Annotated in this window: 89 protein-coding genes (1 of these 89 only partly in view); 38 read left to right on the plus strand and 51 right to left on the minus strand. The window is 73.3% G+C overall.

All coding sequences use genetic code 11. From position 1 onward, the window contains the following. A protein-coding gene (locus tag AB0C17_RS02690) for a hypothetical protein (protein WP_357466922.1) crosses the window boundary here: on the minus strand, window positions 1-518 show its 5' portion. It extends 1,018 nt beyond the left edge of the window; the window shows 518 of its 1,536 coding nt (coding positions 1-518); the start codon lies at window positions 516-518; its stop codon lies beyond the left edge, outside the window. A gap of 343 nt (window positions 519-861) precedes the next feature. Here AB0C17_RS02690 and AB0C17_RS02695 point away from each other — a divergent pair, with 343 nt between their 5' ends. From AB0C17_RS02695 to AB0C17_RS02705, 3 genes are read left to right on the plus strand one after another with little or no spacing between them, the layout of a single operon-like run. Beyond that, the gene (locus AB0C17_RS02695) at window positions 862-2,148 is read left to right on the plus strand and encodes a nicotinate phosphoribosyltransferase (protein WP_357385966.1); all 1,287 of its coding nucleotides are present in this window, start codon (window positions 862-864) and stop codon (window positions 2,146-2,148) included. Window positions 2,149-2,161: 13 nt separating this feature from the next. Next, window positions 2,162-2,743, plus strand: coding sequence for an isochorismatase family protein (locus AB0C17_RS02700; RefSeq protein WP_357385968.1), 582 nt, complete (start codon window positions 2,162-2,164; stop codon window positions 2,741-2,743). A gap of 39 nt (window positions 2,744-2,782) precedes the next feature. Further along, window positions 2,783-4,024, plus strand: coding sequence for an MFS transporter (locus AB0C17_RS02705; protein ID WP_357466918.1), 1,242 nt, complete (start codon window positions 2,783-2,785; stop codon window positions 4,022-4,024). A gap of 284 nt (window positions 4,025-4,308) precedes the next feature. Here the strand turns inward: AB0C17_RS02705 and ctaD are convergent, their stop codons facing one another. Both ctaD and AB0C17_RS02715 read right to left on the minus strand, forming a co-directional pair. Continuing rightward, entirely contained in the window at window positions 4,309-6,066 is a 1,758-nt protein-coding gene (gene ctaD, locus AB0C17_RS02710; protein ID WP_357385972.1) for a cytochrome c oxidase subunit I, read from the minus strand. 126 nt (window positions 6,067-6,192) lie between these two features. Further along, window positions 6,193-7,299, minus strand: coding sequence for an FAD-dependent monooxygenase (locus AB0C17_RS02715; RefSeq protein ID WP_357476340.1), 1,107 nt, complete (start codon window positions 7,297-7,299; stop codon window positions 6,193-6,195). Window positions 7,300-7,627: 328 nt separating this feature from the next. Between AB0C17_RS02715 and AB0C17_RS02720 the strand changes: the two genes are divergently transcribed. Beyond that, window positions 7,628-8,764 (plus strand): cellulose binding domain-containing protein, encoded by a 1,137-nt coding sequence (locus AB0C17_RS02720; RefSeq protein WP_357466910.1) that lies wholly within the window; start codon window positions 7,628-7,630, stop codon window positions 8,762-8,764. A gap of 60 nt (window positions 8,765-8,824) precedes the next feature. On the opposite strand, the gene AB0C17_RS02725 is transcribed toward AB0C17_RS02720, so the two are convergent. After that, window positions 8,825-9,607 (minus strand): aldo/keto reductase, encoded by a 783-nt coding sequence (locus AB0C17_RS02725; RefSeq protein WP_357385978.1) that lies wholly within the window; start codon window positions 9,605-9,607, stop codon window positions 8,825-8,827. A gap of 78 nt (window positions 9,608-9,685) precedes the next feature. On the opposite strand from AB0C17_RS02725, the gene AB0C17_RS02730 reads away from it, so the two are divergent. Together AB0C17_RS02730 and AB0C17_RS02735 are read left to right on the plus strand one after the other, a co-directional pair. After that, the gene (locus tag AB0C17_RS02730) at window positions 9,686-10,720 is read left to right on the plus strand and encodes a DNA polymerase ligase N-terminal domain-containing protein (RefSeq protein WP_357466907.1); all 1,035 of its coding nucleotides are present in this window, start codon (window positions 9,686-9,688) and stop codon (window positions 10,718-10,720) included. Window positions 10,721-10,728: 8 nt separating this feature from the next. Continuing rightward, window positions 10,729-11,910 (plus strand): threonine synthase, encoded by a 1,182-nt coding sequence (locus AB0C17_RS02735; RefSeq protein ID WP_357385982.1) that lies wholly within the window; start codon window positions 10,729-10,731, stop codon window positions 11,908-11,910. A gap of 34 nt (window positions 11,911-11,944) precedes the next feature. On the opposite strand, the gene AB0C17_RS02740 is transcribed toward AB0C17_RS02735, so the two are convergent. Further along, the gene (locus AB0C17_RS02740) at window positions 11,945-12,337 is read right to left on the minus strand and encodes a cupin domain-containing protein (RefSeq protein ID WP_013284343.1); all 393 of its coding nucleotides are present in this window, start codon (window positions 12,335-12,337) and stop codon (window positions 11,945-11,947) included. 352 nt (window positions 12,338-12,689) lie between these two features. Between AB0C17_RS02740 and AB0C17_RS02745 the strand changes: the two genes are divergently transcribed. After that, complete coding sequence (locus tag AB0C17_RS02745) at window positions 12,690-13,664, plus strand: hypothetical protein (protein WP_357476416.1); 975 nt, start codon at window positions 12,690-12,692, stop codon at window positions 13,662-13,664. A gap of 2 nt (window positions 13,665-13,666) precedes the next feature. On the opposite strand, the gene AB0C17_RS02750 is transcribed toward AB0C17_RS02745, so the two are convergent. Further along, entirely contained in the window at window positions 13,667-13,948 is a 282-nt protein-coding gene (locus tag AB0C17_RS02750) for an iron-sulfur cluster biosynthesis family protein (RefSeq protein WP_357476342.1), read from the minus strand. A gap of 314 nt (window positions 13,949-14,262) precedes the next feature. On the opposite strand from AB0C17_RS02750, the gene dacB reads away from it, so the two are divergent. Then, window positions 14,263-15,846 (plus strand): D-alanyl-D-alanine carboxypeptidase/D-alanyl-D-alanine-endopeptidase, encoded by a 1,584-nt coding sequence (gene dacB / locus AB0C17_RS02755; protein WP_357476344.1) that lies wholly within the window; start codon window positions 14,263-14,265, stop codon window positions 15,844-15,846. 21 nt (window positions 15,847-15,867) lie between these two features. Here dacB and AB0C17_RS02760 read toward each other — a convergent pair whose 3' ends face one another. From AB0C17_RS02760 to AB0C17_RS02775, 4 genes are all read right to left on the minus strand, one after another. Then, a complete protein-coding gene (locus AB0C17_RS02760; RefSeq protein ID WP_357385989.1) occupies window positions 15,868-16,179 on the minus strand; it encodes a hypothetical protein in 312 nt (103 codons plus the stop codon). 87 nt (window positions 16,180-16,266) lie between these two features. Beyond that, the gene (locus AB0C17_RS02765; protein ID WP_357385991.1) at window positions 16,267-17,172 is read right to left on the minus strand and encodes a hypothetical protein; all 906 of its coding nucleotides are present in this window, start codon (window positions 17,170-17,172) and stop codon (window positions 16,267-16,269) included. 121 nt (window positions 17,173-17,293) lie between these two features. Then, on the minus strand, window positions 17,294-18,850 hold the full coding sequence (locus tag AB0C17_RS02770) for a hypothetical protein (RefSeq protein ID WP_357476346.1): 1,557 nt from the start codon (window positions 18,848-18,850) through the stop codon (window positions 17,294-17,296). A 270-nt stretch (window positions 18,851-19,120) separates the two neighbouring features. Next, window positions 19,121-19,714, minus strand: coding sequence for a pentapeptide repeat-containing protein (locus tag AB0C17_RS02775; protein ID WP_357476348.1), 594 nt, complete (start codon window positions 19,712-19,714; stop codon window positions 19,121-19,123). A 55-nt stretch (window positions 19,715-19,769) separates the two neighbouring features. Here AB0C17_RS02775 and AB0C17_RS02780 point away from each other — a divergent pair, with 55 nt between their 5' ends. Together AB0C17_RS02780 and AB0C17_RS02785 are read left to right on the plus strand one after the other, a co-directional pair. Beyond that, complete coding sequence (locus AB0C17_RS02780) at window positions 19,770-21,002, plus strand: serine hydrolase domain-containing protein (protein ID WP_357385997.1); 1,233 nt, start codon at window positions 19,770-19,772, stop codon at window positions 21,000-21,002. Window positions 21,003-21,057: 55 nt separating this feature from the next. Continuing rightward, window positions 21,058-21,699 carry an NAD(P)H-binding protein gene (locus AB0C17_RS02785; RefSeq protein ID WP_184682566.1) on the plus strand — a complete coding sequence of 214 codons (642 nt, stop codon included), beginning with the start codon at window positions 21,058-21,060 and terminating at the stop codon, window positions 21,697-21,699. A 1-nt stretch (window position 21,700) separates the two neighbouring features. Here the strand turns inward: AB0C17_RS02785 and AB0C17_RS02790 are convergent, their stop codons facing one another. After that, window positions 21,701-22,165, minus strand: coding sequence for a PPOX class F420-dependent oxidoreductase (locus AB0C17_RS02790; RefSeq protein WP_357385999.1), 465 nt, complete (start codon window positions 22,163-22,165; stop codon window positions 21,701-21,703). Window positions 22,166-22,196: 31 nt separating this feature from the next. Beyond that, entirely contained in the window at window positions 22,197-22,838 is a 642-nt protein-coding gene (locus AB0C17_RS02795; protein ID WP_357476350.1) for a hypothetical protein, read from the minus strand. 256 nt (window positions 22,839-23,094) lie between these two features. Between AB0C17_RS02795 and AB0C17_RS02800 the strand changes: the two genes are divergently transcribed. After that, a complete protein-coding gene (locus AB0C17_RS02800; RefSeq protein ID WP_357476352.1) occupies window positions 23,095-23,874 on the plus strand; it encodes a D-Ala-D-Ala carboxypeptidase family metallohydrolase in 780 nt (259 codons plus the stop codon). Window positions 23,875-24,093: 219 nt separating this feature from the next. Here the strand turns inward: AB0C17_RS02800 and AB0C17_RS02805 are convergent, their stop codons facing one another. From AB0C17_RS02805 to AB0C17_RS02820, 4 genes are all read right to left on the minus strand, one after another. Continuing rightward, window positions 24,094-24,537, minus strand: coding sequence for a hypothetical protein (locus AB0C17_RS02805; RefSeq protein ID WP_357386004.1), 444 nt, complete (start codon window positions 24,535-24,537; stop codon window positions 24,094-24,096). Between the two features lie 87 nt (window positions 24,538-24,624). Continuing rightward, on the minus strand, window positions 24,625-26,049 hold the full coding sequence (locus AB0C17_RS02810; RefSeq protein WP_357476355.1) for a DUF234 domain-containing protein: 1,425 nt from the start codon (window positions 26,047-26,049) through the stop codon (window positions 24,625-24,627). A 69-nt stretch (window positions 26,050-26,118) separates the two neighbouring features. Further along, window positions 26,119-26,814 carry a response regulator transcription factor gene (locus AB0C17_RS02815; protein WP_357386008.1) on the minus strand — a complete coding sequence of 232 codons (696 nt, stop codon included), beginning with the start codon at window positions 26,812-26,814 and terminating at the stop codon, window positions 26,119-26,121. After that, window positions 26,787-28,022: a histidine kinase gene (locus AB0C17_RS02820; RefSeq protein WP_357476357.1), complete on the minus strand. Its 1,236-nt coding sequence runs from the start codon at window positions 28,020-28,022 to the stop codon at window positions 26,787-26,789. The genes AB0C17_RS02815 and AB0C17_RS02820 overlap by 28 nt, the downstream gene beginning before the upstream one ends. A gap of 132 nt (window positions 28,023-28,154) precedes the next feature. Between AB0C17_RS02820 and AB0C17_RS02825 the strand changes: the two genes are divergently transcribed. From AB0C17_RS02825 to AB0C17_RS02835, 3 genes are read left to right on the plus strand one after another with little or no spacing between them, the layout of a single operon-like run. Further along, complete coding sequence (locus AB0C17_RS02825) at window positions 28,155-29,054, plus strand: ATP-binding cassette domain-containing protein (RefSeq protein ID WP_357476359.1); 900 nt, start codon at window positions 28,155-28,157, stop codon at window positions 29,052-29,054. Then, complete coding sequence (locus AB0C17_RS02830) at window positions 29,051-29,836, plus strand: ABC transporter permease (RefSeq protein ID WP_357386014.1); 786 nt, start codon at window positions 29,051-29,053, stop codon at window positions 29,834-29,836. The genes AB0C17_RS02825 and AB0C17_RS02830 overlap by 4 nt, the downstream gene beginning before the upstream one ends. Next, complete coding sequence (locus AB0C17_RS02835) at window positions 29,833-30,543, plus strand: hypothetical protein (protein ID WP_357476361.1); 711 nt, start codon at window positions 29,833-29,835, stop codon at window positions 30,541-30,543. Before AB0C17_RS02830 ends, AB0C17_RS02835 begins: the two co-directional genes overlap by 4 nt. A 169-nt stretch (window positions 30,544-30,712) precedes the next feature. Here the strand turns inward: AB0C17_RS02835 and AB0C17_RS02840 are convergent, their stop codons facing one another. Beyond that, on the minus strand, window positions 30,713-31,807 hold the full coding sequence (locus AB0C17_RS02840) for a serine hydrolase domain-containing protein (protein WP_357476363.1): 1,095 nt from the start codon (window positions 31,805-31,807) through the stop codon (window positions 30,713-30,715). Window positions 31,808-31,841: 34 nt separating this feature from the next. Continuing rightward, window positions 31,842-32,348, minus strand: a complete 507-nt coding sequence (locus tag AB0C17_RS02845) for an ArsR family transcriptional regulator (protein WP_357476365.1) — start codon at window positions 32,346-32,348, stop codon at window positions 31,842-31,844. 158 nt (window positions 32,349-32,506) lie between these two features. On the opposite strand from AB0C17_RS02845, the gene AB0C17_RS02850 reads away from it, so the two are divergent. From AB0C17_RS02850 to AB0C17_RS02860, 3 genes are read left to right on the plus strand one after another with little or no spacing between them, the layout of a single operon-like run. Further along, complete coding sequence (locus tag AB0C17_RS02850; RefSeq protein WP_357386026.1) at window positions 32,507-33,328, plus strand: CDP-alcohol phosphatidyltransferase family protein; 822 nt, start codon at window positions 32,507-32,509, stop codon at window positions 33,326-33,328. Beyond that, entirely contained in the window at window positions 33,325-35,040 is a 1,716-nt protein-coding gene (locus AB0C17_RS02855) for a sulfatase (RefSeq protein WP_357386028.1), read from the plus strand. The genes AB0C17_RS02850 and AB0C17_RS02855 overlap by 4 nt, the downstream gene beginning before the upstream one ends. Window positions 35,041-35,053: 13 nt before the next feature. After that, window positions 35,054-35,809 (plus strand): FkbM family methyltransferase, encoded by a 756-nt coding sequence (locus tag AB0C17_RS02860; RefSeq protein ID WP_357386139.1) that lies wholly within the window; start codon window positions 35,054-35,056, stop codon window positions 35,807-35,809. Window positions 35,810-35,818: 9 nt separating this feature from the next. Here AB0C17_RS02860 and AB0C17_RS02865 read toward each other — a convergent pair whose 3' ends face one another. Continuing rightward, entirely contained in the window at window positions 35,819-36,820 is a 1,002-nt protein-coding gene (locus tag AB0C17_RS02865) for an MBL fold metallo-hydrolase (protein ID WP_357466876.1), read from the minus strand. Between the two features lie 139 nt (window positions 36,821-36,959). Next, window positions 36,960-37,841: a serine hydrolase gene (locus AB0C17_RS02870; RefSeq protein ID WP_357476367.1), complete on the minus strand. Its 882-nt coding sequence runs from the start codon at window positions 37,839-37,841 to the stop codon at window positions 36,960-36,962. 38 nt (window positions 37,842-37,879) lie between these two features. Between AB0C17_RS02870 and AB0C17_RS02875 the strand changes: the two genes are divergently transcribed. From AB0C17_RS02875 to AB0C17_RS02900, 6 genes are all read left to right on the plus strand, one after another. Further along, on the plus strand, window positions 37,880-38,857 hold the full coding sequence (locus tag AB0C17_RS02875; RefSeq protein WP_357386034.1) for a LysR substrate-binding domain-containing protein: 978 nt from the start codon (window positions 37,880-37,882) through the stop codon (window positions 38,855-38,857). A 40-nt stretch (window positions 38,858-38,897) separates the two neighbouring features. Beyond that, a complete protein-coding gene (locus AB0C17_RS02880) occupies window positions 38,898-40,073 on the plus strand; it encodes an endonuclease (RefSeq protein ID WP_357386036.1) in 1,176 nt (391 codons plus the stop codon). A 116-nt stretch (window positions 40,074-40,189) separates the two neighbouring features. Then, the gene (locus AB0C17_RS02885; RefSeq protein WP_357386038.1) at window positions 40,190-41,044 is read left to right on the plus strand and encodes an aldo/keto reductase; all 855 of its coding nucleotides are present in this window, start codon (window positions 40,190-40,192) and stop codon (window positions 41,042-41,044) included. Between the two features lie 128 nt (window positions 41,045-41,172). After that, the gene (locus AB0C17_RS02890; RefSeq protein WP_357476369.1) at window positions 41,173-42,156 is read left to right on the plus strand and encodes an aldo/keto reductase; all 984 of its coding nucleotides are present in this window, start codon (window positions 41,173-41,175) and stop codon (window positions 42,154-42,156) included. Between the two features lie 198 nt (window positions 42,157-42,354). Next, window positions 42,355-43,368 carry an ATP-binding cassette domain-containing protein gene (locus AB0C17_RS02895; protein ID WP_357476371.1) on the plus strand — a complete coding sequence of 338 codons (1,014 nt, stop codon included), beginning with the start codon at window positions 42,355-42,357 and terminating at the stop codon, window positions 43,366-43,368. Continuing rightward, a complete protein-coding gene (locus AB0C17_RS02900) occupies window positions 43,365-44,219 on the plus strand; it encodes an ABC transporter permease (protein ID WP_357386044.1) in 855 nt (284 codons plus the stop codon). Before AB0C17_RS02895 ends, AB0C17_RS02900 begins: the two co-directional genes overlap by 4 nt. Before the next feature lie 45 nt (window positions 44,220-44,264). On the opposite strand, the gene AB0C17_RS02905 is transcribed toward AB0C17_RS02900, so the two are convergent. From AB0C17_RS02905 to AB0C17_RS02925, 5 genes are all read right to left on the minus strand, one after another. Then, entirely contained in the window at window positions 44,265-47,666 is a 3,402-nt protein-coding gene (locus AB0C17_RS02905) for an AAA family ATPase (RefSeq protein ID WP_357476373.1), read from the minus strand. A 42-nt stretch (window positions 47,667-47,708) separates the two neighbouring features. Further along, window positions 47,709-48,116, minus strand: a complete 408-nt coding sequence (locus AB0C17_RS02910) for a hypothetical protein (RefSeq protein WP_357386048.1) — start codon at window positions 48,114-48,116, stop codon at window positions 47,709-47,711. Beyond that, window positions 48,113-48,373: a hypothetical protein gene (locus AB0C17_RS02915; RefSeq protein WP_357386050.1), complete on the minus strand. Its 261-nt coding sequence runs from the start codon at window positions 48,371-48,373 to the stop codon at window positions 48,113-48,115. The genes AB0C17_RS02910 and AB0C17_RS02915 overlap by 4 nt, the downstream gene beginning before the upstream one ends. Window positions 48,374-48,386: 13 nt before the next feature. Then, a complete protein-coding gene (locus tag AB0C17_RS02920) occupies window positions 48,387-49,097 on the minus strand; it encodes a hypothetical protein (protein WP_357466853.1) in 711 nt (236 codons plus the stop codon). Window positions 49,098-49,230: 133 nt separating this feature from the next. Next, the gene (locus tag AB0C17_RS02925) at window positions 49,231-50,079 is read right to left on the minus strand and encodes a helix-turn-helix transcriptional regulator (RefSeq protein WP_357386054.1); all 849 of its coding nucleotides are present in this window, start codon (window positions 50,077-50,079) and stop codon (window positions 49,231-49,233) included. Window positions 50,080-50,178: 99 nt separating this feature from the next. Between AB0C17_RS02925 and AB0C17_RS02930 the strand changes: the two genes are divergently transcribed. Beyond that, window positions 50,179-50,949, plus strand: a complete 771-nt coding sequence (locus AB0C17_RS02930) for an SDR family NAD(P)-dependent oxidoreductase (RefSeq protein ID WP_357386056.1) — start codon at window positions 50,179-50,181, stop codon at window positions 50,947-50,949. Window positions 50,950-51,016: 67 nt separating this feature from the next. Further along, the gene (locus AB0C17_RS02935) at window positions 51,017-51,583 is read left to right on the plus strand and encodes a snapalysin family zinc-dependent metalloprotease (protein WP_357386058.1); all 567 of its coding nucleotides are present in this window, start codon (window positions 51,017-51,019) and stop codon (window positions 51,581-51,583) included. Between the two features lie 27 nt (window positions 51,584-51,610). Here AB0C17_RS02935 and AB0C17_RS02940 read toward each other — a convergent pair whose 3' ends face one another. From AB0C17_RS02940 to AB0C17_RS02980, 9 genes are all read right to left on the minus strand, one after another. Continuing rightward, window positions 51,611-52,642 carry a hypothetical protein gene (locus tag AB0C17_RS02940; protein WP_357386060.1) on the minus strand — a complete coding sequence of 344 codons (1,032 nt, stop codon included), beginning with the start codon at window positions 52,640-52,642 and terminating at the stop codon, window positions 51,611-51,613. Then, a complete protein-coding gene (locus AB0C17_RS02945) occupies window positions 52,639-53,988 on the minus strand; it encodes a hypothetical protein (RefSeq protein ID WP_357386062.1) in 1,350 nt (449 codons plus the stop codon). Before AB0C17_RS02945 ends, AB0C17_RS02940 begins: the two co-directional genes overlap by 4 nt. Then, entirely contained in the window at window positions 53,985-54,290 is a 306-nt protein-coding gene (locus AB0C17_RS02950; RefSeq protein ID WP_357386064.1) for a DUF6403 family protein, read from the minus strand. The genes AB0C17_RS02945 and AB0C17_RS02950 overlap by 4 nt, the downstream gene beginning before the upstream one ends. Before the next feature lie 56 nt (window positions 54,291-54,346). Further along, entirely contained in the window at window positions 54,347-54,583 is a 237-nt protein-coding gene (locus AB0C17_RS02955) for a hypothetical protein (RefSeq protein WP_357386066.1), read from the minus strand. 75 nt (window positions 54,584-54,658) lie between these two features. After that, window positions 54,659-55,951 (minus strand): AAA family ATPase, encoded by a 1,293-nt coding sequence (locus AB0C17_RS02960; protein ID WP_357476376.1) that lies wholly within the window; start codon window positions 55,949-55,951, stop codon window positions 54,659-54,661. Window positions 55,952-56,080: 129 nt separating this feature from the next. Beyond that, on the minus strand, window positions 56,081-56,908 hold the full coding sequence (locus tag AB0C17_RS02965; RefSeq protein ID WP_357476378.1) for an SAM-dependent methyltransferase: 828 nt from the start codon (window positions 56,906-56,908) through the stop codon (window positions 56,081-56,083). A gap of 151 nt (window positions 56,909-57,059) precedes the next feature. Then, window positions 57,060-57,314: a hypothetical protein gene (locus AB0C17_RS02970; RefSeq protein ID WP_357386076.1), complete on the minus strand. Its 255-nt coding sequence runs from the start codon at window positions 57,312-57,314 to the stop codon at window positions 57,060-57,062. Next, window positions 57,307-57,549, minus strand: coding sequence for a DivIVA domain-containing protein (locus AB0C17_RS02975; RefSeq protein ID WP_357386078.1), 243 nt, complete (start codon window positions 57,547-57,549; stop codon window positions 57,307-57,309). The genes AB0C17_RS02970 and AB0C17_RS02975 overlap by 8 nt, the downstream gene beginning before the upstream one ends. Continuing rightward, window positions 57,546-57,776 carry a hypothetical protein gene (locus tag AB0C17_RS02980; protein ID WP_357386080.1) on the minus strand — a complete coding sequence of 77 codons (231 nt, stop codon included), beginning with the start codon at window positions 57,774-57,776 and terminating at the stop codon, window positions 57,546-57,548. The genes AB0C17_RS02975 and AB0C17_RS02980 overlap by 4 nt, the downstream gene beginning before the upstream one ends. Window positions 57,777-58,086: 310 nt before the next feature. Here AB0C17_RS02980 and AB0C17_RS02985 point away from each other — a divergent pair, with 310 nt between their 5' ends. From AB0C17_RS02985 to AB0C17_RS03000, 4 genes are all read left to right on the plus strand, one after another. Further along, window positions 58,087-59,514, plus strand: a complete 1,428-nt coding sequence (locus AB0C17_RS02985) for a helix-turn-helix transcriptional regulator (protein ID WP_357466833.1) — start codon at window positions 58,087-58,089, stop codon at window positions 59,512-59,514. Next, window positions 59,511-60,410 (plus strand): aminoglycoside phosphotransferase family protein, encoded by a 900-nt coding sequence (locus AB0C17_RS02990; protein ID WP_357386084.1) that lies wholly within the window; start codon window positions 59,511-59,513, stop codon window positions 60,408-60,410. The genes AB0C17_RS02985 and AB0C17_RS02990 overlap by 4 nt, the downstream gene beginning before the upstream one ends. 35 nt (window positions 60,411-60,445) lie before the next feature. Then, window positions 60,446-61,000 (plus strand): GNAT family N-acetyltransferase, encoded by a 555-nt coding sequence (locus tag AB0C17_RS02995; protein WP_357476380.1) that lies wholly within the window; start codon window positions 60,446-60,448, stop codon window positions 60,998-61,000. Between the two features lie 117 nt (window positions 61,001-61,117). Next, window positions 61,118-64,192, plus strand: coding sequence for a DUF3427 domain-containing protein (locus tag AB0C17_RS03000; RefSeq protein WP_357476382.1), 3,075 nt, complete (start codon window positions 61,118-61,120; stop codon window positions 64,190-64,192). 62 nt (window positions 64,193-64,254) lie between these two features. Here AB0C17_RS03000 and AB0C17_RS03005 read toward each other — a convergent pair whose 3' ends face one another. Further along, on the minus strand, window positions 64,255-66,414 hold the full coding sequence (locus AB0C17_RS03005) for an MMPL family transporter (RefSeq protein WP_357476385.1): 2,160 nt from the start codon (window positions 66,412-66,414) through the stop codon (window positions 64,255-64,257). A 112-nt stretch (window positions 66,415-66,526) separates the two neighbouring features. On the opposite strand from AB0C17_RS03005, the gene AB0C17_RS03010 reads away from it, so the two are divergent. The 3 genes from AB0C17_RS03010 to AB0C17_RS03020 are packed head-to-tail and all read left to right on the plus strand — an operon-like array spanning window position 66,527 to window position 68,190. Continuing rightward, window positions 66,527-67,024 (plus strand): hypothetical protein, encoded by a 498-nt coding sequence (locus AB0C17_RS03010; RefSeq protein WP_357476387.1) that lies wholly within the window; start codon window positions 66,527-66,529, stop codon window positions 67,022-67,024. A gap of 34 nt (window positions 67,025-67,058) precedes the next feature. Beyond that, window positions 67,059-67,424: a VOC family protein gene (locus tag AB0C17_RS03015; protein ID WP_357386094.1), complete on the plus strand. Its 366-nt coding sequence runs from the start codon at window positions 67,059-67,061 to the stop codon at window positions 67,422-67,424. A 31-nt stretch (window positions 67,425-67,455) separates the two neighbouring features. After that, window positions 67,456-68,190: a DUF2071 domain-containing protein gene (locus tag AB0C17_RS03020; protein ID WP_357476389.1), complete on the plus strand. Its 735-nt coding sequence runs from the start codon at window positions 67,456-67,458 to the stop codon at window positions 68,188-68,190. A 42-nt stretch (window positions 68,191-68,232) separates the two neighbouring features. On the opposite strand, the gene yidD is transcribed toward AB0C17_RS03020, so the two are convergent. Continuing rightward, complete coding sequence (gene yidD, locus AB0C17_RS03025; RefSeq protein WP_357386098.1) at window positions 68,233-68,616, minus strand: membrane protein insertion efficiency factor YidD; 384 nt, start codon at window positions 68,614-68,616, stop codon at window positions 68,233-68,235. A 102-nt stretch (window positions 68,617-68,718) separates the two neighbouring features. Here yidD and AB0C17_RS03030 point away from each other — a divergent pair, with 102 nt between their 5' ends. Then, window positions 68,719-69,579 carry an AraC family transcriptional regulator gene (locus AB0C17_RS03030; RefSeq protein ID WP_357476391.1) on the plus strand — a complete coding sequence of 287 codons (861 nt, stop codon included), beginning with the start codon at window positions 68,719-68,721 and terminating at the stop codon, window positions 69,577-69,579. Here AB0C17_RS03030 and AB0C17_RS03035 read toward each other — a convergent pair. Continuing rightward, the gene (locus AB0C17_RS03035; RefSeq protein ID WP_357476393.1) at window positions 69,576-70,784 is read right to left on the minus strand and encodes an aminoglycoside phosphotransferase family protein; all 1,209 of its coding nucleotides are present in this window, start codon (window positions 70,782-70,784) and stop codon (window positions 69,576-69,578) included. The two genes, AB0C17_RS03030 and AB0C17_RS03035, sit on opposite strands and share 4 nt — an antisense overlap. 42 nt (window positions 70,785-70,826) lie before the next feature. Continuing rightward, a complete protein-coding gene (locus tag AB0C17_RS03040; RefSeq protein ID WP_357386104.1) occupies window positions 70,827-71,981 on the minus strand; it encodes a hypothetical protein in 1,155 nt (384 codons plus the stop codon). A 263-nt stretch (window positions 71,982-72,244) separates the two neighbouring features. On the opposite strand from AB0C17_RS03040, the gene AB0C17_RS03045 reads away from it, so the two are divergent. Next, window positions 72,245-73,786, plus strand: a complete 1,542-nt coding sequence (locus tag AB0C17_RS03045; RefSeq protein WP_357476396.1) for a gluconokinase — start codon at window positions 72,245-72,247, stop codon at window positions 73,784-73,786. 59 nt (window positions 73,787-73,845) lie between these two features. Here AB0C17_RS03045 and AB0C17_RS03050 read toward each other — a convergent pair whose 3' ends face one another. The 11 genes from AB0C17_RS03050 to AB0C17_RS03100 all read right to left on the minus strand — a co-directional run bounded on the left by AB0C17_RS03050 (window position 73,846) and on the right by AB0C17_RS03100 (window position 85,592). Continuing rightward, window positions 73,846-74,130, minus strand: coding sequence for an antibiotic biosynthesis monooxygenase family protein (locus AB0C17_RS03050; RefSeq protein ID WP_091418876.1), 285 nt, complete (start codon window positions 74,128-74,130; stop codon window positions 73,846-73,848). Window positions 74,131-74,157: 27 nt separating this feature from the next. Next, complete coding sequence (locus AB0C17_RS03055; RefSeq protein WP_357476398.1) at window positions 74,158-74,916, minus strand: MerR family transcriptional regulator; 759 nt, start codon at window positions 74,914-74,916, stop codon at window positions 74,158-74,160. A gap of 107 nt (window positions 74,917-75,023) precedes the next feature. Further along, a complete protein-coding gene (locus AB0C17_RS03060; protein WP_357386110.1) occupies window positions 75,024-75,656 on the minus strand; it encodes a hypothetical protein in 633 nt (210 codons plus the stop codon). A gap of 130 nt (window positions 75,657-75,786) precedes the next feature. Beyond that, window positions 75,787-77,979: an EAL domain-containing protein gene (locus tag AB0C17_RS03065; protein ID WP_357476418.1), complete on the minus strand. Its 2,193-nt coding sequence runs from the start codon at window positions 77,977-77,979 to the stop codon at window positions 75,787-75,789. 270 nt (window positions 77,980-78,249) lie between these two features. Next, the gene (locus AB0C17_RS03070; RefSeq protein WP_357386112.1) at window positions 78,250-79,755 is read right to left on the minus strand and encodes a hypothetical protein; all 1,506 of its coding nucleotides are present in this window, start codon (window positions 79,753-79,755) and stop codon (window positions 78,250-78,252) included. Then, window positions 79,752-80,822 (minus strand): hypothetical protein, encoded by a 1,071-nt coding sequence (locus AB0C17_RS03075; RefSeq protein ID WP_357386114.1) that lies wholly within the window; start codon window positions 80,820-80,822, stop codon window positions 79,752-79,754. The genes AB0C17_RS03070 and AB0C17_RS03075 overlap by 4 nt, the downstream gene beginning before the upstream one ends. Before the next feature lie 260 nt (window positions 80,823-81,082). Further along, on the minus strand, window positions 81,083-81,316 hold the full coding sequence (locus AB0C17_RS03080) for a zinc-ribbon domain-containing protein (protein WP_357476400.1): 234 nt from the start codon (window positions 81,314-81,316) through the stop codon (window positions 81,083-81,085). 78 nt (window positions 81,317-81,394) lie between these two features. Further along, entirely contained in the window at window positions 81,395-82,222 is an 828-nt protein-coding gene (locus tag AB0C17_RS03085) for an SRPBCC family protein (RefSeq protein ID WP_357476402.1), read from the minus strand. Then, window positions 82,215-82,775 (minus strand): helix-turn-helix domain-containing protein, encoded by a 561-nt coding sequence (locus AB0C17_RS03090; protein WP_357466765.1) that lies wholly within the window; start codon window positions 82,773-82,775, stop codon window positions 82,215-82,217. Before AB0C17_RS03090 ends, AB0C17_RS03085 begins: the two co-directional genes overlap by 8 nt. Before the next feature lie 91 nt (window positions 82,776-82,866). Beyond that, on the minus strand, window positions 82,867-84,210 hold the full coding sequence (locus tag AB0C17_RS03095) for a class I SAM-dependent methyltransferase (RefSeq protein ID WP_357466761.1): 1,344 nt from the start codon (window positions 84,208-84,210) through the stop codon (window positions 82,867-82,869). Next, entirely contained in the window at window positions 84,207-85,592 is a 1,386-nt protein-coding gene (locus AB0C17_RS03100) for an FAD-binding oxidoreductase (RefSeq protein WP_357476404.1), read from the minus strand. The genes AB0C17_RS03095 and AB0C17_RS03100 overlap by 4 nt, the downstream gene beginning before the upstream one ends. Window positions 85,593-85,686: 94 nt before the next feature. Between AB0C17_RS03100 and AB0C17_RS03105 the strand changes: the two genes are divergently transcribed. Genes AB0C17_RS03105 through AB0C17_RS03115 form a run of 3 tightly spaced genes read left to right on the plus strand, consistent with a single transcriptional unit; the run spans window position 85,687 to window position 87,265 of the window. Continuing rightward, a complete protein-coding gene (locus tag AB0C17_RS03105; RefSeq protein ID WP_357386125.1) occupies window positions 85,687-86,187 on the plus strand; it encodes a YbaK/EbsC family protein in 501 nt (166 codons plus the stop codon). A gap of 10 nt (window positions 86,188-86,197) precedes the next feature. Then, window positions 86,198-86,482, plus strand: coding sequence for a DUF427 domain-containing protein (locus AB0C17_RS03110; protein WP_354865186.1), 285 nt, complete (start codon window positions 86,198-86,200; stop codon window positions 86,480-86,482). 57 nt (window positions 86,483-86,539) lie between these two features. Further along, entirely contained in the window at window positions 86,540-87,265 is a 726-nt protein-coding gene (locus tag AB0C17_RS03115; protein ID WP_357386127.1) for an RICIN domain-containing protein, read from the plus strand. 3 nt (window positions 87,266-87,268) lie between these two features. Here the strand turns inward: AB0C17_RS03115 and AB0C17_RS03120 are convergent, their stop codons facing one another. After that, window positions 87,269-88,564, minus strand: coding sequence for an MFS transporter (locus AB0C17_RS03120; RefSeq protein ID WP_357466753.1), 1,296 nt, complete (start codon window positions 88,562-88,564; stop codon window positions 87,269-87,271). A gap of 53 nt (window positions 88,565-88,617) precedes the next feature. Here AB0C17_RS03120 and AB0C17_RS03125 point away from each other — a divergent pair, with 53 nt between their 5' ends. Further along, on the plus strand, window positions 88,618-89,700 hold the full coding sequence (locus AB0C17_RS03125; RefSeq protein WP_357386131.1) for a helix-turn-helix domain-containing protein: 1,083 nt from the start codon (window positions 88,618-88,620) through the stop codon (window positions 89,698-89,700). A gap of 23 nt (window positions 89,701-89,723) precedes the next feature. Here AB0C17_RS03125 and AB0C17_RS03130 read toward each other — a convergent pair whose 3' ends face one another. Continuing rightward, complete coding sequence (locus tag AB0C17_RS03130) at window positions 89,724-90,200, minus strand: hypothetical protein (RefSeq protein ID WP_357386143.1); 477 nt, start codon at window positions 90,198-90,200, stop codon at window positions 89,724-89,726. Window positions 90,201-90,475 lie beyond the last annotated feature (275 nt).

Raw genomic sequence — 90,475 nt, forward strand, 5'->3', positions numbered from 1 at the left:
AGATGCAGCTCGGCCGCGCTGAACGCCTGGTCGGCGGAGATCACGAAGAGCAGCGCGCCGGCCCGGCCGACAGCGTCGCGCAGGACCCGGGCGCCGGCCACCCCCAGCGTGCCGGTGTCCGGGGTGTCGACCACCGTGAAGTGCCGCAGCAGCGGATCGGGCAGGCCCAGCTCGACCCGCCGGGGTGGCCGGGCCGAAGCGGCGGCCGGCGGGGCGGCGTCGTAGAGCTGCGGCCGGCGATACCCCGGGACGTACGCCGCGCGGGTGACGGTGGTGGCGTGCCGGACCAGCAGGTTACTTCCCGGCGGCACGGCGAGCGTCGCGGCCTCGGCCCGGAGCAGGCCGGCGATCAGCTCGCGCCGGTTCGCACCGGCCGGACCGGCGACGACCACGACGCTCGGATCGTCCGGGCCGGCGGTGGTCACCACGGGCCGGGCCGGCTGCGGGACCCGTCCGGAGCGCTGGGCCCGGCGGCGCGGCTCGGGCACGTCGACCGAGGGGAGCGGACCTGGCGTCATCAGGTGGCCTCCCGGTGAGGCGACCAGGGGGGCGGTCGCGGGATTTCCCCCGATTGCAGGGATTGCCGGAAGAGCACGGGTGCCGGCCACCCGACGACCAACACATCGGACACTCACGGGCAATGAACAGATTACTCAGCTTCTCTGCGTGACGGCACGTACGCGCACCGGAACGATCGATGTGCCGCGTCGATGGGCGGGTGGGAGGTCGTCGTCCGTATGCCCTCCACCGTCGGCGACCGGCGGTCGGCGGCCCGGAGGGACGCGGCGAGTTCGCGGGCCGCTCCGCGGTCGATGCCGGGGCACGACGGCGCGGATCCGGGCTGAACTCTAGGCTGGAGCGGTGAGCACCCTTCGTCCCGCGCTGCTGACCGACCACTACGAGCTGACCATGGTCAGCGCGGCCCTGCGTGACGGCACTGCCGATCGACGCTGCGTCTTCGAGGTGTTCAGCCGGCGGCTGCCGGCCGGGCGCCGGTACGGCGTGGTCGCCGGCACCGGCCGCCTGATCGAGATGATCCGCGACTTCCGGTTCGACCGGGCGGAGATCGACTTCCTGCGCCGTACCGGCGTGGTGGACGAGCCCGCCGCGCAGTGGCTGGCCGACTACCGGTTCACCGGCGACATCGACGGCTACGCCGAGGGCGAGCTGTTCTTCCCCGGCTCCCCGATCCTCACCGTGTCCGGCACGTTCGCCGAGTGCGTGGTGCTGGAGACGCTCGTGCTGTCGGTGCTCAACCACGACTGCGCGGTCGCCGCCGCCGCCGCCCGGATGGTCACCGCGGCCCGGGGGCGGGCCCTGATCGAGATGGGCTCCCGCCGGGCACACGAGGAGGCCGCCGTCGCCGCGGCGCGGTCCGCGTACCTGGCCGGATTCCGGTTCACCTCCAACCTGGCCGCCGGGCAGCGCTACGGCATCCCCACCGCGGGCACCGCCGCGCACGCGTTCACGCTGCTGCACGACGACGAGCGGGCCGCGTTCGCCTCCCAGGTCGCCACGCTGGGCAAGGACACCACGCTGCTTGTCGACACGTACGACATCGCCCAGGGCATCCGCAACGCCATCGCGGTGGCCGGGCCGGAGCTGCGGGCGGTCCGGATCGACTCCGGCGACCTCGCGGTGATCGCCCAGCAGTCCCGCGAGCTGCTCGACTCGCTCGGTGCCACCGAGACGAAGATCATCGTCTCCGGCGACCTGGACGAGTACGCCATCGCCGCGCTCGCCGCCGAACCGGTGGACATGTACGGCGCCGGCACCGCGGTGGTGACCGGCTCCGGTGCGCCCACCGCCGGACTGGTCTACAAGCTGGTCGAGGTCGAGGGGCGGCCGGTGGTCAAGCGCTCCGAGCACAAGGCCACCATCGGCGGCCGGAAGGTGGCGGTCCGCCGGCACAAGCCGACCGGCACCGCCACCGAGGAGGTCATCGTGCCGCAGGGCGTACCGGACCGGCAGCCGAACGACCGGCTGCTCCAGCACTCGTACGTGGTGTCGGGCGAGCCGGAGACGCTGCCCACGCTCGAGGAGTCCCGGGACCACCTGCGTCAGTGCCTGATCTCGATCCCGTGGGAGGGGCTCAAGCTCTCCGCCGGGGATCCAGCCGTACCGGTCACCGTCGTACCCGCGAGCTGAGGAGGAACCCCCGATGGCGAACGCCCTGATCATCGTGGACGTGCAGAACGACTTCTGTGAGGGCGGCTCCCTCGCGGTCGGCGGCGGGGCAGGGGTGGCCGCCGGCATCTCCCGGCTGCTCGCCGCCGAGCCGGAGCGGTGGGACCACGTGGTCGCGACGAAGGACTACCACGTCGACCCGGGCGCGCACTTCGGCGACCCGCCGGACTACGTCGACTCCTGGCCCCGGCACTGCGTGGTCGGCACCTCCGGCTCCGAGTTCCACCCCGAGCTGGCGACCGACCGGGTCGAGGTGATCTTCCACAAGGGCGAGCACGCGGCCGCGTACTCCGGTTTCGAGGGCCACGCCCCCGACGGCGAGTGCCTGGCCGACTGGCTGCGACGCCACGACGTGGACCGGGTCGACGTGGTCGGCATCGCCACCGACCACTGCGTGCGCGCGACCGCCCTGGACGCCGCCCGGGAGGGCTTCCGGACCACGGTGCTGCTCGACCTGACCGCCGCCGTCGCGCCGGACACGCTCGACGTGGCGCTGCGGGCGCTGGACGGCGCCGGGGTGACGATGGTCGGCGAGCCCGTGATCACCGCCGCTTGACCCGGTAATCGCTTGCGGGTGTCGTACCCCGGCCCCAGGATGGCGCCGGAGGTACGGACCGTCGTGAATCTGAAGCCTTACCGGGAGGCGCTCGCCCTGCCCGGTCTCCGATCGTTGCTGCTGGTGTCGGTGCTGGCCCGGGTGCCGCTCACCGCCACCGGGGTGACGCTCACCTTCTACGTGGTGCTCGACCTGGGCCGCGGCTACGGCGCCGCCGGCCTGGTCGGTGCCGCGTCGACGGTCGGCGCGGCGGTCGGCGCCCCGCTGCTCGGGCGGCTCATCGACCGCCGAGGGCTCCGGCCGGTGCTGGTGCTCACCACTGTCGCCGAGGCGCTGTTCTGGTCCGCCGCGCCCACGCTGTCGTATCCGGTGCTGCTGCCTGCCGCGTTCCTCGCCGGGCTGCTCGCCCTGCCGATCTTCTCGATGGTCCGCCAGTCGATCGCCGCGCTCGTGCCGGCGGAGAAGCGCCGCCCCGCGTACGCGCTCGACTCGATGGCGGTGGAGTTGTCGTTCATGGTCGGGCCGGCGCTCGCCGTGGCCCTCGCCACCGCCGTCACGCCGCGCCTGACGCTCTGGGCGGTCGGCGCCGGCATCGTCGCCTCCGGTATCTGCTTCTGGCTGCTCGACCCGCCGATCCGGGCCGCCGACGAGCCGGCCGGGCCGCCGCGCCCGGTGCACCGCCGCGAGTGGCTCACCCCGCGCCTGCTGGCCGTCCTGGCCGTCAGCCTCGCCGCCACCCTGGTGCTCGGCGGCACCGACGTCGCGGTGGTGGCAGTGCTCCGCTCCGGTGGCGAGGTCGGCTGGACCGGCGCCGTGCTGGCCGCCTGGGCGGTCGCCTCGCTGGCAGGTGGCTTCGCCTACGGCGCGGTACGCCGCTCGTTCTCCCCGCTGGCGCTGATGGCCGCGCTGAGCCTCACCACCATCCCGGTGGGGCTGGGCGGGTCGCACTGGTGGCTGCTCTGCCTGGCGCTGATTCCGGCCGGCGCGCTCTGCGCCCCCACCATCGCGTCCACCTCCGACGCGGTCAGCCGGCTGGCCCCGTCCTCCGTCCGGGGTCTGGCGATGGGCCTGCACGGCTCCGCCGTCACGGTCGGCATCGCGCTCGGCGCACCGCTGGCCGGCGCGGTGATCGACGCCTCCGCGCCCGCGTGGGGGTTCGTGGTCACCGGTGCGATCGGCGCGCTGGTGGCGGTGGCGGTGCTCCCGATAGAGCTGCGCCACCGCCGCACCCCGGTCCCCACCCCAACTCCAGACCCCGCCCTGGCCCTGGCTCCCCGCTAGCCCTCCGCCATCGCCTCGAAGCGGGGCGAAGCCAGTACGGGGAAGTGGCTGGTTTCCCCGTGCCCCGGACACCCCCACTTCCCCGAGCTGGCGCCTGCCCTCCACCCCCGCACCGCTGATCATGAGGTTAGCGGCGACATAACGGACACGAACTGCCGTCAACTTCATGATCAACGGAGACAACCGGCCGGGGCAACCAGCCGGGGGCAACCGGCCGGGAAAGCGGCGGGCGCCGCACCCCCGTGAGGGAGTGCGGCGCCCTGTTCGACGTGGCTGCGCGGTACTCAGCGCTTGTCGAGGTTGCCCGCGGTGTCCTCCTGGTAGCTGGCGCCACCGTTCACCTCGCTGGTCAGCGGCTTCGCGCCGCCCTCGGGCGGCCCGGCCAGGCTCTGCCCGGCGGCCAGCTCGGGGAACTTCGCGTCGAACGCCGGCCGCTCGGAGCGGATACGCGGCATGCGGTCGAAGTTGCGCAGCGGCGGCGGGGAGCTGGTGGCCCACTCGAGCGAATTGCCGTGGCCCCACGGGTCGTCGACCTCGACCACCGGGCCGGTCTTGTACGACTTCCAGCAGTTCCAGATGAACGGCAGCGTCGAGATACCGGTGATGAACGCGCCGATCGTGGAGATCGTGTTCAGCGTGGTGAAGCCGTCGGCGGCCTGGTAGTCGGCGTACCGGCGCGGCATGCCCTCGTTGCCCAGCCAGTGCTGCACCAGGAACGTGGTGTGGAAGCCGATCATGGTCAGCCAGAAGTGGATCTTTCCGAGGCGCTCGTCGAGCATCCGGCCGAACATCTTCGGGAACCAGAAGTAGATGCCGGCGAACACGGCGAACACGATCGTGCCGAACAGCACGTAGTGGAAGTGCGCCACCACGAAGTACGAGTCGTGCAGGTGGAAGTCGAGCGGCGGGCTGGCCAGCAGCACACCGGTGAGACCACCGAAGAGGAAGGTCACCAGGAAGCCGATGGAGAACAGCATCGGCGTCTCGAAGGTGATCTGACCCCGCCACATGGTGCCGATCCAGTTGAAGAACTTCATACCGGTGGGCACGGCGATCAGGTAGCTCAGGAAGCTGAAGAACGGCAGCAGCACCTGGCCGGTGGCGAACATGTGGTGCGCCCAGACGCTCATCGACAGGGCGGCGATGGCGACGGTGGCGGCGACCAGGCCCTTGTAGCCGAAGATCGGCTTACGGGAGAAGACCGGGATGATCTCGCTGATGATGCCGAAGAACGGCAGCGCGATGATGTACACCTCGGGGTGACCGAAGAACCAGAACAGGTGCTGCCACAGCATCGGCCCGCCGGTCGCCGGGTCGTACACGTGGGCGCCCATCAGGCGGTCCGCGGCGAGCGCGAACAGCGCGGCGGCCAGCAGCGGGAAGACCAGGATCGCCAGCAGGCTGGTGACCAGCATGTTCCAGGTGAAGATCGGCATCCGGAACATGGTCATGCCGGGCGCGCGCAGGGTCAGGATCGTGGTGATCAGGTTGACCGCGCCGAGGATCGTGCCCAGACCGGAGATGGCCAGGCCGACGACCCACATGTTGGCGCCGACGCCCGGGGCGTGGTCGGCGGTGCTCAGCGGCGTGTAGGCGGTCCAGCCGAAGTCGGCAGCGCCGCCCGGGGCGATGAAGCCCGCCGTGGCGAGCGTGCCACCGAACAGGTACAGCCAGTACGCGAAGGCGTTGAGCCGGGGGAACGACACGTCCGGCGCGCCGATCTGCAGCGGCACCACGTAGTTCGCGAAGGCGAACACGATCGGCGTCGCGAAGAACAGCAGCATGATCGTGCCGTGCATGGTGAAGAGCTGGTTGTACTGCTCGGGCGACAGGAACTGAAGGCCCGGTTGCGCGAGTTCCGCGCGCATGATCAGGGCCATCAGGCCGCCGATCATGAAGAACACGAACGCGGTGACCATGTACATGATCCCGATCTGCTTCGCGTCCGTGGTGCGCAGCAGCCGCGCGAGGGCCGACCCCTTGACCGGCTCGCGGACCGGCCAGGGCCGGGTCACGACCGGCTTGGGTGCGACGGTGGTCACGAGTGGCCTCCGGTTCTGGTTGTCCCGCTCGGCGCGCTGGTCATCGGCGCAGCCGTCATCCGCAAGGAGGATAGTCCCCGGTAGGTGGCCCCGCCGCGTGGGGTGGGCGGCTACGATCTCGGCCCGCTAGAGGGGGCCGGTCAGGAGCCGGTAGTGCTCCCGGAAGATCCGCCCGCCGCGTCCGCGCAGCAACGGGTCGCGCAGCGCCGGCGGCACGTCGCGGGTGCGGTTGCGGTCCCGGGTCCGGTCCCGCACCCAGCGGGTACGCGGCCGGCGACGGCTCTCGTACGCGAGCAGCGCGGCCTCGACGCTGCCGGCGGCCCGCAGCGACTCGGCGAGCACGACGGCGTCCTCCAGCGCCATTGCCGCACCCTGGGACAACGTCGGTGCGGTGGCGTGAGCGGCATCACCGACGAGCAGCACCCGGCCGTGGAACCAGCGCCCCAACTCGACCTCCTCGGTGCGCTCCACGTGCACGGTCTCCAGCGCGGCCAGCACCTCGGGCACCGGGCCGCCGTAGGAGCCGAACAGCTCGCGCAGGCGGGCGAGCGGGTCGGCGGGCAGGTCGGTGCCGGCCTCGTCGGCATAGCAGTGGAGCCGCCCGGCGCTGAGCGGCACCACCAGGAAGCCGGCCCGCTGGCCGAGCAGGGCGGTCCAGTCCGCGATCCGGGGGCCGCCGCGCACCAGGGCGCGGTAGACCACCTGCCCGGCGGGGCGTGGCGGTCCGCCGAGCGCGGCGAGCGTCCGCACTGCCGAGCGGGGCCCGTCGGCGCCGACGACCAGGTCGTACTCGCCGCCGGTGCCGTCGGTGAAGCCGACGGCGACCCGGCCGGGCAGCGGGTCGACGGTGCTCACCTCGGCGCCGTGGCGCACCGCGCCGCCGGCGCCGGTGAGCAGCACCCGGTGCAGCTCGGCCCGGGGCAGCGCCCGGCACTCCCCCACGCCGGCCCAGAGCGCGTCGAGGTCGACCTCGCACAGCGGCGCCCCGCCGGCGTCGAGGAAGCGCTGCCGGTGGATCACCTGGCCGACCGGGCGCAGCGGCCCGTCGAGGTCGAGCCGGCGCATCGCCCGGGCGGCGTTGCCCGGTAGGTAGAGGCCGGTCTCGGTCGACTCGGTGGGCGGCAGCCGCTCGGTGACGTCGGGCCGGAACCCCGCCAGGCGTAGCGCCCGGGCCACGGCGAGGCCGGCGATGCCCGCGCCGACGACGAGGATGCGCAGGGGGGAACCACCCATCACGGGGTACGCCTCCGGAGGGGGATCGGAACGCGTTGGAGGCAAGACATTACTCGCCGCAACCAGGTGGCGGAAGTGTCCGTGCGCCCTGGCGCGGGCCGCCGGTCGGCGGCGCACCCCGTCCCACCGGCAGGAATCCCGCCCCCATCTGGGGGAAGGGCGCGGCCGGGGCCCTCCCCCGCGCCACCGGGCGGACGCGGAGCGTTAACGACCTCGGCGCATTTGCGCAATGATTTCAGACATGTAAATGTATTCCTTGCATCGTGGGAGCGCTCCCGCCCGTACCCCCGACCTAACGGCGCCGTCCCGCGCCGAGCCAAGGAGCATCATGAAGCGTCCACTCAGGGCCCTCGCGGCGGCCGGGCTGCTCGCCGCCGGCACCCTCGTCGCCGTCGCGCTCGGCGGCACCGCCTCCGCCGACACCCAGATCTGCGAGCAGTACGGCTCGACCACGATCGGCGGCAAGTACGTGGTGCAGAACAACCGCTGGGGCACCAGTGCCCAGCAGTGCATCAACGTCACCTCGACCGGCTTCTCCATCACCCGCGCGGACGGCTCCGCGCCGACGAACGGGGCGCCGGTCTCCTACCCGTCTATCTTCGTGGGCTGCCACTACACCAACTGCTCGCCCGGCACGAACCTCCCGGTGCAGGTGAAGAACATCAGCAGCGCGCCGGCCAGCATCAGCTACAACTACGTCAGCGGCGCGATCTACGACGCCGCGTACGACATCTGGCTCGACCCGTCGCCGAAGCGCGACGGCGTGAACCAGATGGAGATCATGATCTGGCTCAACCGGCAGGGCCCGATCCAGCCCATCGGCTCGGTGGTCGGCAACGCCAGCATCGCCGGCCGGACCTGGGAGGTCTGGCGGGGCAGCAACGGCTCCAACAACGTCATCTCGTACGTGGCGCCGTCGGCCATCCCCAGCTTCAGCTTCGACGCGCTGGCGTTCATCAACGACACCCGCAACCGGGGCGCGATCACAGGTGACTGGTACCTGACCAGCATCCAGGCCGGCTTCGAGCCGTGGCAGGGCGGCGTCGGGCTGGCGGTGAACTCGTTCTCCCAGAACGTCGACACCGGCGGTTCCAACCCGCCGCCGACCACGTCGGCGCCGACCACGCCCCCGCCGTCGGGCGGCGCGTCCTGCACCGTCACCTACAAGGCGGCTAACGTCTGGAACAACGGCTTCACCGCCGACGTGACAGTCAAGAACACCGGCTCCGGCACGATCAACGGCTGGACGCTCAACTACAACCTGCCCTCCGGGCAGACCGTCACCAACGCGTGGAACGCGACGGTGAGCCAGAGCGGCTCGGCGGTGACCGCCCGCAACGCCGGCTACAACGGCACGCTGGCACCCGGCGCGTCGACCAGCTTCGGCTACCAGGCGACGCTGAACGGCAGCTACTCCGCGCCGAGCAGCTTCACCCTCAACGGCTCCACCTGCGCCCGGGGCTGACCACCACGCACGAGGGGGGCGCGGTCCGCGACGGACCGCGCCCCCCTCTCCCGGTACGCCTCAGCCGGCGAGCGCGTCGATGTCGCGCATCTCCTCGGCGGTCAGCGAGAACCCGAACACGTCGATGTTGGCCCGGATCCGCTCCGGCGTGACCGACTTCGGGATGACCACGATCTCGTGGTCGATGTGCCAGCGCAGCACCACCTGGGCCGGTGACACGTCGTGCGCCTGGGCGATGCGGACCAGCACCGGGTCGGACAGGTCGCTGGCCTTGAACGGGCTGTACCCCTCCAGCGCCACGCCCCGGTCCCGGTGGGCGGCGTGCGTGTGCCTGTCGTACAGCGCCGGGCTCCAGCGGATCTGGTTCACCGCGGGCGTCTCCTCGGTGGCCTGGATCAGCTCGTCGATCTGATCGGTCGAGTAGTTGCTCACCCCGACCGTGCGGGCCATGTTCTCGTCCCGCGCGGCAAGCATCTCCCGCCACACCGGGATGCTGTCGCCGGGCGCGGACGGCGGCCAGTGCACCAGCCACAGGTCGACGTAGTCGGTGTCCAGGGCGGCCAGGCTGGCCTCGATCGTCTCGCGCTCCCGGCCCACCCGGTCCGGCGGCAGCTTGGTGGTGATGAAGACGTCCTCCCGGCGCAGCCCGCTCTCCTGGACCGCCCGGCCCACCTCCTTCTCGTTGCCGTACATGGTGGCCGTGTCGATGTGCCGGTAGCCGGCGTCCAGCGCGGCGAGCACCGCCTGGAACCCGGCCTCGCCGGTGGCCTGCCACGTGCCGAAGCCGAGCAGCGGGATCCGGACGTCACCGGCGAGCGGGAGGGTGGGCTGATCGAGGTCCATGTCCCCCGTTCTACCCCGGTTCGCCGCGCACACACCGGCATCCCGGCGCGTACGGCACGTCTGGGGGAGGATGCGGGGATGGCGGACCGGCTGGAGGAGTACCGGCGGAAACGGGACGCCGCGCGTACCCCGGAACCGGTGCCCGAGCGGGTGCGGGGCCGGAAGCGGTCCGCGCGGCGCGCGCCACGCTTCGTCATCCAGCAGCACCACGCCCGGAGCCTGCACTGGGACCTGCGGCTGGAGCACGACGGCGTGCTGGCCTCCTGGGCGGTCCCGCGCGGCCTGCCCCGCGACCCGGGCCGCAACCACCTGGCCGTGCACACCGAGGACCACCCGATGGAATACCTGACGTTCCACGGCGAGATCCCCGCCGGGGAGTACGGCGGCGGGCGGATGACAGTGCACGACACCGGCACCTACCGCGCGGAGAAGTGGCGCGACGACGAGGTGATAGTGGTGCTCGACGGCGAGCGCACGAAGGGACGGTACGTCCTGTTCGCCACCGGTGGCCGGGGCCGGGACTGGATGATCAGGCGCACCGACCCGGCGCCGGAGGGCTGGACGCCGATGCCCGAACTGGTCCGCCCGATGCTCGCCGCGCAGGGCGGGCGGCTGCCACGCGACGCCGCCGCCTGGGGGTACGAGCCGCGCTGGGCGGGCGTGCGCGCGATGGCGTACGTCTCCGGCGGCCGGCTGCGGCTGCTCGACGGCGACGACACGGAGATCACCGGCTCGTACCCCTGGGCGCGGGCGATGGCCGAGGCGCTGGCCCCGGCGGAGGCGGTGCTCGACGGCGTGCTGGTCCGGATCGACCCGGCCGGGCGGGTCCGCGCGCCGACCCGGCGCGACGGGCAGTTCCTCGCCGTCGACCTGCTCTGGCTGGAGGGCGTGTCCAGTCTCGACGTGCCGTACGCGCAACGCCGTGACCTGCTCGACGGTCTGGCGCTCGCCGGTCCGCACTGGCAGACTCCGCCGTGGTTCCCGGGAGTCGGCGCGGACGCCCTACGGGCCGCACGTGAGCAGGGGCTCCCGGGAGTGGTGGCGAAACGCCTCGACTCCCCGTACGAGCCGGGCCGGCGCAGCCGGCACTGGCTGAGCATCGACGCGAGCTGAGGACCACCGTGCATCTGACGCACCTGGAGTGCCCGCGCTGCGGCCGTGAACATCCGGCCGACGTGTTGCAGAACCTCTGCGGCTGCGGCTCGCCGCTGCTGGCCCGCTACGACCTCGCCGCGGTGGCCGCCACCGTCACGCCGGAACAGTTCGGGCTGCGCCCGGCCGACCTGTGGCGCTACCGCGAGCTGCTGCCGGTGGCCGATCCCCGGTGCGTCACGACGCTGGGCGAGGGCTGGACGCCGATGTGGCGCGCGCCCGCGTACGGCCACGAGATCGGTGTGGCGGACCTGATCGTCAAGGACGAGGGGCTGACCCCGACCGGGTCGTTCAAGGCGCGCGGCGCGTCGGTGGGCGTGAGCCGGGCCCGGGAGCTGGGCGTGCGGCGGATCGCCATGCCCACGAACGGCAACGCCGGTGCGGCGTGGGCCACCTACGCGGCGCGGGCCGGGATGGGCGCGACGATCGCCATGCCGCTGGCCGCGCCGACGATCTGCCGCGAGGAGTGCCTCGCCGCCGGCGCCGACCTGCGGCTCATCGACGGCCTGATAAACGACGCGGGCCGGGAGATCGCCGAACTGGTCGCCGGATCGGACGGCGGGATCTTCGACGCCGGCACGCTGCGCGAGCCCTACCGCCTGGAGGGCAAGAAGACCATGGGGTACGAGATCGTCGAGCAGCTCGGCTGGCAGGTGCCCGACGTGATCGTCTATCCCACCGGCGGGGGCGTCGGGCTGATCGGCATCCACAAGGCGCTGCACGAGCTGCGCGAGCTGGGCTGGGTGGAGGACCGGCTGCCCCGGCTGGTGGCGGTGCAGTCGACCGGGTGCGCGCCGATCGTACGGGCGTTCGCGGCCGGCGAGGACCGGGCCACCCCGTGGGCGGACGCGCACACAGTCGCGTTCGGCATCACGGTGCCCGCCCCGCTCGGTGACGAGCTGGTCCTGTCCGCGCTGCGGGAGAGCGCCGGCACCGCGATCGCCGTTGACGACGCGGAGATCCTCACCGACCTGCGTGACTTCGCCGCCCGGGAGGGGCTGCTGCTCTGCCCGGAGGGCGCGGCGTGCCTGACCGCCACCCGGCACCTGCGTGCGGGCGGCTGGATCCGGCCCGGGGAGCGCGTGGTGGTGCTCAACACCGGGGCCGGTGTCAAGTACCCGGGCCTGGTGCACAGCGGGGCGCCCGTCTGACCTGCGCGGTCGTGGCGCCCCGCTCGGCTGGGGTTCAGGAGGTGGGCGGCTCGTCCTCGCCCGCCTCCTCGGCGGCGTCCGCCTCCTCCTTCGTCTTGTGCACCGCGCCGTCGGCGTGCTCCGGCGGGCCGTAGACGGTGTAGAGCACCAGCGGGTTCGGTCCGGTGTTGACGAAGTTGTGCTTCGTGCCGGCCGGCACGACCACCAGGTCGCCGGAGACGACCTCCTTCTTCTCACCGGCCACCCGCGCCTCGCCGGTGCCGCTGACGAAGGTGAGGATCTGGTCGATGCCCTCGTGCACCTCCTCGCCGATCTCGCCGCCCGGCGGAATGGTCATGATGACCAGCTGGGTGTGCTCCCCGGTCCAGAGCACGCGGCGGAAGTCGGGACTCTTCTCGGCGACTGTCGCGATCGTGAAATGCTCCATGGCTCGCTCATACCCCGATCACGCGCCCGCCACGCCGGGAGTGGCAGATGGTGGAATTCCCCACGCCCGGCGGGTTTGGCTCCCTCCGGAAGGGGCATGTGCTCCCGACAAGACCGGTGCGGTGCTGGCCGGTCGAGCCAGGTCCCCGTCGGCGTACCGCCGTACGGCTGCGGTGGCGGGAGACGGCCGGAGCGCGGCGACGTTACGACCGGAGGTCGTGCGGCGCCGTGCGCTCGTCTCCGCGCCCGGACGGCCTCTCGCCGGTTCCCCCGCTAGAGCCTGACGCGGCGCAGCCCCCTGGTTACTCTGAAGTATGGTGCCGCTCCGAGGTCGGCCGACGGTCTACCGTCCGGTGCTGGCCGCGCGGCGTGGGGAGCTGGAGGCGCTGGCCCATCTGGACGACGCCTCCGCCGCGCTCGTCGCACCGGTCCTCGACGTCCCGGCGGGCAGCCCGTCCATCGTGGACGGCCTGACCCGGCTGCCGGACGGGCTGCTGTGCGCGGTCGACGTGTCGGCGCTGCCGGACGCCCCGGAACACGATCCGGTCCGCTGGGGCGTACCGCTGGTGCCGGTGATCGGTCTCGCGGACAGTGACCGGCGGCTGGCCGCGCACGGCGCGGCGGCCCGGGCCTGGGCGCACCACGCGGTCGTCCGGTTGCGGGTCGGCCCGGACCGCGCCGGACCGGACGCGGCCACCGCGGCGGCGGAACGGGTGTGGCGGGTGACCGGCCTGCTGCCCGAGCAGTGCGACCTGCTGCTCGACGCCGGGGACGTGTGCTGCCGGGCCGACGTCCGGCTGGCCGAACCGCGGCTCCGGCGGGCCGCGCAGTGGGCACTGCGGCACGCCTGGCGTTCGGTGACGGTGGCGGCCGGCGGGATGCCGCCGGCCCTGTCCCGGCTGCCGGTGGACGAGCCGGTCCGGCTGGACCGCCACGACTGGTCGCTCTGGCGGCGCCTGGCCGACCTGCGCCTCGGTTACGGCGACTACGGCGTGGGCTGCGCGGTACGGGACGCGGACGAGCCGGGCGACCGGGCACCGACGCTGCGCTGGGCCGACGACGAGGCATGGTGGGTCTACCGCTGGTCGCGGCGCGGCGGCCGGGCCGACGACCGGTTCGCCGACCTGTGCCGCACGCTGACCACCGCGCCGCACTGGTCACCGGCCGGGGCCGGCTTCTCCTGGGGCGACCACGAGGTCGTCCGGCGGGCGCGGCGGGGCGCCGGCGCGGGCTCACCCGCCAACTGGATCGCGTGGAGCACCTCGCACCATCTGGCGCACGTGCTGGCCGCGCTGGTCCGGCCGGAACCGGACCAGCGCGCCGGCTGAGCTCACTCCTGCTCGGTGAACCCGAACTGCACCACGCCCTCCTCGTCGACGACCGCGTCCACCGACGTGTCGTTCAGCAGCTCGGCCGCGTCGGAGTCGAGGAAGATGCGCGCCCCTTCGGTGTCCACCACCTGGTCGCCCTGCGCCGGCTGCGGCACCAGCTCGATCGAGAGCGAACCGGCGTCGGTGTCGGCGGCGATGCGCAGCCCACCGGCGTCGGCGACGTCCTGCTGGGCGGCGAGGTCACGGATCACCAGGACGGCGTTGTCGGTCATGGTCAGCATGGCTGAACTCCTCATGGCTGGATGTCGGGTTCCGCGGGCGACACGGCCCACGCGGTCGGCTCGCGACCCGGAAGCGGGCGGAACAGGTTCTCGCCGCGCTGGAGGCAGGGCGTTCCACCGCCCTCACCCCCACCGTGCCCGCTGCCCGGTCATCCGTCAAACGGAACCCGATGATCGGCCGCTCCCCGGTGAACAGGGGTTTCCCCCGGCCCGGCCGGGGAACTCCCCGCGTTCGCGGTGTCCGCGCCGGCCCCGCAAATAACCTTTCACGCGGGAGTCTTCTCCGCAGGAAATCTCCATGGCAGCATCTGCACATGGATCGTCGCCTATTCCCCCGGACGCTGGCGGTGCTGGTGCTGGTCGCCACCGCGGCCACCGCCGGCACCACCACCGCCACCGCCGAAGCGCCCACCCCCGCGCAGACCCGGCTGCACGCCACCATCGACGCGGTCCTCGCCGACAGCCGGCTCAACGGGGCCCAGGCGGGCGTGGTCGTCGTCGACACCACCACCGGCCGCACGCTCTACGACCGCAACGGCACCCGCCGGCTCATCCCCGCCTCCAACACCAAGCTGCTCACCTCGGCCGCGGCGATGGAGCTGCTCGGCCCGGGCCACCGCTTCGCCACCGAGGTCAGCACCGACGGGCAGCGCCACGCCGGGATGCTCTCCGGCGACCTCTACCTGCGCGGCGGTGGCGACCCGACCATCCTCGCCGCCGACTACGACCGGCTCGCCCAGCAGGTCGCGGCGGCGGGCGTACGGGTGGTCGCGGGCGACCTGGTCGCTGACGACACCCGGTACGACCGCGACCGGCTCGGTCCGGACTGGACCTGGGACGACGAGCCCTACTACTACGCCGCCCAGGTGTCCGCGCTCACGGTGGCCCCGGACACCGACTACGACGCCGGCACCGTGATCGTGCGCGCCGCGCCGGGCACCCGGGAGGGAGCCCGCCCGAAGATCACCATGACGCCGGAGAACGGCTGGCTGCGCATCGACAACCGGGCCGAGACGGTCGCCGACGGCGAGACCACAATCTCCTTCGAACGCGAGCACGGCGGCAACACCGTGGTGGTGACCGGCCAGATCGCGGTCGGCGAGGCAGCCGAGAGCGACTGGGTGACCGTCTGGGAACCGACCGGGTACGCCGCCGACGTGTTCCGCTCCGCGCTGCGGCGGCACGGCGTACGGGTGCTCGGCCGGACCGTGCTCGGCAGCGCCACCCCGGACACCGCCAAGCCGCTCGCCCGGCACGACTCGATGCCGCTGGCCGACCTGATGGTGCCGTTCCTCAAGCTCTCCAACAACGGGCACGCCGAGGTGCTGACGAAGGAACTGGGCCGGCAGCTGTCCGGTTCCGGGACCTGGGCCGCCGGCCTCTCCGCGATCAGCGGGTACGTGGGCGACGCCGGGGTGGACACCGGCACGCTGCGCCAGCGCGACGGGTCCGGCCTGTCCCGGCGCAACTTCGTCCCGCCGGCCCAGTTCGTCACGCTGCTCTCGGCGGTCCGCGCCGAACCCTGGTTCGACACCTGGTACGCCGCGCTGCCGGTGGCCGGCAACCCGGACCGGTTCGTGGGCGGGACGCTGCGCAGCCGGATGGGCGGCACGCCCGCCGCGAACAACGTGCACGCCAAGACGGGCAGCCTGACCGGGGCGTCGGCGCTCTCCGGTTACGTCACCGACGCCGACGGGCGGCTGCTCGCCTTCTCGATCGTGCTGAACAACTACCTCACCTCGTCGGTGAAGGGGCTGGAGGACCAGATCGCGATCGCGCTGGCCGCGTACACCGAGAAGGAGACGGCGACCGCCCGGCGGACGGTGCCCACCGCGCCGGACTCGCCGCGCGTGCCGGAGGGGCGGGAGTGCTCCTGGGTGAAGCCCGCGCTCTGCTGACCGGCCGGGCCGCCCCGGCGCTCAGGCGCCGGGGCGGTACGGGCGCGGGCCGGCCCCGGGATCGCCCCGCTCGACGAGCGCGTCGATCTCGGCCGGCGGCAGCCCGCGCAGGGTGAGCACCCGCCGGCCCCACCGGTGCAGGCGGCACGGGTGCGGGCTGGCGTCGTTGCGGCAGACGGTCCCACCCGACCAGGTCCGGGGCGCGTGCACCACCACCGCCCGCACCGCGAACTGGACGTCCTCGACCGTCACGTACGGCGGCATCGGGATCTCGCGCGGCACGTCGGCGTCGCTACGCGGGCGGGCGGGGACGACGGGGGCAGAGCCGGTCATCGGTCGGGCCTCCACAGAGGATGGTCGGACGTGGCAACGGAAACCTACGACGCCCGGCCGGGTAGGCGACGGACAAACTGTCCCCGCTCAGCGCAGCGCCACCGCCTGGAGGCTGACGTTGCCGCAGTCGCCCAGTGACTCCTCCACGGTCCAGTTCAGCAGCAGCTTCGCGCCGCGCGGGGCGCGGAACCTGACGGTGAACTCGGTGGTGAGCGCGGTGTGCGGATCCTCCATCCGCAGCGTGGTCACCGGGCCGCCGGTGGAGACGCGCACGTCGAGGCGGCCACGGGCCATCCAGAGCCCGGCGTACAGACGCACCGTTCGCGGGCTCCCGTCGGCGGCCACCGCCAGGTTGAACCCGCTGCCCCGGTGGCAGGTGTAGACGCCGGACATGGTGCCGCTCGCCGAGGCGACAGGGGCGCCGTCGCCCCAGGCGTACGCCTCCGGGTTGTTGCTGAAGCTCTCCCGCCGCCCCCGGCCGCCCTCGTCGCGGATCTCACCGGAGCCGCCCCGCTTGCGGACCGCCCGGTCGGCGCCGATGAGCCCCCAGTGGACCCAGTCGGTGGGGCCGGCGGCCGTGAGGTCGACGGTGGCGGGCACCTCCGCGCGGGTGACCGTGACGGTCGGCGGCAGCGCGCTCGGCGGCGACGGCGACGGCGTGGACGGCGACGGGCTCGGCGACGGCGGCCGCTGCCGGGGGCGCAGCCCCGGGTTGACCACCGTCTCGCCGGCCTCGTTCGGCAACCCGACCGGGCCGGGCGGAGCGACGGGCAACCCGGCGTGCTCCTCGCGCGGCGCCTCGTGCCGTTCCCCGCCGAGATAGAACGCCAGCGCCGCCAGGCAGAGGACCGCGGCCAACCCTTCCAGCATCAACCGCCGCCGACGGCGCAGCCGGCGCAGCGCGGACCGGGTACGCGGAAGGCCGTGCCGATGCGATCCGGGGCCGGTACGCGGACGGTCCTCCTGGCCCACCACACCCTCCACTTCGGTCACCGCACCGTCCGATACGACCGGAGCGTGACGGGCTTCACGGTGTCACCGGAAGAGAGTTCGCGCCACATGTCGAGCGACGGGAGTTTCCAGTTCGTTACCTCACGGCCGGCCACCGGGCCGCTCAGCTTACCGTGATCGCCTGCAACGCCACCCCGTCGTTCTGCCCGCCGGTCACCGTCAGGGCCTGCCACCTGATCAGCAGCCGCTCCCCCGGCGTCGCCCGGAAGCGGATGACGTACTGGTAGAAGCGGTCACCCGCGGCGAGGGCGACCTCGCGGACGGCGGGATCGCCGCCGCTGGACAGCGACAGGTCCAGCCGCGCGCCGGCCGAGAACGTGCCGACGAACAACCGGACCGTACGCGGCTCCCCGCTCCCGGCCACGCCGAGCGTGAAGCTCTTGCCGGCGCCGCGCTGGAAGACCCCCGCGCGGGTGCCCTCCTGGGCGGCGGTCGGCGTGCCGTCGGTCCATTGGAGATCGCTGGCGCCCGCGTTGTGCTCCAGCCGCTCGCCGCCCGGATCCTGGATCTCACCCGTGCCGCCCGCCTTGCGATGGAAGCTGTCCGCGCCGGAGCCGCCCCAGTGCCGCCAGTCCCGCGTACCGAGCGCGGTGAGCGACACCGTCCCGGGCAGCGGCACCAGGTCCACGTCGAGCAGTGGACCGCCGGGCGACACCGGGTCACCGGTGACCGGCGCCTGCTCACCCGCTGCTTGCTTTGAGGGCGGCGCCTGCGCGCTGGGCGCCTGTGCTGTGGGCGCCTGTTCGCTGGGTGCCGCGACCGGCGCGGTTTCCCGGATCAGCGGCGGCGTCCCCGGCGACCGGGCGGCGTACGCGAGCGCGGCCACCAGCCCGGTCACGGCCACCGCCGCCAGTACGGCACGCCGGCGTCGGCGCCGGGCCCGGGCCGCGGCGACCCGGGTGGCCGGGGCATCGGGCGCGGGCCGACGCGCCGGGCCGGCGATCGGGCTCGGCCGGGTCTTCGCCGCCCGGCCCGAAGCGGGGAGCCGATCTTTCGCCGCCCGGCCCACGACGCTCAGCCGCACGCCGATCCGGCCGGCCAGGTCGGCGAGTCGCGCCGGGATGCTCTCCGGGGCGGAGTGCCGGCCTGGTCTCGCCTCCACGTCGGCCTCGTGCGACGGGCCGGGTTCGGCCGGATCGTGTGAGGCGCCCGCCCGAACCGGCGACGCAGCGGACAGGTGCAGCCCGATCGGAGCCGGCCCGACCAGCGGCACCCGGCCGCCGGGCGGGTTCGGTCGCGGCTCGGGCCCGGCCGGTACACCTGCCCCGGTGGCGAGCGGACCCGGAGCGAGCGGACCAGAAGCCAGCGGACCAGGAGCCGGCGGGCCGGGCGCGAGCGGAGTCGTCGCGGGTGGGGTGGGCGCGGGCACGTCGGCGGGGAGCGGGCCTGAGGCGGGCAGCTCGGGCGTCGGCGGTCCGGCGGTGCGTGGCGGCGGCCATTCAGCGGTACCGGGCGGTTCCAGATCGCGGACGGTCACCGGATCGGGCGCGTCGGCCGGTGGACGGTCGCCGTCGGCCGCCGAACGGGGTGCGGCGGGCTCCGCGTCCCCGGGCAGGCGGCGTGGACCGGCGGGCCGCTCCGGCGCGTCTGCCGAATCGTCCGGCGTGGGCAGCCAACCCCCGACCCGGATTCCGGTCCGCGCGATGTCGTCCTCAGCCACCGACCCTCCCTCGGCCACCGGCGGCGAGCGGCCCGGCCCCGTGGCTCGCCGTAGGGAGGATGACACAGAACGCGATCTTGCAGAAGGGCATCAGTCCGCGCGATTCCCACGCGCGACACCCCGCCGCACCCCTCCCTGAACCAGATCTTGGAAGAATTAGGCCCCCATAGGGGCCATTTCCTTCCAAGATCTCCCCAGGCTCGCCCACCGACGCACCGGGCGGGTGGGCGGGCGCGCGCCGGGGTGGGCGGTGGGTGGTCAGTGGCGGGCTCAGCCGACCTGGAAGCCGAGCGCCTGGGCCAGCACCATCGCCTGCTCGACGTCGATCCGCGCGCCGGAACGCTGCACCGCCGTCGGGTCGAGCGAGGACAGGTCGCTGCCGCGCAGGTCGGCGCGGATCAGCTTGGCGGCGTGCAACTGGGCGCCGGAGAGGTCCACGCCGGTCAGCGTCGCGCCGGTCAGGTCGGCGCCGGTCAGGTCGACCTCCCGCATCCGTACGTCGGTGATCCGCGCCCCGCGCAGGTCGGCTCCGGCGAGCGTGACGAAGGACCAGTCGCCCCGGTCGATCCGCAACGGGCGCAGGTCGCAGCGGTCGAACGTGCTGCCGACCAGCTTGCAGCCGGTGAACTCGGCCTCGAACAGGTTGCACTTGCTGAACGAGCACCTGGTGAACGCCGAGTCGGTGTGCCGGGAGGCGTTGAACGCCACGTTGCCGAACACGCAGTCGGTGAAGACCGCGCCCCGGCTGACCGCCTCGGTCAGGTCGGCGTGGAAGAACTCGCACCGCACGAAGTGCCGGTCGGCCAGCTCCTCGGCGTACCAGTCCTCCTGGCGGTAGGTGACGTCCTCGACCTGCTCGGGCATGCCACCGACAGTAGTGACACTTCCCGGCCGCGATACCTGCGGGTAGGTTCGCGTCGTGAGCGTCACGGTGAGCACCGACCCCGGCCACGTCGGCTTCGATCCCGCCCGGCTGGCGCGGATCGACGAGCACTTCGCCCGGTACGTCGACGACGGCCGCCTCGCCGGCTGGCAGATCGTCGTCACCCGCCGGGGCGAGGTCGCCCACTCCTCGACGTACGGGCTGCGGGACCGGGAGGCCGGTACGCCGGTCGAGGCGGACACGCTGTGGCGCATCTACTCGATGACCAAACCGATCACCTCGGTCGCCGCGATGATGCTCTGGGAGGAGGGCCGGTTCGAGCTGAACGACCCGGTCAGCCGCTGGCTGCCGGAGTTCGCCGACGTCCGCGTCTACGACCGGGGTTCGGTGCTCAAGCCGTACACCGTGCCGGCGGTCGAGCCGATCCGGATCTGGCACCTGCTCACCCACACCGCCGGCCTGACGTACGGCTTCGCCCAGGTCTCGGTGGTCGACGGCCTCTACCGGGCGGCGGGCTTCGACCTGGGCGTGCCGCCGGGCGCGGACCTGGCCGCCGCCTCGGCCGGGCTGGCCCGGCTGCCGCTGCTGTTCCAGCCCGGCACGAGCTGGAACTACGGCGTCTCCACAGACGTGCTGGGCCGCCTGGTCGAGGTGATCTCCGGGCAGTCACTGGAGGCGTTCTTCGCCGAGCGGATCCTGGGCCCGCTGGGCATGACCGACACCCGCTGGTGGGTGGACGCGGCGGACGCGAAGCGCCTGGCCGCCCTGTACGCCCCGCACCCGGCCACCGGCCAGGCGGTACGCGCCGACGGGGTGGGCCGGGCCGCGCTGGCGGAGCCGACGTGGCACTCCGGCGGCGGCGGGCTGGTCTCCACGGCGGCCGACTACCACCGCTTCACCCAGTTCCTGCTGCGCGGCGGTGAGCTGGACGGGGTGCGCCTGCTCGGTCCCCGCACGGTGCGCTTCATGACCCGCAACCACCTGCCCGGCGACCGGGACCTGGCCTCGTTCTCCCCGGACGGCTTCGCCGAGACGATCCTCGACGGGATCGGCTTCGGGCTGGGCTTCGCGGTGGTGCTGGACCCGGTGCCGTCGCGGGTGCCGAGCAGTGTCGGCGAGTTCTACTGGGGCGGCCTGGCCAGCACCGCGTTCTGGGTGGACCCGGTGGAGGAGGTCACCGCGCTGCTGTTCACCCAGCTGATGCCGTCCAGCACGTACCCGCTGCGCAGCCAGTTGCGCCAGCTCGTCTACTCGGCGATCGTCGACTGAGCCGGTTCGGCGGAACGCCCCGCCGCCCGCCGGTGGGCTGCCTAGCCTGTGAGGAATGAGCGACATCGTCGTGTTCGGTGCCGGTGGGACGGCGGGATCGCGGATCGCGGCCGAGGCGGTCGAGCGGGGGCACCGGGTCACAGCGGCGGTGCGGCGTCCGGAGGCGGTCGGCTATCTACCACCCGGCGTACGCACGGTGACCGGCGACGCCACCTCGGCGCGGAGCGTACGCGAACTGGCGCAGGACGCGGACGTGCTGGTGGTGGCCATCGGCGGCGGCGAGCGGGAGCTGTGGCGCGACGCCGCGCGGACGCTGGTCGACACGCTGCGGGAGCTGCCCGATCCGCCCCGGGTGATCCACGTCGGCGGCGGTTCGACGCTGCTCACCCCGAAGGGCACCCGCTACCTGGACGAGCCGGACTTCCCGGAGGAGTACCGGGACTCGGCGCACGGCCAGGCCGACGCGCTGGAGTTCTACCGCTCCAGCGCCGACGGGGTCACCTGGACGTACGTCTCCCCGCCGCCGCTGGAGTTCCACCCGGGCGAGCGGACCGGGCACTACCGGACCGGTACCGACCAGCCGGTGACCGACGCGCAGGGCCGGTCGGTGCTCACCTACGAGGACCTGGCCGTGGCGATCGTCGACGAGATCGAGAATCCGCGGTTCGGCAACGCCCGGTTCACCGTCGCGTACTGAGTCAGCCGGCCAGCCGGGCCGGGAAGCCGCCGGTGGCGATCGGACCCCAGGACTCGATGGTGACGCGGATCAGCGACTTGCCCTGCGCGACCATCGCCGACCGGTACTCGTCCCAGTCCGGGTGCTCACCGGAGATGCTGCGGAAGTACTCGACCAGCGGCTCCAGCGCCTCGGGCAGGTCGAGCACCTCGGCCACGCCGTCGACCTGCACCCACGGGCCGTTCCAGTCGTCGGAGAGCACGCACGCGGACACGCGCGGATCGCGGCGGATGTTCGTCACCTTGGCCCGCTCCGGATAGGTGGAGATCACCAGCCGGCCCTCGGCGTCCACCCCGCAGGACACCGGGGAGGACTGCGGGCGGCCGTCGGAGCGGGTGGTCATGAGCACGACCTGGTGCCGGGGGCGGAGGAACTCGATCAGGGCGTCCCGGTCGACCCGGGTGTTCTTCGCGATGCTGCGTGCCATGCCTCGGTTCTACCAGCCCGGTCGATGGTCCTCAGCGCGGACGGCCGGCGGCCCGCTGTGCGGTGACCTGTTCCGGCACGCGCGGGCGGGCCGCCGGCCGCCAGGCACGGCCGTTGGCGTAGATGACCCGGAAACCGAGGTACGCGGCGAGCGGCGCCCAGTGCGCCGAGCGCATCCGCACCTCGGCGGCGTTGTGCCGCTGCCCGTTCGCGAGCACGTCGAGCAGCACCGTCTCGAAGGCGGCCGACTCGACCCAGTCCACCTCGCGGGTGAAGCCGCAGATCAGCGCCGCGCCGGTGATGTCGAGGAACTCGCGCAGCGTGGCGTCGGAGGCGCGCAGCACCGAGCAGCTGCCGAAGTAGAGGCGTCGGCCCTCGCAGCGGCCGGCCATCCGCTCGGCCACGTCGGACAGCTCGACCGAGTCCCAGTCGGTGAGGCAGAGCCGGCTCGGCTCGCCGTGCATGGCGAAGAAGCCCACCCGGTGGTCCGCGTACTGCTTGAGCAGCCAGCGGTCGACGAAGTAGAACAGCTCGTCGCGGGTGGCCGCGTCCTTGTGGATGTAGCGGATCCGGCCGAGCCGTTCGAGCAGGTCGAGCGTGGGCAGGACGGACCCTCGCTCGTTGAGGTCGCGGTGCCACTGCCCCTCGATGCAGAACACGCCGCCACGCGCCAACGCCCACCTCCCGCCCGTCGAGGTCGCCGCCCGGGTCCGGGAGCAGACGTTACCGCTCACCTCCGACGGGCGACACCCGGCAGCGCGTTCGCAAACGGGCACTATTCACAGCTGATACTCAGCAAGCGCCTGATGTGAGAACAATTTCGGCTAATCACCACGAAGAGTCCTCGCACCTGTCACGGTGAGAGAGACGGGACGTACCGGTCGATGTGCCCGTCGGACCCCAGTTCCGCTCTGACATCGGGAGGACTCTGTGCGCGTCAACACCCTGAAGCGGGCGGCGGTCGCGTTCGCGCTGGCCCTGCCCGGGGCCGCCGTGGCGACCGTCGTGGCCGCGCCACCGGCCCACGCCGACGGCTGCTACACCTGGAACCGCACCCTGTCGCAGGGACGCTCCGGCTCCGACGTGCGGCAGCTCCAGATCCGGGTGGCCGGCTGGGCCGGGTACGCCGGCGTCGTCCGGGTCGACGGCGTCTACGGCCCGGAGACCGCAGCCGCGGTCAAGCGCTTCCAGGCCGCGTACGGGCTGCGCGCCGACGGCGTGGCCGGGCCGCAGACGTTTGCCAAGATCTACGACCTGCAGAAGGACAGCGACTGCACGCCGAAGCACTTCAGCTACGCCGAGCTGGACAACGGCTGCGGCAAGGGTGGGTGGGCCGGCGGCCCGCTCTCCTCGGCGGCCACCAAGGAGAACGCGCTGCGCACCATGTGGAAGCTGGAGGCGCTGCGCCGCAGCCTCGGCGACAAGCCGATCTACGTGACCAGCGGGTTCCGCAGCATCGCCTGCAACCGGCAGGTCGGCGGGGCCACGGACAGCCAGCACCTCTACGGCAACGCGGCCGACCTGATCGCCAAGCACCGCAGCCTCTGCGAGATCGCCCGGTCGGCCCGCGACCAGGGCTTCAGCGGCATCTACGGGCCCGGCTACCCGGACCACGACGACCACACGCACGTGGACTCGCGGCGGGAGAACAACCGGGACAAGGTGGCTAACACCAGGGACTGGGCCGCCCCGGACTGCGGGGTCGAGTGACGCGGTGACGGCGGCCCGGCACGGGGGTGGGGGCTCCCCGGCCGGGCCGCCGTCGGCATGCTCCGGCGCGATCGACGCCACTCCGCGACGGGGCGTGGACGCGACCGGAACGGGACGCCGGGCGTCAGCTCACCCGGACCTGCGGGCCTGGGGTGGGCCCGCCCGGCACCGGGCGAGGGGCCGGCGTCAGCTCGCCCGGGACCAGGCGAGGGCTCGGGGTCAGCTCGCCCGGGGCCAGCGAGGGCGGGCGGCGGGTGCGGGCCGCCCGGCGACGGGCCGCAGACCGGGCCGCACCGGCGGCACGGCGACCCGGGGGACCGGACCGCGGGCCGCCTGGCCGGGCGTACGGGCGGCCTGACGCGGCCCGGTCAGCACGAACGGGAAGGGCACGTGCACGAACGGGTTGCCGTGCCGGATCAGCGCGTCGATCTGCCGGTCGTTGAGACCGTGAGTCTCCAGCACGCGCCGGCCCCAGCGATGCAACCGGCAGGGGAACGACGACCCGTCGTTGCGGCACTTCGGCCCCGCGGGCCACTCCTCGGCGGCGTGCACCACCACCGCCCGGACCGCGAGGCGGACGTCCTCAGGGGTCAACGGCGCCGGTACCGGCACCTCGCCCAGGATCTGGTCGATGGGATCCGTCGACTGCTCACCAACTCGCACGGCAGGCCTCCCGCAGCTCGGCAGCGATACGGCGGAACGGCCGCACCACATCCTCGACCACTGGTACGGCCCGGAAACGGCAGTAGTTCAATCCCGCCACGCGGCGAGCAGTTCGGCCGGCCCGAGCGCGGTGATGCCGTCTACCGCACGGCCACTGCGCACCACCGCGACGAGCGGCGTGTGGTCGTCGGCACCCGGCAGCTGGGCGCGGTGGTGGAGCAGCCGGGCCAGGTCGTGGGCGTCGAACGCGCCGTTCTCCAGCCATTTGACCGAACCCACGAACGTGATCCGCTTGGCCACCGGGCTCCGGTCACCGCCGACCAGGTCGATCTCGGGATCGTTGGTACGCGTCCAGTACCCGCCCACCTCCCCCGTCCCGGACGGCAGGTGCCCCGGCGGCAGCCGGCGCAGCGACTCCCGGATCACCGGCTCGACCGCACGTCCCCGCCAGGAGGTCCAGGACGAGTGGATGCGGGCGAGCGTCAGATCCCCTCTGCCGCGCTCGATCTCGGCGAGGTACGGATCGAGGAAGGCGAGCCAGAAGCGGAGGTACGGGTCGGCGACCGTGTAGCGGGTCTCGCGCGACGGACGGGTGGACAGCGGGAGGGTGGCGTCCACGACCCGCTTGTCTGTCAGCAGCCGGAGCGCGCGGTGCAGCGAAGCCTGCGGGATCCCGCCGGCGGCCCGCGCGATGGAGGAGGAGGTGCGCTCCCCCGAGCCGATGGCGCGCAGCACCACGCCCGGTTGGGACTGCGGCGGGAACTCGGCGGCGAGGGCCCGTTCCCCGCTGACGAGCAGCGCGGAGGTGGGATCCGGGACGGCCTGGGCGAGGTAGTCGCGCACGGTCTCGCCGGGGGCCCAGTCGTCGAGGACGAGCGGTAGGCCGCCGGTGACGAGGTACGCGTCGATGGCATCGGCCGGCGGCAGCTGGAGCATCTCGGCCACGTCGCCGGGGCTCAGGGGCGGCACGACCATCTCGGTCGCGCGTTGGTGGAACGGCCGGCCGTAGTCGTTGAGCGCCTCCATCATCGCCAGGTCGGAGCCGACGCAGATCAGCAGGACCGGCCGGCGGGACAACTCCCTGTCGAAGACCTTCTGGAGGGTGCCCTCGAAACCCGGGTCGGTGGCGATGAGGTAGGGCATCTCGTCGAGCACGACGACGCTGGGCTGGTCCGCGGGCAGCGCGGCGGCGAGGAGGGCGAGAGCCGCGTCCCAGGTAGCGGGCGCCTGCGCCGTGAAGAGCGCCGCGCCGGGGAGCGTTGAGCCGGCCGCCGCCTCGACGAAGAGGCGCAGGTCTGCGGCCACCGTGGGTTGCGCCGAGGCGGTGAAGAAGAGGTGCGGTACGTCAGCGCGCTCGACGAACTCCTCCACGAGCCGGGACTTGCCCACCCGGCGGCGCCCTCGCATGAGCACCGCCCGCCCCGGCCGCCCCGCCCGGCCGCCGCGTTCGACGCGCGCCAGCATGCCGTCGAGCCGGTCCAGCTCCCGCGTCCTGCCGACGAAACCGGCCACGTCATCACCTCACGCCATCATCGCCGATACTCTCACTCTTGATAGTATCGCTGATGAGAGCTTCTGGCGTCAGACCAGGCCGGCGTCCTGGACCAGCAGGGCCACCTGCACACGGTTGTTCAGGTCGAGCTTCGTCAGCAGCCGCGACACGTACGCCTTCACCGTCGCCACACTCATGAACAGCTCGGCGGAGATCTCCGCGTTGGTCCGGCCCCGGCCGAGCAGCACCGCGACCTCCCGCTCCCGCTCGGATAGCCCGTCGAGCAGCCGTACCGCCCGCTCCCGTTTCGGGTCCGGGCCGGACACCGGCGCGGCGCCCGTGACGTGCGCGATGAGTTTGCGGGTCACCGCCGGGGACAGCGTCGCCTCCCCCGCCGCGACCCGGCGTACCGCCGCCACGATGTCGGCCGGCGGGGTGTCCTTGAGCAGGAAGCCGCTCGCCCCGGCGCGCAGCGCCCGCAGCACCTGCTCGTCGGCGTCGAAGGTGGTGAGCACCAGCACCTCGGGCGGATCGGCGGTGGCACGCAGCGCCTCGGTGGCGGCCAGGCCGTCGACCCGGGGCATGCGGATGTCCATCAGCACCACGTCCGGGGCGTACGCGGCGACGGCGGCCGGCACCTCGGCTCCGTCGGCGGCCTCGCCGACCACACTCAGGTCGGGCACCCCGCCGAGGATCATCGACAGCGCACCACGCACCAGCGGGTCGTCGTCGACGATCAGCACCCGGACCGGGGCGCTCACTGAGCCGCCGCCCAGGGCAGCCACGCGGTCAGCCGGAACGTGCCGTCGGCGTCGCGCCCGTGTTCCAGGCGGCCACCGGCGAGCGTGACCCGTTCGGCGATCCCGACCAGCCCGGTGCCGGCGCCCGGGATAGCGGTGGCGGGCGCACCGACGGGCCACGGGTTGACGATCTCCACCGCCAGCCCGTCCCCCGGACCACCGGCCAGCCGGACCGTCACCACCGCGCCCGGTGCGTGCTTGCGGGCGTTTGTCAGCCCCTCCTGCACGATCCGGTACGCGCTGCGCCCGATCGCCGCCGGCACCGTCTCCGGCCCGGCCACCTCGTCGACCACGCCGACCCGTACCCCGGCGTCGCGGCTCTCGGCGACCAGCGCCGGCACGTCGGCAAGCGTGGGCTGCGGCCGTTCCGGTGTGGCCTCGGAGCCCACCTCGGCCCGGAGCACGCCGATCACCTCGCGCAGGTCCTGGAGCGCGGCGTGCGCGCTGGCCCGGATCACACCGGCCGCCCGCGCCACCTCCTCCGGCGGCGCGTCCGGCCGGAACTCCAGCGCGCCCGCGTGCAGGCTGAGCAGGGAGATCCGGTGCGCGAGCACGTCGTGCATCTCCCTGGCGATCCGGCCGCGTTCGAGCCGCCGGGCCTGGTCGAGCCGGAGTTGCTGCTCGGCCTCGGCCCGCTCGGCGCGGTCGCGCAGGGACAGCACCAGCTGGCGGCGGGCCCTGACGAACAGGGCCCACGCCACCACCACGCCGATGAACAGCGCGGTCCAGATCACGGAACCCCAGAACGGCATCGTCGGATCGGGCCGCACGGCGAGGTAGACAGGCAGGCTCAGCACGTTCCAGGCCGCCAGGGCCAGGCCCACCGGCAGCGGCCGGTGCACGAGCACGGTGAACGTGATGACGAGCAACGCGAGGCCGGAGGTGACCGAGAAGAACACGAGCGGCGCGGTGGCCAGCGCCAGCCCGATCGGCCAGCGGCGGCGCAGCCAGAGCGCGCCGCTGACGAGCAGGCCGATGAGCAGGTCGACCTCCACCAGCCAGGCCGGACCGGCGTTGAGGCCGAACTCCGGGGTGGCGCTGGTGACGTCGCCGTGCGCGATCAGCACCCAGAGCAGCGAGGCCACGAACAGCACGCCGTCCACGAACCAGTCCCGCGGCGTCCGCCGGGCCCGGGCGGGCACCAGGGAGCCCGGCAGGAGCCAGGGATGATCGGGTACGGCGGCGCTTGTCACCCGTCCATGCTAGGAAGCCGTCCGGACCCGCTACCAGCTACCAAAGTCGACGTCTGCGGTGAACCGAGGTCGACGGCGGCGCCGACCGCCGGCCGCAGCGCGTGACCGGGTGGCCCCGGCAGGCTCGACGGCATGATCGAAGTCGACCAGCTCACCAAGCGGTACGGCCCGCACACCGCCGTCGAGGACGTCACGTTCCGGTGCGAACCGGGCTCGGTGACCGGTTTCCTGGGCCCGAACGGCGCCGGGAAGTCCACCACCATGCGGATGATCTGCGGGATGACGCCGCCCACCTCGGGTGCCGCCACCGTCGCCGGCCGCGCCTACCGCGACCTGCCCAACCCGGGGCGGGAGATCGGCGTGCTGCTCGACGCGTCGGCGCAGCACGCCGGGCGCACCGGGCGGGAGACGCTCACGCTCGCCGCCCGCACCATGGGCGTGGAGCGGGGTCGGGTGGCGGACGTACTCGACCGGGTCGGGCTGAACGACACCGCCGCCCGGCGCCGCGTCGGCGCGTACTCCCTGGGGATGCGGCAGCGGCTCGGCCTGGCGCTGGCGCTGCTGGGCGACCCCCGGGTCCTGATCCTGGACGAGCCGGCAAACGGCCTCGACCCGGAGGGGATCTTCTGGATGCGCGGCCTGCTGCGCGACTTCGCCGACCGGGGCGGCACGGTGCTGCTCTCCTCGCACCTGCTGCGCGAGGTGGAGGCGGTGGCCGACCGGCTGGTGGTGATCGGCGGCGGCCGGGTGGTCGCCCAGGGCGGCAAGGACGAGCTGCTCGCCGGTGCCGGCACGCTGGTGCGCGCCCGCGACCCGCACGCGCTGCGCCTGACGCTGGACCGGGCCGCGCTGCCCGCGTCCCCCGGCACCGACGGCGGCTTCGTCGTCCGGGCCGAGCCGGGCGTGGTCGGTCAGGCAGCGGCCGACGCCGGGCTGGTCCTCACCGAGCTGCGCCCGGCCGGCAGCGGCGGCCTGGAACAACTCTTCCTCACCCTCACCGCCGGCGCGTCGACCAAGGAGGCCGTCCGATGACCACCACAGCCGTTCCGACCGCACCGGCGCGGCACGAGCCGGCCACCGGCGGCCCCTCGCTGGCCCGGCTGACCGGCGTGGAGCTGCGCAAGCTCGCCGACACCCGGGCCGGACGCTGGCTGCTCATCACCATCGGCCTGATCGCCGCGGCGATCGTGGTGGTGCAACTGTTCGTCCTCGACGGGGCGGATCAGACGTTCACCGCCTTCTTCACCCCGTCGCTGCTGCCGGTCGGCCTGCTGCTGCCGGTGCTCGGCATCCTGTCCATCACCGGCGAGTGGTCGCAGCGCACCGCGCTCACCACGTTCGCGCTGGTGCCCCGCCGGGAGCGGGTGGTCGTCGCCAAGCTCGTCGCGGTGGTGCTCGCCGCGCTCGCCTCGGTGCTCGTCAGCCTGGCGGTCGCCGCCGTCGGCACGCTCGCCGCCCGCGCCACCGGCGGGGCGGGGGCCTGGACGTTCGACTGGCTACTGCTGCCGCACGCGGCCGTCTTCCAGGTGGCGAGCGTGCTGATGGGCGCCGCCTTCGGCCTGCTGCTGCTGAACACGCCGCTGGCGATCGTCGCCTACCTGCTGCTGCCGACCGTGTGGAGCCTGCTCGCCGCGATGATCTCCGCGCTGCGTGAGCCGGCCCGCTGGCTGGACACCTCCTACACCATGGAGCCGCTGCTCGGTGCCGAGATGACCGGCGGGCAGTGGGGCCGGCTCGGCGTCTCGCTGGCCGTCTGGGTGGTCCTGCCGCTGACCGCGGGTCTGGTCCGCACGCTGCGCCGGGAGGTGTCGTGACGGTGGCGGCCCGAGGGCTCGGTGAGGACGTCGTGGTCGACGGCGGACGCGGTGAGCTGGTGCTGATGTGGGCGGGATTCCCGCTGGTCGGGGCGGGGCTGGGCGCCGGGCTGACCGCGCTGTCCGGCTGGATCGCCGGGCTGCCCTGGTTCCCGTTCCAGGGCCTGTTCGAGCTGCTCGCCCGGTGGCCGGACGAGCGGGCGTACCCGATCGGGGCCGGGGTGGGCCTGCTCGGCGGCCTGTTCCTGGCGGTGGTGGCGGTCCGCGAGCGGCTGACCGTCACGGTCGGGCACCGGACGGTACGGCTGCACCGAGACGGGCACGACCGGGACGTGGCCCGCACCGACGTGGCCGGCGTGTTCGTCGACGGAAACACGCTGGTGCTGCTGGACACCGCCGGCGGCGAGCTGGCCCGGGAGAAGTCCGACCTGGACGCCGAGCGGTTGCGCGCGGCGTTCACCCGGCAGGGCTGGCCGTGGACCGGTCAGGACCCGCACCGGGACGCGTACCGGCGGTGGGTCGAAGGGCTGCCCGACCTGCCGCCGGGCGCGGACGCCCTGCTGCGTGCCCGGCAGCGGGCGCTCGACGGCGGCCACGACGCCGAGACCCGGGAGCTGCACGGGGAGCTGGCCCGGCTCGGCGTCGTGGTCCGCGACGAGGGCAAACGGCAGTACTGGCGGCTGGTCACCCGCCCGCTGTCGGATTGACCGGCGCCGTCGCGCTGCGATCTTCGCACCGAGAATTTACGTTCGCCCATGGCGAGGGTCACGGCTCCTCGGACGCGGTGGCCCCGGACGGTGCGACGGGAGGGCCGGCATGGCCGTGGACAGGGCATCTTCCGGCGCAAGCCGGTCGAGCGCTGACCGCCGCGTCACCTCAGACGTCGAGCAGTCGCAGGCCGATCGGGTCCACGTCGCGTGTGGTGTTGCCGAGCATCACCACACCTCGGCCGGCGGCCCGGTCAAAGCCCAGGAAGGCCCGGAAGCCACTGGTACCCCCGTTGTGCCAGACGACCTCCCGGCCGCCGTGCCGGCTGGTGAACCAGCCGTACCCGATCCGCCGGTCGTCCCCGGCGTCGAACCGGGGAGTGGCCGCGTCGGCACCGGGTGCCGTGCCGGCGAGCATCGCGGCGGTGAGCCGGGCCAGGTCCTCCGCCGTGGACCAGATCCCGACGCCGGCCGGCGCGTAGCCCGCGCCCAGCCACGGGTCGGCGGCCCGGCCGGCGGCGGTGGCGCCCTCGGCTCGTCCGGCGGGCAGGTGCCCGGCCTCGGTGGCGGCCAGGGTTCCGGCCATGCCGAGTGGACACAGCACGTCCCGCCGCAGCAGTTCCGGATAGTCGACACCGGCCCGGGCCGCGAGCGCCTGGCCGAGCAGCGCCGCGCCGAAGTTCGAGTAGGAGACGGTGCCGCGGTCGCCGCCCGGCTCGGTGTTCGCGGTGGCGGCGACGATCCGGTCCACGTCGTGGCCGGCGTACGCGTTCCCGGCCGTGGACGCCGCCCACCACATCCGGACCGTCGCACCGGCGGAGCCGGGTGCCAGCCGGGGCAGCCCGGCCCGGTGACTGGCCAATTCGGCGAGGGTGACCTCGCCGGCCGTACCGGTCACGCCGGGCAGGACGGCGGCCAGCCGGTCGTCGGGACCGACGGTGCCGGCCGCCACCTGCCGGGCCAGGAGCATGCCGGTGAGCGGCTTGGCGACCGAGCCGATCTCGAACGGGGTCCCCGGTTCGACGGCCGGCCCGCCGCGCGCCCGTTCGCCGAGGCCCGCGACGCGGACCCGGTCGCCGTCGATCACCGCCACCGCGAGGCCGCGCAGCCCCTGGAGATCATCGACTGCGGCACGGACCGTCGCGGCCAGGCCCGCGTCACCGGTCTGCTGCGAGCCCAGGCGCGGCGGCCGGGGCTTCCGGACGGCGGCCACCGCCGAGCCGGCGAGGCCGGCGGCGACGGCGAGAACGATCGGGGTACGCATGAGGGCTGCCTTCCGTCGGAGTGGCCGGACCGGGTCAGCGGCGGGCCGCGGTGAGGATGGCCAGCAGCGGCACCACCCGCTCGGGCGGTATGTCGTAGCGCCCGCGAGCGCCGCTGCGCAGCCAGCCCGCGGCGGCGAGTTGCCGCAGGTGGTGGTGGAGCTGGCCGGTGGTGCCGATCCCGTCGAGGTCGGCCAGTGCGGCGGTGCCGTGCCGGCCGCCGAGGATCTCCCGCAGCAGCCGCAGTCGCACCGGATGCGCCAGCGCCGTGAGCGTGCCGGCCAGTGCCGCCCAGTCGGCGTCGAGCAGGTCGTCGACCGTGGCGCCGTACTGCCAGTCGTAGTGCCGGTCGGTGGTGCGGACGGTGCCGGTGTAGAGCACCGCCCCGGTGCCGTCGGCGGGGATCCGCCGCTTCAGGCCGCCGAGCGCCCAGAAGACGTCCTCCGGTGTGACCTCGGTCTCCGGCCTGCCCCCGGCCCGGTCGCCGGCCAGCCGGGCCATCTGTGTCTCCAGGGCCGCGAGCCGCTCCTCCACGCTTGCCATGGCCACCAAAATACGAAAGTACGTACTTACGTGCAAGCGAACAAACGCGCCGAGCTGCCGGTGTCACTACTTCTGCTGGCGCGTTTCTGGCATCAGGACGAACTGTTCGGGCATGTTCTCCGTACACACGTGTGGTTCGTGACGTCTACCTCGGAGGCATGGTGTCCGCACTTCGAACTGATCCACTCGCGGGGGCGATTCTCCAGGTCGGCGTACTCGCGGCCCTGGCCGGCACTGTCGGCCTGAGCGCGTACGGCTGGCTGGCCGGTCTACTCTTCGGGGTGGTGATGGTCGCGGCGCTCGGACACGGGCTGCGCCGCTCGGGCGCGGACCGGCTCGGGCCGGCCGACTGGGTGACGCTCACCCGGGCGACGCTCACCGGCGGGGTGGCGGCGCTGACCGTCGACTCGTTCCGCGGGCCGATCGCGGTCCCCCTCCTGGTCACGCTGGCCGCCGTGGCGCTCTCCCTGGACTGGGTCGACGGGCAGGTGGCCCGGCGTACCGGCACGGTGAGCGCGCTTGGCGCCCGGTTCGACATGGAGGTCGACTCCTTCCTCGTCCTGGTCCTCTGCGGGTACGTCGCCGACCAGGTGGGCGCCGGGGTGCTGGTGATCGGCGCGATGCGGTACGTCTTCGTCGCCGCCGGCTGGGCGCTGCCGTGGATGCGCGGCTCGCTGCCGCCGCGCTACTGGCGCAAGGTGGTCGCCGCAACGCAGGGCATCGCGCTGGCGGTGGTCGCGGCGGGCGTACTGCCCCGGCCGCTGGCGGTGGCGGTACTCCTCGGCGCGCTCGCGATGCTCGTCGAGTCGTTCGGCCGCGACGTCGCCTGGTTGTGGCGGCACCGCGTACCGTCGCGGCGGCGCCCGGTGGCGCTCCCGGCCGCGCCGGTCTCCCCCGCGCCCGCCGGTCACCACTCCGAGTGGACGCCGGACGTGCGGATCGCGCGCCAGCCCGCCGAGGCCGGCGGGAGGCGCCGGTGACCGACCTGTCCCGCCCGGCGGACGGCGACGACGCCCCGGACGCCGCCGCGACCGGCAACAATGAGGCCGGCACCACGACCGACGACGCTCCGACGCCCGGCCGGCGGCGTGCCCGGCGGCTGGTCGCCGTGACTGTCACCGCGCTGGCCGCCGCGCTCGTGCTGGTGGCACTCGTCGCGCCGAGCGACGCCAACGAGTTCAGTCCCGGCGCGTTCCTGCGCATCCCGGTGGAAGGGCTGATCGCCGTCGCCCTGCTGCTGGTCCTGCCGGCACGTCCGCGCCGGGTGGTGGCCACGGCGCTCGGCGTGCTGCTCGGCCTGGTCCTCGTCCTGAAGGTCACCGACCTCGGGTTCTCCCTGGTCCTGGACCGCAGCTTCGACCTGATCGCCGACTGGACGTTCCTCGGCGCGGGCGCGGAGTTCCTGTCCGAGTCGTACGGTCGCGCCGCCGAGGTGGGCGCGGTGGCGCTGGCGGTGGTCGCGGTGCTCGCCGTACCGCTGCTGGTGACGCTGTCGGTGCGGCGGCTGACCCGGGTCGTGGTCGCGAACCGGACGGTGACCGCCCGCGCGACCACCGCGTTCGCCGCCGCCTGGGTGGTCTGCGCCGTGCTCGGCGCGCAGATCGTGCCCGGCGTCCCGGTCGCCGCCGACACGGTCGCGGCCGGTCTCTACGACCGGGCCCGGCAGGTGCGGGCGGGCCTCAACGACCAGGAGAGGCTCAACACGCAGCTCGCCGGTGACCCGTTCCAGAACGTGCCGGGCGAGCAGTTGCTGACCGCGTTGCGCGGCAAGGACGTGCTGTTCACGTTCGTGGAGAGCTACGGCCGGGTCGCGCTGGAGGACCCGGACCTCGCGCCGGAGGTGGACGCCGTCCTCGACGAGGGGACCCGGCAGTTGCGCGCGGGCGGCTACGGCAGTCGCAGCGCGTTCCTCACCTCGTCCACCACCGGCGGCGGGAGCTGGCTGGCGCACGCCACGCTGATGAGCGGCATCCGGGCGGACAACCAGTTGCGCTACACCAACCTGGTCCGCAGCGACCACCTGACCCTCAACGGCGCGTTCAAGCGCGCCGGCTGGCGGACCACGCTGGTCATGCCGGCGCTCACCCGGGCCTGGCCGGAGGCCGAGTTCTTCTCCCCCGACCAGGTGTACGGCGTGAAGGAACTCGGCTACCGGGGACCGCTGTTCAGCTTCTCCTCCCCGCCGGACCAGTACACGCTGTCGACGTTCCAGCGCCGCGAGCGCGGACCGGGGCACGCCCCGGTGATGGCCGAGATCCCGCTGCTGTCGAGCCACATCCCGTGGACGCCGGTACCGCCGCTCGTCGACTGGGACGACGTCGGCGACGGCTCGGTCTACAAGGGGACGGCGCGCGCCGACCGCTCGGCGGAGGGCACCCGGGAGGCGTACCGGCAGGCGGTGGTCTACACGCTGCGCACGCTCATCTCCTACGTGCAGCGGTACGGCGACGAAAACCTGGTCCTGGTGTTCCTCGGCGACCACCAGCCGGCCCGGGCGGTCACCGGGGAAGGCGCCGGCAAGGACGTGCCGATCACGATCGTGGCGAAGGACCCGGCCGTGCTCGACCGCGTCGCCGGGTGGGGCTGGCAGGACGGCCTCAACCCCGACCCGCAGGCCCCGGTCTGGCCGATGGAGTCGTTCCGCGACCGGTTCCTGCACGCGTTCGGACCGAAGTCCACCACTCACAGTTAGGGATGTCGTGACGATGCTCGCGCGGGCCTGGGGGATCACCCGTTCCCTGGCCGTCTACCACGGTCAGCCGGCCAAGCACCGGCGTGCCCGGCAGCTCTACGGGCAGTTCCTCTCCCCCGGCGACCTGGCCTTCGACATCGGCGCCCACGTCGGCGGCCGGGTACGCACCTGGCGCCGGCTGGGCGCACGCGTGGTAGCGGTCGAGCCGCAGCCGGACTGCCTGCGGGTGCTGCGCCTGGGCTTCGGCCGGGACGCCGACGTGATCATCGAGCCGACGGCTGTCGGTGCCCGGTCCGGGAGCGCGCGGCTGGAGCTGTCGAGCGCGACGCCGACGGTGTCCACCATGTCGTCGTCGTGGATCGAGTCGGTCACCGCCGATCCGAGCTTCGCCGGGGTCCGCTGGGACCGGTCCATCGAGGTGCCGGTGGTGACGCTGGACGACCTGATCGCGCGGCACGGCGTACCGGCGTTCTGCAAGGTCGACGTCGAGGGCTTCGAGGTCGACGTGCTGGCCGGGCTGAGTCGTCCGGTGCGCGGGCTGTCCTTCGAGTACCTGCCGCCCGCGCACGACTCCGCGCTTGCCGTGTTGGACCTGGTGGAACGGCTGGGCGCGACGGCTGGCGGCTACCGCTACAACTACTCGCCGGTGGAGACCATGCGGTTCGCGAGCGACCGGTGGCTGGACGCGGCCGGGCTGGTACGCCTGCTGGAGACGTACCGCCCGGCCGGTCGCTCCGGCGACGTCTACGCCCGGCTGGCGGCCTCCTGAGCGGCGCCGTCAGAACCGGTACGCGGTGTGGTACTCGGGCACCAGCACGCGGCTGCGCGGCGAGACCCGGCGCACCTCGGCGACGAGGGCGTCGAGGCGTTCCCGGTCGCTGTCGGCGACAGTCGGCGGGTTGGTCAGCGGCGTCTCGAAGTTGTCCCAGTGCACCGGCACCACGACCTTCGGACGGCCCAGCGCGGTCATCAGCCGGGGCACGTAGTCGGCGGTCGCCGTGGTGGCGGCGGAGGCGACCATCGCGACGTCCGGGGCGAGCCCGCTCAGCTTGCGCTCGTCGAAGTCGCTGGCGCCCATGAAGAACACGGACGGGCCGCCGTCGATCCGGATCTGGTACGCCAGCGTGTCACCCTCGGGCAGGTCGGCGATCGTCTCCGGACGGGGCGGCGGGCTGACCCGTACCCCGGGGAACGCCATCGACCAGGTGGGATTCCGGCTGTGCAGCGAGCCGACCACCTCCACCGTGTACCCGTCGAAGTCGAGCACCTCCCCGCCCTTGACCGGGGCCAGCTGCCCGGTCGGCAGCCCGTAGGCCAGGCCGAGGTGATACGCGGTGAGCGTGCCGAAGACCCGGGCACCGGTCCGGGCGGCGATGTGCGGCACGTCGTTGAAGTGGTCCCAGTGGGTGTGGGTGACGAGGATGTTCTCGGCCCGGTCGGCGAGCCGGTCGACCACGTCGGCGGCCACTGTCAGCTGGGTGTCGGGGTTGAACGGCTTCCGGAACAGCCCGGTGTCGTACCGGCTCAGGTACGGATCGACGAGCACCGTCCGGTCCCCGATGTCGATCCGCCAACCGGAGGTGCCCCACCAGCGGAAGCTCACCGCGCCGCCGCGTCGCGTACCGCCGGCGGCGCGGCTCGGCGCGGTGACGGGGCTCGGCCCGGCGGCTCGGGCCGGGGTACCGGCGACGAGTCCGGCGGTGGTGACGGCGGCGGCGCCGACCGCCGTGTCGCGTAGCAGTCGACGGCGGGCGTAGCCGGACGGCCGGTTCTCGGGCATGTGTCGTCCTCCCCGTTCGGGATCGGTGATCGGTAGGCCCAGCCCACCACCCCGCAGTTCCCGATGTCCAAGATCGACGAGCGCAACGACCGATATCCAGACCGATATCACCGCAGGTCAGGCCGGTGGTCGACCTGGATCATCGCAATGCTTCGACGGCGGTCCGGGCCGCCTCCCCCATCGCCAGGTCCACGTCGATCCGGCGGGCGGCCAGCCGTTGCGTGCGTACCGCCACCGCGATCGCGTACCTGCGGCCGTCGGGGTACTCCGCGACGCCGGCTTCGAGGTGCAGCCCCGGAAGGGTGCCGGTCTTCCCGGCGACCCGGACCCCGGGTGGGAAGCCGGCGGCCAGCCGGGTCCAGAAGAGCTGCCGGGCCATCAGCTCCCGGACCATGGCGCACGCGGAGGCCGGGCCGGCCTCGTCCCGCCACACCAGACGGAGCAGCCGGGTCAGTTCCCGGGCGGTGCTGGAGCTGGTGTGCTCGGGGTCGAAGACCCGCATCGCGCGGATCCGTTCGGGCGGCAGGGTGGGGAAGATCCGCGCGAAGTCCGCCTCGGTGCGCGCGCCCACGTCGGAGAGCATCGTCTCGACGAGTTGCCGGGGGCCGCCGACGATCCGGGTGCGCGGCAGGTCCAGCTCCGCGGCCAGCATCGGCAGCACGTCCGCACCGATCCGGCGCAGGAGCAGGTCGGCCGCCGTGTTGTCACTCACCGACATGGCCAGGTACGCGAGGTCGCGCAGGGAGACCTCCACGTCGTCGGCGCAGCCGGCCACACCCCAGCCGCCGAGCCGGTCGGCGGCACCGACGAGCACCCGTTCGGTCGGGTCGAGCTGGCCGGCGGCCACCTGCCGGGCGAACTCCAGCACCACCATCACCTTGAAGACGGAGGCGATGACGATCTGCTCGTCGGCGCGCAGCGCCACCTCACCGCCGGCCGGGTCGTCCACGTCCACGACATGCAGGCAACCCCGCAACCCGGCCCGCCCGAAGATCTCCCCGACCCGTTCCGCCACATCCACGCCGACACGGTAACCAGCGGCGGCGCTAGGGTGCCCGGATGGATCTGCTGCGGCACCTGCGGCATTTCGTGGTGGTCGCCCGGGAACTGCACTTCGGCCGGGCCGCCGAGACGCTGGGCATGGCGCAGCCGCCGCTGAGCCAGTCGATCCAGCGGTTGGAGCGGGAGCTGGGCGTCGCCCTGTTCGACAGGTCGCAGCGCCAGGTCGGCCTCACCACCGCCGGCCAGTTGCTGCTCGGCGAGGCCGACGAACTGCTGGCCGGTGAACGCCGGCTGCGTCACGTCGCCGAGCGGGTCCGCCGGGGCGCGCTCGGGGTGCTGCGTGCCGGCGTACCCCCGGAGACCCCGGCCGTGACGTTGCGCGCGCTGCTCGACGCGCTCGCGGCCCGCGCGCCCGGGCTCGCCCTCGACCTGCACGAACTGACGAGCGCCGAGCAGCACCGGATGCTCGCGGACGGGCGGCTGGACGTCGGCCTGCTGCACCATCCGGTCGACGGGGCCGGGCTGCGCTTCGGCGAGCCGGTGGACGTACCGGTGGGTGTGCTGCTGCCCCGGTCCTCGCCGCTGGCCCGGCCTCGGGAGATCGCGCTCGCCGATCTGGCCGGCATGGACCTGGTCACCGCGCCACCGGCCACCGCGCCCGGCTGGCACGAGCATCTGCTGACCGTGTGCCGGCAGCACGGTTTCGCCCCGGCCCGGGTCCGCCCCGCGCGCAACCCGGAGTTCCTGTTCGGCCTGCTCCTGGCCGGTGGCGCGGTCGCCGTCGAGCCCGCGGCGCTGGCCCGCCGGGAACCGCGTGTCGCCTGGCGGCCGATCGCCGGCACGCCGCTGGTCCGGCGGATCTCCGCGGCCTGGCCCATCCGGGCCGCGCACCCGGCCGCGCCGATGTTCGGCAACCTCGCCACCGAGACGCTCGCCACGCCCGACGAACAGGCCGGGCCGGCGCTCCTCACCCCGGCGGCCCGGCCGTGGCCGGTGCTGTTCGAGGCCGGCCGGGACGAAAAGTTGGCCCGGTGACCTCCCGCAGTTCACCGCGATCCGGCTAACATCGCTGATCATGGATATGAAGCGCGTCACCCGCTCGCGACCCGGGCGGTTGGTCGCGGCGGTCGTGCTCGCCGTCGCGGTCGCGATCCCGCTCGGCGTGACCGGCTCCGCGTCAGCCGCGACAGCCCTCACCGTGGCGCAGGCGCTCGCCGCCCAGGACGGCCGGACGGCCACCGTCACCGGCTACGTCATCGGCCAGCCCACCGCCACGAACACGGTGCTCACCTCCGGCTTCACCGCGGACACCGCGATCGCCATCGCCGACCAGGCCGGCGAGACCGGCACCGGCCGGATGCTGTACGTGCAGGTGACGGCCGCCTGGCGGAGCACCTTCGGGCTGCTCACCAACCCGTCGCTGCGCGGGCGGCAGGTGACCGCGACCGGCGCGCTCACCGCGTACTTCAGCCACGGCGGGCTGAAGAACCCGACCTCGATGAGCCTCGGCGGCGGTGCCACGCCGACCCCGACCCCCACCGCGACCCCGGCGCCGACCGGCACGCCGGACGCGTACTACGCGAGCGCGGCCGGCAAGACCGGGCCGGCGCTGCGCACCGCGCTGCACGGCATCATCAGGGTGCAGACGAAGCTCAGCTACGACCAGGTGTGGGACGCGCTCAAGGACACCGACCAGGATCCGGCCAACCCGGCCAACGTGGTCCTGCTCTACAGCGGACGTTCGCAGAGCAAGACCAGCAACGGCGGCGGTGTGAACGACTGGAACCGGGAGCACGTCTGGGCCAAGTCGCACGGCGACTTCGGCACCGCCACCGGCCCCGGCACCGACGTGCACCACCTGCGGCCGGAGGACGTGTCGGTCAACTCGCTGCGCGGCAACAAGGACTTCGACTCAGGCGGCGGCACGGTGGCCGAGGCGCCCGGCTGCTACACCGACGCCGACTCGTTCGAGCCGCGCGACGCGGTGAAGGGCGACGTGGCCCGCATGATCCTCTACATGGCGATCCGGTACGAGGGCGACGACGGCTGGCCGGACCTGGAACCGAACGACTCGGTCTCGAACGGTTCCGCGCCCCGGCTCGGGCGGCTGTCGAAGCTGCTGGCCTGGAACGACCAGGATCCGCCGGACGCCTTCGAGCAGCGCCGCAACCAGCGCATCTACGAGCGCTGGCAGGGCAACCGCAATCCGTTCGTCGACCACCCGGAGTGGGCGCGGGCGATCTGGGCTTGACGCCCGTCCCCGACGTGAGGAAGCGTGGCGAGCGGGTAGAGACATCCGGTTGGCACGGCCGGGGGCTGTCGCACGGACGCGCCCCCGGGCACCACACGATCGGAGATGAGGCTCTCATGGCCCCCAACGGCATTCCGGACATCCCGCTCAACGATGGCAACACCATCCCGCAGCTCGGCTTCGGCGTGTTCCAGATCGACCCGAAGGACACCGCCCGCGCGGTCGGCACCGCGCTGGAGGTCGGCTACCGGCACGTCGACACCGCCCAGATGTACGGCAACGAGGCCGAGGTGGGCCAGGCGATCCGCGCCGCCGGGCTGGACCGGGGCGAGGTCTTCGTCACCAGCAAGCTGAACAATGGCTTCCACCGTCCGGACGACGCCCGCAAGGCGTTCGAGCAGTCGCTGCGGGAGCTGAAGTTCGACTACCTCGACCTGTTCCTGATCCACTGGCCGCTGCCCACGCGCTACGACGGCGACTTCGTCTCCACCTGGAAGGTGCTGGAGGAGCTGCGCGACGCGGGCACGGTCCGCTCGATCGGCGTGTCCAACTTCCAGGTCGCGCACCTGGAACGGCTGGCCGCCGAGGCGGACGTGGTGCCGGCGGTCAACCAGATCGAGGCGCACCCCTTCCTCGGCAACGAGGAGGTGCGGGCGTACGACAAGGCCCACGGCATCCTCACCGAGGCGTGGTCCCCGATCGCGCAGGGCCGGGTGCTCGACGACCCGACAGTGATCGACGTGGCCGAGCAGGTCGGCCGGACCCCGGCCCAGGTGGTGCTGCGCTGGCACGTGCAGCGCGGCGACATCGTCTTCCCGAAGTCGACCACGCCCAAGCGCATCGAGGAGAACTTCGCGATCTTCGACTTCACCCTCGACGACACCGCGATGGAGCGGCTCACCTCGCTGGACCGGGGCGAGGCCGGCCGGACGGGCCCGAACCCGGACGAGTTCGACTACATCCCGAGCTGAGCACCGTACGTGACGGAGGGGCCCCGGGCGACCGGGGCCCCTCCGTCTGCCGTCGTCGCGCTGTTGACTTCGCGCGCGCTCGAAGGGGCAGGGTGACCGGCAACGCTCCGACGGGGAGGAAGACATCCATGCGCTACCGCACCATCGGCACCGACCCGGCCACCCGCCGCGAGGTCAGTGTGCTCAGTCTCGGCGCGATGCTGTTCGGCACCGCGACCGACGAGGCCACCTCGTTCGCCATCCTCGACCGGTACGTCGAGGCGGGCGGCACCTTCATCGACACCTCGGACAACTACGCCTTCTGGCAGAACGGGGGCCAGGGTGGCGAGAGCGAGGAACTGCTCGGCCGCTGGCGGCGCAGCCGCGGGATCGGCGGCGAGGTGGTCATCGCCACGAAGCTGGGCGCCCGTCCGCTCGCGCCCGGCACCAGCTACGTGGACAACCCCGAAGGGCTGTCGGCCAAGGTGATCCGCGAGTCCGCCGAGCGCAGCCGGGAGCGGCTCGGCGTCGAGCGGATCGACCTGCTCTACGCCCACATCGAGGACCGGACGATCCCGGTGCGGGAGACCGTGGAGGGCTTCGCCGAGCTGGTCGGCGAGGGCACCGTCGGGTTGCTGGGCGCCAGCAACCACCGCGCCTGGCGGGTCGAACGGGCCCGGGCCCTCGCCGCCGCGGCCGGCCTGCCCGGGTACGAGGTGCTCCAGTACCACCGCAGCTACCTCCCCCGGCGCCTGGACGTGCCGAGCGAGCTGGACCCGGACGGCGACGTCGGCTGGGTCGGCCCGGACCTGCTCAGCTACCTGCGTACCGAGCCGCAGCTCACGCTGGTCGCGTACTCGCCGCTGCTGAAGGGCGCGTACGTGCGGCCGGAGCGGCTCGGCGAGGAGTACGTGCTGCCCGCCACCCCGGCCCGGCTGGCGGCGCTGCGGGTGGTGGCCGGCGAGACCGGCGCCACCGTCAACCAGGTGGTGCTGGCCTGGCTGATGGGCGGGGACCAGCCGTCCATCCCACTCGTCGGCTTCTCCTCGGTGGCGCAGTTGGAGGAGAGCCTTGCCGCTGTCGACCTGGAACTGACCGCCGAGCAGCGGAACCGGCTGGACTCGGCCCGCTGACCGGCGCCGGGCCGGGTGGCCGATGCGCCACCCGCCCGGCGTGGCCGCGCCACCGCCAGATCGGATCTGGCGGACCGTCTGGCGCCTTCCGGGTGAGGCCGGTACGACCACGGCTCCCCGGCCTCGTTGAACAGGCGATCGGTCCGGCGGCACGCCCGTACGCCTGTCGCGGACACCGACGAGGAGAGGTAGCGATTCATGAGCAACCGGAACACCGGCCTGGCCGTCGAGGCCGAGGGCCTGGTCCGGTCCTTCGGTTCGACCCGGGCACTCGACGGGCTGGACCTGCGGGTCCCCGCCGGCACCGTCTACGGCGTGCTGGGCCCGAACGGCGCCGGCAAGACCACCGCCGTACGGGTACTGGCGACGCTGTTGCGCCCGGACGGCGGCACGGCCCGGGTCTTCGGGCACGACGTGGTGCGTGAGGCCGACGCGGTCCGCTCCCGGGTGAGCCTGACCGGCCAGTACGCCTCGCTGGACGAGGACCTGACCGGCGCGGAGAACCTGGTCCTGCTGGGCAGGCTGCTCGGGCTGGGCCGGGCGGGCGCCCGGGACCGGGCCGAGCGGCTGCTCGCCGCGTTCGGGCTGACCGAGGCGGCGGGACGGCAGGTGAAGAAGTACTCCGGCGGGATGCGGCGGCGCATCGACATCGCCGCGAGCATCCTGAACACGCCGGACCTGCTGTTCCTCGACGAGCCGACCACCGGCCTGGACCCGCGCAGCCGCAACCAGGTGTGGGCGATCGTACGGGCCGTGGTGGCGTACGGCACGACGGTGTTGCTGACCACGCAGTACCTGGACGAGGCGGACCAGCTCGCCGGCCGGATCGCTGTGGTCGACCACGGCCGGGTGATCGCGGAGGGCACCCCGGGCGAGCTGAAGTCGTCGGTCGGCGCGGGCAGCGTCCACATCCGGCTGCGTGATCCGGGGCGGCGGCCCGAGGCCGAGCAGGTGTTGCGGGCGTCGCTCGGCGTACCGGTGCAGCTCGCCGCCGATCCGGTGGCGCTGACCGCGCGCGTCGGCGAGCACGGCACCGACCTGGAGGCCGGCGCGCAGGCGGCGCGGGCGCTCGGTGAGCTGGCCGCCGCCGGCATCGTGGTGGACGACTTCTCCCTCGGCCAGCCCAGCCTGGACGAGGTCTTCCTGGCCCTGACCGACCACCCGGCCGTCCCGGCGGACGAGCGGGACGACGAACTGGAGGCGGCGCGATGAGCGACACCGCGATCACCACCGGGCGGGCGCCGTCCGTCTACGTGCCGTCCGCCGAGGCGCTGGCCACAGTGCTCGCCCCGGCCGAACGACCGGCCCGGCCCGGCCCGCTGTCGGCGTCGCTGACGTTCGGCTGGCGCGCGCTGCTGAAGATCAAGCACGTGCCGGAACAGCTGTTCGACGTGACCGCGTTCCCGATCATCATGGTGCTGATGTTCACGTACCTGTTCGGTGGCGCGCTCGCCGACAGCCCGCGTGCGTACCTCCAGTTCTTCCTGCCCGGCATCATGGTCACCAGCGTCGTGATGATCACCATGTACACCGGGGTCGGGCTGAACAGCGACATCGAGAAGGGCGTCTTCGACCGGATCCGTACGCTGCCGGTCTGGCGGCCGTCGGCGCTGGTCGGGATGATCTTCGGCGACGTGCTGCGTTACGTCCTGGCCGCCGTGGTCATCCTCACCGTGGGCGTGGTGCTCGGCTTCCGGCCCGACGGCGGGCTGCTCGGGGTGCTGGCAGGGATCGGGCTGCTGGTGGTCTTCTCGTTCGCGTTCTCCTGGGTGTGGACGTTCTTCGGCCTGGTGCTGCGCAGCGAGAAGTCGGTGATGGGGACCAGCATGATGGTGCTGTTCCCGCTGACGTTCCTGAGCAACGTGTTCGTCGAGCCGTCCACCATGCCCGGTTGGCTGCAGGCGTTCGTCAAGATCAACCCGATCACCCAGCTCGTCACCTCGGTCCGCGCGGCGATGGCCGGCTCGATGGACGGCCCGAGCACCATGTGGATGTTGCTCTGGAGCGCGTTCTTCCTGGTCGTGTTCGGCACGCTGACGATGTACCGCTACAACCGCCGCTGACGCGACAACGGTGGCGGGGCCCGGCCGGCCCCGCCACCTCGGCGGTCAGAGCCGCCAGGGCACCGGCTCGGGCGGGCGGTACCGGCAGGCGCCCCCGGTGGTGACCGACTCGCGCAGGTGGGCGGCGAGCACCGGATGCCGCTCGTCGATGCGGCGCAGGGTGTCCCGGATCCGCCCGGTGACCGCCTTGCGCGCCCGTTCCGCCTGGTCACCGAGGCGCCGGGTGCGCCCGGCCAGCCCGGCGGCGGCCCGCAACTGGTCGAGCAGCGCGGCGCGCTCGGCGTCCAGCTCGGCCAGCCGCCGCCCGTCGTCGCGCGCCGCCGCCCGGTCGATCTCCTCGTCGAGCCGCCGCAGGTGCCGGTGGTAGCGGACCTTCGCCTCGTCGTCGAGCACCGGATCGGACCCGAGACGACGCGCGGCCACGAGTTCCGGACCGGCCGCCGGGTCGAGCAGTTCGACGGCGGGCACGTCGACGCCGGGCCGGCCCAGCAGCAGCCGCAGGTCGTGCAGCCCTTTGGCGTCGGGCAGGTGCACCACGACGCCGTCGTACGCGAGACGCCACACCGGCCCGTCCGGGCGGAACTCCGGCCCGGCCACACTCGCGCCCGCGCCGGGGTCAGGCGACCGCCCGTGGACGGCACCGGCCCGGAGCAGGCCCGACGCGGCCCGCCGGCCGGCCGGCGACGACGCGGCGACCAGGGCCGGAGCGCCCGCGCCGGACCGGAGCGCCACGGGTGCGACCATGGCGGACGCGGCCGGGGCGGGATCTGCCGCGCCCAGCCGGTCGACCACCTGGACCATGCCCAGCGCCCGCGCCTCGGCCACCGTCTCGGCACGTAGCCGCCGCGCCTCGGCGGCGTCGCCCGGCCCGTCGCGCCCGGCGAGCGCGCCCACCAGAGCGGCCCGGGCCAGCACCGACCAGGGTCGGGCGCCCAGCCGGTCGGCGGCGTCCCAGGCCGCCGCGTAGCAGTCGACAGCGTCGTCCCACCGGTCCTCGGCCGCGTCCACAGCGCCCAGCCACAGGTCGACCGGGCCGACGATGTCGCAGCCGAACAACGCCGCCGCCCACTGCCCGCGGTGCGGGGCCAGGTCGGCGCGTACCGCCGCGCACCGCGCCGGGTCGCCGTCCACTGCCGCAGCCTGCGCCCGCAGGCGCAGCCACAACGGCGACACCGGCCGGGGGTACGCGGTTCCCGCGGCCTCGATCGCGGCGGTGAGCCGCAGCACCGTGGTCGCGTCGCCGCGCTCGGCCGCGGTGATCGCCCGGAGCAGCTCCACCTGCGGGTGCCCGGTGCCCACCCGGTCGAGCACCGCCTCGGCCTCGGCGAGGCGGCCGTACAGCAGCAGAATCGACCAGCGCACGTGGTGCGTCATGAAGGCGTGGTCGGAGTGCCCCGGCTCGCGGTAGCTCTCCGCCTCGGCGAAGCCCGCCTCGGCGGCGGCAAGGTCGCCCCGGAAGGCGGCGATGATGGCGGTGTCCACGATCGCCGCCACCCGCTGCCGGGCCACGTCCTCGCGTCGCGCGCCGGTCACGAACGCGCTCAGCTCGTGCCGGTAGTCCGGGTCGCTCAGCTCCAGCAACGCGACCCAGCGCAGCGCGGTGGCCCACAGCTCGGTCTCCCGGTCGCCGCCGCGGCGGGCCACCTCCCGGATCTCGGCGGTGACCACTGCTCGCTCCTGCGCGGTGCCGAGACCCCAGGTCGTGTCGTGGCGGGCCCACAGGCTGAAGGTGAGCGCCTCGTCGTCGCGGCCGTGCCGGGCGAGCGTCTCGGTGGCGGTGATCAGGTCGGTGACCAGCGCGCGTACCGGCCTTTCCGGGTCCGGCTCCGCGATCAACCGCCGGTACGCCTCCCGGACCAGCTCGGCGGCGTCGAGCCGGCGGCGGGTGGCGGAGTGCTGCCGGTGGGCGATGAGCGCCACCCGGGTCAGCACGCCGGGATCCGGCAGGTCCCGGGCCAGCGCGGCGGCCTCGGCCAGCAGCCGCTCCACCTCGGCCGGCGGGCCGGCGTGGTGCAGCAGCCCGGCCAGTTCCAGCAGCACCCGGACCCGCCGGCCGGGCTCGCCGGTCAGTTCGAGCGCGCGCCGGTAGTGCCGTACCGACTCGTCCACGGCGATCCGGCCCCCGGCGTCGCGGGCGGCGGCCAGCAGCAGGTCACCGGCGCGTTCCGGGTCCAGTTCGGCGCCGGCCAGCCAGGCGTGCCGGGCCAGGTGGGCCGGGCTGAGCGCGCCGGCGAGCGCGTCCGACCGGCCGGCGGCGCGCACCACAGCCGCGTGCCGGGCCCGCCGTTCGTCGTCGGCGAGCCCGTCGTAGAGCGTCTCGCGGACCAGGTCGTGCACGAAGACGAACCGGCCGCCGTCGCGGGGCAGGACCAGCCGGGCCGCGGCGGCGCGGCCGAGCAGCCGGTCGACCTGCGCTACCGGAGCGGGTACGCAGGCCGCGAGCGTCCGCCCGTCGAACTCGCGGCCGAGCACCGCCGCCACCGTGAGCGCCTCGACCACCGGGGCTGGCAGTTGGTCGAGCCGGCGGCGCACCACCTCCCGGACGCCCGGGGCGACGGTGTCGGTCAGGCCGTGGGTGTGCCAGAGCCGGGCGGTCTGCTCCACGAAGAACGGGTTACCGCCGGTGCGCCGGTGCACCTCGTCGACGAGGCTCGCGTCGGGCTCCCGGCCGGCGGTGCGGGTCATCAGCGCGGCCACCTCGGCGCGGCGCAGCCCGGTGAGCGTGACGGTGGTGGCCTTCGCGGTCAGCGGCAGCAGCAGCCCTCGCAGCGGGTGCTCGCCGGATTCGACCTCGGCGTCCCGGTAGGTGCCGATCAGCAGCAGCCGCTCGAACCATGCGTGCTGGGTGACGAACCGGAGCAGCCGCAGCGACGCCGGGTCGGCCCAGTGCAGGTCGTCGAGGACCACGGCGACCGGGCGGTGCTGGGCGACGGCGACCAGGGCTGCGGTCACCGCGTCGTGCCTGTCGAACTCGGCCCGGCCCTCGTCACCGGCGAGGACACCGTCGCCGCCGCCCGGATCGCCGTCGCTGCCGCCCCCGTCCCGGACGGCGTCGCCGCCGGGATCCCTGTCGCCGTTCGGACCGCCGCCACCGGGGCCCGGCGATCCGGTGGCGGGGCGCTCGCCGAGCAGTGCCGCCAGCCCGGCGTCGGCGGCACCGGCGACGGCCGGGTCGTCGGCGGAGCGGGTCAGCCGGCGCAACACCTGAAGCCACGGCCAGTAGTCGGGGGCGGTGTCGGAGTCCCAGCAGGCGGCGCCGAGCACCAGCGCCCCGCCGCGGCGGGCCTCGTCGGCGGCGGCCGAGACCAGCGTGGTCTTGCCGATGCCCGGCTCGCCGCCGACCAGGACGAGGCCGCCGTGGCTGTCGACCAGCCGGGCCACCTCGGCACGCAACAGCCCAGCGTGATGCTCCCGCCCGATGATGTGTCGGCCGAACCCCGGCTCCATGACCTCACGACGCTAGTCGAGGGGTCCGACAAGGATTGTCGTTCAGACCCGCGCGTCGGTCACCACGTGCGAGCACGCCGGGCAGGCCGCCGGTCCCTGTTCGGCGAACCAGCGGCAGGTACGCCGGATCGCGCACTTCGGGAGCGCCTCCTCGGCGGGCGGGGCGACCTCGGCGTACGAGGCGGTGAGCCGGGCGCCCAGCCCGCAGTGCGAGCCGGTCCAGAAGCCACAGGACGAGGTGACGCACGGGCCGGCGAGCCGGGCCCGCGACTCTATCGGCTTCTCGGAGTCGCCGAGCCCGGCGAGCGCCACCTCGGCCGGTACGGCCGGGGTCACGTAGGCCACCCGGCCCGCCGGAGTGATCATGCCGAGGAACACCGTGGCGTTCGACGCCGGGGTGCTCGGGCACATCCGCTCCGGCGTGCCGGCCGGCGGGGCGGTGTCGGTCACCGCTGGATCCAGAACCCGATGTCGTTGATCTTCTGCCCGAGCTCGTCGGCGAGCGGTCCGTCGATCACCCAGAGCCCCTTCCATTCGCCGCGCAGCTTGATGTTGCCGTGACCGAGGGTCAGCGGGTTGGTCAGCCTGGCATCGGCGGTACGCAGGGCGGCCAGGCCGGCCTTCTGGATCTCCGCGGCGATCACGTTGTGCTGCTCGGGGCTCAGGTCGACGCCGTCGACCACGAAGCGGAACTCGTTGCGGGCCATGTGCTTCCTCCGGTCACTCGTACGATTCGGTGCCCAGCCCGCGACGCAGGCTGGTGCGGGTGAAGGCCGCCCAGCCGACGTGCGAGGCGGCGGGTGTGCGCTGTCCGGTGCGGGCGAGCACCCGGGCGCCGTGCTCCGCCCAGCGGTCGGCGGTCGCCGCCGCGTCGCCCCACAGTTCGCGGCAGGCGGCGACAGCGAAGGCGACCTGTTCCGGCGACCCGGTGAACCCGGCGGGTCCGTCGGCGACCCGGATCGTGCCGTCCGGGCGGACCCGCACGCTCGGGAAGTGGTGGTGCAGGCTGGCCAGTGTGGCCAGGTGGGTGGTGTCCCGCCGGCCGGCGGCGAAGCCGGCGCGCAGCTCGTCGTCGCGGCGGTACCGGATCGCGTGCAGGACCAGCGCGTCGCCGGCCGCCTCGATCCGGGCTACCACCTGCACCGGCACGCTCCACGCCGACGGTGAGTTCGCCGACCAGAACGCGAGCCAGGCGGCGAGCCGGGCGTGGAAGTCGTCCTGGACGGCGACCGCTGGCGCGGATCCGTCGGGCGCGCGCAGCGCGGCGGTGGCGATGCGGTCCCGGGAGACGAGCGGCGCCGCGGCGCGGCCCGGGGCGGCCGCGGCGCCGGTGGTGGAGGCGACGGTCAGGCCGGTCAGTGTGACCGCCGAGGCCGCCGCAGCGCCGGCGAGCAGTCGCCGGCGGTTGAGCGGGTGTCCGTTGTCGTTCATCGTCGGCCCTTCGTCGACGGCAGTGGCCCGACGCTATCGACCGGAACAGATCAGTTAAACACCCTGCGTGACGGGAGATTGACAGGAATCCCACGGATTCCCGGCGGCGTGAACGACGGTTCCTGTGCCGCGTTCACGTGGCGGTGGAGGGGAACCGTTCGTGTCCGAGTACGGCGAGCAGCCGCAGCTTCTCCTCGTCCTCGCTGCGCGGCGCGGCGGTGAGCACCAGCAGCGCCTGCGACTGGTCCTCGGTGAACAGCACCTGGCAGTCCAGCTCGATCGGCCCGAGTTCCGGGTGGATCAGTGTCTTGTGGTCGGCGAAGCGTTGCGCCACCTCGTGCCGCTCCCACAGCTCGGCGAACTCCCGGCTGGCGGCACAGAGCGCCCGCACCAGCTCGCCCGCGCGGGACCGGGGTCCCATCGACCCGTACGCGGCACGCAGGTTGGCGACCTGGGCCCGGCTCTGCCGGTCGCGGTCCTCCACCGGGTAGCGCTCCCGCTCGGCGAGGTCGGTGAACCAGCGGTACACCTCGCTGCGGGCGAGCCCGGTGTGGCCGGAGCGGTCCCCGAGCAGCGCGGCCGCCAGCTGGTTCTGCGCCAGCGTCTCGCCGAGGTCGGACAGGATGAGCGCCGGTGTGTCGGACAGCCGGTCCAGCACCCGCAGCAGCGCCGGCGCGACGTGGCCGGTGGTGGCGACGGTCTCGGGCGGGCTGTGCCCGGCGACCCGGAACAGGTAGGCGCGTTCGTGCGCGCTGAGCCGCAGCGCCCGGGCCAGCTCGCCGAGCATGTACGGGCTCGGCTGCGGGCCGCGCCGCTGCTCCAGCCGGGTGTAGTAGTCCGTGGACATGGCGGCGAGCGACGCGACCTCCTCCCGCCGCAGGCCGGGTGCCCGGCGGCGGGCGCCCTCGGGCAGCCCGACGTCGCCGGGGCGCAGCGTCTCCCGGCGGCGGCGCAGGAATTCGGCCAGGGCTTGGCGGTCCATGATCCGAGTATCCGCCGTACGCCGCCGGGAACCAGGGATCCGCGATCCCCCGATCCGGGATCTCTTCACCCGCGCCGCCGCGCACCGCAGGCTTGGCGCATGGACATCTCCGGAAACACGATCTTCATTCCCGGCGCCACCAGCGGAATCGGCCTGGCCCTGGCGCTCGCCCTGCGGGACCGGGGCAACACGGTGATCGTCGGAGGCCGGCGTACCGGGTTGCTCGACGAGATCGCCGCCGCGAACCCCGGCCTGGACACCGTCACGATCGACACCGCCGACCCGGCGAGCATCGCCGCCGCCGCCGACCGGGTGCTGGCCCGGCACCCGGACCTCAACGTCCTCGTGACGATGGCGGGCGTGATGCGGATCGAGGACTGGCGCTCGCCGGACACCTTCCTCGCCTCGGCCGAGGAGGTGGTGACCACGAACGTGCTCGGCCCGATCCGGCTGATCGCCGCGTTCGTCGAGCACCTGCGGCAGCGCGACGACGCCACCATCCTCACCGTCTCCTCCGGCCTGGCGTTCGTGCCGCTGCGGGTCACGCCGAGCTACAACGCCTCCAAGGCGGCGATGCACATGCTCAGCGAGTCGATCCGGCTGAACCTGGCCGGCACCGGCGTACGGGTGCTGGAACTGGTACCGCCCGCGGTGCGCACCGAACTCCTGCCCGGCCACGACACAAACGAGACGGCGATGCCGCTGGACGAGTTCGCGTCCGAGGTGATGTCGCTGCTGGAGGCGCAGCCGGACGCGACGGAGATCCAGGTCGAGCGGGTGAAGTTCCTTCGTCACGCCGAGGCGCGTGGGGACTACGACAAGGTCGTGGCCGCGATCAACGCGGCCGACCCGCACGCGTCCACCCCTTGATATCGATAGACGGCTATCTATAGGCTTGCGGCGTTCCGCTCACCCCCCATCCCAAGGAGTGTGAACCATGCGTCAGCCCAAGCTGTCCCGGATCCTCGCCACCCTCGCGGCCGCGACACTGGCAGCGCTCGGCGCGGTAGCCGTCAACCCGGCTCCGGCCTCCGCCGCCGTCCGCAACGTCTGCTACAACATCAGCCAGGCCGGCCCGTTCGCCAACACGGCGGTGCAGGCGGCGGCGATCTGGAACAACTACACCAACAACATCAACATGGCGCAGTGCGGGTCCAACCTGCGGATCACCTACACCTACGGCGGCGGCTCGTACGCCCAGCGCACCAGCCTCGGCAACGGCCGCGTGGTGATCGACTACAACCAGGCCCAGCAGTACTCGGCACTGCGCATCATGACGCACGAGATCGGCCACATCCTCGGCCTGCCGGACAACTACAACGGCAACTGCGCCATCCTGATGTCCGGCGGCAGCGCCGGCACGAGCTGCACCAACCCGTACCCCAGCTCCGCCGAGGCCTCCCGGGTCGACTCGCTGTTCGGCTTCGCGGCCCGCAGCGCGACGCCCGCCCAGGTCTTCACCGGCAGCTGGCCGGCCGCCGCGACGGTGGGCGCCCAGCGCTGACGGCACGGTGACGACGGGGTCGGCGGGTCACCGCCGGCCCCGTCCGCGCGTCCCGCGCCGTCCCGCCGCCTTGTCCGGCCTCCCGGCCGCCGCCTTCTCCGGCTTGCGGCCACCCGCGCGCCGGCCGGACGCGGCGTCGTCGGCGAGCGCCGCGGCGCGGTCGCTCAGTTCCTCGACCCGCTCGCGGAGCCGGCGCACCGCCCCGGCGTCTCCGTCCAGCCCGGACACCTCGTCGAGCAGGCCGACGTAGTCGGCGGCCAGCCGCCGGTAGGCCGGGGCGACCGGCCCCGCGCGCCCGTCCAGGTCGATGATCTGCTGGGCGAGGACCGCTGTGGCGGCGCCGAGCGCGGCCCGCTCGTCGGCGCGCGCGTCCCGCCCGGCCCGCCGCGCGTCGGCCAGCCGGCCCGCCCGCCGGCCGCCGAACCAGAGCACCGCCGCACCGGCGACGACCCCGGCCACCGCGCCGCCGGCCAGCAGATACCGGGGCAGCGACGGGCTGATGGTACGAGCACCGTCCGGCACCAGACCGGCCCGGACCAGCCGGTCGTAGTTGAGCACGATCACCTTGAGCGCCTCGACCGGCCGGTCCACGAACGCGTCCACGCCCCTGCCGATGGTGGTCTCGGTGACCACGGCCCGGCCGAGGTCACCGCCGAGGCGGGAACAGCCGTAGGTGTCCCAGTCCTCGCCGTCGCGGCTCATCGCCAGCACCAGCGTGCCCTGGGCGGCGCGCTCGGTGTCGGCGCACGCCTCGCGCAGATCGGCGCCCGGTTCCATGATGAGCACCACCAGCCGCCGGTTGCCGATGACCCGTTCGGCGGCGGCCCGGTCCAGGTCCACGCCGGGGGCCGCGTAGACAGACGAGCCGCGCACCTGCCGGGCGACCGGCCCGTCCAGGATGCCACCGGTCCACAGCGCCCAGCCGGCCAGCGCCAGGCAGGCGAGCGCCGCCCGGCCGAACGCGGTGCCGATCAGGCGGCCGAGCAGCCGGCGCGGACCGGTCGCCGCCACGCCACGAGGGGCCACCGCCCGCCCGGGCCGGTTCGCGACGCGGCTCACGACAGCCTCGCCCGCAGGTAGACGTCCGGCCGGTAGCCGGGCATCCGGACGTCCCGGGCCACGTCGTCCAGCTCGGCCGCCGCGTCGGCCAGCAGTCCGCGTACGTGCCGGTCGGGCAGCCCCTCGTCGAGCGCGGCCCGGGCCGCCCGCAACCGGCCCACGCCCCGGACCAGCGCCGGATCGCTGCGTGCGTCGGTGAGCAGCGACAACTCCACCGCCAACGCGGAGAGCCCGGCCAGCCGGGCCGTCGTGCCGGCGGGACCCACGTCGGCCGGGCTGCCGCCGGACCCCCGCACGGTACGGATGGACAGCACCACGAAACCCGCCACGCAAACGGCGAAGAGCCAGGGCAGCGCCGGCAACGCCACCCGCAGCGGGTCGAACGGCCGGTACGGCAGCGGACGGTCGAACAGCCCCGCGTACCGCACGTCGGTGACCTGGGCCAGGAAGGTGCCGAGCACGTTCTGCTGGGGGTAGGCGTACCGGCCGATCCGCGCGCCGAACTGGGCGTAGAAGCTCGCGGTGGCCACCTCGGCGAACTCCGCCGCGCCCGGACCGTGGTACTCGATCCAGTCGCCGTACATCACCACCAGCGGCTGGTCCGGGGCGAGCCGGTGCAGCGCCGGCCCGTACGCGGGCAGCGGCTCCCCGTACGGCTGGGCGGGCAGCACCACGAACCAGGCCCCGTCCGGGAACGCGGTGCCCGCGGCCTTCTCCGGCAGCCGGGCCAGCGTGGCGCCGGGGCCCACGTACCGGCCGGTGGCCCGCAGCGCGGCGACCACCGGAGCCAGCTCCGGGCCGGCCGGTTCGCGCCAGCGCAGGTCGTCGCGATCCGGCGGGAGGGGCTGTTCGTGCAGCGTGGCCAGCAGCGTGAGCAGCGGGCCGGTCACGTCGCGGGTGGCGAACCGGGCCCGCCAGCCCGGCACGTCGTCCGGCGAGGCCACGTAGATGCTGCCGCTGACCTCGGTGCCGACGATCCGGATCTCGGCGTTCTCCACGTCCTTCACCCGCCGGCGTTCGGCCTCGTCCAGACCGGGCGGGGCGACCAGGATGCGGGTGCCCCGGTCACCGATGGCGGCCCGGACCCGCTGCTCGTCCCAGCGCGCGACCGCACCCGGCAGCCGGACCACCGGGTCGGCCGCCACCAGCGCGGTCATCTCCTCGACCGAGGGCACGCTCGCGTCGCTCAGCTCCCCGGCCGAGCCCTCGGGCAACGCGGCGCTCGACGGGGAACGCCCGTAACTGACCTCCACGCTCTGCCGCTGCGCCACCAGGAACACCACGAGCACTGCCGCCGCGGCGGCCAGCAGCGACCAGCGCAGCAGCTCCCGGCGTACCCCGGTCATCGCCCGGCCCGCCACAGCTCGTCGGCGCGGCGGGCGTGCTCGGCCGCCGCGCGGGCCGCGTCGGCGCCGCCGCCCCCGGCGGCGAGCAGCTCGGCGCGGGTCAGCAGCCGCTCGGCCTCCGGCACGGCCACCGGGGCGGCGTCCCGGCTGACCGTGGCGTCGTGGATCGCCGCCCGCGCCGACGACCAGGCGACCCGCCGGCCGTCGGCCCGGGCGCGACGCCGGGGCAGCAGAACGGCGAGGAAACCGGCGGCCACCGCCACCAGGCCCCCGCCCAGCCAGGGCAGCACGCTCGCGGTCATGATCCATGTCTAACGCACCGGCGCCAGCGCCGCGCGCCGAGGCGGCGGTGCGGCGCCTACGACGACGAACGGCCCTCGTTGAAGCCCTCCATGAACCCGCCCGCGAACCCGGAGACGACACACCCCGCACAGCACAGGATCACCAGCAGCGCCGGCACCGTCACCCAGAGGACGACCGCCCACCTGCTCATCCCCTCGCTCGGCTGCTCCACGTACGCCGGCGGATAGTACGGCTGCTGCTGGTACGGCTGGTGCTGGTACGGATCCTGCTGGTAGGGGTCGTGAGGATGCATCCGGCCATCGTGCCCACCGCCCGGAAAAGCCGGAAGACCCGAACGGTCCGCCGATGATGCCGCGACGGCCCCTCGTCACGCCCGGTGCGCATCGAGGTGGGTCAGCACCGTCTGGTTGGCCTCCCAACCGTCCGGGAACTTCACCGGCACGTCCAGGTGCACCCGCTCGGTCGACGGGTACGCGTCGAGCAGCTCACCGATCCCGGCCCGCGCCACCACCACACAGGCGTGCCGGTGCCGCGACGCGAGCACGCAGAGCCGCCCCGACTCCAGGTGGAACGCCGTGGCGTCACGCCGGCCGGAGAGCGGGTGCAGCACGATCGTCACGTCGTACTCCCGGCCCTGGAGCCGGTTGGCGGTGTCCACGGTGATGCCCGCCCCGGCCGCGCCCAGCCGGGACCGGATGGCCGCGACCTGGTCGCGGTGCGCGGCCCCGACGGCGATCCGGTCCGCGGTGACCGGCGCCCCACCCGGCGCGGCCTCGCTCACCGCGACCGCGCCGCGCGCCAGCACCCGCAGCGCCAGCTCCGCGCAGGCCGCGGCGGCCTCGGCGTCGGTACGCACGGTGTGCCGGGCCGGCAGTTCGTGCAACGCCCAGCCGGTCGCGGCGGCCACCTCGACCGACGCGTCGTAGGCGTCACCCGTGCCCGGCTCGGTGAACGTCAGCGCCCGGTCGGCCGGCCCGGTCCCGGCGCGGAACCCGGTGAACGGGTAGAACGCGGCGGACACCACAGGCGCCGCCGAGTCGGGCAGCCGCCACGACACCGGCAGCCGGTGCACCGGCAGCTCCGGGTTGTGGCGCAGCAGCGTGGCCACCGCCGACTGCATCGGGTCCCAGGTCAGACCGGTCCAGCGGAACGTCTCCACGGTGCTGAACGGATCGAGCTGCCCCGGGTCACCGACGAACAGCGCCCGCTCGAACCGTCCCGCCACACGCAGCAGCGCGTCCGCGCGCATCTGGTACGCCTCGTCCACGATCGCCCACGGCCAGCTGCCCTCGGTGACAGTGGCCCACTTCGCCGCCGTACCGATGGTGACCGCCGGACCGCCCAGGTCGGCGACCTTCGCCGCGACCCGGACCGCCGGGTGGGCGGTGACCCGCTCGGTGGGCCGGTAGTCGTTCGCGGAGAGCCGCCCGACGCGCAGCTCCGGCGCCTTCCGGCCGAGCCGGTCGATGAGGTCGTCCACCTGCTCGTTGGTCTGCGCCACGATCATCAGCGGGTCGCCGGTGGCGGCCGTCTCGATCGCGGCGCGGACCACGAGGGTCGACTTCCCCGCGCCGGGTGGCGAGTCCACGACGACGCCGCGGTGCGTGCCGTCGCGCAGATCCCGCAGCACACGCTGGATCACCTGCTCGGCTTCGTGCAAGGAAGGGCCCCCTTTTAACGTTTCCGGTAGAGGCGGGGCCCCTTCTTAACACGTGCCACCTGGGCGCGGCTCCGGCACCTGCGCTTCGGGTCGTACCGTCGAGGGCTCGCGGTGTCCGCGAGCGGGCGCCTACGGCTTGCGGGCGAGCAGTCCGACGAAGGTGTGGTAGGTGTCGGTCTGCTGCGGGGCGGGCGCGTCCGGGTCCGGACGCCACTCCGCCAGCGGCACCAGGCCCGGCTCCAGCACCGTCAGCCCATCGGCGAAGGCGAGGATCTCCTCGTCGGTACGCCAGCGGCCGGTGCCGAGCGACTCGTTGAACACCCGCTCGACCTCGCGGGCCTTGCGGGAACCCTCCGGATCCCGCTCGCCCGGGTCACGGAAGTGCGAGATGGCGACGTAACTGCCGGGCGGCAGCGCGTCGATCAGCGCCGCCGCCACGGATCGCGGATCCTCGTCGTCGCCGATGTGGTGCAGGATCGCGAACAGCAGCAGACCGATCGGACGGTCGAAGTCGAGGAACCGGCGGACGTCCGGATCGTTGAGGATCTCCTCCGGCTCCCGGATGTCGGCCTGGATCACCGTCGCGGTGCCCTCCGCCGCGAGCAGCGCCCGCCCGTGCGCCAGGACGATCGGGTCGTTGTCCACGTACACGACCCGGGCGGCCGGGTTGTGCTCGATGGCGACCTCGTGCACATTGCCCTGGGTGGGCAGGCCAGACCCGATGTCGAGGAACTGGTCGATGCCCGCCTCGGTGACGAGATGGCGGATCACCCGGCGCAGGAAGGCGCGGTTCGCCTGGCCGGCGGCCGGCCCGTCCGGCGTGATCTGCAGGGCGTGCTCGGCGACCTTCCGGTCGACCTCGAAGTTGTCCTTGCCGCCCAGGAAGTAGTCGTAGACCCGGGCCACGCTGGGAATGGTGACGTCGATTCCGGGCGGTGCGGCCTTGTCGCGGGTCACAGGCGTCTCCAGGCTCCGTGGACGGTTCCGGGCGTTTTCGGGGAGTGTAGCGACCGTACAGGGTGGATGGTCGCCCGGTTTGGGATCGCTCCCAGCGGACCGGCCCGTCACCAGGACGAACGCCAATCGACACGCCGAAGCAGCATCGGAGTCAGCGCAGCTCCGTTGCCCCGCACAGCCCGCCGTGACCATCGCGCAATCGGCAGCGCTCACCGTCGGACAGCCGCACATCGCACCAGAGCCGGTACCGCACGTGCTGGGCGTCCTCCTCGCTGAGCGTCGTCTCACCGAAGTCGACCGCATCCAGATGCCCGAGCGAACGGGCGAGCGCGGTGGCCAACTCGGCGGCGGCGTCGCGGCACGTCAGCGTGGTCGGCAGGTGAATGATCCAGCGCGGCTCACTCATCGTGGCCGCGTCGCCGGCAGCCGTTGTGGCGGGACTGCCACTGCCGCAGCGCCTGGCGGACCCGTTCCGACTCTGTGCGCGCCGTGGTCAACTCCCGGTGCAGCCGGTCGATCTCGTCGGCGACCCGGCACAGGTAGTCGTGCACCTGCGTCGGGTCCAACCCACGCCAGCGGGTGTCGAACACCGCGCTGCGCACCTGGTACGCCTGCACCCGCTCCCCGGTCACGTAGATCACGACGCCACCATCGCAACCGCCACGGCCTCGTCGGGCAGCCCGGCCGCGGTGAGCGTCGCCCTCCCCCACCGGGCCAGCCGGCAGGGGTACGGGACGCGCTCGCTGCGGCACAGCGGCCCCTGCGGCCAGTGCTCGGGCACGTGTACGCGCACCGCAAGCGCGGCGACGAGCAGATCCTCGTCGGTGACGGGGATGAGGACGGGGAAGTCGGCGAGTACGGGGGACATCGGCAGGCGCCTCCGGGTCGGGTCTCGTGGAGTGGCGCCGGGGCGGGCGGGGACGGCGGAAGCCGCGATCGGGGATGCGGTGCCGCCGGAGCCCAGCACCCGCCCCGGGCCATGAGCCGACCTTCAGTCCTTCTCAGCAGGCGGCGCATGCCCTGTTGATCGTGGCCGCCATGCGTCCAACACATACGGTCAGTAATCGAGACGAAACAGTCGATGATATGCACGGTGCGTATACCGGGCCGCTCCGCAACGGGTTGAATGACTAGGCTCGACTTCGGACACAGGTTCTCCGCGAACGGCGAGGTTGCCGGTGACACCTGCGAACTGCCCCCGCTGCGGCGGCCGCCTGGCACGCGACAACGGTACGGGACGCTGCGCGCCCTGTCAGGCCGCCGAACGTGACCGCCTCAGCACGCCGCCCGCCGTACCCGATTCGTTCTGGGACCATGAGCCGGTACGGACGGCGCTGGCCGGGCGGCACCTCGGGCGGGTGATCCGTGCGTACCGGCACCACCCGTACCACGGGCGGAGCCCTCTGCCGCAGAGCGTCGTCGCCGGGTGGCTGGGAATCACACAGGCGCAGTTGAGCCGGATCGAGAACGGGCCTGCCCAGGTGCATCTCGACCGGCTGACGCATTGGGCGACAGTGCTCCGCATCCCGCCGAAATCGCTCTGGTTCGCAGTCGGTCCGGGCTCCCCGACGAGCGCCCGGGCAGACGCGGCACCGGACCTGGGACGGCGAACACTCTTGGCCGGCATCGCGGCGGTGTCGGCGGGAGCCGGACTGGTCGGCGTCGGTGAGGAACCCCGGCCCCGCCGCATCGGCAGTGCGGACGTGTCTCGGCTGAACGCGGTGCTGGAGCTCTATCGGTCAGTCGACTACGAATGCGGCGGTGGCCTGCTCTATCGGGAGGTAGCCCGGTTCGCGGAGTCGGTGTACCGCATGCTCGACTGGTCGCACTCGGCCGGATTGACACCGCGCCTGGTCGCGGCGGTAGCGGCGGCTCGTCAACTGGCGGGCTGGACCGCGCTCGACGCAGGCCGGCACGCCGACGCCCAACGGCATTTCGCTGCCGGCGAGCGGGCGGCAACAACCGCTGACGATGCTCAGCTAGCGGCCCTGATTCGATACTCGCAGGCCAAGCAGCTACAACACCTTCGGCACAACCAGGACGCCCTAGCCGCTCTGCGTCTGGCCCACTCGGAGCTGGGATCGCGGGCAACCCCGGGGGTGAGGGCGCTGCTCTGGGGCGCGGAGGCTGCCTCAACAGCCGCGCTCGGCGACCACAGCAACGCGCTCACCCTTCTCGGTCGGGCCAGTGATCAGTTCGAGCGTGTGGATCCCGAGCGTGAGCCGGCGTGGATGGCCTTCTACGACCGCGGTGAACTGCTCGCCCAGTACGGTCGCGTGTACCGCGACATGGCCCGGCAGTCCAGAACGCAGGCGACGCAGGCCGTACGGAGCGTCGAGGAAGCGATCGTCGCCTTCGGACCGGCGAACGTCCGCAGCATGGTCCTGAACGAGGTCGGCTTGTGCAGCGCGTTCTTCCTCGCCGATGAGCCCGAGCGGGCGGTCACTGTCGGCATGCGCGTGGTGGAACAGTCACGTGCCTTGAGTTCCAGTCGAGTGGTCGACCGAGTAGTCAATCTGCGTCGCGACCTCGGACGGCACCGTCACCTTCCGGTCGTCGCCGAATTCGAACGGACGCTCATCGCACGAGCTGCGGCCGCGATATGAGTGGCCGGTTCTCGGAAGAGGCGATGACCCGAGCCATGCGGGAGATCGCCGGCAAGCTTGAGGTGCCGGCCGAGAATGCCCAGCTCCTGCGGCTGACAAACAACGCCGTGTTCGCGCTGCCGGACTCCGGGCTTGTCATCCGGATCGCACGAACGCACCGACTCAGAGACCGAGTGCGGAAGGTCGTTCAACTGGCGCGATGGTTCGCCGAGTTGGACGCGCCGACGATCCGGCTGGTGCCGGGCGTGACACAGCCGGTCGAAGTCGGCGACTTGGTGGCCTCGGTGTGGACCTATGTGCCAGCCACCGCACCTGTTCCAACTGTGGATGACCTCGGCTCGGCACTGCGGCGATTTCATACGCTTGGACCTCCGCCTTTCCCGTTGCCAGCCTGGGACCCGATCGGGGACGCACGTCGACGCCTGGCGGATGCCGACGGGCTGAGCACCGAGGACCACGACTATCTGGTGGAGTGGTGCGACCGCTTGGAGCCACCTGTCGCCGACCTGCGGCAGCGTGCACCACACTCGCTCATCCACGGGGATGCCCACGTCGGCAACCTGCTACGGGATGCATCAGGTCGCATCCTGCTCTGCGACTTCGACGCCACCTGCCTCGGGCCGTGGCAGGTGGACCTGGCCGCGGTCGCTGTGGGCGAGGCCCGCTTCGGCAAGACCGGGGCGCATCGTGCGCTCGCCGAAGCGTACGGATATGACGTGACGTCCGACCGCGACTGGCCACTACTGCGGGAAGCCCGCGAGCTCAAGATGATCGCCGCTGCCACGCCGCTTCTCACAAGCTCATCGAGGGTTGCGGCCGAATTCTCCAACCGCTTGACGTCAATTGCAAAGGGCGTGAACGGTCTACGTTGGAGACCATTCGCTGATCTCGTCTGAGCCCTCGATGAGCGACCGCTGGCCGATGAGATCCTGTGCTCGTGCGGGAGCATCTACGACTACGCCACCAGGCCGCAGCAGAGGCCGAGGGATTGGTGGGCCAGCTTGTGGACGTGTACCTCGACGCGCACGCCGCCGACGGTCCGCGCTACACGGCTGAGCGGTACGAACGGCAGCTCGCGGCACACATGCCCCGGCAGGGTTGGGAGCTGGTGTCGGCCCGCGTCGAAGACGAGTTGGTCGGCTACGTCTACGGCTTCCCGCTCGCAGCCGATACGTCCTGGTGGAGCGGCATCCACGAGCCGGTGCCGGAGGGCTTCACTGACGAGAACGGGCACCGGACTTTCGCAGTCTGCGAACTGCTGGTGCGGCGATCGTGGCAGCGCCGGGGTATCGCGCGGGCGCTCCACGACCGGCTGCTGAGCACTCGGCGAGAAGAGAGGGCCACACTGCTCGTACGCCCCGACAACACTGCCGCCCAGCAGGCGTATGACTCCTGGGGTTGGCAACCGGCCGGGTGGCTCCAGCCGACGCGGGCAGGGGCACCGCTGTTCGAGGTCCGCATCAAAGCCATCGCGTCGAGCCGGTGATGGGCAACGCGTCGACCTTCACTCCAGGTGTCGATGATCTGACAGGCGGAGGAACAAAGCTCCTGACACCTACCGCACCAGCTTCCGCCTGGCGTTCATCGCGGCTAGCTTGCCCTCGTGGGGGATCTTGAGAAGGGCATCTACGAGCACCTGATCACGGAAAAGCTGGCGACGCGGCTCAGACACATCGACAACGCCCTGGTCCGGGACGCGAAGCTGGATGCCGCCGACGCGCATGATGTCCTGGCCCGGCACATCGCGGGACTGGCCCGGCGCGCACTTCTCGGCGTCGGCGGCGGGGAGAACAAGCTGGCGCGTCAGGTCGACCTGGCGAACCGTATCGCCGCGCACATCGCTCAGGCCGAGCCGCGCGCCGTCACCGCCGACGACCAGGTGGCGGACGCTCAACGTCTGCTTCACGCCATCGCGGCACCACCCACCCCGCCGGCCGCACCGGTCTTCCCGATCCGCCCGTCGACGCCGCTCTCCACCGGCGCGCTCCTGGTGAACGGCCGACACCAGCCACGCATCGGCCACGAGGTCAGCCACGAGATGGCGTCGGCAGACGAGGTGGACCTGCTCTGCGCCTTCATCAAGTGGCACGGTCTGCGCATCATCGAGCCGGCCATCACCGACCTGATCGCCAGGGGTGGCCGGGTACGGGTCATCACGACGACGTACATGGGTGCCACCGACCAGCGGGCGCTCGACCGGCTCGCCGAGTTGGGCGCCGAGATCAAGGTGTCCTACGAGACGCGGACCACCCGTCTGCACGCCAAGGCGTGGCTGTTCCGGCGGAGCAACGGCACCACCACCGCGTACGTCGGCTCGTCGAACCTGTCCAGGGCCGCGCTCGTCGACGGCGTGGAGTGGAACGTCCGCATCTCGAACCTCGAGCAGCCGCACGTCATAGACACGTTCGAGGCGACGTTCGCCGACTACTGGCACGACTCGGCGTTCGAGCCGTACGACCCGGCAACGGACTCCGAGCGCCTGCGCGTCGCGTTGCGCGGTGAACGCGCCGACGACGCACCGACCGAGATCGCGAACCTGGACGTGCGGCCGTTCCCGTACCAGCAGGAGGTTCTTGACGACCTGGACGCCGAGCGTCTGGTGCACGGTCGCTGGCGCAACCTGGTGGTGATGGCGACCGGCACCGGAAAGACGGTGGTGGCGGCGCTCGACTACCGCCGGCTGCGGCGGGCCGGTCATGTCGACTCATTGCTCTTCGTCGCGCACCAGGAGCAGATCCTGCGGCAGAGCCGGTCGGTGTTCCGCCAGGTCATGGGCGACGGCACGTTCGGTGAGACGCTGGTCAAAGGCGACCGGCCGCAGGGATGGAAGCACGTCTTCGCGTCGATCCAGTCGCTGCACCGGCAGGAGATCGCCCCCGAGGCGTACGACATGGTGATCGTCGACGAGTTCCACCACGCCGAGGCACCGACGTACACGGCGTTGCTGGAGCGGCTTCGACCGCGCGTACTCCTGGGTCTGACCGCTACCCCCGAGCGCAGCGACGGCGCCGACGTGCGCCGGTGGTTCGACGGTCGCGCGTCGGTGGAGTTGCACCTGTGGGAAGCCCTCGAACGACAATTGCTGGCACCGTTCCAATACTTCGGGCTGCACGACGACGTGGACCTGGCGCGGGCGCGGTGGAAGCGCGGACAGGGGTACGACAAGGGGGACCTCGACGGCGTCTACACCGGCAACCATGCGCGGGCGCGGCTCATCCTGCACGCGGTCCGGCGCATCGCTGATGTCGGACGGATGCGCGCGCTCGGCTTCTGCGTGAGCATCGGGCACGCGGAGTTCATGGCCGACTGGTTCACCCGGCACGGTGTGCCGGCGGCGTCCGTGACATCAAGAGTCAACCGGCCAGAGCAGCACGCGCTGATCGACCGCTTCCGCAAGCGCGAGCTGAAGGCGCTCTTCACAGTCGACCTGTTCAACGAGGGCGTCGACCTGCCGATGGTCGACACCATTCTCATGCTGCGCCCCACCGAGAGCGCCACCATCTTCCTCCAGCAGCTCGGCCGGGGCCTGCGGCTCGACGACGACAAGCCATGCCTGACGGTGCTCGACTTCATCGGCGGCCAGCACGCGAACTTCCGGTTCGACCTGCGCTGGCGGGCGCTCGCCGGGGTCAGCCGCCGGACGGTCGAGACCGCCGTCCGGGAGGACTTCCCCTCGCTGCCCAGCGGCTGCCACATCGAGCTGGACCGGGTGGCGAAGGAGATCGTGCTCGCCAATCTCAAGTCGGCGCTGCCGACGTCGAAGAACGCGCTGGTGGCGGAACTCCGCCAGCTCGGTGACGTGAGCCTGTCCGACTTCCTGCGCGAGACCGGCCTGGAGATCGAGGACGTCTACCGGTCGGCGAGCGTCGGTGGCTGGGCCGGACTGCGGCGCCTCGCCGGACTCGACCCGGCCGAAGGCGGCCCCGACGACAGCGACCTGGGCCGGTCGATCGGCCGGATGCTCCACACCGACGATGTCGACCGACTGGACTTGATCGCCCGGGTCGCCGCCGGCCAGCGCCCCGCCGCGGGGCGACTGTTCGACATGCTGCATTTCAGCCTGTGGGGGCCATCGGTGCCGCTGACCGAACGCGACGCCCGGCTCCGGCGGCTGTGGGCGGAGCCGGAGCGCTGCGCCGAGCTGCGGCAGGTCGCCGACGTACTGCGCAACCGCATCCACCGGCTCACCGAGCGGCCAGCAGCCGGCCGGGTCCCTCTGCGGGTGCACGCCCGCTACAGCCGTAACGAGGCGTGCGCGGCATTCGGCATGACGAACCCGGGCTCGCTGCGCGAGGGCGTGAAGTGGCTGCCGGACGAGCGCGCGGATCTGTTCTTCGTCACGCTCGTGAAGTCGGAGGAGCACTACTCCCCCACCACCATGTACGCCGACCGCGCCATCACCGATCGGCTTTTCCAGTGGGAGTCGCAGAGCACCACGTCCTCGGGCTCGGCGACTGGTCAGCGGTACGTCAACCACGTCGCGCAGGGCTCGACGGTGCACCTGTTCGTCCGCGAGACGAAGATCGCCGACCGTGACCTGGGCGCACCGCCATACCTGTACGCCGGCCCGATGACGTACCAGGAGCACACCGGTGATCGGCCGATGCGCATCCTCTGGGAATTGCGGCATCCGCTCCCCGCCGACATGTACGCCGCCGCCCGGGCGATCGCCGCCTGATATCACCAGCGACTCAGCTCGATAGGCGCGGAAAGAGCACCGCGCCGGGGCGGACGTGCCGGTCAGACCGGGGCGGCGTCCGCCGTCTCGGGTGCCGCGTGCCGGCCGCCGCCGTTGCGCCGCTCGTCACCGTGCCCCGGCCACCACGCCTTGTGGCCGATCAGCCCGGTCAGCGCCGGTACGAAGAACATCGACATGACGAACGCGGACAGCACGATCCCGATCGCCACCGCGAAGCCCATCTGCTGGAGGAACGAGATCGGCGCGAGCATCAGCACCCCGAACGTGCCGGCCAGGATCAGCCCGGCCGCGGCGACCGTCGGGCCGGCGTGTTCCACCCCGATCGCGGCGGCGCGGTTCGGTTCATGGCCCTCGCGTGCCTCCTCGCGTAGCCGGGCGATCATCAGGATGTTGTAGTCGGTGCCGATCGCCACCACGAACAGGTAGAGGATGATCGGCAACTGGAACGTGACGCCGGGATTGCCCTGGAGGCCCTGGAACACGTACACGGTCGCGCCGAGCGTGGCGGCGAAGTTGAGCAGCACCGCGATCACCAGGTAGACCGGCGCGACGAGGCTGCACAGCAGCAACGCGAGGATGAGCGCGATCAGGGCGGCGGCGACCGGAAGGATGACCGACAGGTCCCTGTTGTTCGCCGAGTTGATGTCCGCGAAGATCGCGGTGGTGCCGCCGACCAGTGCCTTTGTGCCGGGCGGAGCCGCCTCGTGCACCGCGTCCCGCAGGTCGTCGCGCACCAGCGTGATCGCCTCGTTGGACATCGGGTTCTCGTCCAGCAGCAGGTTGATCCGCGCGACGCTCGGGTCGGTGGCGCTGCGCTCCGGTGGCTGTGCCCGCCCGACGCCCGGTGCCCGCGCCGACGCGGCGGCGAAGTCGTTCACCTGCTGCTCGGTGAGCGGGGTGCCGTTGCCGGTGGTCAGGTAGACCTCGGTGGGCGCGAGCGCCCCGGCGGCGAACCCGCGCTGGAGGTCCGTGGCGGCTCGCGCCGACTCGGTGTCCTGCGGGAAGCCGGCGCCGAAGTCGTAGTCGGCCTTGTAGCCGAGCACCCCGGCGGCGAGCGCGACGAGCAGCGCGCCGGAGGCCGCGGCGACGACCGCCGGGCGGCGGCCGACGGCGGCGCCGAGCCGCCGGGACAGGGTCGCCTTCGGTACGCGCTGCCACGCCTTCGACGGCCAGAACACCCACCGGCCGAGCAGCGACACGAGCGCCGGGATCAGCGTCAGCGAGGTGACGAGCATGACGCCGACGGCGATGGCGAGCGCCGGGCCGAGCGAGCCGAAGAAGCCGAGCGAGGCGAGCAGCAGCACCAGGAACGCCACGATCACCGCACCGGCGGCGGACGTGATGACCTCGCCGACCCGCTGCACCGTGACGACCATCGCGGTGCGCTTGTCGTCACCGGCGCGTAGCCGCTCCCGGTAGCGGAACAGCAGGAACAGGATGTAGTCGGTGCCGATGCCGAACAGCACGATCAGCAGGATGGTCTGCAGGTCCTGGCTGACGTTGAGGTCGAACGCCTTGCCGGCGGCGGCGACCAGCCCGGTGGTGACGGACATGACGACGCTGATGACCACCACGGGCAACAGCGCGGCGATCGGGCTGCGGAAGATGATCAGGATCAGCCCGATGATCAAGACGATGGTGGCGATGCCGACGACGGCGAAGGCGTCGTTGAACGTGTCCTCGTTGTCCACGAAGCTCGCCACGTCGCCGGCCACCCCGGCGGTCAGGCCGCTGCCGGCCAGGTCCGGCCCGAGGGCGGTGCGCAGGTCGCGTACGGCGTCGAGCAGGCCCGGGTCGTCGGGGCTGTCGGCGTCGAGACCGACGGTGACCACCTGCACCGACCTGTCCGGCGCGACCGCCTGCGGGCCGGTCAGGTAGCCGGAGGTCTGCGGGATGTTCCGGGCCTTGAGCGCGGTGGCGAGTTGCCCCACGCGCGCCTCGTCGGCCGGGGTCAGCGGCTTGCCGTCGCCGCGCTTGACGACGACCGTGGCGGTGGCGGTGGCCGCCTGCGGGAACGACTTCGCCCCCAGCTCGGTGGCCTGCACCGACTCGTAGGAGCGCGGCAGGAAGCTCTCCTGGTCGGCGGAGGTGATGTCGCTCAGTGACGGGCTCGCGGCGATGATCGCGATCGCGGCGACGACCCAGCCACCGATCACCCACCATGCCTTGCCCACGACGAATCTGCCCAGGCGCTCGAACATCGTTTCCCCCGTGTGTTCGGCTGTGTCACGCCTGATACTACGCTGCGTGAGCGATCCCTTTCGGACGGCTCGCGGACTTTCGTCGATGATCCGGGTGGCGCAGGATCGGCTGATGAGCATGCGGATGCCCGGTCCCGGAGTGCTGAGTGCGTGGTTGGCGGCGACCATGCCGGCTCCGCTGGTCTTCTTCGAGTGGACCCACAGGTGGGAGGAGGACCAGCCGGTCTCCACCGCGCTGTGGTGGCCCGTGCTCGCGTCACCGGTACTCGCCGCCGTGCTGGCGGCCCGGCAGCCCTCGCGCCCCGGCCCGGCCGTCGGCGTGTCCACGCTGGCCGCCACCGCGCTGCTCGCCGTGTCGCTGGCGTTCTTCCGGCGGGTGGTCCCGCTGACCGGCGAGGCCCGCTGGGGGCGGGCGCTGCTCGGCGGCGCGGCGCTCGCGGTGGCCCGGTCGCTGATCGGGTACGCCGCTCGCGGCCGTCTCCGCGTCCGGGAGCGTCCGGCGGCGCGGCGCGGCTACGTGATCGGCGGGCTCGCCGTCGTGTTCGGCGCGCTGCTGGCGCAGACGGCGCGCGTCCCTCACGCCGGCGGAAGTGTCGTAGGCGGCTCGTAGCCTGGCGCGGTCATCGACGACCCCGGGAGGCGACGTGCTCGACCACCTGTCCATAGCGGTGCGCGACCTGGCGGCCAGCGGCGCCTTCTACGACGCCGTGCTCGCCCCGCTGGGCGCTCGCCGGCTGATGGAGCCCGGCCCGATCGGCTACGGCGTCGACGCGCCCGACTTCTGGGTCGAGCCCGCGCCGTCAGGTGCCACGCCGGTGCCTGTGCACATCGCGTTCACCGCCGGCGACCGTGCCACCGTGCGCGCGTTCCACGACGCGGCTGTGGCGGCCGGCGCGGAGGTGCTGCACGCGCCGAAGGAGTGGCCGGAATACCACGCCACCTACTACGGCGCGTTCGTCCGCGACCCGGACGGCAACAACGTCGAGGCGGTCTGCCACCGCCCGGAGTGAGTCGCTTGCGTCCGGGAGTCAGGATGGGCCGGTGGAGATCGAACCGGTCGAGCACGCTCCGGTACGCGCCATCCGCCGGGCCTGGCTGGCCCAGCGCTGGCACGACCTCGCCTTCCTGCACTGGGCGGTCCCGCCGGAACGGGTGGCACCGCTGCTGCCCGCCGGCACCCGGCCTGACACGTTCGACGGGCTCACCTACGTCGGGCTGATCGGGTTCCAGATGGTCGGGGTGGGTCTCGGCCGCGGCCCGGGTGTGCCCTACTTCGGCACGTTCTGGGAGACCAACGTACGGCTCTACTCGGTCGACAGCTCGGGGCGGCGGGCTGTCGTGTTCCGCTCGCTGGACGCGTCCCGGCTGGTGCCGGTGCTGGTGGCCCAGCTGAGCCTGCGCCTGCCGTACAAGTGGTCGGCGATGCGGCTGGACCGCTCCGGCGACACGCTCACCTACCGCTGCCGTCGCCGCTGGCCCGGTCCGGCCGGTGCGACGAACCGGATGACGGTACGCGTCGGCGCACCGATCCCCGAGCCGACGCCGCTGGAGCACTTCCTCACCGCCCGCTGGGGACTGCACACCCGCGCGTACAGCCGCACCCTGCACCTGCCGAACTGGCATCCACAGTGGCCGCTGCACCGCGCCGAACTGCTGCACCTGGACGACGAGCTGGTCACGGCCGGCGGCCTGCCCGCACCCGACGGACCCCCGATGAGCGTGCTCTACTCCCCCGGCGTACCAGTCGTCTTCGGCGGCCCCACCTCGGCCGGGTGACCCGCCGGCACGGGAGGCGGACCGACCGGCCGGGGAGCGGGCTCAGCGCAGCGGGTCGTGGGTGCCGTGCGGGACGTCGTGGCGGCACCGGCGGACCCGGTCGGCAGCCATCCGGCCGCCCACCGCCAGCCCGTACCGCTCCACGGCGGCGAGCCCGTACGCGCTGCACGTCGGCGTGTAGCGACAGGTGCCCGGCCAGCGGTGCGACAGCCAGCGCCGGTAACCGAGGATGGCGGCCCGGCCGGCGCGGTCCACGGCGGGCCGCCGGACGACGCCCGCCGTCACCGAGCCGAGGGTGAGCAGGGTCGAGAAGATGCCCAGGTCGCAGCAGGTCAGCGCCTCACAGTCGAACGCGTCGCAGTCACAGCCGCGGTTCTTCTTCTTGTGGTGTCGCCTCCGGAAGATCACCACGTCATGATGCGACACCCTCGCCACTGTCGATGAGGCGACCGGACCGGGTCCGGTGTGATCGGGTCGGCGGGCGGCCGGCAACCTAGCGTCGACGGCGTCACCAGGAGGGAAGAACGGGTGCTGGATCGGCTCAACGCGGCGCTGGAACACCTCGAACAGCGGCTCGACCAGCCGCTCGACGTGGCCGCGCTGGCCCGGATCGCGGGCGTGTCGGAGCACCACTTCGGCCGGCTGTTCTCGGCGCTGGCCGGGCTGCCGCTGTCGGAGTACGTGCGTCGCCGCCGGATGACGCTGGCGGGCGCCGACGTGCTCGCCGGCCGGGAGTCGTTGCTCGACGTGGCGGTCCGCTGGGGGTACGGCTCGAACGAGGCGTTCGCCCGCGCGTTCCGGGCCGTACACGGCGTCGGACCGACGCGGGCCCGGCAGGCCGGCGCGGTGCTGCGGTCCCAGCCCCGGTTGTCCTTCCGGCTCGTCGTCGAAGGGAACACCAGCATGGACTACCGGATCGTGACCAAGGACGCCTTCCGGCTCGCCGGTCTGACGGCCCGGGTGCCGCTCGTGCACGAGGGGATGAACCCGCACATCGTGGCGTTCGTCAGGGGCATCGACCCGGCCACCGTACGCCGCATCGAGGCGCTGTCCGACCAGGAGCCGCACGGGATCGTCAACGTCAGCGCCGAGTTGGCCGGCTCCCGCGCCGAGGGCACCGAGCTGGACTACTGGTACGCGGCGGTGACCGGCGCGGATGTGCCGGACAGCCTGCGCAGCCTGCCGGTCGAGGCCGGTGACTGGGCGGTGTTCTCCAGTTCCGGTGCGTTCCCGGTGGCGGTGCAGCACCTGTGGCGGGCCGTGTTCACCCAGTGGTTCCCGGCCAACCCGTACGAGGTCCGCCCGGGGCCGGAGATCTCGCGGGTCCGGGTCGCCGGGGACGGCGGTATCGCCGACGCGGAGTTGTGGATCCCGGTGCGCCGGGTCTAGGGCGTGGCCGCCGCTCGCGCCAGCGCGGCCGGCACGTCGTGCACGTGGTAGGGGTGTTCACTCGGCTCGATCGCGGCGAGGAACATCGCGTACACGGCGGCCTGCCGCAGCGGCGCGACCGGCCGGAGCAGGTCGACGGCCCGGTCCGGGTCGCTGCCGGGCACGTCGGCCCGCCACCGCCGCGCCCACGCGTCGACCAGCCGGGCGGCGGCGTCCGCGTCGACGTCCTCGGTGAGGCGCAGGATGTCGAAGGCGGGGTGGCCGACGAACGAGTCCGCCCAGTCGATCACGGTCCGGCCGCCGTCGTCGCCGCGGACGTTGCCGGGGTGCAGGTCGCCGTGCACGAGCGTGTCGGGCAGGCCGCAGTCGCCGACCTGCCGCAACCGCCGATCGAGCCCGTCGAGCAGACCGGCGGCGGCCGACACGTCGTGCCCGGCCAGCCGTTCCCGGATCCAGTCGGCCAGTGCCGCCCCGCGCAGGTCCGGCACCCCCGCCGCGACGAGTTCGCCGGCGCTGCCGCACGCCCGCAGCTGCACCAGGTGATGCCCGGCCGCGATGGCGGCCCGCTCCCCTTCCCCAGCCCCGTACCGGTCCTCCCCCGGCACGTCCGCCAGCAGCATCCGCCCCTCCCCGTCGGCGGCCAGCATCACCGGCCCATTGATCAAGGAGTTCAGGTCATCAGGGAGATCGACACCGACACCAACTCCTTGATCACCGAGGAAGGCCAGGACTGTGGCTTCGTGGTGGGCGAACGGGGGGAGCTGCTTCAGCCACGCCGGCCCCTGGGTGGTGTCCAGGCGCCAGATGGCGGAGAGGTTCCAGGTGCGCTGCTGCGCCACCGCCGTCACCCGGCGGCCGAGCCGGCTCAGCTCGCCGGTCGCCCATGCGACGCTGCGGGCCGGGCCGCCGGCGTGCGCCCACGGCTGGCGCAGCGGATGCGGCGCGAGGTCCACGGCGGCCGGTTCCAGGGGTACGGCAGGGGCGTCGGCTACCCGCGCCAGGTAGCGGACGTGGCCGCCGGGCGGCGCGGGACGGTCGGCGTCGAGCAGCCGCAGCACGGCGACCTCCAGACCGTGGCGGTGCCGGACCGTGTCGACGATCGAGTGGACCTCCTGCCACCACGGCTCCCGTACGTCGAACGGAGGCAGCGCGCCGAGCGGGCGGCCGGCGGCGTCGAGCAGGACCAGCGTGACAGTTCGGGACACGGCCGGACGGTATCCGGGCACCCCTACGGGAGGCGAGCGGATTCACCGCCAGACGGTACGGCGGAGCCCTTCGTGGCCGGCGCACACGTCGCGTTGCCCGCCGGTGCGGCTGACCGAGCCGTCGCGGCACTGCACCAGCCAGCCGCGATCCGACCAGAACCCGGGTACGCACTCGAACCAGTCGCACACCCCGGCCGCCGGACGCCGGATCCGCTGCCCGCCGCAGAAGTCGTACCCGAAGGGGTTCTGCGGGGCCCCGCAGCGGCGCTGGACCGGCGGTTGCGGCGTGCCGCGCGGCGGCGCGGGGCGGGCGCGCGACGGCTCGGGACTGGGAGTGGGCCGGACCCGGACGGCGGGCGCGACGTGCGGCGGCGGTGTCGTGCCGGTGGCCGCCGGGGTCGCGGCGGCGGCCCGCTCCGAGCCGGCCCGGGTGGGCGGGTTGGACTCGACGAGCATCGCCGGCACGATCAAGGCGAGCGCCCCGCAGACCGCCACCGTGCGCCGGCCGCCCGGCACCAGCGCGGTGATCCGGGCCTGGGCGGGAGTGAGCACGGCGGGACGTTCGGGTCGCGCGGCGGTGTGTTCCGCGATCAGCTCGTCCAGTTCGGCCACGACGGCGGCGCGCTGCTCGATCGCGTCGGCGAACGCCAGCGTGAGCGTGAACCGGAAGTCGGCCGCCGCGCCGGTGGGCAGCAGCAACCCGGAGGTACGCCGCCGGTCCAGCACCTGGATCAGGGTGACCGGTGCGCCGGGGTCGTGGGACAGGCCGGTCATCCGGCCGTACGCCCAGTCCCGCCGGCCGCGTCCGCCGAGCAGCACCAGCCGCCGGTTGGTGAGCACGGCGAGCCCGGCGTCGACCACCTTGACGCCCTCGGGGCGGCGGGGGCGCAGCACCGGCGGGTCGGGGTCGACTGTCAGCTCGGGGGCGGGCAGCACGGCGGTGTGCCGTACCTCGACCAGTTGCGCGGCCGGCAGCGTCCAGAAGACCACCTCGCCGGGGGCCAGCTCCATCGGCAGGCCGACGCCCGCCTGGGCCGAGCCGTGGAAGGACACCGCGAGGGTACGCAGGCGGCGCAGCTCGTCGTCGCGGCGTCGCCACGCCTCGTCGGCCGCGCGGAAGGCCCGCTGCCGCCGCTCGTTCTGCCGGTGCGCCCACCGGTACCGCCATGTGGAACCCGTCGAATCAGTCTTCGCCACGCCGACTCCTCCGCCGCGCGAGCACACCAACCGGGGTGTCGTTCATGTCAACGATCCGGCAGGGGTACGAAGACACGCGAAAGTCGCCAATTAGACCGATCGGCTGATTGACCTCCACAATCGGCGGAATCTCTCACGTCCTCTCACGTTCCGTGCCACCGCCTCCCCGCGCTCCCGTTCCGGAATGCGAGGGCTCGAACGCGTCCGTAACATCAGCCGCGACAACGGGGTGAACGCGGCCCCGGCGGTGAGGAGGTGCACCGGTGGGCGACCCGGCCGTCGTGGTGGGTGTGGACATCGGCACCACCAGCTCCAAGGCGGTCGCGTTCGACACCTCCGGCCGGCAACTGGCCAGTCACTCGATCGGCTACCCGCTGGAGGAGCCGAACCCGGGCTGGGCCGAACAGGATCCGGAACTCATCCACCAGGCCGTGCTGGGCGTGATCCGCGCGGTCGTCGACGAGCTGACCGTTCCGGTGGCCGGGCTGTCGTTCAGCACCGCCATGCACAGCCTGATCGGGCTGGACGCCGACGGCACCCCGCTCACCCCGTCGATCACCTGGGCCGACTCCCGGGCCAGCGCGCAGGCCGAGCGGCTGCGTGCCGTGCCGTCCGGGCTCGCCCTGCACCGGCGCACCGGCACCCCGGTGCACCCGATGGCGCCGCTGCCCAAGCTGGTCTGGTTCGCCGAGCGGGAACCGAAGCTGCACGAGCGGGTCGCGCACTGGGTCGGCATCAAGGAGCTCGTGCTGCGGCGGCTCACCGGCGCGCTCGTCACCGACCACTCGGTCGCCTCGGCCACCGGGCTGATGGACATCCACCGGCTGGTCTGGGACGCCGAGGCGCTGCGCCTCGCCGGCATCACCGAGGAGCGGCTTCCCCGGCTCGTACCCACCACGCACGTGCTAGCCGGGCTCACCGCCGAGGCGGCGCGGGCCACCGGGCTGCCGGCGAACACCCCGCTGGTGGTGGGCGCCGGGGACGGGCCGCTGGCGAACCTCGGGCTCGGCGCGGTACGGCCCGGCGTCGTGGCCTGCTCGATCGGCACCAGCGGCGCGATGCGGGTGATGGTGGAACACCCGGGCGTGGACCCGCTCGGCGGCGTGTTCTGCTACGCGCTCACCGAGGACCGCTGGGTGGTCGGCGGCGCCATAAACAACGGCGGGATCGTCCTCCAGTGGGCGAACGACGCGCTCGCGCCGGAGCTGGGCGAGCACGCCGAGGAGGAACTGCTCGACCTGGCCGCCCAGGCGCCGGTCGGTTCCGGCGGGCTGATCATGCTGCCGTACCTGCTGAGCGAGCGGGCGCCGCACTGGAACGCGCTGCCCCGCGGCGCGTACGCCGGGCTGACCCACGGCCACGGCCGGCCGCACCTGGTCCGGGCCGCCCTGGAGGGCGTCTGCCAGCAGCTCGCCCTGGTCCTCGCCTCGGTCCGGGCGGCCGGCAACGAGGTACGCGAGATCCGCGCCAGCGGCGGCTTCGCCCGCAGTCCACTGTGGCGGCAGATCCTCGCCGACGCGCTGGGCATGCCGGTGCGGTTCCCCGCCGGGCACGAGGGATCCGGTTTCGGGGCCGCGCTGCTGGGCATGCAGGCACTCGGGCTGATCTCCTCGATCGAGGTCGCCGCCGATCTGGTCCGGATCGAGGAGACGGTCCACCCGGACCCGTCCTCCGCCGCCACCTACGCCGCCCTGCTCCCCCTCTTCTCCGAGCTGTACGACGCGCTCGTGCCCACGTTCACGTCCCTGCGGCGGATGGCGCCCAGCCTGCCGCCGGAACCGCCACCCACAGCACCTCCCCGCTGACCGGCCGAAGGGCGTGACAGCCGTGGTCACACTGCCCGACGTCGTCGTCAAGCGACGGGTCAGGGAGCCTCGACGCCGGAGATGCGGAACTTGTGCACCTCGGCGCCGAGGATCTCCGTCACCTGCTCGGCCTCCGGGCCGGAGCCCCGGAACGCCAGCAACTGCTCGTCGGACTCCCACCGCTCGTAGACGTTGATCCGGCCCGGCTCGACCAGGTCCGCGCTGACCGCGAAGTCCACACAGCCGGGCGCGGCGCGGGCCGCGCGGACGGCGGCCTCGCAGGACGCCAGGTAGGCGTCCCGCCGGGCCGGATCGACGTAGAGGGTGCCGGCGACGATGAGCATGCCGGCCATCCTGCCACCCGCTCCCGGTCAGGACCGGGTGATCGCGTTGGCGTGGATCGCCTCGTTCAGGTACGCGGCCATCCCGGGCCGCAGCGTCTCGAAGTACGCGGTGAACCGCGGGTCCGCCACGTACATGTCCGCCAGGCCGGTGTGGATCTCGTACGAGCAGTCGTACCACCACTTGGTGATGAGCTGCCGGTGCTCCTCGGCCAGCGACATCGCCTCCGGACCGTCGGCCGGCGCACCCGAGTCCATGAGCGCGGCGAACCGCCGCCCCCAGTCCTCGTTCTCCGCCTTGTTGCGCAGCCAGTCCTCCTTCGAGTAGCGGCCCGCGCGCTCCTGCGACTGCCGGTACGCCTCGGTGCCGCCCCAGCGCTGCTCGGTCTCCTCGGCGTGCTCGTCCGGGTCGAAGTACCCGAACACCTCGAACCGCTCCTCCGGCGTCAACTGGATCCCCAACGTCCTCGCCTCCATCGCGTGTTCGATCGCCGCGACCATCTCCTGGAGCTTCCCGATCCGCCCGGACAGCAGCTCGTGCTGCCGGCGCAGGTGCGCCACCGGGTCGGCGTCCGGATCGTCCAGGATCTCGGCGATCTCCTCCAGCGGGAACCCCAGCTCACGGTAGTAGCGGATGAGCTGCAACCGGTCCAGGTCCGCCTCGTCGTAGCGGCGGTAGCCCGCCGGCGTGCGCCCGCTGGGCCGCAGCAGCCCGATCTCGTCGTAGTGGTGCAGCGTCCGGACCGTCACCCGGGCCGCCCGCGCCACCTGTCCCACCGTGTACGCCATGGTTCCCTCCCTTCCGCGACCGAGACTCCCGCCTCCCGCGACGTGAGGGTCAAGCCGGACAGCACGACGCCCCCGACCAGGATGGCCGGGGGCGTCGTCGGTGCGGGTCAGTTGGTGACCTTCTCCTTCTCCGGAGCGGCGAAGGTCGCGCTGGCCGGAGTCCGGAAGGCGTGCACCAGGCCGGCGACCGAGAGCAGGAACAGCAGGCCCGCGCCGAGGTACAGGGCCAGGGCGCCCTGCTCGGCCTTGCGGCCGAACTCGCTGAAGCCGTACGAGGTGAGCAGCAGGCCGCGCAGCGTCTCGCCCTTGAACACGGTCTCCCGCTGGGCGCTCACCTCGGCGAGCTGCTTCTGGAGGTCGGCCAGGTTGGCGGCGTTGCTCTGCTCGGCCTGGGCCACCTGCGCCCGCAGCGCGCTCTGCGGCTCGCCCAGGTCGGCGTAGGTCTTGCCACCGGCCATGTTCTTCAGGTGCAGGCCGATGTACTCGTTGGCGTAGCACTCGGCCTGCTTGCCGGTGGTCATCTTCTGGCCGGCGTACTCGCGCAGGCAGTCCACCTTCTTCTCCTCGTCGGTCAGCTTGTCCGCCGGGGTGAAGGTGATGTGCTGCGCGCCGAGCTGGTCGCGTACGTAGTCGTTGGCGAAGTTGGCGTTCGTCGTCAGGACGACGCCGACGACGAGCAGCAGGACCGCGAGGCCCAGCCCACCGATGCTGAACAGCAGGTCGAGCGTCCGTCGCTTCATATCTGACTCCCGTGTGGAGGATAATGTTCGTTTGGTTAACGAAGACCATACTGGCTGCTGGAGAGCAGCGAGAGCAGGGTCGAATCCCCTGTCCCGTCCGGGACCTTCGGCCCCCGCCCGGGCGGGCCGGTCAGCGGTCCGCGCCCGCCCCGGACAACGCGGGAAGCAGGTCCGGCAGGGCGGCCGGGCGGCCGTACCGCCAGCCCTGACCCTGCCGGCAGCCGATCGCGGTGACGGCCGCGTGCTGCGCGACCGTCTCCACGCCCTCGGCGACCACGGCCAGGTCGAACGCGCCGGCCAGCCGGTTCACCATCTCGACGGTGGCGTACGCGCGGGCGTCACCGGCGTCCAGCCGGGACACGAACGACCTGTCGATCTTCAGCTCGGTGGCCGGGATGCGGTGCAGGTAGCTCAGCGAGGAGTACCCGGTGCCGAAGTCGTCGATGGCGATGCGGATGCCCAGGTCACGGAGCTGGGACAGCCGGTCCAGCACCGAATCGCTGCCCTCGATCAGCGCCGACTCGGTCAGTTCCAGGGTGAGCGCGCGGGGCGGCAGGCCGGCCGCGCCGACCGCGCCGGTGACGGTGGCGATCAGGTCCGGCCGGCACAGGTGGGCGGCGGCGATGTTCACCGCGACCGTCACGTCCGGCGCGTGCTCCCGCCAGGTGGCCGCGGCCCGGCACGCCTCGTGGATGACCCACCTGTCGATGGCCACGATCAGCCCGGTCTCCTCCGCCAGCGGCAGGAACCGCGCCGGGGTCAGCACACCCAGCCGGGGATGCCGCCAGCGCACCAGCGCCTCGGCGCTGCGTACCGTGCCGGTGTCCAGGTCGACGATGGGCTGGAACTCCATCAGCAACTGACCCTCGTCCACCGCGCGGCGCAGGTCGGCGATCAGTTCGGCCCGGCTGACCGCCGACTCGCGCAGCTCCGGCGTGCACGTGCGGTACACGGCCTTGCCGGCCGCCTTCGCCGCGTACATGGCGATGTCGGCGTCACGGAGCAGGTCGGTGTGCGAGGTGTGCTGCGGCCCGTACTCGGCGATGCCGATGCTCGCCGACGGGTGGACGCCGAGATCCTCCTCGCCGGGTAACGGTTCCAGGGCGGCGAGCAGCCGCACCGCGAGCCCTTCGGGCGACACCGGGCGTTCCCCGGCCACGAGCACCGCGAACTCGTCGCCGCCGAGCCGGGCGATCATCCCGTCCGGGCCGACCGCGTCCCGCATGCGCTCCGCGGTGGCGGTCAGCAGCCGGTCCCCGGCGGCGTGCCCGAACCTGTCGTTCACCTGCTTGAAGCCGTCCAGGTCGAGCAGCACCACGGCGACCGGCCCGCCCGCGCGCAGCGCGCGCCGCAGCCGCCGGACGAACGTCAGCCGGTTGGGCAGACCGGTGAGCTGGTCGGAGTACGCGAGCCGGCGCAGCCGGCCCACCAGCCGCAGGTTCTCGTTCGCGGCCAGGCCCTGACGCAGCGCCAGCACCCCGAGCAGGCCCATCATGCCGACGAAGACCACCTGCGGGGTCTGCCCGCTGGGCTGCCGCGACAGCAGGACCGCGACGATCGCACCGCCCACCGGCAGGTACGGCAGCGCGACCCGCCACCACGGCGGCAGCGGCGAGTCGACCAGATCGTCCTCACCGTCGCCGTCGTCCGGGGGCGGGTAGCGGGTGGCCAGGCCGACGAGCAGGTAGCTCAGCGGCCAGCAGACGTCGACCGGGTGACCCGGCGTGTAGTCGCCGCGTGCGACCAGCGAGACGTAGACGGCGTCCGCGCCGGACCGGATCGCCAGGCCCGCCCCGATCACGGTGAGCGCCCGCCACATCGGCCGGCCCGGCCCGGCGACCGCCACCAGGATGGTGAGCTGCATCAGGTCGAACATCGGGTAGAGCAACCCGAACGTCCGCATGGGATCGGCCAGCTCGGCGTCGGTGATCCGGTGGAACACCACCACCCAGCCGATCGGGATCAGGGCCAGCCCGACGATCACCCCGTCGAGCACGGTGCGGGCCCGGCCGATCACACTGCGCGGGCCGGTGCGGGAGCAGAGCAGCGCGGCGGTGCCGGTGACGATGCCGGCGGCGAACAAGCCCGCCACCAGCGGTGTGTGGGGCAGGCCGAGCCCGCCGAGCCGTTCCGTCGTCCACACCGCACGGCCGAGCGCGGCGAGGGCCATGGTGGCGGCGAGCAGTTCCCAGAACCGGCGCAACACGGCCGGCTGTCGTCGCGCCGCACGGGCGCAGAGCACCGCCGCCCAGCTCGACACCGCCATCGCGCCGAGGTCGCTCACCAGCGCCGCGCCGGGCAGCCGGGCGGCCAGCCAGGCCATCTCGCCGAGTACGACGACAGCGGCCGCGACGAGTCCGACACGGCCGACGAGCGGATGACGGGCCGGCGCCGCGGCGGCGAGGCTCACGTCGTGCTGGAATACAACGATGCGCTCCGGCTCTCTTCCAGACGTGCACCCTCGGGCGACGAGGACCGGACGACGGACGGCGCAAGCCTAGCCAGCGCCGGGGACGGCCGCCAGGGTCCGTCGATGTCGGTCACCGGACGGCGGCGGCCCGGGTGAGGGCGGCGCCGGCCTGAGCCGCGCGGGTCAGGACCAGTCCTCCGCCGGGGCCGGGTCCTGCGGCGCGGTGGCCGTGCCGGGCGGCCCGCCGTGCGTCCACGGTGTCTCCTCCGGCGCGGGGAACGCGCCACCGGGCAGGAAACCGTCGGACAGGCTGGTCAGGCAGATCCGCTCGCCCACCTCGGGCACGGTGCCGGGCGGCGCGGTCAGTCCCCGGCCCATCCCGCCGGACAGTTCGAGCACCACCTCGGTCTTGCCGTCGCCGCCGGGCGTCACGAACACGATCTTCGCCTTCTGCCCCGGGCGGGACGGGGAGTACAGCGTCGCGCCCACCGGCATCGGCACCGGCTCGGTGGTGACCACCTGGATGCGCGGGCGCAGCACCGGCCGCCTGCCGGAGTCGTCCACCCGCGCCGGGTCGGCGAGCGTCACCTCGCCGACGAACGCCTCCCCGGTCAGCCGGTGCTCGGCCATCACCAGCGGATCGTCGTAGGCGCGCTGCACCGCCCAGGCGGTCGACGCCCGTTCCAGCCGCTGCAACCGCAGCGCCGCCGCCACCGCGCCGTCGCGGCGCGGCTGCGGGCCGCCCCCGGTGTCGACGTGCTCGGCGTGCGCGGTGAACGCGTCCCGGTCACCGGCCCACCGGCCGGTCACCCGCGCGCCGGCCGGCAGCGTCCGCAGCAGCCCGACGCCGCGCCACATCAGCTCCCAGGTGGGCGCCAGCTGGTCGCGCAGCAGGCCGGTGAGCTCGTCGTACGCGGCCGAGCGCGCAACCGGGTCGTCCTCGGCCCGGGTGTACGCCTCGATCGCCGGGGCCAGTCTGCGGTTGTCGAAGTCCGGGTCGGTGGCCGGCCCGGCGGGCGGGCAGCGGGCCGGGTCCTCGGCGCGGGCCGCCGCCTCGGCGCCGGTCAGCCCGGCCGGCGGGTCGAGCCAGCCCAGCACCGCCGGCAGGTGCAGGTCCTCCACCACGCTCTGCCCGGTCGCCCAGTGCAGCGTCAGCGCGTCGGTGAGCGCCAGCAGCGCCGACGAGCCGGGCTGCTCGGCGCGCTCGGCGAAGAACGTCAGCCAGCGCCCGAGCAGCGGCACCGACTGGTGCACCGGATAGTCGCCGTCGGTACGGCGGAACCGGGTGGAACGGCCGAACAGCCGCAGGAACGTGATCCCGGCCGGGTTCGGCACCAGCAGTTGCGGCGCGTCGGCATACCGGTGGCGGACGTCGCGGCCCCGGTCGACCGGAACCGCCTCGGTCAGGTCGCGGAACTCGTCCAGGTAGGGCAGCACGATCGCGGCCAGTTCGGCGGCGAAGGCGAACCGCTGGTCCCGGTTGCGCGGCTGCGGCACCACAAGCAGCCGGGCCTCGTCGGGCGCGGCGCCGACCATCGCCGCGAGCGGGGCGTTCGCCTCACCGGCGAGCGCGAGCGGCACCAGCACCAGCGGCCGGTCGGACAGGTGCAGGTGTCGGACGGTGGCGACCGGCTGGGCCCGCCCGGTGGCGACCGCCTGCGCCCGGGCGAGCGCGCGCAGCGTACTCACGCGGGGTTTCCGGCGAGTGCGTCGGCGCGCAGGCGCGCGGCGGCCCGCAGCAGCGCGGCGGCCTCCGCCTGCTCCGGCTCGGGCGCGGCCGAGCCCTCGGCGAGCGCCAGCACGTCGGCGACCTCCTCGACGCCGCCGAGCGCCTCGCGGACCGGCCGGCCCAGCGCGCCGGTCTGCCCGCGCGCCTCGTGCCGGCAGAAGTACGCCAGCTCGCAGGCGGCCAGGCAGTCAGGCGCGTAACGCGCGGGCACCTGGTGCAGCGCGGCGGCGAGCATGGCCGGATCGGCCGCCGGGTCCACTGTGAACCCCGCCGGTACGGCGGCGAGCAGATCCTCGACCCGGGCCATCCGGGCCAGTTGGCGGCGCAGCACCAGCAGTTGCCGCCGGACGTCGAGCAGGCTGGCCACCGGCTGGTTGGCGAAGTCGCGCGGGCAGACCAGCACCACCTCGTGCGACACCAGCTCCGGGTCGTGTCCCTCGGCGGCGAGCAGTTCGCGCAGCGCCAGCACGTAGACGGCGGACTGGATCGCGGCGGCGGCGACCTTGCCCGGGTCGGCCTGCCCGTCGATCACCGGGAACGACTTGATCTCCACGACGTGGAACCGGCCACCGAGCCGGGCGGCGACCAGGTCCGGTTCCAGGTGCACCCGGGTCCCGGCCACGTCCAGTCCGAGCAGCGGATGGTCGAACAGCGCCGGGCCGTTTCCGCCGGCGGTCAGCGCCGCCCGGGAGCGTTCCGGCCGGTCGTCGTCGGCACCGAGGTCGGTCCAGGTCGCCTCGGCCGGGACCGGTACGCCGAGGCGCTCCGCGACCAGGCGCAGCAACAGTGCGCCACCGTCGGCCTTCACCTGCGCCTCGAAGGCGTTGCCCCGGGTGATAGCGAAGCGCGACTGCCCGAACCGGGCCGGGAAGCCGAGCCGCTCGGCGAGCGCCGGCTTGTCCGCGCCGGCGCTGTCCAGCACCGCGCGGCGGGTGCAGCCGGGGTTGCCGGTCAGCGCGGCGATGGTGCGGGCGTTGTGCCGCCGGGGCGGCCCACCACCCCTGATCCGTGCCAGCCGATCTTCCACCCGATGAAGTGTAAGGAAGGGCCCCTTGTTAACGCCTCCGGTAGAGGACGGGCCCCTTGTTAACACCCCGGGCCCGGTCGGTCAGCGGCCGGCGGAGCGGTTCCAGGGCGAGCGGGGCGACTGCGCGCCCGCGACCGGACGGCGCCGTCGGCGGTGCCGGCGGCCGGGCGTGCAGGGCGGACGGGCGGCGGTGTGCACCGGCACGGCGGGTGGGGTGACCGGCTGCCGGCCGATCAGCCAGCAGAGAAAGCGGGTCACTGTCAGCCGACCGGGAGGCGCTGGGCCTCGGCGCGCGAGATGTCGTACTGGGCGCCGCAGAATGTGCACTGCTGCGCGTACCGGGTGCGCAGCGGGATCAGCGGGACGAAGAAGAGGCTGAACTTGGTGATCCGGCGGGTGATCACCTGGGCGGCCTGGTTGCCGCAGTTGCGGCAGACCTCGGTGACGACGCCGGACCGGACGACCTTGGTGCGCAGCCCGAAGATGAAGAACATCGCCCGGCATTACCCACCCGAGGTCCGTGTTAAAAGGGGCCCCCTCCTCTACCGGAGGCGTTAAGAGGGGGCCCTTCCTTACAGCCAGATCGGGTGCCAGTCGGGCACCTCGTGGAAGCGGCGCAGCTCGGCCCACCCGGCCACGTTGCCGCACCAGGCCGCGTACGGCGGGTTGCCCTCGTCGAAGCCGGACTGCACGAACGTCAGTTTCGTCTTGCCGTCGGACTCCGCCAGCTCCCAGGAGGTCACGCCGACCGGCCCCCAGTCGATGGACAGCGCCCGCCCCGGCGTCACGTCGAACACCTTCGCGGCCTCACCGGCGTCGAGGCCGCCCATCGCGTACCGGCCGCCCTCCCAGGGCTCGACGCCGATCGGGTAGCCGAACCAGGCGGTGACCTGTTCCGAGTCGGTGAGCGAGGTCCACACCTTGTCCATCGGCGCGTCGATGACCGTCTCGCCGCGCAGGTCGGCGGAGGTGAAGTCGGTACGCGGCAGCAGCGGCCGGCCGTCCAGGTGATCGTTGAGGTGGGCGATCGCCAGGTACCAGTACGTCTGGAGCACCCCCCGGATGCTGCTGCCGCTCATCGCCTCCGCGTAGTCGAAGTGGCTCTGCCGCAGCGTGAGTATCGTGCCGTCGCCGTCGGGCTCCACCTCGAACTCGGTGGTGGTCTCCACCCCGTCGAGCGTCCACGCGAAGCGCAGCGTCCGGTCGTCGACGTGCAGCAGCCGCTGGTGTGGCGCGTCGCCGTCGGGCGTGTAGCGGCCCCAGAACTCGTACCGCCGGGGCAGCTCGACCTCGACGTGCTCGGCCAGCCAGACGCGCAGCTCGGCGGGGTCGGTCAGGGCCCGGCGGACGGTCGCCACCGGGGCGGCGAGGCGGGCGCGGATGGTCATCGGCTCAGTCATGCGTGTCGCCTTTCGGGTAGCAGGCCACGGCGAGCTTGAAGGCGTCTCCCTCGGCGCCGCCATAGCGCGTGCACAGGTCTCGCAGCGTCGTCCGCAGGTCGTGCAGGAACTCCTGCCGCCGCTCGGCGGGCACCCGGATCTCGCCGGAGACGCCGATGGACGGCAGCTCGGGGGCGGCGCGGTCCAGCGCGGCGATGTCGGCCTGGACCTCCTCCATGAGGTCGAGCAGGTAGCCCAGGCTCAGCTCGTCGCGGGCCCGGCGGGTGCCGCCGATGCGGCCGACCAGGCGGGGCGAGAGCCAGTACGACCGGGCTGCGGCCTGGTAGATGCCCTCGGTGATGCCGCGCACCTGCCGCTGCGCCACCTGCTCGGCCAGCCCGGCCGCGACGAGCTGCTTGACGTGGTAGTAGACGCGCTGCGGCGTCTGCTCCAACCGGCTCGCGACCTCTGTGCAGGTGCGGGGTTCGGCCAGTTGCCGCAGCACTTCGATGCGCTGCGGCTTGAGCAGGACCTCGGCCTGCTCGCGCTGTTCCAGGTAAAGGACGTCTCTCATGGCAAAATCAGCTTGTACGTACAAAACTTCTTTGTCAATGACTTCCACGAAAGGCCGCGCGGTCCGCGCGGCCTTTCGTCGGTACGTCGCGTCAGGGCGTCCAGTCCGGACGCAGCGGGTACCCGTTCACCCCCTCGGGGCCGTTGTGCGTGGCGAGCACGTGGTGCAGCTGGATGCCGTTGCGTTCGAACGCCAGCCGCGAGCCGGCCATGTAGAGCCCCCACACCTTCGCGGTGCCCGGCCCGACCTCGCCGACGCAGAAGTCCCAGTGCTCGACCAGGTTGCGGCACCAGCCGGCCAGCGTCAGCGCGTAGTGCTGCCGCAGGTTCTCCTCGTGGTGCACCTCGAACCCGGCGTCGTGGATCTCGCTGATGAGCCGGCCCGGCCCGGCCAGTTCGCCGTCCGGGAAGACGTACCTGTCGATGAACGCGCCGGAGCGGTGCGGCGCCCGGTTGTCGGCCCGGGTGATGCAGTGGTTGAGCAGCCGCCCGCCGGGCTTGAGCCGGGAACGCAGCGCGCCGAAGTAGGCCGGGTAGTTGCGCACGCCGATGTGCTCGGTCAGCCCGATCGAGGAGATCGCGTCGAACTGCTCGCGCGGCGCGTCCCGGTAGTCCAGGTGGCGCACCTCGGCCAGCTCGCTCAGCCCTTCCCGCTCGATGGCGGCCCGCGCCCAGTCGGCCTGCGCCTTCGACAGCGTCACGCCGAGCGCCTTGACGCCGTACTCCCGGGCCGCGTGCCGGACCATGCCGCCCCAGCCGCAGCCGACGTCCAGCAGCCGCATCCCCGGCTTGAGCGCCAGCTTGCCGACGACCAGGTCGTACTTGTTCCGCTGCGCCTCCTCAAGGGTGTCGCCGGGGCTGCGGTACACCGCGCAGGTGTACGTCATGGACGGCCCGAGCACCTTCTCGTAGAAGGCGTTCGACACGTCGTAGTGGTGCGAGATCACGCTGCTGTCCCGGGTACGCGAGTGGCGCAGTCCGGTCATCAGCCGCCGCCAGCGCGGTGCCGCCTCCTGCGGCGGGGGCGGCGGCGGACGCAGCCGCTCCCAGCCCAGCCCCCGGACCAGCGCGAGCGCCTCGGCCACCGCCGGGACGCGCAGCGGCACCTCGTCCTTGATCATCCGCAGCGCCTCGTACGGGTCGCCCGGGTGCACCCCCTCCAACCCCAGGTCGCCGCTGACGTAGGCGCGGGCCATGCCCAGGTCGCCCGGCGCGGTGAGCAGGTAGGACAGGCCCCGCTCGGTGCGGATCGCCAGGGTGATCCCGGCGTCGGCCGGGCCCACCGCGCTGCCGTCGTAGCCGGTGACCCGGATGGGCAGGTCGCCGGTGGTGACCGCGCGGACGACCTCCGCGACAGTGGGTCCGGTACGCCGCCCGCCCGCCGGCGGGCCGGCCGGGGCGCTCGCCGCCCCCGGTGTTCGGTCGGTCAGACTCATGCTCGGGATACCGCCTTCTCGTACAGTCCGGTGAGTCGGTGGTCCGGGTCGTAACGGTCCTTCACGGCACGCCAGGTGTCCCCGCCGTAGAGCCGGTCGAACTCGCCCCGGTCGTAGTACGCGTCGGAGTAGAGCGACTTGTGGCCGCCGACCTCCGACACCATGCGCTCGATCTGGCGGTTGACGTCGCCGTCGGCGGTGCCCGCCGCGATGGGCACGCTTCCCCAGAAGCCGATGTTCACATACGTTTCGCCCGGTTGGAGCGGATATAGCGGCCACGCCTTCGCCGACCCGGGACCGGACGGCTCGCGCAGCCGCAACGGGCACAGCCACACCGGCGTCATGCCCACGTTCGCCGCGAACCAGCGCAGGAACTCGGGCGTGCGGTCCAGCGGGACCTCCACGTCCTGCACCACCCGCTCGCGCGCCGGGCGGCCCCGCCACCTGTCGACCCGGGCGGCCACCTGGTGCCGGTGCTCCAACCGGACGATCCGGTGGTAGACGTCGCTGCGCCGGTAGCGCCGCGGCCACAGCCGCCGCACCACCGGGTGCTGCACCCCGAACGCCGCCGAGCACCAGAACCAGTCGGTGTCCCAGCGCCAGAGATAGTCGTACGCGGACAGCGTGTCCCGGGTGCGCCGGCGCAGCGAGCGGTAGTAGATCTCCTGGCCGGTGTAGTCGGACGGCGGACCCTCGGCCTCGTCGGTGAACGCGCCCAGCACCAGGTAGGCCTCGCCGGGGCTGAACACCACCCCGTCCATGGCGTCGACCGGCTCACCGCCCCAGGCCCCCTTGGCGACCACCTCGCCGACCGCGTCGACCAGCTCCTCCAGCCGGGTGAACCGGATGTTGCGCAACGACACGTGCCGTCGGACCGGTTGCAGCTCGATGCGCAGCCGGGTGGCGTAGCCGAGGCTGCCCAGCGAGTTGGGGAAGGCGCGGTGCAGGTCGGCGTGCTCGCCCCGGGGTCGGGTCGTGACGATCTCCCCCGCGCCGGTGAGCACGTCCATCTCCAGCACCGACTCGTGCGGCAGGCCGTTGCGGAAGGACGTCGACTCGATGCCCAGGCCGGTCACCGCGCCGCCCAGCGTGATGGTGCGCAGCTGCGGCACGACAAGCGGCATCAGGCCGTGCGGGAGCGTCGCGTCGACCAGATCCTCGTACGTGCACATGCCCTGCACGTCGGCGGTGCGGGCCGCCGGGTCCACGGCGAGCACACCGGTCAGGCCGCTCACGTCCAGCCCCGGCGCACGCGGCGCGGAGCGGGGCCGGAACAGGTTCGAGGTCTGCTTGGCCAGCCGTACGGGTTCCCCGGCGGGCACCGCGGCGTAGGAGCGTCGCAGCGTGTCCACCGCCCGTTCATGATCACGGACAGCGTGCATGAGATCACCTTACGCGCGGGTACGACAAATTCGTGGGACGTCCACGGTGGCCATTCGGCGACTCGCCGACGACGCGCGCGTTAGCGTGGCCGCCATGGCGAATCCCGCGCTGACCGCTCTCGACCATGCCGGCCTGCCGTACCGGGTGATCCGCCACGGTCCGGTGGCGAGCCTCGCCGAGGCGGCCGCGGCGCGCGGCGTCGAGGTGCCCGACGTGGTCAAGACGATTGTGGTCCGCCGCGGCGAGGGTGACCTGCTGTTCGTGCTCACCCCCGGCGGCCGGGTGATCTCCTGGCCGAAGCTGCGCGCCCTGCTCGGGGTGAGCCGGCTGTCGATGCCCGACGCCGCCGCGGCGAAGGACGCCACCGGCTACGCGCGCGGCACCATCACGCCGTTCGGCTCCACCACCGCCTGGCCGGTGGTCGCCGACGAGCGGCTGCGCGGCCGGGAGGTCACGCTCGGCGCGGGCGAGCACGGCCTGGCCGTCGCGCTCGACGCGGACGCCGCGCTGGCCGCGCTCGGCGCGACCGTCGCCGACGTGACAGACGAGGAGCCCACGCGCGCAGCGGTGGCCGGTGCGCGGCGACCGGCATAGCGTGGAGGACATGCCGAAAGCCGTCTGGAACGACCTCGTCGTCGCCGAGAGCGACGACACGGTGCTGGTCGAGGGCAACCACTACTTCCCCCGTACCGCGCTGCGCGAGGATCTGATCCGAGAGTCCGACACCCACACGGTCTGCCCGTGGAAGGGCACGGCCTCCTACTACACGCTGGAACACGGCGGCGCCACCAGCCCGGACGCCGTCTGGTACTACCCCGATCCCAAGCCGGAGGCGGAGATGGTCCGCGACCGGGTGGCGTTCTGGAAGGACGTCCGGGTCGTCGACTGAGTCACCGTGCCGCCGGGCGACTGGCACCCGGCGGCCCCGGTGGGTCACTATGCCCCCATGGCCGACCCGCACTCCGACCCGTCCGGCACCGTCTACGGTGCCCGCCGCGCCCGTGGTGTCCGAGGCGTCCGGCTGCCCCAGGACCCGCTGATGCGGGTCGCGCTGGGCGTCGGCGTGGCGGGCGTACTCCTCGGGGCCTTCTTCGCCACCGGCGTGCTCGGCGGCGGTGGCGAGCGGCCGGTGGTGCCGGCGGCTGCGGTGCCCACAGCGGAGCCGAGCGAGCCGGGCGCGGAACCGACGGCGGAGCCCGCCCCGACCTCGGCGTCGCCCTCGCCGAGCGCGGCGCCGACCACACCGGCCGCACCAGTCGCCACGCCGAAGGTGCTGCGGGGCGTGCCGTCCGGGCGCTGCCTCGGCGTGACAGGTGACGAGGCCGAGGGCGCCCAGGCCGCGCTCGCCGACTGCACCGGCGGTCCGGAGCAGCAGTGGGTGGTCACGCCGGTCACGAACGACACCTACCTGCTCGTCAACGCGGCGAGCAGCAAGTGCCTGGACGTCAACGAGGCCAGCACCGACGACGGCGCCGACATCCAGCAGTGGTCCTGCAACGGGCAGGCCAACCAGCAGTGGCGGTTCCAGCCGGCCGGGAACGGCGCGGCGCTGCTGGTCGCGGTGCACAGCGGCAAGTGCGCGCAGGTCGACGACGCGGGCACCGAGGCCGGGCGCGAGCTGGAGCAGGCGCCGTGCGGCGGCGCCGCCGAGCAGCAGTGGGCGGCCGGCTGACGGTCAGCCCCGGTAGCTCCAGGCCCGCCGGGCCGGCACCGGCAGCGCGAACGCGGGCTCCCCGGCGGCACGGCGGCGCAGCAGCAGCGACAGCCCGGCCGCGCCGATCGACAGCGCACCCGCCACGTACCAGGCCGGCGCGTAGTCGCCGAGCCGGTCCCGGACCAGACCCGCGCCGGTGGCCGCGAACGCGGCGCCGAACTGGTGCGCGGCGAACACCCAGCCGAACACCACGGCCCCGGACGCGCCGAACCACTCCCGGCACAACGCAACCGTCGGCGGCACTGTGGCCACCCAGTCCAGCCCGTAGAAGACGATGAAGACCAGCATGCTCGGCCGGGCCGAGCCGGCGAACAGGCTCGGCAGCACCAGCAGCGACGCCCCGCGCAACGCGTAGTAGGCGCCGAGCAGCAGCCGGGCGTCGACCCGGTCGGTGAGCCAGCCGGAGGCGATCGAGCCGGCGATGTCGAAGAGCCCCACCACGGCGAGCAGCCCGGCGGCTGTGGTCTCCGGCATGCCGTGGTCGTGCGCGGCCGGCACGAAGTGCGTACCGACAAGGCCGTTCGTGGTCGCCCCACAGATCGCGAAACCGCCGGCGAGCAGCCAGAACGCCCGGGTCCGCGCGGCGGCGGCGAGCGCGCCGACCGCCCGCGCCGCCGCGCCGCCCTCCGGCCGGGCCGGCGGCACGACCTCGGTCGCGCCGTAGGCGGGCCGCCCCAGGTCCGCCGGATGCTCCCGCAACAACCACACCACAAGGGGTACGACCGCCAGCGCTGCTCCGGCCACGACGAGTGCCGCCGTGCGCCAGCCGTGGTCGCGCACGAGCACCGCCAGCAGCGGGAGGAAGACGAGCTGCCCGGCCGCGCCGCCAGCGGTGAGCACGCCGGTCACCAGGCCCCGGCGCCTGACGAACCAGCGCCCGGTCACCGTCGCCACGAACGCCAGCGCCATCGAGCCGGTGCCGAGCCCGACGAGCACGCCCCAGCAGAGCAGGAGCTGCCAGCTCTCGGTCATCCCCACGGTCAAGCCGCTGCCGGCGGCCACCAGCAACAGTGCGCCGGCCACCACCCGGCGGATGCCGAACCGGTCCATCAGCGCGGCGGCGAACGGCGCGGTGAGGCCGTACAGCAGCAGGTTGACCGAGACGGCGGCGGAGATGGTCGCCAGCGGCCAGCCGAACTCGGCGTGCAGCGGGTGCAACAACACGCCGGGCGTGGCGCGGAAACCGGCCGCGCCGACGAGCGCCACGAAGGCGACGGCGGCGACGAGCCAGGCCGGATGCGGGCGGGATCGGGTCACCAGCCGAGTCTCCGGCCGGGCGGTTGCGGGGGACGAGTGGCCGGAAAGACATCATGCGCAATAATCGGGCCATGTCTGTACCGCACCGGATCGCCGTCCTCGCCCTCGACGGCGTGGTGGCGCTCGACCTCGGCACCCCGGCCCAGGTCTTCGGCGCCGGCCGTACCGACGACGGCAGCCCGCTCTACGCGGCGGCCACCTGCACCCCGGGCGGGCTGCCGGTACGCAGCAGCGCCGGCTTCCAGGTCCTCCCCGACCACGGCCTGGAGCTGCTGGAGCGCGCCGGCACCGTGATCGTCCCCGGCATCCACGGCGGCCCGCCGATGCACGACGGGATCGTCTCCGCCGAGGTGGCAGACGCGCTGCGGGCCGCGCACGACCGGGGCGCGCGCGTCATGTCCATCTGCACCGGCGCGTTCGTGCTCGCCGCCGCCGGCCTGCTCGACGGCCGCCCCGCCACCACGCACTGGGCGTACGCGTCGCGCTTCCGCCGCCTGCACCCCGGCGTACGGCTCAACCCCGACGTGCTCTTCGTCGACGACGGTCGCGTGCTCACCTCGGCCGGCGTGGCCGCCGGCATCGACCTGTGCCTGCACGTCGTACGGACCGACCACGGCAGCGCGGTGGCCAACCGGGCGGCCCGGCGCTGCGTGGTGCCGCCGTGGCGTGACGGCGGGCAGGCCCAGTACATCGAACGGCCGGTGCCACGCGGCGCGGACCACGGCACCGCCGCCACCCGCGAGTGGGCGCGGCAGCGGCTGCACGAGCCGGTGGCGCTGCGCGAGATGGCGGCGCACGCGCGGATGAGCGTCCGTACGTTCACCAGGCACTTCCGTTCCGAGACGGGGCTCAGCCCGGCGCAGTGGCTGCTCCAGCAACGCACCGAACACGCCCGGCTGCTGCTGGAGACGACTGATCTGAGCGTCGACCGGATCGCCCGGGACGCGGGCTTCGGCACCACCGCCGCACTGCGCCAGCACCTCCACGCCCGGGTCGGCGTGTCCCCCACCGCCTACCGCCGCACGTTCCGCCCGTCTCCCGCCCCGCCCACACCCCCGCCAGCTTCCGTCGATCTTGGAGTTGTGGCACCTGGAAGGCCTGGCATGTCGGAGTTGTCCACTGCCACACCTGCATGATCGGCGGTCTGCCGGCCTGATCCTCAGGCAAGGTGGGGCTGGCGGCGCAGGGCGCGGAGCTGGGTGAGATGCAGCGGCAGGTGCACGCGGATGTGCAGATCCAGCGCTCTGCCCCAGGGCAGCGAGTCGTCCACGTCCAGGTCGAAACCCTCGCGCAAAACCGTGTCCACAGGCGTCTCCGCCGCCGGGCCGAGCCGTTCGGCCAACGCGCACAGCTTCTGGCTCGTGGCCCGGAACAGCGCGGCCACGCCGTCCAGCCCGCCGCACTCGGAGACCAGCGCGTCCAGTTGCGGCCGGTGGATGGTGTCGAGGTCGTAGTAGGCGAACGGCGAACCGGCCAGCACCGCCTCGGTCGCCTCGCTCATCAGCTCGTCGTTGGCGGCCAGGTGAGCCACGATCTGCTCCGCGCTCAGATCCCCCTCCGGCGGAGGCCCGAACCCGCCCGCGTCGATCTCCGCGAACAACGCGTCGTACGCCTGCCGCAGCGCCGGGGCGTCCACCTCGTCCATGCCCCGCATCCAACCCTCGTCGGCACCGCGGGCACCCCGGCTACCGTGGCCGGTTCACCCGGACGCGTGAAGGCCGGCACCCCGTTCGGGGTGCCGGCCTTACTCGCTTACTTGTTCCAGTGCTCGGCGACCAGGTCGGCGGCCTGCTGCTCCCACTGGGCGTAGTGGTCCGGGTAGGCCGACACCTGGACGGTCTGGGCGGCCTTGGTCAGCGGCATGTCGCGCCAGCCGTCGACCTGCTTGAGACCCTTCAGGAACGCGGTCGT

This window comes from Micromonospora sp. NPDC048887, from assembly GCF_040649715.1.
In the GTDB taxonomy this organism is placed as follows: Bacteria; Actinomycetota; Actinomycetes; order Mycobacteriales; family Micromonosporaceae; genus Micromonospora.

Excerpts from the sequence above, each read along its gene's own strand:
- AB0C17_RS02725 (WP_357385978.1), bottom strand. The coding sequence starts at position 9,607 with ATGGACCTCGATCAGCCCACCCTCCCGCTCGCCGGTGACGTCCGGATC.
- AB0C17_RS02950 (WP_357386064.1), bottom strand. The coding sequence starts at position 54,290 with ATGACCGCGAGCGTGCTGCCCTGGCTGGGCGGGGGCCTGGTGGCGGTG.
- AB0C17_RS03005 (WP_357476385.1), bottom strand. The coding sequence starts at position 66,414 with ATGTTCGAGCGCCTGGGCAGATTCGTCGTGGGCAAGGCATGGTGGGTG.
- AB0C17_RS02850 (WP_357386026.1), top strand. The coding sequence starts at position 32,507 with ATGGTGTCCGCACTTCGAACTGATCCACTCGCGGGGGCGATTCTCCAG.
- AB0C17_RS02730 (WP_357466907.1), top strand. The coding sequence starts at position 9,686 with ATGGCGGACCGGCTGGAGGAGTACCGGCGGAAACGGGACGCCGCGCGT.
- AB0C17_RS02930 (WP_357386056.1), top strand. The coding sequence starts at position 50,179 with ATGGACATCTCCGGAAACACGATCTTCATTCCCGGCGCCACCAGCGGA.
- AB0C17_RS03080 (WP_357476400.1), bottom strand. The coding sequence starts at position 81,316 with ATGTTCTTCATCTTCGGGCTGCGCACCAAGGTCGTCCGGTCCGGCGTC.
- AB0C17_RS02980 (WP_357386080.1), bottom strand. The coding sequence starts at position 57,776 with ATGTCCCCCGTACTCGCCGACTTCCCCGTCCTCATCCCCGTCACCGAC.
- AB0C17_RS03125 (WP_357386131.1), top strand. The coding sequence starts at position 88,618 with ATGCGCAATAATCGGGCCATGTCTGTACCGCACCGGATCGCCGTCCTC.
- AB0C17_RS02750 (WP_357476342.1), bottom strand. The coding sequence starts at position 13,948 with ATGCTGACCATGACCGACAACGCCGTCCTGGTGATCCGTGACCTCGCC.
- AB0C17_RS03060 (WP_357386110.1), bottom strand. The coding sequence starts at position 75,656 with ATGAAGCGACGGACGCTCGACCTGCTGTTCAGCATCGGTGGGCTGGGC.
- AB0C17_RS02885 (WP_357386038.1), top strand. The coding sequence starts at position 40,190 with ATGGCCCCCAACGGCATTCCGGACATCCCGCTCAACGATGGCAACACC.
- AB0C17_RS02915 (WP_357386050.1), bottom strand. The coding sequence starts at position 48,373 with ATGGCCCGCAACGAGTTCCGCTTCGTGGTCGACGGCGTCGACCTGAGC.
- AB0C17_RS03050 (WP_091418876.1), bottom strand. The coding sequence starts at position 74,130 with ATGCTCATCGTCGCCGGCACCCTCTACGTCGATCCGGCCCGGCGGGAC.
- AB0C17_RS02920 (WP_357466853.1), bottom strand. The coding sequence starts at position 49,097 with ATGAACGACAACGGACACCCGCTCAACCGCCGGCGACTGCTCGCCGGC.
- dacB (WP_357476344.1), top strand. The coding sequence starts at position 14,263 with ATGGATCGTCGCCTATTCCCCCGGACGCTGGCGGTGCTGGTGCTGGTC.
- AB0C17_RS02845 (WP_357476365.1), bottom strand. The coding sequence starts at position 32,348 with ATGGCAAGCGTGGAGGAGCGGCTCGCGGCCCTGGAGACACAGATGGCC.
- AB0C17_RS02925 (WP_357386054.1), bottom strand. The coding sequence starts at position 50,079 with ATGGACCGCCAAGCCCTGGCCGAATTCCTGCGCCGCCGCCGGGAGACG.
- AB0C17_RS03065 (WP_357476418.1), bottom strand. The coding sequence starts at position 77,979 with ATGGCCTGGCTGGCCGCCCGGCTGCCCGGCGCGGCGCTGGTGAGCGAC.
- AB0C17_RS03010 (WP_357476387.1), top strand. The coding sequence starts at position 66,527 with ATGAGCATGCGGATGCCCGGTCCCGGAGTGCTGAGTGCGTGGTTGGCG.
- AB0C17_RS03105 (WP_357386125.1), top strand. The coding sequence starts at position 85,687 with ATGGCGAATCCCGCGCTGACCGCTCTCGACCATGCCGGCCTGCCGTAC.
- AB0C17_RS02955 (WP_357386066.1), bottom strand. The coding sequence starts at position 54,583 with ATGCATCCTCACGACCCCTACCAGCAGGATCCGTACCAGCACCAGCCG.
- AB0C17_RS02970 (WP_357386076.1), bottom strand. The coding sequence starts at position 57,314 with ATGAGTGAGCCGCGCTGGATCATTCACCTGCCGACCACGCTGACGTGC.
- AB0C17_RS02865 (WP_357466876.1), bottom strand. The coding sequence starts at position 36,820 with ATGCCCGAGAACCGGCCGTCCGGCTACGCCCGCCGTCGACTGCTACGC.
- AB0C17_RS02945 (WP_357386062.1), bottom strand. The coding sequence starts at position 53,988 with ATGACCGGGGTACGCCGGGAGCTGCTGCGCTGGTCGCTGCTGGCCGCC.
- AB0C17_RS02715 (WP_357476340.1), bottom strand. The coding sequence starts at position 7,299 with ATGGGTGGTTCCCCCCTGCGCATCCTCGTCGTCGGCGCGGGCATCGCC.
- AB0C17_RS03095 (WP_357466761.1), bottom strand. The coding sequence starts at position 84,210 with ATGAGTCTGACCGACCGAACACCGGGGGCGGCGAGCGCCCCGGCCGGC.
- AB0C17_RS02895 (WP_357476371.1), top strand. The coding sequence starts at position 42,355 with ATGAGCAACCGGAACACCGGCCTGGCCGTCGAGGCCGAGGGCCTGGTC.
- AB0C17_RS02890 (WP_357476369.1), top strand. The coding sequence starts at position 41,173 with ATGCGCTACCGCACCATCGGCACCGACCCGGCCACCCGCCGCGAGGTC.
- AB0C17_RS02785 (WP_184682566.1), top strand. The coding sequence starts at position 21,058 with ATGAGCGACATCGTCGTGTTCGGTGCCGGTGGGACGGCGGGATCGCGG.
- AB0C17_RS03085 (WP_357476402.1), bottom strand. The coding sequence starts at position 82,222 with ATGACTGAGCCGATGACCATCCGCGCCCGCCTCGCCGCCCCGGTGGCG.
- AB0C17_RS02830 (WP_357386014.1), top strand. The coding sequence starts at position 29,051 with ATGACCACCACAGCCGTTCCGACCGCACCGGCGCGGCACGAGCCGGCC.
- AB0C17_RS02740 (WP_013284343.1), bottom strand. The coding sequence starts at position 12,337 with ATGGAGCATTTCACGATCGCGACAGTCGCCGAGAAGAGTCCCGACTTC.
- AB0C17_RS03100 (WP_357476404.1), bottom strand. The coding sequence starts at position 85,592 with ATGCACGCTGTCCGTGATCATGAACGGGCGGTGGACACGCTGCGACGC.
- AB0C17_RS02775 (WP_357476348.1), bottom strand. The coding sequence starts at position 19,714 with ATGCCCGAGCAGGTCGAGGACGTCACCTACCGCCAGGAGGACTGGTAC.
- AB0C17_RS03090 (WP_357466765.1), bottom strand. The coding sequence starts at position 82,775 with ATGAGAGACGTCCTTTACCTGGAACAGCGCGAGCAGGCCGAGGTCCTG.
- AB0C17_RS02880 (WP_357386036.1), top strand. The coding sequence starts at position 38,898 with ATGGATATGAAGCGCGTCACCCGCTCGCGACCCGGGCGGTTGGTCGCG.
- AB0C17_RS02840 (WP_357476363.1), bottom strand. The coding sequence starts at position 31,807 with ATGCGTACCCCGATCGTTCTCGCCGTCGCCGCCGGCCTCGCCGGCTCG.
- AB0C17_RS02990 (WP_357386084.1), top strand. The coding sequence starts at position 59,511 with ATGAGTGGCCGGTTCTCGGAAGAGGCGATGACCCGAGCCATGCGGGAG.
- AB0C17_RS02720 (WP_357466910.1), top strand. The coding sequence starts at position 7,628 with ATGAAGCGTCCACTCAGGGCCCTCGCGGCGGCCGGGCTGCTCGCCGCC.
- AB0C17_RS02875 (WP_357386034.1), top strand. The coding sequence starts at position 37,880 with ATGGATCTGCTGCGGCACCTGCGGCATTTCGTGGTGGTCGCCCGGGAA.
- AB0C17_RS02860 (WP_357386139.1), top strand. The coding sequence starts at position 35,054 with ATGCTCGCGCGGGCCTGGGGGATCACCCGTTCCCTGGCCGTCTACCAC.
- AB0C17_RS02900 (WP_357386044.1), top strand. The coding sequence starts at position 43,365 with ATGAGCGACACCGCGATCACCACCGGGCGGGCGCCGTCCGTCTACGTG.
- AB0C17_RS02760 (WP_357385989.1), bottom strand. The coding sequence starts at position 16,179 with ATGACCGGCTCTGCCCCCGTCGTCCCCGCCCGCCCGCGTAGCGACGCC.
- AB0C17_RS03115 (WP_357386127.1), top strand. The coding sequence starts at position 86,540 with ATGGCCGACCCGCACTCCGACCCGTCCGGCACCGTCTACGGTGCCCGC.
- AB0C17_RS02790 (WP_357385999.1), bottom strand. The coding sequence starts at position 22,165 with ATGGCACGCAGCATCGCGAAGAACACCCGGGTCGACCGGGACGCCCTG.
- AB0C17_RS02935 (WP_357386058.1), top strand. The coding sequence starts at position 51,017 with ATGCGTCAGCCCAAGCTGTCCCGGATCCTCGCCACCCTCGCGGCCGCG.
- AB0C17_RS02825 (WP_357476359.1), top strand. The coding sequence starts at position 28,155 with ATGATCGAAGTCGACCAGCTCACCAAGCGGTACGGCCCGCACACCGCC.
- AB0C17_RS03055 (WP_357476398.1), bottom strand. The coding sequence starts at position 74,916 with ATGGCGTACACGGTGGGACAGGTGGCGCGGGCGGCCCGGGTGACGGTC.
- AB0C17_RS02905 (WP_357476373.1), bottom strand. The coding sequence starts at position 47,666 with ATGGAGCCGGGGTTCGGCCGACACATCATCGGGCGGGAGCATCACGCT.
- AB0C17_RS02700 (WP_357385968.1), top strand. The coding sequence starts at position 2,162 with ATGGCGAACGCCCTGATCATCGTGGACGTGCAGAACGACTTCTGTGAG.
- AB0C17_RS03110 (WP_354865186.1), top strand. The coding sequence starts at position 86,198 with ATGCCGAAAGCCGTCTGGAACGACCTCGTCGTCGCCGAGAGCGACGAC.
- AB0C17_RS02705 (WP_357466918.1), top strand. The coding sequence starts at position 2,783 with ATGGCGCCGGAGGTACGGACCGTCGTGAATCTGAAGCCTTACCGGGAG.